This is a genomic window from Legionella fairfieldensis ATCC 49588, from assembly GCF_000621525.1.
GTDB classification, from domain to species: domain Bacteria; phylum Pseudomonadota; class Gammaproteobacteria; order Legionellales; family Legionellaceae; genus Tatlockia; species Tatlockia fairfieldensis.
Map to the genome: position 1 here is coordinate 1 of NZ_JHYC01000009.1, position 109513 is coordinate 109513.

Genomic DNA, 109513 nt, shown 5'->3' on the forward strand with positions numbered 1-109513 from the left:
AAATCCCGTCTGTTTTAATCAGGCATTGCATTACTCAGCAACTCCCATTGAATTATGCTTAAATCACAATTATGTCAATCTAAAAACAATGTTGAACTGCATTAATCAAGCGCTGCAGACTAATTTTACCTTAAGAAACATTCAATTTACTGCGCAAATATCATCCGATGAGTCAAAGCTAGTACAAGAAATAGAACAAAAACTGTTACGTAACCAGGCCATTCCCACAACGATGAGCGAGTTTACAACCTTCATGCTCTGTGAATACCGTGCTCGTCTACAAACCACGCCTGAAAAGCGCATTCAATTGCCTCCTGAAGTATTAAAAATCATCCTGGAGAAATGCCTGTCTTCTACAACGCCTGCCTATAAGGTCAATCAATTACTAGACAAGACCTATCAAATCGCGGACGAAGCCATTAACAAAAGATTGATTAATCCACTTATAAAAAAAATCAATGCCGAAATAACGCGCTTACAAATAAATAATCCCATCATAAGATTGTTTGTTGCTTTAGGAATATTAAAATCAGCTGATGACAAAATTAATAGCCTCACTACTTTAAAACAAAGTCTCGACGATCTGAATAATGTATCTATACACAATTCGGAACCCATAGAGGAACAAGTGAAAACAATCGCTAACAATTGGTTGCAGCAAAATAAAGCGATTATGGAAAAACAACGCAATCAACTGCACACCTTTTTTAACCCTCAGCATAAAACAAAATCCAGTGTCTTCGCTGAGGAACTAATAACCATGCAATTAAATTAAACCTGTATCGATAATTAGAAGATCTTAAAATTAATGCGAATGGTTAATATCCAATTTACGGACGCTTAATACTCTCATATTATTTTCTGCAAAATTAAACATCTATAATGGACAACTAATTATTCCACATCCTGTTGCAACTGACACTCAGAACAATACTGAGTATTATGATGGGCCGTATAGGGATCGAACCTATGACACAGAGGTTAAGAGCCTCCTGCTCTACCAGCTGAGCTAACGGCCCCATTCACTTGTTTAAGCATAATACTTTCATCTAAAATTTCAAGTTAACAGGGTTTGACCAAAACAGCACGTTCTGGTTGGTACTGTTCCCTCGTCTTATGTGTTATTATTTAAGCAAATTGGCCTCTTGCTTTGCCATAAAATTAATCCTGAACAACTAGTTAACGAAGAATGAACGTATTTAAAACATATTTTTTATTGATCTGCTTTTTTTTAACTGGAGTTACTCCCCCTGCTTTCGCAGAAAAAAGAGAAATTGCTATTACCATTGATGACTTGCCTTTTGTAGGAGAAAGTAAGAATTTTCATCTGGATATGATCATCAACGCGATTAAAAGTAACGAAATCCCCGCGACAGGCTTTATCATTGCAGGTGAAGTAGGCCCTGCCAATTGGCAAATGCTGCATAAATTCCGAGAGGCGGGCTTAGGGCTGGGTAATCATACCCTGACTCATGCCAATTTAAATAGCAGCAATACAGAGCATTATATTCAGGAAATAGAAGCAGCTGATAAAATTTTAGCCTCTGTTCTTACTGAGCCTAAATATTTTCGCTATCCTTATTTGGCCACAAGCAGTGGCACGAAAAAAAATAAGGTCATGGATTATCTTGCGGCAAAACATTATCAAATTGCCCCCATTACCATTGATAGCAGGGATTTTATTTTCAATCAACTCTTACTCGCCGTACCTCAAAATGAAAGACGTGGTTTTCTCAAAGTATTAAAGCCCTGCTATCTTGACTTCATCTGGCAACAAACGTTAAAAGCAGAAGAACATAGCCGTTCTGCTCGCAAACCCGACCAGACGCAAATTCTATTAATTCATGCCAATTTACTAAATGCCTATGTCCTTCCTGATATTATTAATCTTTATAAACAACATGGTTTTAGTTTTGTAAGCTTGACAGACGCTTTAAAACCAAACGAAGAAGACCCAAGGCCGGTTAAAAAATCTCACTCCAATAATGAACAAACGGAAAACTATATGGCCTGGGATTAGAATCTGTGAATAAAATTTACGTTTGGTTTTCTGATCAATAGACTTTATTTTAATCAGCTAATTTCGTTCCATAAAGCCTGTCACCCGCATCACCCAGACCTGGCAGGATGTAACCTTTGTCGTCCAGGCTATTATCAATGGCCGCTGTATACACGGGAACATCCGGATGTTCCTGATGAAAAGCAGATAATCCCTCTGGAACAGCCAGCAAACAAAGAAATTTGATCGATTTAGGATTAGTATCTTTAACCCCTTTAACCGCTGCAATAGCACTGTTGCCTGTTGCTAACATAGGATCGACCACAATCACATCCCGATCAGCCATATTTTCGGGTAACTTATAATAATACTCGATAGCTTCCATCGTTTTGGGATCACGGTACAAACCAATATGGCCTACCCGGGCAGAAGGAATCAATTGCAACATGCCGTCTAAAATTCCATTACCAGCGCGTAGAATGGAGACAAAAACAAGTTTTTTACCTTTCAGGACTGGCGCATACATACTGCTCAAAGGTGTTTCAATTTCTTTATATTCAATCTCAAGATCACGAGTAATTTCATAGGCGAGCAACATAGAGATTTCCTGCAAAAGCGTACGAAATTTGACTGTGCTCGTGTCTTTTTTTCGCATAATTGTTAATTTATGTTGAATAAGTGGATGTTTAATTTCAATGATCTGTTTATCACTCATATCTTTCCTTCCCTTAAAAAATAGTTCCATCACTGATAATCTGAATAGGAGGAATGCCATCGGCACGTTTTTGTCGGGCGAGACGTCTCCCTGCTTCCCAGGTACCACCTTGCAAAATTTTAGCTAAAGGGAGTTCCGCAGCACTTTTTTGCAGCCGCTGACGAATTGCTACGGCTAACTCATCCAACAAAGCCACCGTTAGGGCCCGCCACTCTACAATAACCTCTGAATCAGGTGCCTGTAATTGCTGCAATACTGTTTCATTTTTTACCTGTAGAAGTCCAGTATCAATCAGCAAACCTCCATTTCTGTATTCAGGCAAACCGGTCAGTTCATCTAAATCAGTTACTTGTATACCAAATTTTTCCAAGGGTTCAATTAACGAATAAGTAAGCCACTGAGACAACTTATGAAAAGGAATTAATTCGGAGGCGGGGGCTTCTGTTTTGAGTGCTGAATAGGGCCAAACATCACCTAAAGAAATACCATGATAACGTATACGCTCGGGCCAGATTTCGCCAAACGCGGTTAATACCGCCTGAAAAATATGAGGTACAGAGATAGCTTGATTTACTTGTAAAGAAGAGATACAGGAATAAAAATTGCCTAAACGTCCTTCACGACCAAAACAAGCCTCATTTGTCTGGATGCTTTTACCCAACTGATTAAGCAATGCAATACGTCCTTTAATACCGTCAAGCGGATTATTATCACTAACCTGAAAACCTGTTTTGAAGTCCGTCCGACTAAACTGAATCAACCGTTCTGCATCAACTCGCAGCGGTTGATTGACATCAGCACTAAATGCTCCTTGTAAATAAAGAGCAAGACTGGCCAATGCCAAGCCTTCTGAACGACTATATCTCTGATCTCCCGGCTGTTCTTTATAGATCCAACGCTTACCGGCTCCTGCATCCAGTAAAACAGAAAGAATAACCAGTTCATAAAGGATCTTTCCCTGCTCTTCCGCTGATAATTCAGCAAGTTGGCTATTCATTTTTTTAATTCTATCAACACCGCCCACCTCAAAATGTCGCCAACGACTATGATAGGGAATAGTAAAAGAAGGATATTGATCATCAATGACCTCCAATACCCAATCAACAGTGAAAGCCATTTTGCTTTCATCCAGTATAAAGTGCCGTAGTCCATTCTGGCGCGCTAAAGCTAAAATACGCTGCGCCTGCTGACGAATGGTTTGTAAATTTTGTAGAGACTTAAGTACATCGACAGAGATTTCATTCGAATTAGTCATGAAGATCCCGTCCTTTAGGTTTGGCAAGCTCATTAATATCAAGCACTCTGTCAGGAGAATAGTAACCTGCGGCCCGTTTAGCATCCATTTCTACTTTTGCATCATCAGGAATTAAATCATCAGGAATTTTGACACGTTCTACCACCTGGATACCGGCTTTTTCAAGGGCTTCAAATTTCATATTAGACATGGATACAAAACGATGAATTTTAGTTATACCAAGCCAATGTAAAACATCTGAACTTAATTCCTGAAAACGCATATCCTGCACCCCAGCAACGCATTCAGTGCGTTCAAAATATTTAGCAGCCGTATCGCCTCCTTTTTGTCGTTTACGTGCATTATAAACGAGAAATTTAGTCACCTCCCCCAAGGCCCGACCCTCCTTACGATTGTAGATAATAAGGCCAGCACCTCCTCGTTGCGCTGATTCCACACAAAGCTCGATCCCATGAACCAGATAAGGGCGACAAGTACAGATATCCGAGCCGAAGACATCAGAACCGTTACATTCATCATGGATACGGCAGGACAGCTCAATTGCAGGATCATGAATGGTAGTCACATCGCCAAAAAAATAAGCAGTCAAACCGCCAATGGGCGGTAGAAATACATTCAGATCACTTCGTGTTACCAATTCAGGAAACATACCTGCGGTATGCTGGAACAAGGTACGTCTTAATTCTGATTCAGAAATTTGAAAACGCGCGGCAATGCCGGGCAAATACCAGACTGGATCAATAGCGGCTTTACTAACCACTACATCGCCTGATTCCAATAAAATTTTACCATCGGGTTTCAGTCTTCCCTGTTGGATGGCCCCACGCAACTCCGGTATATTAATATGCGCCTTTGTCACCGCGATGGTTGGCCTGATGTCATAGCCAGTGGCAATTTCCTCAGCAAAAACCTCAGCAACGTTATGTCCCCAGGGATCAAGCGATACAATTTTTTCAGGCGTCGCCCATTGTTGATAAGGGCCTATAACCACTGGCGGTGCAGTGTCTGTCAAATCTGGCTTATGTTCCGGATCAAGCACACCAGCTGCAACAGCAAGAGCACGATAAACTGAATAGGAGCCTGAATGAGTCCCTATGGCATTCCGATTGCGAATATTCGTCATGGAAGCAATAATAGGACCTCGTTCTTTTGCACTAGCCGCGCCCCAATGAATTGAAAGAGGTGCTGTTGTATAACACGAAGGATGTGAAGTCAGGACAATATGTCCCCGCGATTTTTTTTTCACATTATCGCTTGTCGTCATGTTAATTCCTATTAAATATCCTTTTAATCTAGTCTAAAACACAATGAACTGAAAAACACTATCAGCGTCAGACTCATGTGAGAAAAATATGACATTCTTATGAGTCCTGTGATTATTTTTAACAAAAAATAATTATAATTATAAAAATCAATAAATTATGTTTATGTTTCTAAATTTTAAACTCTGCCTGGGGCATCTGTGGGGCACTTAAAAATAACAAATCACAGCATATCCCAACACTTGTATTGTATTAGAGTGTGCTGCAGAAATAAGTCTCGCGATATTATCTACTGAATAAATTTTTAGTGGCTTAGATTCTATAAGCCTCTTTCTCTGTTGTAAATTGGCAACATACGATTTATAAAAAGGTTTATAACTATTGATCAAATATACACATGTGTGTATATTTATTGACATTAATCGGTTCCTCTCAAAAACTGCTTTATGTCTACACCCAAGAAAATTGTTCATAGAAGACTTATAAAAAAAAATGACCAGCAAGACTTTCAACTTAGCGATATGCTTGAGTTAATGCATCAACTAACTCAAAACAATGAACTTGCTAATAAAGAATTTTTATCGCCTGAAAAACGTCCTGATGGTCGTTACGTAACTAGTGAGGCAAATCTTGATAAATGGATTGATCCACGAATTTTCCGTGAAACTCAAGTAAAACGTTTTTTGCGCTGGTTAACTACAGCCCCTCCTTTGCTAAACTTATTTTTTAACTGGTTGTTCATTACAAAAGCGGGAATGAAATTATCCTACTTTGATCAACAAGAAGATAAAAATACAGGTAAGCAATATAAACAAGATGCCCAACATCAAATTAAAGAAAGAGAAGAGAGTTTTACAATTCATAATCTAGGTCATGCGACTCAACTTATTCAAACTTCAGGTATGAATATACTCACTGATCCTGTATTTGGTGATTTAGCGCCCCTCGTCTATCCTGCAATAACTAAAGGTTTTGGCATGAATTTTCAAGCTAAAGACCTTCCACCTATAGATGTGATTTTAATTTCTCATAATCATAGAGATCACGTTGATGAAAGCTCCCTCAAGGAATTGATTAAGAAGGCAAAAAATGCAAGTAAACCATTACCTCAATTGCTTGTCCCTATGGGGGATGAAGATTTTTTTAAAGGACTAGGGTTTACTGATGTTAAAGTATTTGAATGGCATGAGCAAATTACTCTTAAATCCGAAACTAATCAACCTATTATCTTTTGTAGCACCCCTGCTGATCATCGTTCAGGGCGACATGGATATGATGCTCATCAATCATTAGTTATGGGGTGGACTATTAGTCCAAAAAATAGAAATGAAATCCTTTATTTTGCTGGTGATACAGCAAAAATTAGCGATGTTCGTATGAAAGGACTAGCTCTTGATATTTATCAACTTTATCAGCATAAGAAAACACTTGTTAATCAAGAATTACCTAAACTAATTAATATGGAGCCTGGTGGTCCTAACTATACTCGTAAAGACATGCAGCCAACTCATCAGTCTGCAGTAGACAGTATCGTTTCATCTTTTCGTTTAGCAATTGCCTTGAATGTGGTAAGTACTACTCACAGGGGAGAAAACCCTGCGTTTTCAGCAGATAATTGGTTGAATGCTACTGCTACTATTTTTATGCATCATAATAAGTATGAACTTGGTCCAGATAGATTTAATGAGAATGTTTTCATCTATACGAGACTATTAAGTTATCTTAAAATGAGTGATGAACAACTACAGAGACATATAATTAAACAGCAAGAAAAAAGTACGAGGTGGAGTTTATTTCACAGAAGAAAAGATTTTATTATTGATGGAGTTAAGGAATTAAGGCAATTAGCACAACAAATTTGGCCAGAAGAAAAAGACTCTAAAAAACGCAATAAAAAAATTGTAGAGTTCCTTGAAGCTAGAGTTCATTTCCCACTCATTAATGAAAAACTTAGCTCTGAAGACTGTTTCAAATTTCAACAAGGGGAATTGTCAACCATCATTCCAGATACGTATTTTACTGATAAACATGGAAAAAGAAAGCGCAAAGGAGCAAAAGAAGAAGAGATTGCTTCGGAAGATGATATTATTTCTTCACCTAAAAACTTTTAATAATGGAAAGACCGCGTCATTTAATGAGCGAAGTAAGATGAGGCGCTTTTTATATTAAATTTGGATTTGTTCATGTTATGGTAAATACTACAGCACGTTGTCACAATTACAATAAGCTATAATGAACATCATGCACCCCCACTAGCACGACTAAGTTGCGTGGTTTTTTCCTATAACCCTATCAAAAATAATTAAAATTTAAATTGATCATATAAAGAACATTGTTTTGAAGGAGTTAAGCCAACGTTATGCGTTGGCTTCTTTATTTGTGGACTCATATTTTTTCATAAATTTTCTTTTTTCATGTTCATATTCGACCCAATATGCTGTGATCAAAATCAATAGCCCCTTTTTCGCTTTTTCCATAATATATTGGATTGGAATAATTTCTATAAACAGCAACTTTACACAATACATAACAATTAACTATAATACACATAACACACCCGCCAAGCCTCTATTAGCTTTGGTTAATATGCTCAAATCGCGCGGGTATTTTTTTGCCTAAAAGAAAATAATAAATGGCGGTTTTTACAAAACCCGCAATTACTCCTATTGAACAAATAGCATTACTTTGTACAGAGGCTTGGCCAAGGATAAAGACAAGAAAATGATAGCAAGCGGGTTTGAGCTTTATCCGCCCTTATTAGAAAGCTGCTTTATACAATCACCGTGATTAGGAATATTTTTGCCCATCATTCTCGACTATGGAATAGAGAGTTAAGCATTACACCTGTTAATCCTGTAAAAGAGGATTTATGCTGGCCTGCCTATTTAAATAAAAGGCATCAACACACACGTTTATCCAGTGTGCTTTCGATGTTGTATCCCATGATGAAAGTTATTCACTCAAAAACCACTTGGGGAAATCAATTATTTGCTCTGTTTGATGATTTCAAGGAGATCTCTGTTAAAGATATGGGGCTGCCTTTAAATTGGCGAAATGATGATTTCTGGAATGAATCCATTAGATCAAAATAAAACCAATTTATGTGTGTTTATTTTAATTTGCCCTCAAGTACCCCATTAAGGAAAAAATAATAGAAATAATCAATTAAAATCAGTGTAAAATAAAAATAAATCATCGGATTATGAGTCTCATAAAAAATCGTTCTTGAGACTCTAGAGAAATTAAACTGGCGTAGTGGCATTAAAACGTCAAACAGGTGGTTTATCAGGGAGTTCTTTAATCTTTTCAACCAACGCATTCGCTTTTTTATAAGTATCAGTGGCCCCGAAAAAACTGGAGGGATTATTTCCAAAATTAGAGACACCAATAGCTTTTAAAATAAAATTAAGAATTCGCCTGAATAGTCCTCGATGTTCTTTGAAAACTGGCTCGACTTTTTCAAAAGCTTGCTCACATTGAGCTTTAAATTGAGAATTATCTGAATCTCCCTGTGAAAATTCTATAAGAGCTTTGTCTATAGAATTCCAAAAAATTAAGGCAGCTTCCTTATAAGGTTTATTTTTTGATGCTACTGCGTCAGTTTTTGTGCGAAATGTTGCCAGTTGAGGTTCCAGGATATCAATAATAGCTTTGTTAAGAGATTTTATTTGTTTTTTCTTATCAGACTGTATTTGAGCTTTGCTCATATCATATGCCTGATGTAGTTGAAGATATTCTTGGGATGTCTCCAGTTTAATATTATTTAATTTAAGAATGATTTCAATTTGACCTGAAATGATTCGGGCATTTTTTTCCAGAATATTACAGTTGCCACTTCGATTACAATCTTCTATTGAAGAACAGTTACTAAAATCTATCCTGAATTGTTGAATGGTTTCTATGGCTTTTTCAATCTCATTTTTAGCTCTTAAAGTAATTTCCTTCTTCACAGAACTACATGCACTCATCATAGCCTTTTTAGGCATTAAATCTTTAGTTATTTCATATTCCAATGCAGCTACAGTCACTGCCAGTGTGCTTAAACTACTTAGAGAGCTTGATATTTTCACCCTTTCAGCCAAGTTTTTTATTTTTCCTGCCTGGTCAAATGCCAAATATATACGCTGTAATGTTTCTTTCTTTTCTTTCAATATATCCTTATTTAAACTTGCCCAAGAAGGTAGATTTTCTACTTTATTTCGTAACAGACTTAATTGTATTTCTAATGACTCATTAGTTGAAAAATCAATAGGAAAATTTTGTAGACGTTCTTTGAGTTCATTCACATTGAAGATGTAATTTTTTTTGCTTTCATCTATATTTTTTATCTTTTGCTCAACAGCTTGCACTATTTGGGGATTTTGTGGATCAAATTTGGCTAGATCATTAATCCTTGCGATATAATCAAGTTCCGTTTTATCACAAACTTCCGGAGAAGAACAATTATAAAAATTGACTTCAATATATTGGATCTCATGAACAATTTTTTGAATTAATATTTTATCTTCTAATTTTTTAGCCGCTTGCTCAACCTCATTTTTACGCTTCTCAACCGCTTCTTTCACTAATATTTTACACTTGGTGGTTTGACTAGAAGAATGAAAAGCTTGATTCATACTTGTTACAGAGTTGAACTCCTCAAGTTTAGCGCATAAATCCTTTGCCTGATCTCTTATAGCCTCAACGGAAGTTATATTTTGGAATTCAATAGCAAATTCTGATATTTTTTTCAGATAGGGTTTAAAATGTTCTTCTTCTTGACTAAATTTTAAGTTCTCCTCTTTAATTTCCTCTTCACGCTTCAATCGAGCTTCATTTGCTTTTTTTATTAGCGCCTTATTTTTTTGCTGCAAATAGCCATTGGGAATAGCCAAATCCCTTAACTCTTTAGTCACTACTGTCGATTTTTTCCTTAGCTCTTCCTCTGTATAACAATCAGAAAAATCTATAGAAAAATTGAGTATTTTCTCCATTTTTCTATTAATTTCTAATTGATATTTATTTTCTATTTGGGTTCTTTTATTAGTATAAGCCTCGACTATTTTTGGATGTTTTTTCGTTAAACCAAGTTTTTTTTCTTCTTTAGTAATTGTTTGAATTGCCGCTAGCTTATTAAATTTTTCTATATAATCAGGATCATTAAAATCTGCTTCGAATTTTTCAATGTCTCCTATATTTTTTTGAATTTCATAATCAGCGGCCTTAATCGCATTATTATGTGCGTGAATAGAATCTTCAAGCTCAACAATTTTTTTCGAAAGCATGTTTCTAAAAATAGAAGGATTGGTTTCATAAGGAAGAAGATTAGGCGTGAATACAGCTTCGTATTTTTTGGTTAGTTTAGCAATTAGAAAATCACGCTGCGCATTGCTAATAATAGTAAATTCATTTTCAAACGAAAAATCTTTGATTACTTGATAGAGGTCAATGCAATTTTTGATTGTTCCGCAATTCAGGGACTTTTTCTCTTGCATTTTTAGGAGTATAGCTTGTAATTCAGGGTTTTTAGAAACGTAAACTCCATTTTCATCGGGTAATTTTAACATTTCCCTAACCAGATTATGTTTATGCTCATTAGAGCTGAACGTACAAAAACGAAATTTTCTCTTCTTAATATCGCTAAGATTAAATTCTTCCCGCTTTTGATTATCCCATGGATTGACCAAAATGAACTTATAACCCCCCTCATTCACACTAGCAGGGACAATTTTATCGATTCTTAAAGCATGGCGCCCATGAGTATTCCCGTAACCGTCCAGATTACCATAAATCATACTTATATAAACAGGATAATCAGGAAAAATGGTTTTTAATTTAATTATATTTTCTATGTCCGTTGTATCATTACTGTGCACGCCTATTAATTTACCTACAAACTCTGTGGAAGTAGTTTCATGACGAGGGTACTTTGTATTATGCGCCATAGTACTATTTAGTTGCTCTTCTAGTTCCCAATTGCGTATATAAAAATAAGAACTCACACGCTCTAAAATTTTAATGGCTAAAGAATTAGTAATGACGCCCTCTTCATTGAACTTATCAATCTCTTCAAGCCGCTTGTTCGAAAGAAAGAATACATCTTCTTTCGTTGTTTCATCATAATGGTATTTATATTTTTCCAGATTTTTATTACTTAGGAAACTTGATTGAGAGCTGTGGGGAATGCGAAGTGTTACACCGGTCTCATCTTGAGTGAATAAGGATTTAAGTAATTTTCTTTCATCATTACTACTATAAATGCTATCTAAAGAAGCGAGTAAATAACAGTTTCCTGTTCTCCCTTGTTTTATTTTAAGAGGGCCATCCGGAAACAATGGTGTCATGGTCATTAATGTCTCTCCCCCAGCAGATACTCCAATTAATTGATAATAAAATCACTTTAGTGATCCGGCGCCATAACATTGCGTATAATCAATTATTGAACTGGTTAAATTTTATTATAGTGTATATCTTATTTATTAAGAGACCATTAAATACATATATATTTCGCAGCTTCAACTTCGTGCCGGACAAAAATCCAAAGAGTACCCAATTGCCAGTGAAAATAAGTTTTTAAGGTAATTATTTGCTCTATTTTATTTTTTTGACTAAGGTAAAAGAATAACCTGGCAAAACTATGCTTGATTATAATAGTCATAAAGACACTAATTTTCTATCAATTAGTCGTTATCAGGAGGATAGATATGAAAAAGTTAACTCTGTTGGCAACTCTTACAACAACCCTGTTCTTTACATCTGTTGCGAGTGCCACATCGTCTGCTACAACAGTTTCACCTGGAACGTCCAATCCGACAACGAATTCTGTTACGGGTACCGACACTAATACAACCCCGGATGCTACAACGCCCGGCACAAATGGTACACCCGGTACAGTTACCAATCCAGGTACCACCAACTCAACCACAGGAACAACCCCGGATACCACAACTAGCCCAGACACAGGAACCACCCCGGATGCAACAACCAATCCAGGCACTGTAACCACTCCCGGTACAACAATTAACCCGGGTACTGGCACTACGCCAGGTACGGTCACTACCCCTGGCTTTCAAAATAATCCTGGTACTGACACAAATACTGGCACGGGTACAAATTCAAATGCAGGCGGCACTAATTATTAGACTCTTCGTAAGATGAAAGCAAGATTCTAATGATTATTTCTCTTACCAGCGGATATCTTCAATCGATAGATATTCGCTTATTTTTTAATAATGCAATTTGCAGAGGATTTCATTGAAGGAAATGGACACAATTCAATGGCTTGCCAAACTTATCAGCTTTCCTACCGTTTCTAGTAATTCGAATATCCCATTAATTGAAGCAATTGATATCTGGTTTAAACAATATCATATTGATTCACATATTATCTATGGCTCCGATACATCAAAAGCAAATTTACTGGCCACGATTCCTGCAAAAAATGGTAAAACCCAAGGAGGAATTATACTGTCTGGCCACACGGATGTTGTGCCTGTAGCAGGTCAGCTATGGCACACCGATCCTTTTAAAGCTGTCGAACGAAATGGCAAAATTTATGGTCGTGGAGCCTGTGATATGAAAGGATTTATTGCGGTTATGCTGGCTCTCATTCCCCAGTTTAAACAATTACCACTCCACAGACCGATTCATTTTTCGTTTACTTATGATGAAGAAACAGGCTGTATCGGTGTTGATTTTTTAGTGAAGTATTTACAGCAACAAAATATACAGCCCGAAGCCTGTATTATTGGTGAACCTTCAAGTATGCGACCTGTCGTTGGCGAAAAATCAAGACGAGTCTATCATTGTCAAATTCAGGGATGGTCAGCACACTCTTCGCTCACAGCCCAAGGCTGTAATGCTATTGAATATGCCAGTCAGCTCATTAATTATATCAATAAGTTAGCCAATCACTTAAAAAAAAATGGCCCTTTTGATAATGACTTTGATTTTCCGTTTACAACTATTTCTACCAACATTATAAGTGGCGGAACAGCCTCTAATATTATCCCGGGTACCTGTGAGTTTTTATTTGAAATTCGTTATCCGCCTCAATTCCTTATTGAAAATCTGCATAGTCAGCTTGAAAATTACATCAATGAAAAGTTAGTGCCTGAAATGAGAAAAAACTACCCGGAAGCAACCGTTTATTTAAAACAAATTTCAGACGCTCCCGCATTCAACGCGTCAGAAGACGCGCCTCTCACACGATTAGTACGCACTGTTACTGGTGTAAAAGAGCGCTTGAAAGTGTCTTATTCTACCGAAGCAGGCAGTTTTCAGGAAGCAGGTATTCCTACTCTTATTTGTGGTCCAGGGAACATTCAGCAAGCGCATCAGCCTGATGAATTTATAAGTAAAGAACAACTTATTATTTGTGAAAATACACTTAAAAATATAATTCATTTTTTCTGCGTCAACCCAAACCAGTATTAATTAAATGAATCAGTTGTTTTTAATACGATAAAATTGACATTTCATTCCCAAATACAATCCTTCTTTATAGGGTTTCATACCACATTTTTCCATAACTCGAAAAGACGCCTGATTTTCTTTGTCGGCATAAGCAATAATATAATCCGTATCAATATTGTTCTTTGCCCAAGCGAGTAATGCGTTTAATACTTCCGTAGCATAACCTTTATTCCAGTGCTTTTTATGGAATAAATAACCGACTTTAATTTCACCGGTCTCAAGCTGATCAAAATAAGCCTCTCCCACAAACTCATTCGTTTCAAGTTTAAAAATAACCAGACAAGGTAGGGATTCTGTCTTATTACTTACAATACATCGCCGGATAAAGTCTTTAATTTCTTGCCGACTTAATGTCCCCTCGGGGAAAAATTCTTTTACAAGAGGATCCTTATCGACTGTTTCAAGATAAGTGAGATCATCTTGCCTAATCAATCGTAAACCAAGCCGCTTTGTCGTGATTAAGTAGCTCTCCATTTTCCCTTAAAAAACCCTCAACCAGATTGATTTTATTATTTTAGTATAGTTCGAATTGGAAGGATTATAATCTTTCCTCAATTGAAACCGGGTACCTTTTTCGATCTTAAGATCCTTAATATACTCCAGCTTAAAATTTCTCCACTCGGGAAGAAAACCTATCTTGCTGCCATTACTTATTTGATAACAGTGAAGCTGTATAAGCGTATTTAAATATCCATAATGGTAAGGTTGAACCCTGCGTGAATAACCCTTGTAATTAAAGCTGACAATTTCCCGGTTTTTCATTGCCTCTTCAAGCAGATGTTCAAGAAAAAAATAGCTCATTTAGTTTATTGGTGTGGAAAATAAAAATTTATGTTAGCAGAGATTTTCATTTCAGAGGTAGAATCATTTATAATCTGAATTAAAAAAATTATTGCCATATCATCAGATTTAAGGGTAAAAGATAGCTTGTATATAAAAACATAAGGGAGCCTGATGACTTTTAAAACTTATTTTCTTGCGGGGGGCGCAGGATTTGCAGGATCGCATTTTATCGATGCCTTATTAAGTCAAAAAACTACCGAAAAAGTCACCGTTTATGATAATTTTTCTTCTGGAAAAGAATGGCACTACCAATCTCACCTCGCTGATCCACGTTTTTCAGTCATTAAAGGGGATATCAAAGAGGAAAAAACGTTGAATGAAGCGATGAAGCATCATGAGCTGGTGATGCATTTTGCTGCCAATCCTGATATTGCTCGTGCTGCCATTGAACCTGGCATTGATTTTACTGAAGGGATGTATTTAACTTATCGGGTTTTGGAAGCGGCTCGTTTAGCTCAGGTTAAAAGGATTCTCTACACATCGGGCAGCGGTGTGTATGGCGAAGTCGGCATCGAAAGCTGCGAACATCAGGGGAATATGCATCCCATTTCGACTTATGGCGCCAGTAAACTTGCCAGTGAGGCTTTTATTTCCAGCTATTGTCATATGTTCGGTCTCACTGCTTGTGTTTTCCGTTTGGCAAACATAGTCGGCCCGCGTCAAACACATGGCGTAGGGTATGATTTTATTAACAAGTTAATTCAGGATCCGACCCGACTCGACATTCTGGGTGATGGCTCTCAGAGCAAATCCTATATTCACATCAATGACGTGGTTTCTGCAGTTCTCCTGGCGAATAATCAATTAAAAGTTCCCTATGAGGTTTATAATGTAGCAACAGGGGATTATATTAGTGTGCTGGATATTGCCCATCTTACCCTGGAGTGCATGAACATAACACAAAATATCCGTTTTAATTTTAGTGGAGGCAACAGGGGCTGGAAGGGTGACGTTCCTCTGGTACGTCTTAATACCGACAAAATTCGCTCCCTTGGCTGGACCTGCCAGCACACTTCCAGACAAGCTATAAAAAGTTCGCTTCTGGCCATGATAGAAGAGAGAAAAGCGCGGTGGCCAAAAATAGGCTTGAATCTCTCGGCAAAGTAGCGCTCTAAACAGGGATAATGAACATTTACCTGTAATCAGTTCAATTACAATAATATCCAATAAGCCAGACCCAAACCCAATCCTACAAAAATACTGATAACTGCCGTGCAATTAAAAACTACGTTGGTTAATTTATACCAGTTTGACGTCTTCCAGTGGCCCTCAAACAGCCACAAGGTAAGAATGGAAAGCATTACCAAATAAGGAATAAAATCGACTTCGTAGCGCTGAATGGCAAAAGGCAGTGTCATAAGAAATACAGCATTAATGGTGGGAATCAACAGAGTGAATAATAAAAACCAAAGAAGCGGAATTTCAGTTATTCTTTCTTTAAAATAAATGCTGATAAGTTTGGGCAAGATTAAAATGAGTATTATAAAAGGCGTGGTAGTTAACACCCCCGCAACGCCCTCCACCGTGTAATCATTATCAACCTGATACCAACAGGGATGCAAACGAAGACTTAAATAAGGCAAGTGAGAATTGACAACATAAGGCTGAAGAAAATAATAATAAAAACCAAATAGAATATTACGAGGGATTTTGGATAAATCCGCCATCTCAGTGTGCAACGCCTGAATATTATTACATGATAATTGCCAAATATGACCAAAATCCCAGATCGAATCAAATCGAAGGTAATTATAAAGGGCTAATAGTATGCCAATACCTATGGAGGGTAACAATAAAGCACTTATCAACGCGAATAATCGATTTTTAGGTACATGTTTCATCAGAAAAATAAGGAAAACAGGAAAAAAAATCAAGCAAACAAGTGCAAAATGGGGTCTGCCGGCGACAGACAGGGATAAAAAAAGACTCAATAAAAAAACATGTCTGGTTTGATAGTGTTTATCAAAAAATTCATAAAGAAAAAAAAGCGCAATACTCATACAGCAAAACGCAGAAGAAATGGCTACTTCATACACTCGAGGTATGGACAACAAAAGAGGGGCATTAGTCGCAAAACCCAGAAGAAAACCTGTCAGGATAAGTTGTAATTCTGTAAAGGGAGAGAAGTATTTATTCCTTATCTTTATAAGAAGGTGAAAATTAACCAGGAAAGCGATTGTCAAAAAAAAGAACACCGCAAAACTGTCTGTCGGATAAAGTCCTGTCAGCCATTTAAGGGGAAGAAAGAAAACCAGTACAGGCAGTGGCCCAAAATAAAGGTAATATTTTCCTTGATAGAGAGAAGCGTCATAAATCCTAAAATTAATATTTTGCGCAGGATCGTAAGGATTGGCCAAATTAAGCAATTCTTTCAGAGGCGCTTCTAATAAACTCAAATGGCCCGCTAGAAAACTTTGAGTCAAGTATTGATACAACGTTTCTGGCCCTTGATTAAAGGAAAGATGAAAAGTGGGATAAAATGCATAGACCAAAATAACATACAAACTAACCGACCACTGAAAAAAAGCCTTTCCTCTCATCCACTACCCCTTTAATCAGGAATGCACCAGCTTTGTTCCTTCAAAATCAAAACTAAAACGCACCTCTTCCAAACCTGTTTTACGCATCGTGTGACGCAGTTTATTACGATCAGCCGCGTAAAACATTAAAAAACCACCTCCTCCCGCACCGACCAGTTTTCCACCAACCGCTCCATTTTTCATTGCAAGATTGTACCATTCATTAATATCATGATTACTGATGCCCATTGAACGCTCCTTTTTGTATTCCCAATGTTCATGCATCAGTTCGCCAAAAGAAATAGCATCATCCTGTTCCAGAGATTCTTTTATCCGATAACCTAACGCTTTAACAAAATGTAAATTTTGGAGCATTTTTTCATCGTGCTGTTGAGTTCTGCTGTTTTGATCGCTCAATATACTTGCAGCGCTTCGTGAATAACCTGTAAAAAATAATAAAAGATTATCCTCCAAATCAAAAAGCATATCTTGAGAAATAGTAAGAGAAGTCGCAGAAACCTGATCATTTTTATGAAAGGTAAAACAGGTTAATCCTCCATAAGCAGCAATATATTGATCTTGCTTACCCACGGGTTCACCCAGACGCTCTATTTCGATATGACAGGCTAACTCAGCGAGTTCCTGAGAAGAAATGAGCTGATGATTATGCGTGTGCAGAGCGCCCAGTAATGCCGTGGTAAAACTGCCAGAGGAGCCTAACCCTGTCCCTGCCGGAATATCGGCGAACGAGCTGATTTCAATTTGATCAGTATATAAATTGGGTAGACGTAAAACCTCTCGTATAATTTTATGTTTTATTTCATCCACTGAGTTGACATGTTCCAGTTCGGAATATTTAAGATAAATACGCTTGATAAAAGGCTTCATGACAGTTACATACACATATTTACTAATGGCAGCAGCGATTAAAAACCCTTCATGCTGGCGATAATAAGAGGGTAAATCAGTCCCCCCTCCACCCAGAGTGATTCGCAAGGGACTACGTGCAATAATCATGGTTACTCCTGAAACGCTAACTTAAACCCGGCCGCCATTGCATCATTGTGAAACATTTTAACAGTTTCAAGCGAATAATCCTCCAAATCATACCCAACGAGAACCCGCTTTTTCAGAATATCTTTCGTTACCGTAATAATATGACAACCAATGGAATCAGCCTGAAAGATATTAAATAATTCACGTGGACTGGCCCAGATTAATTCCGATAACGGGTTAATTTTAATCATGTCAAGCGCTGCTTGCATGAGAGGGAGCGGGTCTTGTCCTGTGTCCGCAATGCGTCCGGCAAATACCGACACATAACTTGGTACCACAGGTGAAAGCGCCAGACTAACCGCGCGCACCTGTTCCAATGTCATGACGGCAGTAATATTTAATTTAATATTTTGTGCCACTAATTTTTTAATCAGTGGAAAAGAGGGTTCACCACGAGTATTCGTAATTGGAATTTTTACATACACGTGCTCGCCGAAAGCAGCGATCCGCAACGCTTGTTGTTCCATTTCGGCGAAATCATCAGAAAATACCCCAAACGAAACAGGCTTATCGGGTATAAAAGCAAGAATTTCCCTGGCAAAAGCTGAAAAATCAACCACGCCTTCTTTACGCATAAGGGTAGGGTTTGTCGTTATTCCTTTAATCCAGGGATTATGACGTATTTCCAATAACTCGGCCTTATCCGCACTATCAAAAAATACTTTTACTTTCAACTGTTCAATTTTTTCATTCATACATTTCCTGAGTACATTCTTCCTGACGGTTCCTGGGATTTATTTTTAACAACGGGTGCGATACCAGCAAATGCCAGATAACAGCCTGCAAGGCTTCTGTATGAGGTGTTATTGTTTCAACATTCACTGTCGGCACAATAAGACATACATCAGCTATTTGTCCTGTATACCCTCCATCCCGTCCCACAATCCCTGTTATTTTCGCCTCTACTTTTTTTGCATACTGTAGTGCGGTAACCAAATTGGGACTAATGTTGTTACCGGGATGCCCTCCACCCACTGAAAGGATAAAAACTGCATCATTGGCAGAAAGTCTGGATATTTTCAACCATTCAACAAACGTGGTTATCCAGCCATCATCATTGGTACGCGCTGTAAGCTCAGCAACATTATCCGTTGGCGCATACGATTCAATACCGGCTATTTTACGAAAATCATTGACCGCATGAGAACAGTTAGCCGCGCTACCGCCAACGCCCAAGAAAAACAGACGTCCTTTTTTTTCCCGAAGCTCACAAAGAAGATTGACCATTTTCCCAATTGCATTAACATCTACCTGATTAAGAATTTCTTTTGTTTCGTTCAAATATTGTTGGATATAACTCATTGTTTTCCTTTTAAACAACCATTTAAAATCAAACAGTTAATTCCCGCGAAGAGGTCAACTAACTATAAATATTTTTGCCATTCATTGTAAAGGAGGTTTTAAGAGGTTAACGTCTGTCATGAAAAATGCAACCGCATTTTTACAATTCTTTTTATAGTCCACCATAAACTATCCCAACTTTCCAATTTACTCTCCCCTATTCTTTCTCGATAATCAATAAATACCGTATGAACCTTATAGCCAAAAATCAAGGGCTTTAAAAGCAGCTCTACCGGTAATGCAGCGCCGTTTGCTTCAAATTGCAACGCATCAAGCATACTTTTACGATAAGCACGCATTCCGCTATGAAGATCAGTAATTCGTTTAAAAAATAATATACTTGCCAACCAGGCAAACGAGATATTGGCCATATAATTCAGCCAGGGCATTGCTTCAGGCTTTTTTTTCAGACGGGATGCGTCAACTAAATCATACCCCTTATTCAGAATGAGCGAAGCAAGCTCGGGAATTCGTTCGGCGGGGTAAGTATTATCACAGTCCAGGGTAATAATGACATCACGAGTCGCTTCTCGAAGCGCCCGCTCCATTGCAGGACCATAGCCGCGGGGCGGGAACTGGGAAATGACTCGCGCTCCCTGTTGTGCAGCAATAAGCGCTGTCTTGTCCTGGCTTGAATCAACAATAAGAATTTCCGCTGCCGGAACAATTGTCTTGATATCGTTAATGACCTTTGCTACCGCATTTTCTTCATTTCGGGTAATCATGGCAATAGTAATTAACTCTCCTTGAGAGTCCACAGGAAAAATCATTCATGGTTCTCCATTTGTAATTTTTTTAATTCTTTATTCGGGGATTGACGTATTCTGGCTAACGCTTGTTTTAAATAACGGGATTTGGTGTGAAGCGAATTGATTGGATCGCCATTCAATGCGGCTGCAAGCCTGATAGCGCTGGCCACTGCCATATCGACATTAATATATTCAAAATAGCTAAAACGACCGAGCAAATGAATACCCAGAGACGCAAACCATTTTCTTATCAATTGGGCATTTTCTTCATAACCTACGTCATACACTACATAAGATTGCTCTACTCGATCCACTTTTTCGCAGACAATAAACTCATCAGCGGGTAATAATTGACGTATCTGTAAATGATGCTTTGTATGAGTCAAAATCTCTGCATCCGATTTGTACCAGATTTCCGAATTTTTAGCACAGGTAATTTCTGCCTGTAAACTCCAATGACCTTGAGGGCCGTTAGCTGCGGAAAAAGTACAAGGATAACTGATTCGATTCACCCGGAATTCCTCTTCAGGAAAATAAACAGCAGTATACTGGGTTGTATCTACTCCTCGGATACCAAAAGACAGGATTATCATCGGATTAACAATTAATTTTTCCGCAGCAGCCTTAATTTCATCAGGAACAGGTTCCTCCATTTTCTGAATCAATGCGTGCAGTGGCATGGTGCTAATCACTTGTTCATATTCCTTTCTGTTACCCTGACTATCAAACAATTGTATCCTGCCATTAACCCGCCGGATTTTATCGACAGTGAACTGGTAGTTAATAGTCGTTGGATTTTTCCATGCTTCACAAATCGCCTGATAGCCTCCTGTTTTTGGATAATGATAGTAGAGCTGATGCAAATAACCTTCGGTGGTATACCCCAATGACGACTTCAAAATATCTTCAGGAACCGGCGTAGGGATACGATCTGCCATCGACATGGAAAGCCGCTCCACCGGAATATTCCATACTTTTTCATTGTAGGGAAACAAATACCGTGAGCAAATTCCTTCTCCAAACGTTTTTAAAAACCATTCTTTCATGTTAGCGGGATTGGTATATTTTTCTTTGTAAGGATTAAATAGAAAATGACGAATACAATCATAGTTATCGTCGAGTGCAAGCGATTTTAAGTCATTTTCAAACGGATAATTAATCATGCGGTTCTTATAGGAAATTTTATTGTTGCGTCGACAGCATGCAACATTATCACCCAAAGTAGCCAAGATAAAATCGAGAATAGCCTTGTCACGGGAAAAAAGGATGTGAGGCCCGTAATCAAAAGTAAACCCATTAATAACAAAGGAAGAAGCATGGCCACCTACATGAGATTTGCTTTCCAGTACCTCCGGTTTGTTATTTAAAAAAAGACTGACCGCCAAACCTGAAGGACCTGCACCAATCACTGCAAGACGAGAAGGTGAATTTGCCGTATGCTTATTGTTCATTAATAACCTGCTTTGTCATGAACTACAAAGTTTTAATTGATATCATTATATTTTGTCAGGTGCAAATTGCCATTAACACGCTAATGCCAGAGGAGCCGCTATGAGTTTGCCCGTTGTTATTTTAGCAGGAGGGTTAGCAACACGATTATATCCCCTGACTCGACAAATCCCCAAGTCTCTTGTAAAGGTAGCGGGAGACTATTTCATCGCTCACCAGCTTCGTTATCTTGGACAACAGGGAATATCTCAGGTAGTGCTTTGTCTGGGTCACCTCGGTGAACAAATTGAATCCATTATTGGCAACGGCTCTGCCTATGATTTAACAGTACGCTATTCTTGGGATGGGCCTCACCTGCGAGGCACTGGCGGCGCTTTAAAACAAGCACTCCCTTTGCTTGGCGATGCTTTTTTTGTGCTCTATGGTGATTCTTATCTTCCTATTGATTTTTCAGCCGTGGAAAAAATTTTTCATGCAAACAGCAAACAGGCATTAATGACTGTTTTTAAAAATAAAAATCAATGGGATAAGAGTAATGTACGTCTGGATAAAAATCTTGTTATTGAATATAACAAACATCAACCAGGACATGACTTGGAATACATTGATTATGGATTAAGTATCCTGTCAGCCTCTGCTGTAAGGAATTATCCCGGTGAATCGTTTGATTTAGCCAGTCTGTATCAGGATTTGTCCTTTCGCAATGAATTAACAGGTTATGAAGTATTTGAACGGTTCTATGAAATTGGTTCTTTTGAAGGGCTAAATGAACTAAAAAACAAATTCAATTAGCGTCTTCACATTCGCTCCAGGAATAAAAGTCAAGACGACTTCTTTTCATTTTTCTATAAAATGTGTGTGGGCAATCTTGTACCTGGCACGTTTAAATTTTTGATACTCCTGTAAGGCACGAGGCTGGTCATTGATTAGTTATTCGTTCTTTTTTTAGACCAATAACCTATCCAAAATTAACTTGATCGCCCCCTGTTTTTGCAACAGTATCCTGTTCAAGATTCAATGATATTTCTTTGTATTTACTGCCGGGTGAAAATAAACTCATTTGAGTTACACTTGCTATTGTTTGTGAAAGGCTTGAGGTATGAGCAGATAAATCTCTAATAATCTTTTGTGCAATCAGTTTTTCATAGAGATCAGGGCTATTTTTTTGTATGTAACTCTGTAATAAGTTGTGCTCTTGTAATAATTGTTTTATTCCTTTATGAGTGCGGCCGGTTAATAATGTCATTGTTTTAATATTTTCTTTTGATGCATTTTTTAAGATATCAAAATCTTTGGGGAATAAATCGTCTAACTGATCCAGTTTATCCTGTTCCAAATCGACTAGTACAATATTTTCTCGACCGTCAAAATAAAATAGTTCTTTTTGAAATAAAATATATCCCGATTTATTTGGTAACAATCGTTGTATATCATCAATCAACATGTATTGCGGATTTTTATCTATTCTAATTATTCCGCACTTTCCTTTATCTAACATTAATCCATATTGAGCAACTTCTTTTGACAATTCGAGCACTATATTTTTCTTATCCGAAGATGATTGTGGCTCATTAGACGACACTTCAAATGAATTTAAAATAGATCCTAATAATGTTTGAGGAAACAATAATTGCCAAAGCATAATCTGTTTTAATTCATTATCTTTTATAGTTGAAACCAAATTTATCAGGCGTTCTCTTAGTTGTTTTTTTTCAGGGGTAGTATATTGTATATGATTTATAGAAAAAGAATTGTTTTTCCATATTTGTTCGTTAATTAAAACACGTAAAAAATCTTCGCGAAAACGATACGTAATAGTATCTGGATGAGCTTTTTCTAATAAACTGAAACATACATTTCTGGCAAGTTTATACTTACCCAGATAGTTTGCAGCAATAGCTAAAACTGTCATGTCTTCCAAATTTTTTTCTGGCTTGTCAGATAATTCATTAAAAGCATTATTCAAGCCCATTTCTTGAACCAGATAGAATATTGATTCTTCTATAGGTAATGCATCAGGGTTTTCCATCTCACTAATATAAGCACTATATTTACAAGTTTTTTCCATATTAATCAAAAGATAAGTACATAAAGATAAATATCGGGTTGTATCTTCACGACACCATTTTTGAGATAAATGTTTCCAATATTCCTCTGAGTCTGGTTTATTTTTAAAGTATGTATTTTGTCGCATACAAAACTGAATAACCGGATTTTTAAGAGTCAATTCATAGGACCTCTCGCATAACTCTGACATACGAAAAAACTCAATCATACACTTGTTGACCTTCCTATATTCTTTTTGTTGTATATAAAGCAAGGCAAGATTGTAATAAGTGATCTTATTCTCGGGGTTCAATTCACAGGATTTTTCGAAAACGTTTATGGCTTGTGGAATTTCATTAGCTGCACAATAAGCTTCTCCTAAATTATTGTAGCCAATGGCATGATCGGGATTTAATGCAATATCATTTTTGTAAGCTTCAATAGCTTCCTGGAAATTATTTTGGGCGAAGCAGATATTACCACGGTAAAAATGAGCGCAACGATGAGCAGGATTTAATTTGATAGCTTCTTCGTAAGCTGCATTAGCTTTTTTCGTCTCATTTAGAGCAGAGTATATTTCGGCCAGGTAATAATGAGCATCAGCTTCACGAAGGTTAGTATGACGTGTGCCGGAAAAAAGATCAGGAAATATGAAATCGTAAGAATGGTTACTAATAGAAGCTATGGTGGCTCTCGTAAAACATTCAATAGCGAGCGAAAATTTCTTTTGAGCAGAGTAGGCAATTCCAAGATTTAAAAAAGCCTTGTCGTAACCCCATACAAAAAAGAAATCAAGGCATTTTTCAAAAGCCTCTATGGCTTCTGGTATCTTTTTTTGAGCATAATAAGCCTCACCCAATTTATTATAGGCTGCAGCTCGTCCGCTCGCTGTTTTAGGATGTAATTCAATACCTTTTTCGTAGGCAATACACGCTTCGAGAAATAATTGTTGAGCATAATAAGTTTCACCTAAGCGATAATAGGCATCCCCGTTTTTTGGATCGCTTTCGATAGCATTTTGATTGTCTTTAATTATTTTCTGAAATTTTTCCTGGCTGGAAGAAGCAACAGCTTCATAGAGATCTTGATAAAATTGACTATTCATTTAAATATTTCTCTTTATTAGGGCGCGTGAAGAAGAGCGCTGTATTATAATTAACCATCTTGATTGCGACGAGAGCTACAAGAGAATGCTTGCTAATTGGTAATACCTAATTTGTGCTAATATCATACCATTTAAATTTTGAATTTTTCTGCAAATAAAGATAAAACTTACAACTTACTCCTTCAATCAGGGATAAAAATTACAAAAGGAGGGCGTATTTGTGAATTTCATTGTCTTTTTTTCCTCAGCTGTAGGCACTGTAATTGGAGGAGCGGGATTTTTTAGCGCTTCAGTTAAGCTAATAAATTTATACCCTTTTCTTTTGTACATTTCCAAAACATCTTCCAAGACATAACTATTAAAAAGATTGGCATGAAGTAATAATATTTGTCGAGTCCCTTGCCCTTCTTCTACCGCTCTTTTTTCCGCCTGTAACGTTTGTTGCCAAATATGATTTAAATAAAATAATTTAAGAGCGCTAACAGACGTTTCTCTTAAAGGAATCGGGATTTTATACAGGAAGGCATTAAAATCATAATCCCTGCTATCAATCGTTACAGGGGCAACAATGTAATGATGGGCATTCAGATAAGCACAGACTTTTTGATTGGTAGCAACATCACCCTCAGCAAGATAAGGATAACGAAAATATTTAGGTTCAGTAAGGATTGGCGCAAGGATTTTATCAGCACGATCTATATCAGCAATGTATTCATTGGCATTCGTTTGATTTAAATTATAGTGGGAATAAGTATGATTACCGAGCAGAAACCCTGCCTGGCGAAATTGTTCAAGAAACGCCCATTGTCCTTGTTCTATTGCCCCAGCTATCACAAAGCCTGTGACTGGAACCTGATATTTTGTAAACGCCTGTACGATGTTATTAAAACGCTTTCTGGCTAATAATTGATTCTCCGGAGTATTCATTTTTGAGGCAACAAGCGGCAAATCATCAAGAGTAATGGCAATTTCACGTACTTGGGCAAAACACCAGGAAGAAAACAGAATGGCGGAAAGAGCTAACAATTTAATCATCGATAATCCATTATCCATCCACTTGCTATTATTTATCTAAGTGTATCATAAAAAAATAATTATGCTCATAAATTATGCAATAACAGGATAAGTTACTTTTGTGCGGACATCAATGCCGCCAAAAACATATTAGCGCCAGGCATTCTTTACAAACAAAAACTCATACACCCAGTAGCACACTCCTTTAGCCAAAATAATTGAGCGGTGATTGTTTTATGAAGGCAGAGGTAATTCCCCTCAAAATGAGGGGATCACTATTGAGGGGATCACTATAGTGCGATCCCCGTTCATACTTTATCATTATAAACAATAGAAAAGGGGCTATTGGATTGATTTAACTGCTCATAAGCTCGTTTAGCCGGCAGATAATGAGGAAACTGATTCATCAACCGGTTCAAAATTCTACGAGATAAATCTTCATCTCCACGATTCCACTCATTTAACGCATCAAAATACATGAGTGCGGCAGGTTGGCCAGCCAGAACAGGAAGTTGTTTAATAGCCACCGGTTCAATAAAACTCACTCGTTCCTGTTGTTGAGCATCTAACCATTGCAACATTTTACGTGCCTGCAGATTGCCATTCACGCTGGCTTGTTGCAACAGCCGTTTACCTTCACCCGATTTATGTCCACCCGTTGCATCACTATTAAATTGAATTAACGCCAGCTGATACTGAGCATAGGCGTTGTTATTGGCAGCCAACTCCGTATACAATCGCGTTGTTTCCTGATTATCCTGCTTTACTCCCAATCCATATTGATACATACGTGCCAGAGCAAGCTTCGCTTTTTCATTTCCTTTATCCGCAGCTTGAGAGTAATAGTTAATTGCGCTCGACAAATCAAGTGGGGTCGCGACCCCTGTCTCTGACAATAAACCTAACTGATATAAAGCATCACCGTCACCCAAAGACGCTGCTTTTCTATACAACTCCAAAGCGTGTTGTTCATTTCGCTGAGTACCAAATCCATTGAAATAGAGGTCTGCCAATTGGGTCATCGCTTTACTATAACCTTGATTGGCGGCTTTGGTGTAAAGCTGCATTGCTTTATCATAATTGACGGGAACCCCTTTTCCGTTATCATAAATAAGCGCCAGATCAAACTCGGCCACTTCATCATTTTTTGCCACAGCTAATTGATAACTTTCAATGGCCTTTAAGTAATTATCTTCTACAGTATCATAGATAAAACCCAAAGCGACTGCTGCTTTTGGATAAACGGATTCGGCCGCCGCATACCATTTTTTAGCTTCGTTATAATCAGGTTGTTTGCCAATTCGACCAAGCTGATAAAGCTGACCCAGCAAGTATTGGGCAACGGGTTGTCCCTGTTCCGCTGCCAGACTATACCATTTTGCAGCCGATTCCCTGTTCAGTTGTCCTCCCAGACCCGTATCATAAAGGTAAGCAAGTTTTAACTGCGCGTTTTTATCCCCTTTGTCAGCAAAATACTGATAAATATCACGAGCCTGCTGCATCTTTTCCGGATCATTGGCCTGCGCCAGATAGTAATCAGCAAGCAGCAAACCAGCATTGCTGTTCCCCAAGGCACGTGCTTTATTCAATTCAGGCAGAAAATCTTCGCCGTTTTGCTGTTTCAGTATTGCCAGATTAAGATCAGCATACGAAAAATCAGCATCAGCCGCCTGTTGTAAGAGGGCTCGCCCTTTTGCGACATCCTTGCTGAGTCCTGTGCCCTGACTATAATAAGTACCAAGAATAAAGGCATTAACCGGATTCATAGGCGCTTGCTGATACCAATACAAGGCTTCCACCTGATTCACCGGTGTGGCAATACCTCGCTCAAACATCATACCAAGCAACAATGCAGCTTCACCATTCCCCGATTTTGCCTGCTGTTTCGCCACAGCAAACGCGTCTTTTTGTTTTTCAGGGTCGTTATCCATGGCATTATAAAAAGCTAATGGTAATTGGGCTTCTGCAACACCTTGTTTAACAGCACCTTGATAAAGGCGTCTAATCAAATTGGCTCGGTTTTGTTTAGCCATCACACTTAAACCAGCCTGCTTTTGCCTGACCAGATAATCTGCCAGGCGATATTCGGCAGGACCGTAACCATTCGATGACGCCAGATAATACATTGCCATTGCCCGCTGATTATCGGGTTGAATCACTACAGCACCAGTCGCATCGGTGTATCCTTTATCGTAAATATTGGCCAGGACATATTGTGCATAAGCATTTCCTTTAAATGCAGCATCCGTTAACCAATTCATCCCTTGTTGATAATCAGGATTAGTTTGATTTTCCAGATAAAGGATTCCCAGATTATATTCGGCACGAATATCTTGTTGCGCGGCAGCCAATTGATAATAAATAGCCGCTTGCTGCGAGTTTTTAGCGACAATAACGCCATATTGATAAAGTTGCCCCAGCTCAAATTGCGCAGCCGAATCCCCCAAAATTGCCTGACCATATAATTGACTGAGGATGGCTTGATAATTGGCCTGGTTTTTCCAATCACCGCTCTTTTCCTCCACATAATTAAAAGTCTTTGAAGTTGCCTTTTCCGGATAAGGTTTACCCTCATCAGTCATCGACACTCTGGGTTTATGGCGCATCACCAACGATTCATTTTGTTGTAATGCTTCAATTTGTTTATCGAGGTGATAACGTGGAAAAGTCCATTTGGCCGCGTGACCGGCATTCAACATAGGCGCAATCAAATCAAAATAATCATTGATAGCAATTTCATTGGGTTGCATCATTTTAAATTGTGGCTGGTAAAGTTCTGCCCGCGTTACCATTTCCATCTGAGGAGCTTGATTATAATTATTTTCTTTTAACGCCAGAGGGTTCTGCCACGCACTATAAATACCCCCCAATTTATAAGTATCCGTGGTAAAATTATCCGTCTTATCATTACTTAACCAACGCGCGGCCTGTATTTCTGCAGGCAACTGAGATTCCTTTTGAACGGCAGTTTCCTTGGCTTTTTGCAACCATTGATCAGCCAGTTGTTGGTTAACGGCAACTCCTTTTCCTTCTTTATACATAAGAGCCAAAGCCTGTTGCGCTTCTTTTGATCCTTTTTGAGCCGCTTGAAGCATCCACATAAACGCTGTCTTTGGATTATAATATTTTGATTTGGAATCCAGATACTCATGAGCAAGCGTCAGTTCCGCTCGTGTATCCTGTTCAGTGACCGCTTTAGTTAACCAACCTATGCCTGTTTCCCATTGATCTTGTTTGATTGCCAGCTCTCCGAGAGCAATCATCGCGGCTGATGAATTCTGAGCGGCTGCCTTGGATAATAGCTCAACAGCCTTGGGAATATCTTTGCCCACTACCGTACCAGTGGCATACATCTGACCTAACCGTGCCTGTGCCTTTACATCGCCCTGGACAGCCGCTTTAGATAACCAAACCGCCCCCAGTTTTTTATTACGCTGATCACGACTCTCCAAAAAATAACTTCCCAATGTATATTGGGCAAGCGCGTTACCACTCTTGGCAGCATCCACATAGTATTTTCTGGCTATATCGGGATTTTTTTTAGTCCCCAGACCAAACATATAAGCGGCGGCACAATACATTTGGGCTTGTAAATCACCCGCCGATGCTGCTTTTTTAAACCAATATAATGCTTTTTCAGGGTCTTTTTCTGCGAGGAGGTTATAACGAGCCAGCAATTGTTGAGCCGGCAACACGCCCTTTTCAGCCGCCCGCTCGAAATATCGCAACGCCATCGTATTATTTTTTAATTGCCCATAACCATATAAACGCATCCGCCCTAAATAATAATCAGCTACCGGATCATCTGACTGACTGATAAGTGTTTTTGCAGCCAAAGCATAATCACCTTGGCGATAAGCATCCAAACCGTTAACAGCATACGCAATTTGGCTGCCTGTCGCTGCAATCAGACAAAACCAGGGCACGAATGATTTCATGGTAATTCCCCTCTTAATTGGTTTACCGCGCACACTTTTCCAGATCTATTGACCAGGAATAATGCCATAACGAACTACGGCACTTACCGCACCATTTCTGCTGTTACTATTTACTAACCAGTAATTTCCCCGATTATTCAGACCATAACGGACATTAGTATATTCACAAATTCTTAAGCTTGTTGAACAATCCACCATTTGTCCATAAGCTGATTTGCCATCCGGAATAGTACAGGCAAATTTAACGCGTTTTTCATTAGTAGATAATACAGCCCATTCACCCGCCCCAATTGAATGATTCAAATAAGTACTGCGCGAGCTTTCTTCATTACGCATTTGATAAAGCGTTATCGGTTGGTTTAGCCCATTATACATAAGGTATAATGATTGATTGTCATTCTTGTCACCCGGAAATAAGTGAAGTGTCTTTAACTTAAATTGATACCCTTTATCATGACACCCTGTGGGTGGCCTGTTATCGTCTTTTTCAGGCGCAGCATTGACTCCGCCTGCAACCAGAAACAGAAGAACGCCTTGTATACTTGCTATTATTGTTTTCATTGTTGGTTCTCACTGATCATGACCGGACGGACTATCACTTTGGTTCCCATGTAATGATTATTTTCGCTCGACAGCTCCACAAAATGGTGATTTAACCACTCGGCATCTTGCGTAAACATACGCACGCAACCATGACTGGCTCGATATCCGGGCATGTCTTGAGAGCCATGTAAAGCAAATCCTTTATGAAAATACATGCAATAGGGCATTTTTGCGCCACCTTTACCTACCGGATAAACATTAGAACGGCAACGCTCATTTTCTTTACTGAAAAAACGGAATATACCTGTCATAGTGCGGCAGGAGTGACTACTGTCTGAACATTTATCTCTACCAGAAGAGATAGGCCCCCATTTTACCAATTGACCGTTACTATCATAAGCTCCCCAGGCAAGCTTATCCTGATCAACAATCACTTGTTTCTCACCTTCAGAATGAATTCGTAAGGGAAAGGGAGAAAAATCAAAAATGGTTTTCTGTGCCAGATTACGAGGGACAACAATGACTTTGCCTGCCCATAAATAATTGTAGGAACGATTGAGGCGCTGCACCAAATCACGCTGTTGCTCGTCCGGAAACAATTTTTCCCAGGTTTGGCCAGATCCAATTTTAATACATTCATATTCCGGATAAGCACAAAGTGCCGTGCCATAATAATTTGCTGCATTGATGGGTAAGGTTGATATCATCAGTGCAATCACTAATATTATTTTTTTCATCTTGTGATTCCCCCCATTCAATTACCATTGCTAATGCAAGAAGCATGCTAAATTGTCACGTTTTATTTAAATAGTGTTCTCTTGTAAATCATCATGACAAAATTATAGGAACTCAAAACTTATTTCGGTAGTTCGTCTAAAAAGTTTAGGGTCTGAACAAAATTTAAATGAACCTGGCTTGATAGCTTGCTGGAAATAGATGTTTTAAAGTCAATTTATAAAAATAAGGTCTTAGTTGACTAAAAAATATACATAAACTACAATTTCATTAGCAATCATTGAATACGAGCAAAAAATGCCTAAAACACCTCCGCATGAATCTCGCCTACCGGATAAAAAAAAAGTGACTTCAAAACTGAAAACGCCGACCACAAAAACATCTTTGCAAGGAGTTCGTACGCCCGAGCAAGAAACCAGAATTCCAATTTCTAAAAAACAGGCAAGCAGCGCCACTAAACCTGTAGCTTCTTCAAGTACTAAATCCAATAAAAAAAAGACAATTAGCACTCCATCACAATCCAATAAGAGCAAAAAAACTGAATCTCAACCAAGCTCTTCATTGGCTTCAGAAGAGCCGAGTCCACTTAATCCATTAGAAATTCCTGAAATAGCCACAAAAATCGCGGAATATGTAACCGATAAAACGGGGGATACAGAACAGATTAATCGGAGAGCGTTAACGAGAACCTCTCAATTTTTTTATCAAATTGTCCAACCTTCTTCTTTAATCTTTAATCTATTACTGGCTACTTCTCATGGTAACGAAAGAAAAGTTAAAAACTTCTTTGAAAAATCACCTGCCAATATTTTTTATTTAACTGGCAAAAATAATATAGAGGATTATTCAGGTAGGAAATTTCAACGAATTTCTGCGTTTCAATATGCTCTCTGGGCTTTGGATTGGCGTATGTGGACCATGATGTTGAAGGCTGTTGATAACGCTGAAGCAAATGCCATCACTCAGGATGAGCTGGATTCAATGCCTGCCCACAAAAGAAGAGGTAATCTGATTACTAAAGAAGAGATAGCAACGCTCCGAGCAACGCTTTTGGAACAATATCAGGAAGTTGTTAACAAGGGTCTGAATTACACCATTGAACAAAAACAGGTAAAAGGAGAAACCCATTTTGACCTCAAAGGCCCTGAATTTTGCCTCATGCCACCAGAGCAATCCTTCAAACCCGAAAAAGGCAAAATCTATACCGCCATTAAAAATGGTTCATTGTATTATACAATGATTAATCTGGTCGGTGAACAAATCACCGATAGTATTCCTTTAAATCAGCTATCCTTTTCTCTTGAAGACCTGGAAACTATTGATTCCTTAAAACCATTCATCCCTCAGATCTTAAAAACCACAAGTGAGCGTGGTCACACTCATCCCCAGGCACTGATTAGTGCGCTTTTATTTTATGAGGGATTCGATGATGACGAGTTTCGCATAAGACAAGAGGAAATGGATAAACACTGGTGTCATAACATTGGAACAGCTCAGAGACTTCTCCCTGCCAATATTGCACAAGAATATGTCTGTTTTGCAAATAACGATGATGATTCAGAAGGCAACGATCAACTTTTTGATGTCCATAATCCAACGCTTAATCGCCGAATTATTAGTAATGACTATCAGTCAGAAACCTGTTGGTTTCCTCTTTCAAAAAATTACTCTACTATTGGTATATTAGGCTCTGATATTGCTTACGTAGCCTATCATGATTCATTTTTGTCTGAACGAACTGCCTCAAAAAACAACATTATAACAATGACAAATATAATGCAGCCTCTCTCCAAAACAAGAATTGAAGATAGATCCATGCTTCTTGAAACACTTTTAACGTCTTTGAAAAATCAGGAGGAGAATAAGGGTCCGAAGATTTGATAATTTTCACAAAATATTATTTAAAATCAATAAGTTAATTATTTATACGTACCGCGGCTTGTTCGCGTTACCCAGAGATTGGGCCACGAAACCAGCCTCTCCATGGATGCCACGGCACGTGGGGATTTGCAAGTGTCAAGGAAAACTTAAGGTTAATTAAATGATAATGCGTCTGGTACACGCAGTGGCTTGCTCGTTTGAGGGGCATACACAATAGTCTGGCCCCCTTGGTTGCATTCTGCCCCTTCATGCATTTAATCAGACTTGTATTACCCGTTACAAGGGCGCACTTGTCTCCTGTATTTTGCTTTCAGAATAGTCATAATACATGGGTGTTTACACCACCAGTAAAAACCTCGTTTTCGTGGTGGTTTAATTGTTCGATAAAATTAGTACACTCAATGAAAATGCTTAAATATACGTACAGCCAGTTCACTGTTTATGCCGTTCACTTTTACTATTTCTTCAAGAGGAGCTTTAGCCAGTTCACGTAACCCGCCGAAACGACGTAATAGGGCCTGTCGCCTTTTGGGACCAACGCCTTCAATGGTTTCAAGCGAAGAATCCAAACCCTGGCGTTGACGTTTTTTTCGATGGCTGGTAATGGCAAAACGGTGCGCTTCATCGCGAATATGTTGCAATAAATGCAAGGCGGGCGAATCAGAAGGTAAACTTATTTCTTTTTCTTCCTGAGTTAAAATTAATCGCTCCCAACCGGCTTTACGATCCGGCCCCTTGGCAATACCTAATAGCATGACTCCCTCAATGTTTAAACCGGACAAAACACGCTCAGCGACAGCGACCTGGCCTTTACCACCATCGATAATAAGAATATCAGGCAAACGCTGCTCCTCTTTTAAACGCTTGAAACGACGGGTTATCGCTTGTTCCATCGCGGCATAGTCATCACCCGGATTGATCCCTGCAATATTAAAACGACGATAATCGCTTTTACGCGGCCCTTCCGCATCAAAAACAACACAGGACGCCACCGTTGCATCACCTTGAGTATGACTGATATCAAAACATTCCATACGCCTGATTGTTGCCTGTGGTTGCAACAATGCCTCCAGAGCGTGATATCTCATTTTCATTGTCGCTGAAGAAGCAATATAATCTGCAACCGATAAACGTAAATTATTAAAGGCAAAATCCAACCAGCGAGCTTTCACCCCTCGTGGTCGAATTTGAATTTGACAACTTTTACCCCGCAATTCGCTCAACATAGTCTGGAGACTTGCCAAATCAGCAACCGTTTCGTGCGTAATAATCAACGGCGGGATCCGTTCCGGCGTATCAATATAGTAAAAGGCTATGAATGCTTCAAAGACTTGTTGCCATAATGTGCTTTCATCACTATTTTCTTCGGTAAAACTATATTGTGGCACCGATGGGAAAAAGCACTGATTAGCCAATACATGACCCTCACGCACTGTAACATACTGAATACAGGCAAAACCCGGCCGCGCATCAATAGCCAGAACATCCGCATCACCCCGCAGTTGAATCACCCCTTGCTGCTCTTGAACCAGACGCAAACTTTTTATCTGATCCCGCAGCAAGGCCGCTTCTTCAAAGGCCAGTTTCTGAACAGCCTGTTCCATCCGTTTAGCTAATTCATCAAGAATAAGCTGCGATTTTCCTTGCAAAAAACGCCTTGCGTCATTGACGGATTGTTGGTAATTTTCAGGAGAAATATAACCCACACAAGGGGCCGTACAACGCTTAATTTGATATTGCAAACAGGGGCGGGAACGCGAACTGAAATAATTATCATTGCAATTGCGGATTTTAAACACTTTTTGAATCGTTCCCAAGGTTTCCCGAACAGCGGCTACACTGGGGTAAGGCCCATAAAACTCTCCTTTTTTTGGCTTTTTCTTGGAACGATATAATTCCATACGGGGAAAGGGGTGTTCAGCACTGACATGAATATAAGGATAAGATTTGTCATCACGCAAAAGTACATTGTACTTGGGTCGTAATGATTTAATAAGACTACTTTCCAGTAACAGCGCCTCCGTTTCGCTACGTGTTATGCTGACCTCAACAGTAACAACCTGACTAACCAGAGAACGTGTTTTTGCACCAACATTCTGCTTGCTAAAATAACTGCTTACTCTTTTCCTTAAATTTGCAGCTTTACCGACGTAGAGTACCGCACCACTATTATCCAGCATGCGATAAACACCAGGTTCAGTAGTAAGATTAGCTATCAGATTTAAATCAATGGATACTCTCTTGTCATTCATGCGGCAATACCTGACACTACAACATAATTAACGTTTCGGACAATAACGAAGGCGTTATAAGGCGTACAAAGCCCTACGTGCCACACTTGTCCGCAGCACGCAGGCATCCTAAGAATCCCGCAATAAACACGCTCTTTTAATTATAGACTGCGGTATTTATGACTGCTCATGCAAACCGTCATTAGGTTTTTCAATGACACGATGTTTCATTGCCAAAAAGGTAAGTTCCACATCGTTTTTTATCCCCAATTTATCAAACATTCGATAACGATAACCATTAATCGTTTTAGAGCTTAAGAACAAACGGTCTGCAATATCCTGCACAGTCAGACCGCTGGTAATCATTAACATGACTTGCATTTCACGCTCGGATAATGAATCAAAAGGTGAGTCCTGAACTGCTTCAAGGCTATTAATTGCCATTTTTTGGGCAATTTCAGCACTTAAATATTTTTCACCTTTAGCCACCTTACGAATAGCAGCAGCCATTTCTTCCGCACCGGATTCTTTTGTAAGATAACCCATTGCACCCAATTGCAAGATGCGGGTAGGTAAAGGCTCGGCAGACATTGCAGTCACAGCAATCACTTTGATCTGAGGATGCGATTTTTTAAGTCGGCGGGTGACTTCCCAACCATCAATACCAGGCATCTTCATATCAAGCAAAACGACATCTGGTTTATGTAACTTGACTAAAGTTAATGCCTGCTCACCACTCTCGGCATCGGCAACAACATTCATGTCAGTCAAGTCATCTAATAATCGTCGAATACCCATTCGTACGAGGGCATGGTCATCAACAATTAGAACTTTTATCACGGTGCTCCTGGACTATATGGCCAATGAACAGAAAACGTACATCGATATTATCAAGACTCAATAAGCATTACAATCAATGCATAGGCTAACATGCTAAAATATGTATATTTGGATTATTTTTATCAACTGGAAAAAGAGGAGGATATTCACCCAGCTCTCTGGCACGTTGAATAAAATGCTCAATATCCGACTCAACAAAGTCATAAAGAGCCTGATAATCATCAATGACAAAATAAACAGGCTGTAACCTATCTATCCGATAAGGCATACGAAAAGCCACCACCGGATCAAAAAGTACACGCATAGCGACATCGCTCTCAACACTATAAGCCGTTTCACTAATAGACGACAAAATGCCACCGCCATAGGCACGTAAGCCCTGAACAGTTTGGATTAATCCAAACTCAACGGTGTACCAGAAAAGACGTTGTAATAAAGGCCATTCTTTTTCCGGAAAACTTAATACTTTACAGGCGTAGTGATGAACAAAATCGGCATATACCCGATTTGTCAACATAGGACAGTGCCCAAAAAGTTCATGAAAAATATCGGGTTCTTTCACATAATCAATTTCTTCTTCAGAGCGAATAAAAGTCGCTGCCGGAAACTGTCTTTGAGCCAGCAATTCAAAGAATTCCCGTGCTGAAATAAGTGCTGCAACAGGGGCAACTCGCCACCCTGTCAACTTCTCCAGACGCTGACCAAGTTCTGGTAGCTGAGGAATGCGTTCAGCAGATAAACCCAGACTTTTTAAACCCTGTAAAAATTCATCACAAGCCCTTCCTGGTACAAGTTTCATCTGGCGCTTATAAAGTAATTGCCAAATACGATGCTCTTCATCGGAATAAGTAATCATTCCCTGCTCATCAGGCTGATGAGAAATATAACGGCTAACAAATTCCATAAAAACTCCTGACAATCACCTATGAATGGAAAAAACTCAAATACCGCATCACAGACACCTCTACCCCGCTTCCACCAGAATCTTGCAAATCTTATCTTCAAGCGCTTTATATTTACTTGCCGGATCTGTAAATCCATTAATCATAATAGAAAAAATCAAAGTTCTCTTTTTTCTGGTTTCCAAATAACCTGATAAGGAAGTTACGGCCGTTTCGGAACCTGTTTTTGCCCATATTTTTCCCTGAGTCAGAGGATCTTTCATCCTCTCTTTAAGTGTACCATCTACTCCTGCCACTGCCAGAGACGATATAAAATCAGAAGCATCCGGTAATAAGAAAATGTTCTGTAATAAGATAACGATTTGTTGTGGGGTTAAAAAATTATAGCGCGAACCGCCTGATCCATCGATAAACGTTGTTTTGGGAAAGTTAATTTGAATTGTTTCGGCAAGAATATCACGTACCGCCTTACTGCCCTTTTTAAAACTTCCAGGTACCCCTGCATGCATTGCCCCCATTGTTTTAAATAAAGCATCAGCGATAGTATTGTCTGACTTTTTCAGCATGGTTGAAACAAGGACTTTTAAAGGAGGCGAACTTTGTGTTGCAAACGGTTTGAAAGAAATGGCCAATTTTTGAAAACTTATTTTTCCATCCGTTACAATGTTATTTTTCTTCAGCAAATAATTGAGCACAAGCCGTATATTATCACGTGGATTACGAACTGCCATTTCAATAGTTTGTGCAGCAGCCTTTAATTGAATACACCCACTGAGAGTATAGGTATCCGGAGCACTTCGTTTAACCATAATCACACAATTTTTTGCGCCCGCAGGACGGGTCACTACCTGATTGATAAAGCGCATTGATTGAGGATAAGGAGGTAATTTAAGCAGAGCGGGTTGATTCACCTCATTGGCTGGCCCAACTGTGGCACTGACACAATTGTGTTCAATTGTGGAGGCACTTATTGGTGAACTCCAACAAAAATCCTGATCTTCCCACGCCGTACCCGGACTCATCACCATCTCATCAAACGCTAAATCATCGACAATAATTTTACCTGTAATTGTCTGAATTCCTGCTTGTGAAAGAGAATTAATCAGTTTATCAAGTTGGGTAAATGTCAAACTGGGATCGCCAGTAAATTGAATATAAAGATCATCATTCAGATTATTCCTGTCGATTTTCTCAGGATTGAGATAGAGCCGGGTTTGATAACTGAAATCCGGGCCTAAATCATGCAAGGCAGCAAACGCCGTAAATAATTTCTGGTTGCTCGCCGGGGTAAAATAACGATCACTATCTTTCTGGTAAAGAATTTCTCCTGTTTTGGCATCCTGTACCAAAATACCGATATTAATATTTTCACCAAAATCATGTAAAAGACTGTCTATTTTTTGACTGAGCGAAGTGAATTCGACTGGTTGGCTGGCCAAGCCTGTTGATAAAAGAAAGGAGACGAATAAACTAAAAACTAAAAAATAATTTTTTTTCATATTCATGCTTCCGTTAAATAGCTGTCACCCGATACGTAAGGGTATCCCTCTTCAAGCATGCGCCCTGAACGAATACATTTCAAGCGCGTTGGACTTTGATTTGCGAAACAGGGATTAATATTTCTGTACCATCCTTTCCTGAACGGCGTTTTTCACCTTTCCATGCGTGACCATAGACTACTTCATAAGTCAGTGGATATTTACCCTCCGCCGTACATAAAGTCCGGTAGGCTGATTCGAACGCTTGCCAGGCCAGTCGGGTTGTTAAACCCTTGTTGCGTGCCTGATTAATGTTACGCACACCTTGTGCCTTTAGACTTTGTACCAAATGCCTGAGGTCAGGATAATGTGCTGTTAATACTTCCATATCCACAACCGGGTCCTGAAAATGCTCGGCTAATAAAAAATCGCCTATATCGTGCATATCATTAAATTCATTCGCGTGGGCATAATCATCAACAGTCTGCCATGTCTGTTTTAATTCTTTGAACGTATCAGGACCTAACGTAGAAAACATTAAACAGGCATTAGCATTCATCACTCGATTTAATTCACCAAACAGAGAGGAAAAAGATGATGACCAATGAATAACCTGATTCGCAAAAATCAAATCAAATAGACTATCGGCAAAAGGCAAGCTTGTCATATCCCCGTTAATCAAAGGCCATTTACGCCGCCAACCTTGCTTTTTCCTGGCCTCTATTAACATGGCATGGGCCAAATCCAGACCAATGACACTGGCCTTAGGATATAGATTTTTTAACATTTGAGTAAAAAAGCCTGTGCCACAACCTAAATCAAGCACATAACGGGGAGCAATTTTTAAATAATGCAGCCGCTCGAACAGGCGCATCCCAATTTCTTTCTGCACTTTGGCGGCCTGCTCATAACCTTGAGCGCATTTGTTAAAGCTATTGCAAATTTCGTTTTTCAGCGTCATCATGAAAGAGGTTTATCTATTAGGAATCCAACGCTCGTGCGCTATAAAAAAGCCAGTATAACACAGAGATTGCATTTACCTTCAACCTGTGTACTTTGTCAGCAATATCATCGAGGATCTTTGGCAGTTTGTCAGCTTTGTATCGGCCTGTTTAAACAGCTCGGTCCTGCTTGCCATTATTGTGCATTGCCTTTACCTGATGCGGAATTTTTGATCTGTGGTCTTTGTGCAAAAGAGAGACCTGTATTCGACAGTGTCCTGACTGCTTATGCTTTTGAAGAACCTTTAAGAACCCTATTGCATAATTTCAAGTATCAAGGAGCGCTTTATTTGCGGTCGTTTTTAATTCAATTAATGCTGGATGCCCTGCCTCTTTTAACCACCTCGGCTCAATGCCTTATTCCTGTTCCTCTACATGCCAAACGCCTCCAGCAAAGAGGATTTAATCAGGCCGCTGAACTTGCCAGACTATTGGCAAAAAAATTAAAACTGCCTTGCGATTTCAAGCTGTGCAAAAAAATTATTCATACAGCACCACAAGCCAGCCTGGACAGTAAACAGCGCCAACAAAATTTACATCAGGCGTTTCAAAGTAAAACCACCTCGTATCAACACGTTATTTTAGTGGATGATTTATTAACTACAGGCAGCACGGCTAACGAATTAGCACGGGTTTTAAAACGACAAGGCGTTTCTCGTGTTGATCTCTGGTGCTGCGCAAGAACCGTGTAGGACCTAAGACATATAACGCTGTACATCATTGAGCAAAAGCTGAATAAATAACACGGAAAAACCAATGACAGTCAAACGATACAACAAGACCTCGAGCGCAACGGAGAAAGGACGCCCACGCCATTTTTCTATCAGCGCATAAACAATTGATCCCCCATCAAGACCTGGAATAGGGAATAAATTAATCAACCCTACCGCAAGGCTTAAACTGGCAATAAAATATAAAAATACAGCAAGCCCCTGGAGGAACGAATTAATGGACACAGCTAATAAACCCAGAGGACCTAATAAGACAGCAAAAGGAATCACCCCTGTAACAAGCTGTTTGAACATCACCAGAAAAAAAACAATCAGGCGCCAGGATTTGGTAAGGGCTAACCACACCGCCTGCCCGGGTGATTGGCCTGCAACCTGCTCGGTATGAAATTTTGCAGGAGCGGGGATAATACCCAATGACTTTAAAATAGAATCTTCTTTTTTAGTATAATGCCAATAATCCAAATTCAAACTGACAGAACGTAGGCGTCCATCGCTACCACTGACCAAAGCAGGTACTTTCTCTTTACCAAAAGCCATAATGAACCCCATGCCAACCTCTTGCCATGAATTGGTAGTCTGACCCTCTATCGCAACAAAACGATCGCCCCCTTGCAAACCTGCTTTCGCGGCAATACTTTGGGGTACTACATTCTGAATAAAAGGAAGCTGTTGTTTATAACCCAACATAAACAATAACGTTAATGCTAACCATGCGGTCAATAAATTAGCTACCCCACCCGCTAATAAAATAATACAACGAATCCAAACCGGTTTTTTATCAAAACAAAGTGCCAAATCTTTTTCTGCAACGGGCTGTATACGCGAATTGAGCATATGAACATACCCGCCCAAAGGCCAGATAGCCCAGACCCACTCACGTCCCGCTTTATCTTTCCATGTTAATAATGGCTTACCAAAACCAATAGCAATACGTTGAATTTTCACTAGAAAAAATCTCGCAGTTATCGCATGGCCTGCTTCATGGAGACCCACGACCAGAAGTAAAGTTAATACGATTGCAAACAGGGCTGCGATCACTAACATATCATGATTTCCTCAATCCATTTTCTTATTTTAATCATGGGTGTTATCAACGACCAATTGCAACAGGGGTTTTCCTTTCCGCCCTTTCAACTCATGCCCTTTCCGATACACTTCAAATGTACGATAAGCCTGTGATGTTTCGCTATCAATTAATTCAACATCATCACCCTGTTCATCCACAAGAGTTACAATCAAGTGCATTTCGCGGAATTCGCCAATGTTATAACGCTCTTTAAATAGACGTAACACACTCAGCAAGCTTTCGGCTGCTTCTTCACTATTATGATTGCCTTGAAAAATAATATCCATGTTGCACCTCTTATCAGAATAACCATTCTGTTTAAAAAATGCTTACTATTGTTAGCGGCGGCGCAAAGAAGGACTTGAGGAATCAAAGACTCGTTTTACTACTTTCTCTACAATTTTATTGACTAATAGTTTACAATTACCAAATTATTCTGTTGCCCTGATATTCTATGGTGTTTGTCGCCTGTGGACTGAATCATAAAACAGCTCCGCTAAATGTACGTGAAAAAATGGCACTACCTCTTGCCAGGCAAGAGATACTGCTTAATAGTCTGGTAAATTCATCTGCTATCAGTGAAGCAGCCTTTTTATCGACCTGTAACCGTACTGAAATTTACTGCAATACGGAAGATCCTGACTGCGTGGTGCCATGGCTTGCCCGTCAGCATCAACTTACTCCGGAATTATTATCTCCTTATCTTTATCTGCATCAAGGCAATCAAGGTATTCGCCATACGCTGCGCGTGGCAAGCGGCCTGGATTCGATGATGCTCGGTGAACCTCAGATTTTTGGTCAGATGAAACAGGCTTATCATCATGCTTGCCAGCTTGGTACAGTCAAAACTCATTTACGCCAGGTCTTTCAATATATTTTTAGCGCAAGCAAGCGAATCAGGACGCGGAGTGGTATTGGGAACACGCCTGTTTCTGTTGCCTACGCCGCTGTACAACTGATTGGCCAATTGTTTCCAGATTACCAATCATTAAGCGTTTTTCTTATTGGCTCAGGAGAAACGGCAACTCTGGTCGCCAAATACTTGCATAAACAGGGCGTCAAGGATTTTCTGGTTGCCAGTCGTACAAGAGATAATGCAGCACAGCTTGCTGCGGCTTTTAACGGAAAAGCGTTAACTATCGGTGATATCCCTCAACATCTTTGTCAGGCAGACGTAGTTATTTCAGCGACAGCGTGCCCTTTACCTTTCATTAATAAAGGACTGGTCGAACATGCCTTAAGCCAACGTGCCCATGCACCCATGTTCTTTCTCGATTTGGCCGTACCACGCGATATTGAGGCGGATATTGCCGATTTGGGAGCCGTGCAACTTTATAACATTGATGATTTGCAGCTAATGAGTGAAAAAGGAATGGATGAACGACGTTCCGCTGCCTTGCAGGCAGAACAATTAATTGATTGTGAATTAGACAAGTATATTCGCTGGCACCGTAGCCAGCGTGCTAAAGATTTGATTTGCGATTATCGCGGTCAAATGCAACATCTGGCCCAGCAAGAACTGCAACGGGCACAAGAAAAATTATCGGCAGGTTATTGCCAGGACACCGTATTGCGCGAATTTTGTGAACGCTTAGTCAATAAATTAACTCATCGGCCTACTGTCGGTTTTCGACAGGCAGCATGGGATGGGCGAGAAGAACTTCTTGATTTGGCGCATTACTTATTTAACCCTTCTCTGACTCCATCGACTTATGAAGAAATCTCTTGAATTAAAACTTCAACAAATGCTTGAACGTTTTCAGGAAGTAGGCCGCCTGCTCTCCGAAGCATCAGTTATTGCTGATCAAAATAAATTTAAAAACTTGTCCAGGGAATATGCTCAACTGGAACCTGTTGCGACCTGTTATCAGGCTTATAATGAAGCCTGCAACAATGTTGATTCATTGCAGGAATTGCTGACGGGTGATGATAAAGAGCTTGCGGCAATGGCTGAGGATGAGCTGGAGGCTGCAAAAGCAAAAACAGAGGAGCTGGATAATGAATTACAATGGCATTTAATCCCCAAAGATCCGGATGATGAACGCAATATTTACCTTGAAGTTCGCGCAGGTACCGGCGGTGATGAGGCGGCAATTTTTGCCGGTGACTTATTCCGCATGTATCATCGCTATGCTGAAAATCAGGGTTGGCAGATAGAAATAATCAGCGCCAGTCACGGTGAGCATGGAGGATATAAAGAAATCATTGCTCGTGTGAGTGGACATGCCGTTTATTCCCATCTTAAATTTGAATCCGGTGCACATCGAGTACAACGTGTGCCAGAAACCGAATCACAGGGGCGTGTACATACGTCTGCCTGCACAGTCGCCATTTTACCGGAAGTTGAAGAAATCGATGAGGTGCAAATTAATGCCGATGAATTGCGTATCGACACTTACCGTTCTTCAGGAGCAGGGGGGCAGCACGTTAATAAAACGGACTCAGCGATTCGTATCACTCACTTGCCGACAGGACTTGTGGTTGAATGCCAGGATGAACGCTCTCAGCATAAAAATCGTGCCAAAGCAATGGCATTGCTAAAAACACGGCTTCTGGACGCAGAACAAAGCAAACAAAGACAGCAACAGGCACAAACCAGAAAATCGCTGGTAGGTACTGGCGATCGTTCCGAACGGATCCGCACTTATAATTTTCCGCAGGGGCGTTTAACCGATCATCGTATTAATCTGACACTTTATCAGCTTAACGATGTGATGGCAGGTGATTTAACGCCTGTAATTGATGCTTTAAAGCGCGAATATCATGCGGAATTGCTTGCTGAATTAGGCCGACATGATTGAAGCTAAAACAGCATTAATACAAGCCACCCACTATCTGGAAATCTATAGTGAAACCGCTCGTCTGGATGCTGAAATTCTTCTTGCTCATGTTACCAGAACAACACGAACCTATCTTTATGCGCATCCAGAGATAATATTGACTAAAACACAGTGGCAAACCTTCCAGCAATTAACAGAACAACGCGCTCAAGGTAAGCCTGTCGCCTACCTGACTGGCCATCGTGAATTCTGGTCTTTGCCTCTTAAAGTTTGCGGAGCTACTCTTATACCTCGCCCGGAAACAGAGCTACTCGTGGAGCTTACCTTGCTCCTGCTTGCCGACAAGCCTGACGCTCGAATTCTGGATTTGGGAACCGGAAGCGGTGCTATTGCCTTGGCTCTTGCCTCTGAACGTCCGGGTTGGGAAATTACTGCGTGTGACTATAGCGCGGATGCTTTACAGATTGCGAAAGAAAATGCTGCTTCTCTGAATTTTGCCAATGTTTGTTTTTACCAGTCAAACTGGTTTGAAGCCATCGATGACAAAAAGCGATTTGATGCTATTGTATCGAATCCCCCTTATATTTCTGCTAATGATCCTCATCTCACACAAGGTGACCTTCGTTTTGAACCTCAACTGGCCCTGGTCAGTGGCGAAGATGGCTTATCCGCACTAAAGCATCTCATTCAACATAGCCTTGCCAGATTGCAAGCCGGCGGGCTATTATTACTTGAGCATGGTTTTGATCAAAAACTCGCAGTAGAGTCTATGCTGCATAATTATGGGTATCAACAGGTACAATGCTGGCAAGATTGGCAAGGGCAAGACCGGGTAAGCGGGGGCAGAAGATGATCAGTGTTAGCTGTGATTTAATAAGCCTGCAATTAAAGATACCGGTTGATGGTTATCTTATTTTTTGATATACCTAGCGGTTTTCTGTCACGCGCCATTAAATGGTTTGTTGAAAGAAGGACCCAAGAGGCAGGAATGCCAGAATAATTAATCGATTCAATCAATTGAGAGACAAAACGTGAAAAATGATGCCGTTAGCAACATGGGAATAGCCCCTTATCAGGAAACTGAGGGTGAAGAATACATGAACGACAAACAGCTTGCACATATTGAAAAAATATTGCTTGCCTGGCGCCAATCGCTAATGGAGGAAGTGGATAGAACAGTAACGCACATGAAAGATGAAGCGGCCAATTTTCCCGATCCTTCCGATCGTGCAAGCCAGGAAGAAGAGTTCAGTCTTGAGCTACGCACTCGCGATAGAGAGCGCAAGTTAATCAAAAAAATCGAAGACGCTCTTGAACGCTTACGTGATCAGGATTTTGGCTATTGTGAAGCCTGTGGTATTGAAATAGGGCTACGTCGTCTGGAAGCACGCCCCACAGCAACGCTGTGTATTGACTGTAAAACCTTGTCAGAAATTAAAGAGCGTCAGAATCAGGGGAATTAAATATCAGGCAAACAACATCATACTTGCCATGTAATAACATGAATATCATCCTGAGCATAGCGAAATATCGTAAGTGTTCACTTAATGGCGTCAAGTTAAGAGAATGTCTACGTTCCACGGCTTGTCCGTGGAATCCAGAACGTACGTTAATCCTGAACCCACGGGCAAGTCGTGGAATGGGGTAATGAAAATTGGCCTTAACTTGACGCCATTAAGTGTTCACGGGATATGCAAATTTTGTCTTCCAGACTTTGTTCCACGACTCGTCTTTCCCGCGCAGGCGGGAATCCATCCATAAAATTAGCACCATGTCTAATTTGTAGATAGTTTCCCGCCTGCGCAGGAAAGACATTGACGCTTAATTACCTATTCCGTGAACACCTACGAAATATCAAAACGGATAGACGTAACACACTTTCTCTCGCCAGGCTCAGGATTACGTAACATAATAGGCCCTAATTAACTCTTACATAATATTACAGGGATTTTTATTTTCATCATCATTATTAATATTAATCCATGGGTTCATATCAACTTTATATTTTAAAACATTACAATGAGTTGGTTTTGTAGTTAAACAATCAATTTCATTGTTTTTATTAGCCCAGGCATCATGTTTCATACTAATATGATAAATGGGAACAGACTGGAGTTGATCATTCGTAGCAGGATCTAAATTCATGCTCGCTGCCAAACTATTCGCATAGTTTTCTGCTTTATTAAGCTCTTGAAATAATTTAACTTCGGAGAATCTAGAAAAAAATTCCAATAGTTGCTCTTGAGAAAATCTTCCACTGCCCGGAGCAGAAGAAGAGCCAGAAAAGAATTTACTCCAATTACTTTCCTTAGGTACTGTAGGCCCAGCTACCGCATAAAATATCTCTTCTTTATCTAGTTTAACTAATCCTTTCCTTTCTAATCGGGTTTCTTCAACTACTTTGGCAAACTCTTTATCAACTTGTGAGAACTTTTTTAAATCTTTTTCTCCCAAATCTTTAACCATAGATTTTTTTATCTCTCTACTGGCATGAAAATTATTCTCTTTCATAATAACATTCCAAAAGATTATTCCTCCTTAAATTATACATCAAATACACTGTTAGTAAAATATTTACACAAAAAACATGGTCAATCTAAAACAAAAGTTATTTTATCTAAATATCTTTTAATAGCCCCTTTATTTTCTGTAAGAACCTGCGTTGCTCTGTCAACAAGCGTTTGTTTTTCCGTTTCATTCTGAGATAAAGCGATAATTCGTTGCACTAAATGCTCGGCATTTTCTACCAATCCAATCGCTTGCGCTTCCTTAAGCTCCCGACAAATTGTTTTAAAATTATGAACATGAGGTCCGCTAAATACAGGCACCTTCATGGCAATAGGCTCCAGCACATTATGCCCGCCGACAGGCACGAAACTGCCGCCGACAAATGCATAGTCACTGATTTGATAAAAACCGAGCAATTCCCCCAGTGAGTCTAATATAACCACGTCATTAGACTCATTTAAAGTATCAATCTGGCTCCGAAGGCCGGTGTTAAAACCTTGCTGCTTGCTTAATTGATAGACTTTTTGAAAACGCTCGGGATGACGGGGGGCTATTAACAAGATCACACCCGGCAAGCCTTGCTGTAGTTGCCTTAAACAAGATAAAACCTGCTGTTCCTCATCCTCATGAGTACTGGCAATCGTTACAATAGGACGATGCGCCCCCCAATAATTTTTCAACGTTAAGAAAAGCGCTTTCTCAATATTTTGAGTCTGTAAATCAAATTTCATATTACCTGGTACAGCTACTTTGGCAGCATCAACACCCAAGCGCTTAAACCGCCTTGCATCATCGTCACTCTGAGCAAAAATATTGGTAAATTGATTCAATACCGATTTAAACAAAAAAGCCGCTTTTTTATAATTGCGGTACGAACGCTCCGATAAACGGGCGTTCACAAGAAATAGGGGCATGTTTGTTTTCGTTGCGTAATAAATCAGATTGGGCCATAATTCTGTCTCCACAATGAGACCCAAACGTGGTTTTACTTTGCTAAAAAAACGGCGCAATATGCAAGGTAAATCATAAGGAACATAGCGATGCATGACTCGACTGCCAAACCGGGTTTCTACCTGTTTTGATCCTGTAGGCGTCATTGTAGTTACTAAAATCTGTTTTTTCTCATCCAATAAAGCGTCAATCAAAGGAGTAACAGCAATTACTTCTCCTAAAGAAACCGCGTGTATCCAGATATCCACCTGTTTTTCCGGCATTGCATCCAGCGAAAATCGTTCGGCAATTCGGTGACGATAAGCTGGCAAACGCCGCCCCTTCCACCAAAGCCGCACCAGCAAATAAGGAGTTAACAAATACATAAGAAGAGAATAAATTAGACGCATAAGACACAGCCATGATGCAAAACAAGGATTATATAACTCTTTTATAGAAACAGCATCTTTTGTTACATTTTACCTTTTTGATTCTTTGTATTGGACACAAAAAAATTCAAAAAGTACCCAGTTGCCAATGAAAGTCAGCAATTCCCATTAGCTTTTAGTTTTACTTGACTTTTAATGATGCCTACCTACCGTGGCTTGTCCGGTACCCAGAGATTGTGGCACCAAACCCGCCTCTTCATGCCGTGGACAAGCCATAGCACGTGGGGCTTTGCAAGTGTCGGCATTCATAGGAATTTTTAATAATACATTGGATGCCAACTCTCGTTGTCAATGCGTGTCAATGACTATTTTCTGACCCAAAACGGTGTATATCTTTCTTACTAAAATAAAGAATCAGTGTCGCCTCACTCATTTTAAAGCTAAAATTGTATTAATAATAAATTTTTCTGTAACCAATGAACTCAATCTGGAACTATTGAATAATGAATTTTCGCCAATTCTTTACAACTAATCGCTGGTGGGGGAAACTACTGGGCGCTTTCTTTGGCTTTCTGATAGGAGGCGCTGCGGGGGCATTTTTTGGCATTCTCATCGGAAATTTTTTTGATCGTGGGTTGATGAGCCATTTCAATCGCCCTTACTGGCATTATTACAATGAAAAACGTAAGGTAGTGCGAAAAGTATTTTTTGAAGCCACCTTTTCAGTAATGGGACACATAGCTAAAGCAGATGGCCGTATTTCCGAGCAAGAAATTCATATAGCCAAAATGCTCATGGAGGAAATGCGTTTAAATCAGGAAGAAAAAAAGCTGGCACAACATTTTTTTAATAAAGGGAAAGATCCTTCTTTTAATCTCGTAGGTATTTTGACTGCCTTGCAAAACGTGTGTCAAAGTAATCCTGAATTATTAAAATCATTCATCGATATTCAATATCGTGCCGTGCAAACCGATGCCTTGTCGGAGCGTAAGATTCAAGCACTGGATAGAGTACTGCTCCAAATGGGATTCGCCCCTCTTCGCCAGCAGGATCGTTTTTATGAAGATTTTGGCTATACTAACTCCCATTATTCATCGTCTCAATCGTCTTCTCATCAATCTGACAATCAACACTCTTATTCTTATAATCGCAGCCATCAAACGAGTTATCAAAATTCAACGCTCGCGCAGGCTTACGCTATTTTGGAATTAAATCAAAACGCCAGCAAACAAGAGGTTAAACGGGCTTACAGACGGTTAATAAGCCGAAATCATCCCGATAAATTAATAGCCCAGGGTCTACCCGATGAACAAATTAAAAGAGCTAATGATAAAACTCAAAAAATTACTAAAGCTTACGAGCAGATTTGTGCGAGTAAGGGTTGGTAAAGGTTTTGAAATTGCAAATCAATCTGCTTCCCCTTGATACATTCAGCAGCTAATTAGGCAAAGAGTATGTCAGGCATGATTAAAGCCAGATTTTTTCAGGTAACAGGAAGTCAGCATCGAATGTCTTATTAAAGATCCCTATGGATACCGACTCCTTTAATTGCCTGGTTTTTACTTAACACTTGTAAAAAAGCCACGTACCGTGGCTTTTCCACGGCAGGTAAAGGCTGGTTTCGTGCCACAATCTCTGGATACCGGACGAGCCGCGGTGCGTAGGCGTTGTGATCTTATAAGCCTTCTATTCGATTCGTTTACCCTGCTGAATCAATAAAAAAATTGATCACATTAAATTTTATAATTATACTTTCTACATTTTTTACCCAACTAATCAATAAGGTTGTCGATGAAAACCCTGTTTACTGCATTTTTTTTGTTTTTTTCAAGTCTTGTCCTGGCAGTACCTTTAAATAATATTGTTGTTTTTGGCGATAGCTTGTCTGACAACGGCAATCTTTATGAATATATGGGGGGTAAATTACCGCAGTCTCCCCCCTATTATAAAGGCCGATTTAGCAATGGTCCTGTTTGGGTTGAGCTTTTAGCAGCCTCTTATTTTCCTGAAAATGCTGAAGCACATGTTTTTGATTACGCTTTTGGTGGTGCCAGCGTATCTCAAGAAAAAGAGGAGATGTTGTTTACTCTGGATCGTGAGCTTGATATTTATTTAAACTCTCATCAGGGTAAAGCAGATAAAAATAGCCTTTTTGTGGTTTGGATTGGATCCAATAATTACTTAGGCATGCCTGAAGAACCTGAAAATATACTGAAAGAAGTGAACACAGGCATCAAGCAGAGTTTGCAGCGTTTGGTCGATGCTGGCGCGAAACATATTCTGGTAATGGGTGTTCCTGACCTGGGTCGTACTCCCATGGCAGCCGATTTTAATATTCAGGATACGCTCTCTTTTCTAAGCTCACGGCATAATGAACTTCTGTTGCAGGCAATGGATGAGTTACAGCAAGCCAACACTGACGTACAATGGATTTATTTTGACGTAAGCGGCAAATTTAATGAATTAATGAACCATCCTGAAAGTTTTGGGCTTAATAACATTACAGGTACCTGTTACGATGCAGGACTTAAGCAGCCTACTAAAAAAGCTGCGATATATATTGCGTCCAGTATTAAAAAGCGATCCAAAAATGATAGTTGCGATGGGTATGTGTTTTTTGATCCTGTTCATCCCACCGCACCCGTACATAGAATAATTGCAGATCAAGCTCGGGTGCTTTTGGAAAAGGCAGGTGTTGAGTTAGTAGCGTAAGAGCGCTTCATCATCCCTATTCAAAGATGATGAAAGTTCTTTCTCATGTTAATTACTTTGTGTCAATGGCTATTTTTGTTCCGGCACAACGTTAATTAAGGCAGGGATCTTGCTTGGTTAATTCTATTTTAATAGAGATACCCAGGCAAGATGCAGCTACTTTTAGCGATTATCTTATTTTTTCTATCAAATATAGCCAGTTCAGCTACTTTGGATATCGAAGTTGACGGCAAAAAAATCAACTTGCCTTATTGGTCACCTCAAGGCCACCACGATTATGGCAGTGTTTTAATGATTAGTGGTTCACCTAAGGACGGAAGCACACTCCTTATGACTCTGGCCAATCAACTTGCAAAATTGGGATGGTCAGTTGTTCTGCTAAATGGTACTCAGCAAGCTGGTAAAAATTTATGGGTAGAACAATTACCGGGTATTTTATCCGCCTTACGGCAAAAGAATAATGGAAAAAAAAATAGCAAACGTATCATTCTCCTGCATTACGGAGAACAACTCCAATCTTTGTTAGCTTATTTTACCCAGCATCCATCTCGTGAATTATGTGGTTTAATTTTTCTTTCAGCGTTCACACAGCCTGAGATAAAAGATTCAACCAATTCGTTACCCAAATTACCTTTTCCCATCTTTGATATTACAGCACAATTTGACTATGAATCCGTGCTTGCTCAAAGCACAAATCGTTCTGAGAGTAATCCCAATAAAAAATATCGGCAACTCAATTTACCTTGCGCTACTCATGATTATACTTACTCACAAAATCTATTATTACATTATATGCATGGTTGGATGAAAAAGTTGCCAATTAGCTCCCGTGAGAAACCATCAGCAACTCCTGATAAATCTGCTGTTTTACTCAATCAGCAATCTGTTGATCGTGATCAACAACCCAATGTAGCTCCTTTGTCGCATTAAGAAGTTCACAGTAAAAGCAATGCAAATCAGGACATACCCTCAATCTGTTTTGCATAACAATTGTGATAATCAGGATGAATGAGGAGAACATCACCTGTGGAAGCTGACTAAAAAACGAAGGAAATCAGTAAAGCAACAGAAACACATGTTTTAAAACAATCAGGAATCCATAACATTTTTCACCACTTTAGCCTAAGCAGTAAACGCTATCAATTCCTGATAAGAAACGAAATCTATAACCCGAGTCAGGAAGCCTGTCCTAGTGAAGTCAATTTTAATTGTCTGCCACAAACCCATGCCTTGTTTAAATCCTGAAAAACCTCTTTTGAGATCCCTTTAGGCAAACAAACCGTTGAATGATCATCATGAATTTTCAGACGTGTAATAAAACGGCTTTGTAAACCCGCTTCATTGGCGATTGCACCAACGATATTACCCGGTTTTACCCCATGCACTCGTCCTACATCAATGCGGAATAATTCCTGAGGATGATCGTTACGAAACTGCTTTCTGTCCGTTTTAGATCGTTCACCGCGTCCAAAACCTGACTTAAACTCACCTCGTTCTCTGGTGCCTCGTCCTTCTTTAGCCGGTCGGGCAGATTTCGGTACCGGTAATTCCCGCTGCCAGGGTTTATCCTGATTGAGTAATAAAGCAAGAGCTGCTGCAACATCAACAGCTGAAACAGACTGATTTTCCTTGAGAAATTCTTCAATAATCCGTTGATAAGCAGGGAGATGCTCATGCTGCAACCGCACACTAATATTAGTCATGAAACGTTGCTGCCTTGCTTGCTGAATCATGAAGTCATTAGGCACGACTATTTTTTCAATACGCTGACGAGTGTGGCGTTCAATAACATTTAAAATACGAGATTCTTTAGGGGTTACAAATAATACAGTCACCCCGCTACGCCCCGCACGTCCGGTACGACCGATACGATGCACATAGGTTTCACAATCATGAGGTACGTCATAATTAATTACATGAGTAACGCGTTCAACATCCAAACCCCGTGCTGCAACATCTGTAGCGACCAGAATATCAATAGCGCCTTGTCTGAACTGAGCGATAATACGCTCGCGCAAAGCCTGAGTAATGTCACCGTGAATCGCCATCGCCCGATAACCCTGTTGCTGCAATAATTCAGCCACCTCTTCCGTGCTATTTTTAGTACGTACAAAAACCATCACCCCCTGGTAGTCTTCGACCGCCAGTATTCTTAACAATGCATCAGCTTTTTGTGCATTTGAGGCAAAGAGAAAACGTTGTTCGATACTTTTCACTGTAGCGGTTTCCGCTCTGATTTCTACTGAAACCGGATCGTTCAAATAATTATTGGCAATTTGACGAATGCGATGTGGCATTGTTGCAGAAAACAAAGCCATTTGCTTTGCAGCAGGTAATTTGGCAAGAATTGTTTCCACATCTTCAATAAAGCCCATACGCAACATTTCGTCTGCTTCATCAAGAACAAACGTGGTTAACTGATTCAATTGTAAAGTCCCGCGATCAATATGATCCAGGATGCGTCCAGGTGTTCCCACTACAATTTGAGCGCCCTCACGGAGCTGCTTTAATTGACGGCCATAGTCCTGACCTCCGCAAAGTACGGAAACAGTAATACGCTGATGAGCGCTTAAAGCCGTAAATTGTTCAGCAACCTGAATAGCCAACTCACGTGTAGGAGCTAAAATCAACGCTTGTGTTGCTGAAGATTTTGATAATCGCTGAAGGATAGGCAGAGCAAAAGCCGCGGTCTTACCGGTTCCTGTCTGCGCCTGTGCAATTAGATCACGCCCTTGTAATAATAAGGGAATAGTCTGTGCCTGAATAGGGGATGGGTTTTTAAACTTCATATCCTCAAGTGCTTTGAGTAAAGCATCCGATAAATTGAGGGTTGCGAAGCTTGCTAATTCTTGTGTCATAAAAAGTCCAATCAATAAAAATGTAATCCGAAAAAGTCTAACTAATATAAAAAATGCTCATTATAATAGCAAAATAAACAGGATTATGCACTAAATTTATTGTTTAAATCGTGTTTTTGCTACAAAATAGTTTGTAAGCGTCCACAGAGATATACAATTTCCTGTTATAGATTTGTTATATGAATTGTCTGTCCCGTGCGGGCGGGAACCATCTAAAAAGCAAGCATTGTGCTAATTTTGTGAATAGATCAACGATGTCTCAGCCTACGTTATCACTTCGCTTGAGGGAAGATCCCCGCCTTTCGCGGGGAGGATATCACTAAAAATCACTGAACAAGCAGATTTACACTCAACTTGCGAATAATTCATTAAAATCACACATATTGATTTATTTTAGCATAAAATTAGAGTTTACAAAATGGCTGCCAAGCGGCAAGCCTGATCAATAGCATGGCGTGCATCAAGCTCCAGTGCTTTGTATGCCCCGCCAATCAAGTGCACTGCTCGCCCCGCCTCTTTCAATGGTTCAAACAAATCGCGTAGCTCATTTTGGCCTGCGCAAATCACTATAGAATCTACCTTTAAAACCTGTGGTTTTTCATGAATACGAATATGCAAACCTTCATCATCAATGCACTCATAACTTACACCAGAGAGCATTTTCACCTGTTTATGCTTCAAACTTAATCGATGAATCCAACCGGTGGTTTTTCCCAAACGTTTCCCCGGTTTTTCATGTTTTCGTTGTAATAAATAAATTTCTCGCGTACTCGGTGAAATTTGAGGCTTTTTAATACCTCCGCGATATTTTGTCTGGATATCAATACCCCATTCATCATAAAATTGCTGAGGATGTTCATGTTTCTCATGAGTCAGCCACTCGGCAACATCGAAACCAATCCCGCCAGCGCCTATAATAGCTACTCGTTTACCCGCGGTTTTTTGACCTTGTATAAGCTCAATGTAATTCATTACTTTTTCATGATCGAGTCCTTTAATATCAGGAACACGCGGGGTAATCCCCGTTGCCAGAACTACTTCATCAAATTTTTTAAGAACTTCCAGTTCAGGTGATGTTTTTAAACGAATGTCTACATTAAATTTTTGCAACTGATAAGTAAAATAGTTAATTGTGTGATGAAACTCTTCTTTACCCGGAATATTCTTTGCCAAATTAAATTGGCCGCCTAAAACTGCCGATTTTTCAAATAAAGTCACCTGATGACCTCGTTCCGCAGCAACAGCCGCAAAAGCAAGCCCTGCCGGACCTGCCCCAACAACCGCAATTTGTTTGGGATAATGCACTGTCTGATACACGAGTTCCGTTTCATTACAGGCCCGTGGATTAACAAGACAAGACGCTGTTTTGTTAACAAAAATCCGGTCTAAACAAGCCTGATTACAGGCAATGCACACATTAATCGCTTTGCTCTCCCCTAAACGAGCCTTTTCCACAAACTGCGCATCGGCCAGAAAAGGACGAGCCATCGATACCATATCGGCAACTCCTTCTTCCAGTAAACTATTGGCAAGCTCCGGAGTATTAATACGGTTTGAAGTAATTACAGGAATATTGATTTCAGGCTTCAACCGTTGAGTAATTGGAGTAAAAGCTCCTGCAGGTACCATCGTTGCAATAGTAGGAATACGGGCCTCATGCCAGCCAATCCCTGTATTGATTAATGTCGCGCCTGCCTGCTCGATAGCCTGTGCTAAAAGAACAACCTCTTCCCAACTGGAACCATCAGCAATTAAATCCACCATCGAAAGACGATAAATAATAATAAAATTCTTACCGACCGCCTCCCGCACAGCACGGACTATCGACACCGGAAAACGCATGCGATTTGTGAAATTACCACCCCACTCATCTTGTCGTTGATTAGTATGAGTAACAATAAACTGGTTAATAAGATAACCTTCACTACCCATAATTTCTACGCCGTCATAACCAGCTTCCTGAGCAAGACGAGCACAACGCGCAAAATGCCCAATTGTTTTCAATATACGACGCCTGGACATTGCCCAGGGAGTGAAAGGGCTTATAGGCGATTTCAGACTGCTGGGAGCAACAATAAAAGGATGATAACCATACCGGCCAGCATGCAAAATCTGCAAAGCAATCTTCCCTCCTGCTTCATGGACAGTATGAGTGACTAATTCGTGACGCTGCTGTTCTTTACCGGAGGTAAGTTTGGCTGCAAAAGGAGCCAAACGTCCCGCCCGATTCGGAGCGATCCCACCCGTTACAATAAGGGCTACCCCCGCCTGCGCTCTTTCGCGGTAAAAAGCGGCCAAACGCTGCAACCCTTCTTTATCTTCTTCTAATCCCGTATGCATCGACCCCATCAGCAAACGATTTTTTAGCTGGGTAAAACCTAAATCCAAAGGCTGAAAAATCGCTTTGAAAGGGGTATTATCAATTCGCAACTCCATGAGCACTCACAAGCAGAGCAAAAGTTAAGTATAGAACTTTTAACATAAAAAATCCTCTCTCAAATATCCTCAAAGGAAATCATCCTGTGCTGTAATATGCCTTGTCGAAACCTTTTTGCCAGACAAAAAATAGCTATTGAATTTTTTGTCCGGCAAAAAATCAAAATACTCCATTAGCAGTTAATTTAATCTACTGCTAATATGTACCGCATGAATAACCGCACTAATACGACCTATTCGAGCTAAAGATTGTGCAGTAAAACCATGCTCCTGCAATTGACGGGTATGGGCACTAATACAGGCACCACAACCATTCAAAATAGATACTGCCAGAGATAACACTTCAAAAGTTACCTGATCCACACCGGAATTCATCATGCCCTGCATACGAAGTCCTGCAGGTATCTGGCTTAACTCCGGCTGTTCAGAAAGATGGACAAAACGATAATAAATATTCGTCATGGCCATAAGACTGGCAGCCAATCGGGCAGCTTCATTAAGAGGCTCATCAGAATCAAGTGCACGTAAATTAGTTGCCAACTGATTGTTGCCCAGATGATAAGCTACAGCTAATGCCGCACCCACAACCTGTTGTTCCGTTAAACCATCGGTTTGTCCCAAATCAAGCACTTTCGTTACATTTAAGCGGGCATCTTTGGCAAAAGCAGGCAATTGTTGTTTAATCGTGTCTAACATGAGTTTTTCTCCCTTCTAATTTTATAGTCAAGCCCTTCATCTACATTGATTTTTCTATTGGTTTATATGAATAGTTTCTTCCCCTTTCCTCCAATTACAAGGACAAAGCTCATCGGTTTGCAGGGCATCCAGAACACGAAGAACTTCCTGGGGATTACGTCCTACGTTTAAATCAGTCACCATGACAAAACGAATAATACCTTGGGGATCGACAATAAAAGTGGCTCGTTGGGCAACACCCTCTTTTTCATCCAGAATGCCCAATGACTGGCTTAGCTCACGTTTGATGTCAGCAAGCATGGGAAAAGGCAAGTCATGCAAATCAGGATGTTGGCTACGCCAGGCAAGATGTACAAATTCACTATCAATACTCACTCCCAGGACTTGCGCATCACGCTCGTTAAATTCACCATTAAGTTTACCAAACTCGGCAATTTCAGTAGGACAGACGAAAGTGAAATCTTTAGGCCAGAAAAATACAACTAACCATTTGTCTTGATACGTCTCATTAGAAATGGTTTTAAAAGCATTCTGCACATCATTATTGATGGTAGCCTTTAGATGAAATGCAGGAAACTGTTGACCAATAGTAATCATTTTTTTCTCCTCAAAAAGTGAATCAGTACTTACACTGTTAACTTTAAGCAAGAGAAATTAATTAGTAAAATTGAATATTTTTATTAAATCAATTACTATTAACTATTAATAGTACTGAGACTAACCAAACCTTTGCGCTAATTTAGAACCAGTTAGTCCTTATTTTGTCTCTAGCACTCTTCATTTTTTTTAAGAAAATTTTCAATGGATGACATCATTTATTCCCATTAAGTTAAATGAACGATAATTATACATTAAATATTGGATTATTTGTTAGTCAATTTGTTTATTATTTTGTGCCAGACAAATAGATCATCTGAACGTTATTACAAGCGGCAATTTAAATGCTCTCAGGACAATCACCTGTTAATTGTAGCAAGTGGAAACTTTCGAATCATTCAAATTGGTTGATTTTAAATTAATACGCTGTTTTAATAATCATCCCATTATTTTACAGGAATCTGATGTGTCTAAAGAAGAAATGATCTGCCGTTTGGTCCAACAGCTCATGAAAAATCCAGCAGGGCAAAAGGCTTGCTGCGGTTAAAATGAAATTACCTTTACTCTCCGACCTGCTCACTTATGAAAATGAGCAGGTTGTTCTTTATTACTGTCAGCAACATCCAACCGTATCTTATGAGCAAGGCAGGCAATTACTCAGTGATTTATTAGCCTGGATGTGGGTAAATCTACATCGGCAAAGCAATAAGCGGCGTACTTATTTATTTGGCCCTTTACTTACATTAGATGCACTTTGGCATTGTTTTATTCTTCATACGCAAGATTATGTCAGTTTTTGCGAATACTACTTTGAGGGTTATTTTCATCATCATATTGAACCGAGAGGGTATGAACATCAGCTAACTGCCGAAGAGCTCACCGACTTTCTTAATGATTGTTTTGATTATTTGGGTAAAGACTGGGTCATGCGATGTTTTCCTTCAGAGGATTTAGAGGATTTTTCATCAGAGATAAGCGTATCTCATTCTTGAGTATTAAAATTCCTGGCGTACCCAAAGATCGAAGCACAATAGCACCATCATCCCTGGATGCCGTGAACAAGTCACGGCACGTAGAGGTTTGCCAGTTCAATTTTAAGAGTTTTCATTTACGTCAGGATGCATTGTCCTCTACTCTTCAAAATTAGTATATGGACAATAAGTCTACGTGCCGTGACTTGCTCACGGCATCCAGACGATCTTAATCAGCGGCAAATTTCTTCATAAAGATCGCACCATTCCGGATTTAACTTTTCAATCAAATTTAATTTCCACTGCCTGCGCCAGTTTTTAAAACATTTCTCACGACGAGCAGCTTCTATATAGGTTTCATGTATTTCATAATAGACTAACCTATGAACATTATACCGGGCTGTAAAACCTGGAATTACTTTGTTTTTGTGCTCCCAGACACGCTTAATCAAATCAGATGTTGAACCAATGTATAAAGTGCCGTTACGTTGACTCGCCATGATATAAACATAAAATGATTTCATCTCTTCCTTGTTATCGAGCTGGATTTAAGATGATAGTTATATAATCTCCCAATTAAAAGTACAGATTTAATTTGACCTTCTTCTGGATGGCATCACAGCACGTAAAAAGTGGAAATCTGAAGAAATACATTTTGGTATCGACAAGACTTTACAGATGACGTATTATCATTTTGGACTTTCATGTTTTAATAGAGGGACGTGTCCCTAAAATTATCACTTGGGCTGTAAAAGCAATACCGTAGTCTGAATTAATGTTATAGAGTAATAGAGTCAGCTATTAGTCTTTCCAGATTTAGCCTTCGTTTTCTTGCTTTTTCTACTCCTGTCGAAACATTCAAGGACACATCTGAATAACCTGTGATTGGCAGATTAATGTCTTGCGAATTACGAATAATTAATAAAACCTGGAGTGAAACCATGACAGCCGAACACCTTTCGGCCTCTTTTGTCAATCAACTTTCGTTGCTTGGCGCAAAAAAAATGCCTCGAGGATATTATCGCTCTAAATTATTTATTGCTCCTTTTACAACCAATCCGCTGGTGGCGGCGGCTGGCCCTTTATTATCATTATTAGAGCGTTTATATTTAACGCCCTCATTGCCACCTGTTATTATCATTCGTGAAAATATTGAACATGAATTACGTGCCTTTCATAGCCGCTTGAATGGCAAAGCTTATACTGAAGAACTTGATGCAATTGCTCATTATTTACTCTGCGCAACAATTGATGAATTATTAGGAAAAAATTATCTGCGTCTCTATGGCAAAGCTGCCGAGTTTCAGGCGTTTACTCCTTCATCCTATAGCGATGAAGGCCCGGAACGCCATTTCTTTGATATTGTCCACTACATTAAACAACAACCCAATCAATACCTTGATTTGCTTGAACTGGCTTATTATTGTCTTATTGCAGGGTTTGAAGGTGAACAGCACGGACGTGCCGATGGACGACAGGCTCTGGACAATCTGATTGAGGAATTATATCAATTAATCAAGCAACATCGCGTTAATAAATCCTATCGTCTATTCAACGAACAAAAAACAGATGACAGTTTTCCTAAAAATCGCAAACCTGTCATAGCGGTCAGCATCGTTGCTTTAAGTGTATGGGCTGCCGGCTATTTTACAAGCCACCTGCTATTGGAAAAACAAGCTCAAGCTGTCCAGTTTGGACACACGGTAACAGCAAGACTGGACGAGTAATGGATAAATCACTCAGTGTGCTTTGCGAGGCATTAAAAAAAATTCTAGGCCACTTAAAACCACAAAATGACGCCATTTCCTTTTTGTTAATGACAGGAAAAATAAATCAGGGTAAAACAACACTGCTTCGTCAAAGTAATCTCACCCATTACCCTGTCAACAATGAAAGTAGTGCTAATTTTTTTTACAACCAGCATGGTGTAATATTAGAACTTGGGGAAGCCTGGCTCAACCAGACTGAAAATCTCATTGGCTATACTATTAAGCAGCTCAATCGCTGTCATCCTAATGTTCGCATTTCCGGGGTTATTTTATGTGTCGATGCAGAAGAGCTATTAGTCGCAGAACCAGTCCACCTTCCCGAACAATGTAAATCGCATGCTCAACTGCTAGAACGTTTCGGTCAAGGATTAGGATATGTGGTCGATGTCGCTCTTCTTTTTACCAAGCTTGATGCACTGGCAGGCTTTTGTGATTTTTTCCAATCGGATCACTCCACTGAACTGACCAAACCGCTAGGATTTTCCCTCGATTACAGCAAACTCAGAAAAAAATCACTTGAAAATTACAGGCACCGCTTTGATCAAATGATCGAAGTTTTGGGACAACAGATTATCAACAAATTACATCCCGCGCGCTCCACAGTAAAGCGCACTTTAATAAGAGAATTTCCTTTACAACTCGCCAGCTTGCGTGTACCCATTCAATCTTTAATACAATCATTACCTGATCAGCTTTTTCGTATCAACGCAATTTATTTTACCAGTGCTGAACAAGGCGGCCACAGTATTGATAAGCTCAATAAAAAAATTCAACATGAATATGCTCTGGTCGTTCAGGATAAATTTCCCCAGTCTAATAATTATCGAGCTTATTTTATTGAGGGCGCGTTAAACACATTTCAAGAACAAACCAAACGTTATATTCCTCAGGTTAGTGCCACTCAAAAATGGCTAGTCAGTCTGGCAGCTGGAACAGTCGCCCTGTCGCTTGTCTGGCTTATCCAGCAGCATTTTAAAACTGCTCGCTTGCTGGACGAAACAAGTAAGGAATTACTAACCTATGAAGCGTTACTCAGTCAAACTCAAGATAAAACACCGGCGTTATATCACTTGTCTCTGGCAACAAGCAAACTTGAACAAATACCAACTGGTATTTTATCGGTTCCCATCATTGAACAGTTAAAAAATCAATTACATCGCAATACTCAGCATCGTTTACATGACAATTTTTTACCTGATCTGTTGAGTGATGTGGAACATATCATGGCCGATCCTCTACAGTCTCAAATTGCGCGCTATGAAGCATTAAAAATTTACCTCATGTTGGCTGAACCCAGGCATTATTCCGAGCCGGAAGTGACTGACTGGTTTAATCAATACTGGAAAGCCAACCATTATAAAAACACCGAGAAACGATTATCCTTGCTGAAAGATGCGCTAAAACAGCCCATGCAACCTGTGGCCATCAATAATCAATTAGTAAGCGATGTGCGAAACTACCTCAATGCCTTACCCGCTACTTATTTATATTATTCCCTTGCCAAAAATAATTTTGCGCAGGGAAAGCAACCCATTGAGATAGAAGGCTTTGATTTAGCGAGTAAGGAATTGCCGCGATATTATACTAAAGCCGGATTTAAAGAAGAAATTGCGAACTTACCTAAAATTACCCGGCAATTACAACACGAAAATTGGGTGCTGGCACGCCAGGATCTGGATAACCTGCCGCTTTTGCTGGAAGAAGCTTATTGTTTTGAATATGTTGCCTGGTGGCAAAATTTTATCCGTCATACAAAACCTCAAAACTATCAAAATTATTTGCAGGCACGCCAGTTAACTCAAACGCTCCACCAAACAAATGCTGTGGGTAAACTGATTGCATTAATCCAGGAGCAAACAGGTCCTGACCTTAGTAATAACACTAACCAATTTAATGAAAAAGTAGCTAATCAATTCACTACTCTTAATTTAATGAGTGAGTCGGCCACCAAAGATTTAACGCAAAACATTAATGAACTGGAAAAGTTTCTTACAACGCTTTCTCTGGTTAATGATCAGGGAAAAACAGCATTTGATCTGACTAAAGCAAGATTTCAGGGAGGCGCGCTCGCTGATCCATTGAGTACCCTCTACAACAGAGCGCGCCAATTACCAGAACCAGTTTCGACCTGGGCTAAACAGTTAGCTGATGACACCTGGTTTATTTTTATTAATGAAAGCAAAACATACCTTAATAGAGAATGGCAACAAACCGTTTATAACGAATATCGAACCAATATTATTGGTCGCTATCCGTTAGATCCAGCACAAACTCTGGAGGTTAATCTGCCTGATTTTGATCGTTTTTTTGCCCCTCACGGAACACTGAATCACTTTGTAAATAATTATATAAAACCTTTTTTGGATACCTCCATGCCTCAATGGCAACCTAAAGAATTAAACGGTTATGTCATGCCCGTATCAAACGATATCATCAATGAATTAATTCGCGCAAATGTAATCAGTAATATGTTTTTTCCCGATGAAACGGAAACCAGTAAAATCGAATTCAGTTTACAAAAAATTAATCTGGATCCGGTAGTTTCCAACTTACAGTTAATTATTGGCAATAATAAACTTACTGATAGTCAGAGTAGTGAATCCTATACTCAATTTAACTGGCCTCAAAGTAATGCAAAGCTGATTTTATATTCTATTGAAGGTAATCATTACGAACTCGAAGAAACAGGCCCCTGGGCTTTCTTCAAAATGTTGCAAAAAGTCAATGTTCTCGTTGATAGCAATGATAGTTCGAGTCTGGAAATCCTGTTTGAAATCAACGGTAATTCAGGCAGATATGTTCTAAAAACCCAAAATCAGATTAATCCGTTTAGTCCAGGAATATTGACTGGTTTTAATCTAAAAGAAGAATTGGTCTAGATTGGTGAACGTTGCACTGCACACTTTTTGAAAAATATCCCAAGGGAGCCATTCACTTTATGAGGTTAATAAAATAAAGTATGGACACGAAGAGAACTTATTGTATAATATTACTTACAACTTCCTAATTTTTAGAAAAAATGACATTGTTTAAATTGTTCTCTCGAAAAAAGTCAACCAAAGGTACCGATAATTTTAAAAAACCTGATCAAGAAGGATCAGAATTAAAATCTTCTCAGGCTGCTATACAATCTACGAATGTTGAAGAAAGTCAATTAACTGAAGACGAAAGGAAAGAATTACTCGCCTCATCTAAAGCTTATGAGGATTTAGGTGTAGGATACACTATTGGTTAAAATCAATAGTATATCCTGAAACGGAAAGCCGGGGGTTAATAAGATTTTCAAAATTAAATGCGTTGTAGCAGTTCTGACTTAATCTATAATTTCAAGTATAGCTTGTTGCGCTTCATTTAAGTTTTGTGTAATTTTTAACAATTTTATGTTCTCTTTATCATCGAGGGTTATTGTGTCCGACAGCTCAAAAATAAACTCACCTAAAACCGTCAACACTTGTACAAGATTATGTCGGTATTGATTTACATAGGTAGCCTCGTCCTCTCTGATTTCAAATAATTCAGGAAGTTTTAAAAGTAGGAATTCAACTTGTTTTAAAGATGGGTCATTTTCAAATCGCTTATCCAACTGCTGAAGCAAGCGCACATTATAAAAAATATCAGGAACTATCTGATCAATCTTATCGCATTTTAGAAGGCTTTGAGAGTAATCTTCTTCTGTGATGTTGTTTAGCGTATTCATAGCAAACTCCATTTATAGAGTAATTAATAACTGTTCTAACCCAATATTTCGTAAAATTAGCTTCATGTCGTTGGGAGTAATAGTATGACTTTACAATTTTTTTATAGATCCAATATCTTCTTGATTGTTTTGGGATTCTGAGTCCTGTTTTATTTGATTCAGCTCTTTTTTATAACCCGAAACAGCATCAAATGCTTCATAAATACCCTTTGCCGTTCCTGCTACTACATTTTTTATACCCTTGGTTAAAGCCAATAATCCGTTACCCAATTGAGACGCTGCATTTTTTAACTCACTCCAGGCGGCCTTTCCACTTTTTAAAAGATAATCTTTTCCTTCTTCCCTATATTTTTTCTGTGCACTTTCTTTAGTTTCAGGACGCTTCATCCCCTTAACAAGGTCTTTATTCATCGTAATAAGCTTTTCCACATCATGCCCCACCACCATATTTTTTATGGCCTTAACACAGGAAACCAAAGCATTCCCAAAATGTACGGCTGCTTTTTTAAGATCAGGCCATGCTGTCTTTCCGCCTTTTATCATTTCTTTTCCGAATGCCTCGCCTGCTTTAGAAATGGCAGTTAAATAATTGGTATTTTTCTGCTCTCTCGTAGCAAGTGGAGAGCGTTGCGCTACACTTGCCATACGATCTGTCTTGCTCAACCTTGAAAGTTCCTGACTGGCATAATTAATAGGGGCAGTAAGAGGCTGTGCTTTGACTCTCTCCGTGTTGATAACTTTTGAATGAGGTGTTTTTCTCGACTGAGAGGAGATTTCAGTGCGTAATTTTTTTACGTCACGCTCCTTTGCAGAGACTGATTGAGCCGGCCTGGCAAGTTGATCTGCCACCCTAATAGCATCACTTACTTCTTTAAACCAACTTATCTTTTTTTCATTGCCGGTGTGATCCAATTGCTGTGCTTTATAGACCAGTTTTCCTGCCAGTAACCTTAATTCTTTTGCTTTCTCTTCTCTTGCTTCGGGTGTTTTAATACGGGCACTGGCAACTTTTGCTTCACGTAAATCATGTAAAATAGCCTCTGGAGATTCGTCGGAAGAAGTTTCCAGTAGTTTGGCCATCCTTGAATCTATATCAAAATCAGCCATTTTTATTCACCTTCTATTAAAGTAATTAACTTTCTATATACATTATAGACAAATTTACAGGGTTTCCGAGTTTGGCGAAAATACCCTTTTATTTCTCATAATTTAAGTGACTTAAATCTATTTTATATTAGATTTATTAAGTTAATATTAGGTGCATTTTTCCTGGATCTTGCTTAAGATATGTTCTCAGTCAAGGATTAACTATGTCTACTCACACCATCTTAAGCAAAGCAGAAATAAAATGGATTTCAGAGCGCCGGGTAACCCGATTATCTGATAATAAAGAAGTTCAAATATACCCTATGGGTGCTGAGCGCTATTTGTCATCCATTTTATTGGGATCTGACAGAGCACATCCTATTCATTCGGCTATCAAAGAGAAAGATGTCCTGGTCATCCCGGGACATGGAAATAGTGGCTTCTTACTTGCCCAGGCCGGAGCAAAATCAGTGACTGTTTATGATAAAGATCCTGTTACCATTGCCTGGATGAAAGCCTTTAAAAAGTACTATCATTATAGAGAATACAATAATCAGGGAAAACCTTATCCGTCTATCGGGGAATTGCTAGATGCGCTAACCAGATGGTACCCACCTTTAATAGCCTTACCTCATAAAAAAGCTATTAATAGCTTGTATTGGCTGATTAATCCTAACCTCTTAAGACGTGCTTATATTCATTACATGGTGATACTGGTTCGTAAAGCTATCCAAATCAAAACCAGGGAGAGTTTTGAGTGGGATAAGACATTACAATTTTATGCTGGAACGATAAACAATGTAATGACCAGTAAATCAATTTTTGATACTGCTTTTGTCCCTTATCTTTTAGGGGTTAAAAACGGAATAGAAAAGGAACATGACATAGTCCAATTTATTGAAAATATCCTCCCTCTTGTCCCTCAGGGATGTGTGCTGATAACGCCATCAAGAAACACAAAAGAATTTTATGTAACAGGAAAACATTACTTCGTCACCACCGATTATGCAACCATTCAAACAATACCACAATTAAAAAAATATTTTATAAAAGAAAATAAATATTGGTTTCGCACTCAAGGAATGGTTGTTTTGGGTAATAATAGCAAACATCTAAGTGAGACTATTATCCCCAATAATGAAAATAACCGCTGATCATAGTAGCAATTAACCTGATATCTTCCTGCGCAGTCTATTCTTAACTTGCCTCATCACTTTGCTTGCGAGAAGATCCCTCGCCTTTCGCAGGGATGACCTAAATAAAAATCATAGAAAATCAAAAAACTTTAAATAAATCAATTACCCATCACGTGCACAAAAATGAGAAGATTTCAGGTGGACGCTTCCAACCCGCCCACCGGAGTTATTACTAATTATGTAATTTGCCAGGTAACATTTTGACATTCGGATCTTTGGAATACGCCTCAAGAATATCAATAATCAATTGTTCTATAATACTGGCTTTTTCATTTTCCTCGATCAATCCTGTACCTTCTTTCATTGCACTTAAACGTATTTCAATTTCTTTGGCTACTGAACCGCCAGGAAATAGAGCAGCCAGTAATCGTCTTGCTTCTGCGGGTCCCAAATGACGATATAATTGATTACGGACTGTAGCATCCTCCGCGGTAGTGCTGAAAGCCCATAATTCAACTGGCCCCAGCGTTAATGTTAATAATTGGACATTAACACCATTTTTAGTAGCGTATTGAACAAGGAAAGTTGCCCCACCCTGCCGCGGACCGTGCACCCGGGTACGAAGTGCCGCTTTTGCAGTATTTGATAAGCCAAAAATTTCACTTGTCTTCTCCACCGCCTGAGAAGGACCTGCGTCCATCACATAAATTGCCGTGCTAAAATCAATCATTACCGGATCAAAATCATCAACCGATTGGGATAACAAAGCAATCTGTACCTTCCATTTACGGCCTTCACGCATATCAATAATTACTTGATCACGCACCGCAGAAGATTTTGAGGTACGATGAAACTCATCATAAACAATTCGCTTGGGATCTTCTCTAATCTCAAAGACCCGTTCTTTATGATATTCTTTATATTGCTCAGGAACATTATTCAAACTTTCCTCAGTCAAGTAATAATGTCTGGCGAGTACATAACGGGCTAACATGTACATCACGGAGGTTTGACGATCTGCTGCATCACCACCACTTTTAGCCACCTCGTCCAAATCGAGGGATACTACACGTGCATCCCCAATATCAAAACTGGTGATACGCGATAAAATGGAATATTCACGAACAGCACCTGAAATCATGCGAGAAAACGCATTAATTAAGGACTCACCGGTAGGCGCAGTCACTTTTTCGTACAAGTCCTCGATTGAAGGAGTACGGCAAATTGAAGCAGCATCAGCCAATAAGGGCATTGCATAACGTTGAGCCAGCATTGCTTCATGAATAAAACCGGCTGAATAAAGCGAATCTGTCACTTCCCACCAGGTAGATTTGGAGTCTCTGACAAAGCCGATTTCTTCCAGAATACTATCTATAAATCCTTCGACCCCGGGCGCGTAAGGAGTTGGGTTGTATTCGTCAGCCATACTTTTATACAATTCATCCACCACCATACCGGCTAAATCGGGCATCCCATCGTAGGGTTTTGCAGCCCCTAAAGGAGTGGTGAGGAGAGTTAAGAAATTGACTAAAAAAGCACGTTCCAGGGCAGTAGGATAACGACAACCTAATTGTGTATCAAAAGGATTAATTGAATACTCTGGTGTCATTCTTAAGCGATGGTACGCGACAAGATGGCGTTTCGATGCAGGCAATGCTTCTTTAAGCAAGGAAATCAAGCCGCTACTGGAAGGTCCAATATCAATAATCGCTATACGAGGCAAGCGTGTTAACCCACCGGAAAGACAAAGGGCCAGATTTAATGCATTTGATAACACTGACTTACCAGAACCAGGTCTTGCGTACACCAGGTCAATCCAGGTAGTTTGCTGGGTTGACCCTGGTTGAAAAGGCCATGGCTTGCCATCCGGCGAACGGAACAATAAAGCACCCGTCTGCCAGGGGGAAGCCGGCCTCGTAATAGGTAACATCGATATAACGTCAGACAAAGGTGCTACCGAAGGCACCGCTGCGCTATTCAGGTTAATAGCCAACATACTCGATGCAAAGCCCGCAAAAGGATCACCACAAATCTCGGATACATCGGTAGATCCCCATCCCTGAATCGCCTTAACTAATTCAGAACTACGTCGACGCAATAAAGCAATTTCTTTTTCAGGGGCCCAAGTTGTTGCGACAACACGTAAACGAATGATGGCGTCGTCCGAGTTTAACTGTAAATACCTCAGGAGATTGACAGAGTCACTGATCAATCTGTTTTGCGCAGAAGAAAAACTCAAAATGGCAGAAAGTAATCCTTTAAATTTGATAGTGTTCAGACCTTCACTTTCGAGCAAAAACGAAATCCTCCATGGGATATGAGAAGGCAGGATACGTCCAAATAAACTAATAAAAGGTCTGATTTCCTTGGGAAAAAGATCAATAAAAACAGAAGAATAAATTTTATTGCCGACTTGAACAGTACGTAAATCCATCACTTCTGCATCACGCGGAATAACTTGTTTTGCTAAAGAAGGCCATAACAAATCCGAAGGATCGCCATTAAAGCCATTCACTTCGCGAGGTAAAATTTTGTCCCCGGGGAGGGAAGCCCGCCAATCTGCTGCGGTAAAATCAGGATCTGCCGTCATACGTATGGCATGAACGGCATCATGAACCTCCATTAATGTCGCATACACATTAAGCGAATCCAGATCATTAAGAATAGCACGCACATAAGCCTCATGAGTATCGCGCAGTTCCGGAATAGCCGCAAAAATGGTTTGACTGTTTTTAAAAGGTGGCGCTTTCGTGTCCTTCAACATTTTGATTTTTGCTTTAGAAGACGCTTTCAATTGATCTTGAGTCAAGTTATGCGGACGCGTATAGAGAACAAAATAAACGCGTTCTTCAGCGCAATATTGGGAGAGAAAATTGACACGCTCGGAGAATAAATCATCCAGACCAAGTTCAAGACGTTTTGCGGTTGCTTCGGCAGGTGCATAAATATCCTGAATCACTTTTCTGATATTTTGTTTATCATGACTAAAAAAGACCTGTAAAGCATGTCCTGGTCGGCCCATAGCCGCCTGAAAAGCATTGCTTAAGCCTTCTATAAGACGCTCAAACTCCTCGGCACCAGCAAGTGCTGTGACACCCTCTACTTTAAGAATGGACAATAACGTACCATCGTGGTTAACCAGTACTGTGGGACTATCTGCTGTTTCCAGATCACAATAAGACTCTGTTGTTTGCTTCAGAGATGTACTTAACCAGGCAAAAAAGGTATCAATACCATCAAAAAATGACTCTGACCATTTCCCCATGTAAATTCCCTACTGTTACACCATGCTATTTTACAGAGCGCTTCAAAATAGACTTGCTTCATCAATACGATGTTCAAATCCTCATCTACAGGCGCTATATTTTCACCATTCAAATCCACCACGAGCTTTTAAAAATCCATTTACATTTGTCTGGTAATAGGTAAAAAACAACTGTCAATTTTTAAAATAATCGCTTTATTATTTTTTATTAGAAATCTCTTGCAAAGCACTGGCGGCCCATCGTTCAATTTGTTTGCGAAATTTTGCTCTTGAAGGTAATAATCGAATATTTTTAAATAATTTATCCGAAGTTTCTCCTGTAGTTATTCCTGAATCAATAAGTAACTGACCAAAAATTGCAGGATCACTGGTACCTTCACCATATTTTTCTTCAACGGCTTGGGCGCGGAACTTAAAACTTCGATAAATATTTTGAGCGCTACTTTTATAGCCAGTATCATTCGTAATAGCACAAAAAAGTACATGACATAAGCTATTTAACTCCGGTTGAGACAATTCTGGAAGATAAATCAAAGTGCCTCCCCCATAGCCACCCACACCCACCGATTCAATAAAAAAACATTGTGTACAAAAACAACAGGCTGTTACCAGATTGGTTAATCGATTATTTGTAAAATCATGATCGAGATTTACAATATCCTGAAATAACCTTGCCTGAAATCCGCAAAAATAACAAGTGTAACGATCACGCTGAAATACTTTAAGTTCATACGCTTTAAAACGTTCGTCCGCTTTCCGGGCAGAATATAAGCGCCAGGAACCCGGGCTGGCAACAAGTTTTAATTCACTACGCCCTTGAGTAACCATCATCTCAATACACTCGTATTAACAAGAAAAACAGGAGGTAACGCCCTCCTGTTTTCCAAAAATTATTAACTGCCACTACTAAAAATCATACCACCAGGTCCAGCTGTTGAAGCACTGCCTCCAAACATGGTTTCGCCTGCGATACCCAGAATTGAAGGTAAGAATAATAAAGCGGCTGCAATGAATAATAAGGCTATTGGAGTACCAATTGGAATCTGGGTAGGGTTATCTTTATGCTGTTTGAATTTCATAATAGCTCCAATGGAGAAACCCAGACCAGCCAGATAAGATCCTGCTGTAACCAATTTGGTTAAGCTTGTAAATGAGCTGGTAATGTTCGATGCCATCTCTCCAAGGCTCTGGGAAGCAAAAGCCTCACCTGTCAGAATTATTAAGCCAAGAAAGGTAAACGGCGCAAGCCAGCGTTTTACAATATCTCCCACATCCAACAATGATTTATTCACTATTTTTCTCCTATTTTAAACTGCTAAGTTGTACCATATAACGTATTATTAATAATTTCCAGAGTACGAACAATATTCATTGCTAAAATACCACCAAAAACATGAACCAGGCCTTTCCCTGTACCCCCAGGCTGCTGTCCCTGAGAAGCGGAGCGAGCAATAAGCACCCACCCTCTGACAAAAGCGATGACGCCAATAACCTGAATGATTATTGATAAAGAATTACCTACGCTACTTCCAGTACCAAAAAGCGTACTAAGCGCCGTGTTATTGCTATTTATAGGAGCATACGCCAAAATGCTGTTTTCCCCAAAGGTGGTTTGCAACATCACTTGCATTCCGGTAGGGAAGTAAATAAATATCCCTGCCACAATAAAATAAACGACAGGTTCTTTTATACTGCCACTATTTGACATCATTGTCCGGGATTCACCATACATTTTTAAACTGTAGATTGCTTTAAAGGCAAAAGCTATTCCAATTAAATAAGCCCCTCCTGTTATTAACTTTTCAACAGATAGCAGGTTATTAGCTACATTAACTAAAATATTTGCCTGATTTGTTATCCAGGGTTCCCAGGAACCATCATTCCCCATAGACATAAATTACTTGCCTCAACTATCTTGTGGGCTAAACCGAATTACTCTGCCAGAACTTGTTAAAACACGTCCCTGATTAGGATCGATTAGTTTCACAATACCATAACCAGCTATTTGGGTTCCCTCTCTAACGGTAAGTGTAGACCCATTTGTAGCAATTAACCATGCTCGCCCGGGTATCACCGCCTGGATGTAATAAACGGGTCCAATCACTCGTCTTGCAACCATGGGTCGGCGTACAGGTCTAGGCTTCGCTCTTTCTGTCAAGACAGCAATTTTACTCGATTGTTGATCAACTTTTTCTGCAAGAACAGTTAACATACGATTAAGATCAGCTATTTTTTCAGTTAACTCATTGACGTTGGTATTAATACCATTTAATTGAGTGTTGACTGAGTTAACTTCCGAACGTACATTTTGTTGTCCCATTTCCAGTGCAGAGAGCTTCTGGGTAAATTGAGAATTATCCGGGCTGGATTGTATTACAGGAGGAGGAGCAACAGGTGCTGGGGCGACGACTGCAGGTGGCGGTGTTTGTTGAGTTTGTACCGCTGCCATAGGAGGCACAGTTGCTTTTTCCTGGGTATCACTTGGTTTTCCCGTAAAAAAAGAACCCAGAAATTTATAACCTAACATTGATAAAACGACTAATCCTATGACAATTAAAGCATTGCGTTTTATAGTTGTTCCACCTTTTTTCACCGGTTCTTGAGTCGGTTCATCCCTTGATGTACCCTCTTCTCCTCCTAAAGAATCAGGGCTAATCACATCCAGATCAGCGAATTGATATTCATCATTATATTGATCGTTATCTGCCATATCTTACCTGCTCATCATGTTAAAGTGAGGCTACATCCTGGGTAAACAGAATACCCAAACCCATACCTGAATAAACTTCCACTGTAGTAGGTCGGCTAAACTGTTGTTGTGCTACCTGTCCCCAACTCTTACCCAGTGTTGCTAATCCAATCACCGCATTTTCCAATATTGAACGGTTAATGCCATTCGCTACGGTAATATTGTTACCTCCGCCAGTACCACCAATAGTTACTGTAGTATTAGCCGATTGAAATGCATTACCAAATCCTTCCAGAAAAGTTGCCGCAAATAAAGAACCGTAGCGCAGTAAATAATGATGATCTGTATTGCTGGATAATGCAGTACGCGCTGTATTTGGATCAATTGCATAAGCACTTATTGAGGTGGTTTTAGGTGCTCCAGGAACTGACATGGTATTAAAACTAATCACCATTTTATCGGCATTGCTGGGTAAGGTGAAACTACCGATTAATTTTGCACCTTTTAATTTTCCAGAAACAATCGTTGCTAAAATAGGTCCTGGCTCATCGCTATTGACCGAAGTATCCATCACCGCAAAAAGTATGTCGCCTGTTTTAATCAATGCGGGTTGAGCAGGGTTGTTATTGCCTCCAGGACCCTGAGGGCCAGTTAGCATTCTTTGATTGCCCTCCCCTTCATCACCAGTTATTGTCCCCTCTTTACCTTCATGTTTAGGTGGATTACCGGCAATATATATTTGAGTAGAAACCTTGTGCCACGATTGTAAAGACTGGTTGGCCGGTCCCATCATCTGAGCGGTGCGTTGTTGAATTCTTTGTTGATAACGTTGATCCGCTAATTGTTGATTCTGTCTTTTTAAAATATCCTGTAGCTTCTGAGCATTTGCATTCTGAACAGCCTGAGCAGTCGAAGTGGGTTGCCCTGGAATACTCGGAAGAGGTGCTACATTAGAAGAAGCTCCTGATTGAGCAACATTTTCCAATCCCGCAACCGTTGAAGCAGGAACAGTGAATCCTGCATTTTGCAGCTCCGTATCATTATATCCCGCATGTCGAAGGTCGGAGGCACTAAAACCCGCCCCTTTCAGATCACCGGCATTAAAACCTGCGGCTCTTAATTGAGCCGCAGTAAATCCTGCACTTTTCAGATCACCTGCGCTAAAACCCCCGTTTTTTAATTGAGCCGCGGTAAACCCTGTATTCTTAAGTTCGGTTGCACTAAAACCAGCGTCTTTTAATTGAGTTGCATTAAAACCTGCATGTTTAAGATCAGCAGCACTAAACCCTGCATCACGCAGCTCTTTCGCTGTAAACCCTGCATTTTTAAGATCATTGACGTTAAATCCCGCATTTTTTAACTCCGCGGCTGTAAAACCGGCATTACTTAAGTCTTTAGCTGTATAGCCAGCCGCCCTCATTGCTGCTGCATCACAACCCAAAGTCTGTTTAATAGTAGCTGCCGATATTCCCGCTACATGGGCTGCTTGTAAAGAAGCAACACTACAATTGGCTGTTCTGCCTGCTGCGACAACTGCCGCGGTGTGAACTCCCCCCTGGGCCAATTGCTCCGGAGTAAAACCGGCATTTAACAAGTCCTGTGGAGTAAATCCTGCATTTGATAATGCTTTTGCATCAAACCCTGCATTTTTTAAAGCATTTATGCTACAACCATTTAATTCTCTAACACGTTTAGCAGAAACCCCTTGACTCAATAAAAAATTTAACTTTGCAGAATCACAACCCGCAGCTCGAATTGCGTCATCGGTGAGAGCAGCGGCAGCCCGGATCTCATCAGGCGTAAATCCCGCAGCTAAAAGCTGTTCGGGTGTAAACCCGGCGGCAGCTAACTGTTGTGCATCATAACCTGCTGCTTTTAATTGTGCTATGCTACAACCATTTAAAGCATGGATTCTTGTGGCCGCTACGTCTTTGGCCTGAAGCGTTTTTAATTGATTAATATCACAACCTGCTGCACGAATTGTATTATCATCGACAGGAGCGCTCGCAGCGTTGATTTGTTCCGGCGTAAACCCTGCGTCCGCCAAGTCGTTATCAGAAAAACCGGCGTCTTTTAAAGTCTTCGCATTACAACCAGCGTATTGCCTGATTAATTTTGCGCTGACTCCTGCCAGACGCTCTTTTCTTAATGCTTCTGCATCACAATCTGCACTTTTAATATCAGCAGGATTAATTCCTGGTGGCAGTTCTGCCGTACCGGTTGCAATTTCTCCGGGAGTAAATCCACCCGCTGCCAGATCATCAGGAGAAAAACCGGCGTTCAGTAAATCTCTTGCAGTAAAACCCCCTTCTTTAAGCTGCGAAGGTGTAAAACCGGCATTTTTCAGATCTGCTGCGCTAAAACCGGCATTTTTCAAATCAGTGGCATTATATCCTGCTGCTTTTAATTGTGTGGCACTACACCCATTAATACGTCGAACTGCGGAAGCACTAACACCAGCCGCGTGTAAACGTGATAATGAGTCTACCTGACAATCGGCTCTTCGAACATCAGCTTCTGAGATACCATTGGGTAAACCACTCGCTTTTGCAATATCATTATCCGAAAAACCGGCTCCTTTTAATTCTCCATCAGAAAAACCGCCGTCTTTCATCTGTTGAGCTGTAAATCCTGCACTACGTAAGGCACAGGCATCAAATTGACAAAGCCGCAATCGGCCTGCATTATAACCTGCTTCTTTAAGTTGCAGAGCATTAAATCCGGCTGCCTTTAACTCCTTGCAGGAACAAATCTGCTCCAAATCTGTAAGTTGATAACCATTATCTTTTAATTGAATACACGTGCAGCCACTTTTTAAATCGGAAAGGGTAGCTCCCTGATTCACAACGCTCATCACGCTTGTTTTACTACAATTACCCTCTTGCAGGGTCTGCAACCATACACTGCGAGGAGTTCCCGCTTCACTTTCACGTGTCAAAGCAGTAAAACCAATACTCCCTTCGCCTGAAGGCGGTTCGCCTATAGGTTGTACACCCTCTCCTATCGCCTGGGTACGTATAATGGTAGGAATTGCACTGCCACCAGTTTTCATAGCGCTCTGTGCCTGATCAACATTTTGCATTTCCTGCAACTTTGCATATTGCACAGTGGGGTTAAGCGCACCGGGAATAGATTCAATCGTTGGTGCGTAAGTAACTGACGCTTTAGGAGGAACACCCACATCCTCTGAAAATCTTAATTTGGTTACACCAATAATAACTGCCATAATCAGCAGTAAAGCCGTAAAGATAATAATTACTCGAGAACGAGTATTTGAAAATAGCGATTTAAGATTTTCTTTTCTACCTGCCATTTATTATAACCCTTCTACCTTAAGCTGCATGACCTTTCCATGCCAGGAAACCAGTAAAACCGGCGATTTTTGCATTTCATAAGCATGTGTCCCATCTGCGCTGGTCATGCTACCTATCCAACCGGGCGATAAAATAGTCAGGTTCGTCCTGACATACATTTTATCATTAATAGCCCAGGCTCTTGCATCACCACCACTGACCACAAGTCGCTGACTGCCATCTGGAGGCACACCATCAAGAACATGAAGAAGAATATCGCTTGCACTGGGAGGAATACCTTCTTCCATTGGCATACTTTTCGCATTAGGACCATAACCCTGGATGCGCAAGTCCACACGATAATCCACCGCTTTCTGGCCCGGAATCAGAGTCAGCATGACGGGAGTATTTAAACCACGTAAACGAACCGCTAAATTACCATAATTGTACAATTTCGTGGCCTGAATCATTAATGTGTTACTGGTTTTGTCCCATTGAATATTAAAGGAAGAAGGATCACCCAAATCATAAGCATTAATGGGCCATGGCGCACCTGTAGAATCAAGGAAAACCAGAGAAGAAACAAATCCCTGGGACAAACGAATCACGGGTGGTGTCGAACCTGGCGATAAATTCACAAATTGTGAGGTGGCAGTCGGTTTAGGAGGCGTGCCAGCCGTTGAGGCTTCCGCGAATTCAGAGGCATGATACATTTGCTTTAAATGAATTATTTGTTCAGGGGTAAGTGGAAACAATTGTTGCTTTACTCCCTCAAACGCCTTGGCATCAATCAACTCATTATCCACATTTGATAAAATTTGATTCTCATTTACCGGTTTTTGTTCGGTAGAAGGATTATCAGGGGAGGAAGGCAAAGCAGGTATTTGCGTCTGGCTGGTTTGCTCCGATTGAGTTTGATTAGACTGACGCTCTCCTGTTTGATTGGTTAAACGTTGTTGCAAGAGCCGAAGCTGTTGCAACGCTTGTTGCGCAGAATCTTTTTCCGCAGCATAAGCTGACATAAGGGAGCTAACTATAAAAGCAGCTCCTGCGGTATAATGGAATAGTGTTTTCTTTTTCATCCACCGACTCCGCCGCTAGCTGGCCCCACCACAAACTGGGAAATACCAATACCACGTGGTGAATTTAATGTAGAAACCCGGTTTATCAACATTGTAACCACATTATTTTGCTGAGAAAATTCACTGGCGCTTTGGTAAGTAACCAATATTGGCATTTGCACTCGCCATGAATAAACGCCATTTAATAACCCTTTTTGCAGAATAATCGGTGCGCGAGTGGCAACGGCGGACACTATCAATTTTTTAGCTTTTACTGCATCCAGATTATTAGACTGTTGCAAAGCATTTAAAAACTGTGTCCAGCCTTCCGCGGTAAAAAACCCTGAAGAAGCCTGTAATTCATCACGATAATTAACAAAATTATAGGTAAAAGCCGCTATTGCAGCCTGGTTTGCCCATTGTAATACAGCGGAGTCAGATTGATTAGGTTCATTTAAAGGGTATAAAGGCGTAATTCGCCCATTAATAGTCGTCGCAAAATATTGAGGGGCGGGAGGATGAGTCAAGAAATAGAATAAAAGTGAAGCCATAACGACATTAATAAAGATAGAAAGCAGCAAGGCAAGAATTATCTTACGCTGTCCATCACGATAAAAATCATTTCTTATTCCAACGGTCGTTAGCGCATCTTCAGCCATAATATCCTCGATTATTGCGGTATGACTTTTATGTCATTGTCATTAGGTGGATCAGGTTCCAGCAATGGCGTTGCCGAATAATTCGGCTCACTCATTGGCTTTAATTTTACAGGAGGAACAATACCACTTGTTGCATAAAAATCACGCTGGGGCTGGTGAAAGTAAAGGTAGTAGTTTGCGAAGACCATAAGAAAATTCATAGCCAGTGAAACGATAAGCCACTTTATTGCCATGCGGTAAGTACGAACATAAAAGTTTTTTGATTTTTTTATCGTATTCCAAGTTTCTTGAGTCATGTACACAAAACCTTATCTAAACAATTGCATCCCTAAAAGTAATTTCAATACGCGAATTAGGTGATATATCCCCGCCTTGAGAGTATCCCATTATGGGCTTGTCACTCCCCATCCCTTCTGTAAAAATAAAACGGCTGTCTATTCCTTGCGACCATAAATAATCGGCAACAGCCCTGGCCCTGGCCAAAGTCAAAGCATGTTCGCGTTTAGAGGAAACATACTTGCTACTGAAACTGGTCACATTGACAGCTACCTTACGAAACTGTTTTAAAAATCGCACTACTTTATTAAGCAAACCATAAGATGCCCACGTTAACTGGGGTGACTGGCTTGGAAATAACAATGGTGAAGGAATACTTATTAAATAATCCTGCCCGATTGTAATCACCTTTACCCCACAACGGGCAAGCATTTTCTGTAATGCAATGACCGCCTTGTCATCAGTGCCATCTACCTTCCGGGGCAAACGAGGTCCTTCTTCAGGCTGGTATATTTTAGTACCACATCCAAGCAATAACAGAAATGCTAACAGAGGGGCACACCATGTTGAAAAAGATCGGGAGCCAACACGCAATCGTTTCACCAAAACCTCGCACCAATTAAAATTAAATTTAATGCCCACATGAAATAAAAACATACAAATCACTGCGTTACAAGCAGTTCTTAAAAATTCCAATAATTAAAATTATCACTCGTCCAAAAAATAGGCATTTTATCAGATTTAATAGTTTGAAAAATATTAAAAATCAAAAAGTTATGAAAGTATAATATTATTTCAAAGAGAAAATTAATCGGACATCCGCTCATTACAACCAGAATACAGTATTTTCTCTCCATTGAAACCACTGATATCAAACATGGCCCTGTCTGTTATTGAGCACAAATTATTGGAGGTCTACTTATTCTTCATCGTTATTATTCGCTTTTTCCCGTTCGTCCACAATTTTTCTTATCAAGGTTTCTGCTAAATCGGTTAACTCTTCAGCACTAATCACATCACGCTCTTCGGGCGGATATCGGGTGGCCATTTGAAAATCTTTAATTAATTCATTTGCCACCGTGGCTGCATATTTATCTTTGGCTCCACTCGCCCGCTCAATAGTAGAGATGGCATTTCTTGTATTATTAATCGCAAGCAGTGGTTGCGAAAATGCCTCCACATCTTTAACAAGGAGCGGGAGACTTTCTGGAGAGCGGCGAAGTTGACTAAAAATAGTTAAAATACCTTCCTCTTCTTCTTCAACAAGCTCTTCAACAGGCTCAGGCTCATTATGACCATGAAAAGCAAGCAAAGCGGCCACTCCCCGTTCAATCGGTTCGCTTATTTTAGAATGATGTAAAGCCTGAGTAATCAAGGTAATTTCTTCAGTATTTAGTTCTTTATCAATACTTAAATCACCGCTATCAAGTACCCGTTGAAAATTCGACAATTGTTTCTGTAATTTCATTAGATAATCATCAGGAGGCGGCTCAACCTTCAAGAATTGATTCACTTTTAATTGCTTGACTGGCTTGGGATTAGCATAAAACATCCTTGCACGAACAATCTTGGATTTGAAAAAAATATGGGCTTCGCCTTCAGTCTGGTCCTTTAAATCTAATAGATCAATACGTGATCTTTTTTCAAAAGAGGAACTCTTCGTATCCATATAACTATTAGCGATACTCGTTTCTTTTGTTTGAAAAGAATCCACTTTTGTTACATACGCTTCGCCGGCTGTTTTAGTAAAAAAATCCCAGGTTTCAGTCGGATCTTCCAATTTCATACAAATTTTTATATTGGTATTTGCACCAATCGATGCCGCTTCTTCTTTAGATGCTTTCTGGAAAGCAGGTAAATCCTGCCCCGCAAAAATCGCAGAAAAACCCAATGAACGAGCCTGAGCCGGTACCACAGCAAAACCCTGTACGGCGTAATAACCATATTCGTCCAGAATACACATATAAGGCGTCGGGGAATTGGTGGGTTTTCTTTCAATAACATCACGATAATCCCCCTCTACCTGATCACCAAGTCCTGCAGCCATCATTGCTTTTAACGAAGAGACAATCACTTTTCCCAAATTGGATAATTCATCAGGTGATTTTTCCAGCGCAGGCAAAAGAACAACCAGAATTCGACGATTAAGCACGACATCTTTAAAATCAACTTCAGCAAGATTTGTGCGAATAATATGACCATAAGTATCGGCAAGTGATGAAAATACACGCACTAACTGCATGGTAATAAAACCATGCTGTTCCAATACTTGAGAAACCTGTTTACCTTTCTTCTCTTTGTTGTAACCGGGGAGGTTAAAAACATAGTTACGTAACGGATCGCTAACTAACTTGGGTACCGATTCAATATTGATGCTTTCCTGCTCATCACGCGGAAAAACTTTATCAATAACGATTGATTCAAGTCGCTGTAAATCAAAATAATTACGGATAGTATTTGCATCCAGTAAAATTGCACCTTCATCACGCATATAAACGAGCAATTTCATCAACGCTTCAACGAAACTGATAGCTCGCCCTTTCCACATATCACCATCCGACGATTGATTGGATGAACCCATTAAACTCACTACAAGCTGAGTGAGCATGCTGGAAGAGCCTTGGCAGAATGGATTTAATGTATTGGATAAACGCCTTTCCTGCGGTCCAATAATGTCACGGGCGCCGGTCATAAAATTAATCAGTAATAAATCATCCTCTCGCCCCATACTTCGTACCATTGAAAATATTTTAGCGTAGAGTGAGTTATCACCTTTACCATCCACGTAAATAAAACCACTGGCCTGGACCAGGGCATTATAAGCAAGCGAAACCAGGGCTTCAGTTTTACCACTACCCGTAGAACCAAAAATAAGCGCATGCGTCCTCAAATCGTCATTGCCAAACCATAGTTCTTCATTGGTTTTACGGTCATTACCAAAAAATGCAATACCCCGTGCAATGTTAGGCGTACCAATACCGGGTTTTAAGTCGTTATAATCTTTAACCCGCGCAATTTTAGGTAACCGAAAAGGTAATTTTTGTTTGCGCGTATAACTGTAGAGAAAAAACAATGCCCCTAAAATTAGCATCATAGTAGCAATCTCTGACAGATAATATGCAACCGCTGCCATAGAAACCAAAACAATCGATGTATTGGTTGGATCAGAAAAAAAATCGCTGACCCGTTGACCAAAGGTACGTGTATCCCTTAGTAACATTGTGGGATCTATTTCATGTCGCGATTCTATACCACGCATTATGACTCTAACTCCTGCAATTCCCGAGGTGTTAACTTGACCTCTTTTATAGCAATTTCAAGTGCCTTAATCGCTTCATCAATCATGGGGACAAGTGAACGACGACCCATCTCTTTTTCAGCACGCCAGTGGGCAAAAGGACCCGCCACTTCAACAAAGGGAGTCTGTCTGCCTACACAATTAAGCATATACCATAATCGGCGATCCAGTGGCTTTAACCATAAAAATTCTGCGGTTGGCACCACGCCATCCTCTCGCGCTCTCTCAAGGAGAGAAGCCATTGCTGTTAAAAGGTAGGCATGTTTTGATAAAGTCTCCTGGACATTTTCCGCATTTTGATATTTTCGCAGTATCGGTCTTGCTACAGTAAAATCCGGCTTGCCGGATGTACAGGTTTTGTCTAACGTTTCCAAAATCAGATTGGCTGAGTTTCTATCCCTGTTCATACGTGCCATAAAAACCGCAGCCAACGCATAAACTTGCGGAGGACAACGATCGAAACTGTCCCAGTATGGACCTAACTGTAAAGTAAAAACACGCTTCGCGTCGCCCTTTTTAATACCAGCAGTCATCTCTTGTCCGGGTAACGGGTTGTCCAGAAGAGCGTCCTCTTTTTTGAGTAAATGGTATTTACGTGCGAATTCCATAGGGGTTAAAGCCATAGCCCAAGGTCCTTTATTAAGATCTGCTGTGACTAAATCCTCTTTTACAACGGGCATAATTGCCAGCCAGTTATGTTGCTCCTGCATTCGTAACGTTTTCATATTATGCGCTTTACGAAATTTAAGAGTAATATCTGAACGGTAGAGAAAAAATGCTAAAAAAACGAGGATACCTACAACCGGGTAACGAATATAATTCCCCACACTCCGCGTTAATATTACAAATTGCTGCCAGGTTACCGTTGAGGGATCGACTGTTTGCATTAAATAAACGTCATTATCAAGTTGCGGACTTGTAATAAATAAACTGATTAATTTGGCTTGCAAGACATTCAGATAAAACACAAATGCAACGATATACTGATGTGCAGATTTCCAAATAAAGAATAAAGTAAGAAACAATAAAACGGTGATCCACACGGGAGCCATCGAATTATCGCTACTACCTTGCTGCTGTGGTTGTTGAGCCATCCGCTTTTTTCAACTCAATGAAATTATAATTTATAATTCAAGTATATACTCACTTTAGACCAGGTGCGACTCTCAAATCTGACTCAAGAGGTATTTTTAATCAAGCGTCCTTTAACATAACGATAAGTGCCTGAAAGATGGACAAACTGAACTATATTTTCAAGCCTTAAGGAGCGATCTTTAAGATTCATTAGCGGATTACCGAATTTATCGGTAAGGATCTTATCCGGGGGTACCGGAAGAATATCCGCGTGATTGATATAAATCACCACATAAGCTTCATTAACCTTGTTTTCTTTCGATTTAATTAAATGTTGAACGGATACTTCATTTTCGTAAACAGGCCGGGAAATCATTTGTCGCGGTAAATTGGCAAGAATACGTTCCCAGGCTTGAAGATTATTACCTTCTGAAGAATAAAGACTAACGTATATGGCACGATGATCTGATCGTTGCGCCAAAGGATTTACAGAAGAAGAATCACCTTTTACTATTTCTTCATCGCCGTTAAGGTGGCTGGCAAAATTGTCTCGTATTTCACGTAAACTTTTTCCGATTACCCGCAAAAAATTAGACTCTTCCCAAGGCCCGTTTTTAAGAGCCTCATCAAAAGCGTTCAAAATTTCCCTGGTCTGTTGTTCTGTCAATTCTTCTTTCATAAAATATAGAAAATATCAAAATTAATAGACATATTAATTTCCAGCTCATACAAAAATTATAATAGTATTCAGCGATAATCGCTTAATAACTCATTAATTTATTATTATTTCATTGAGAAACTTGAAGGATTATCGTCTTGGAAATGCTCTGTTTCTGTTGAAGAGTGAGTTTGATTTAATTGTTGATTTACCTGTTGCCATAAATCACTTACCGCGTTATAGGCTCGTTGATTCGCTTCATTGGGACGAATATTAACCATTTTACGGGTTTGCTCAACAAGCTTACCTATTTCTCGAGTCATGCTTTGTGCATAATCATGTACATCTTTAGACGTTTTCTTCTGGTCATATACATTATTCAATAAACTAAATCGCTGCAAAGCGGGATTCTTATTACCGAGGTTGCTCATACTCTTATACTCCCAACTACAACCAACTTTAAGCTTAACATAGCAGATACTTCCTTAAGCCAAGCTTAAGAAAAACAAATATTTCATTTTTTTTACAGTTTGTAATATAAAATAAAATCAATCATACATTAATTCATCCAAAGGCGTATAATCCTTACTCGGCCCTCCCTGAATGAGTTCATTCAATACATCAGTCATACATAATAAACGTAAAGCATTGGGCGTTACCTCGTCAAAAACAACACGTATTCCCAATAAGGCATTTTCTGCATCATCAAAAGTAGCTCCTAAACCATAGCCTAAACACAGGGAGCACAATTGATCCGCCCGGCGCGCAATTGCCGGTAAAAGACCGGTTTGTGAAAATACTTCATCAAAGCTCACGAAACGGTCATTCAAATAAAACTTGGCATTCATACTGGCTGCAATCATAGCCAGGCTTTTACCAATATCAGTCTGCATTTAACGCCACCATGGTTGTGAAGATCTAATCCGGCCTGCCAGAGAACTTCTAAGCCAGCGCAAAAAAACAGGTACAGTAAAGCCATAATGCTCAATAATTCCGAAAAATACAGCCGAAACTAACACCAGCACCCCTGTCCAAACCCGAATATGCATTAAGAACAGAAAAATCGGGAACGCAGCTCTGGCATCAACTAGAAAAAAACGAGCACTCCTTGCTGAATCACGCCAATGGGATGTCTGAGAAAAACTGGCCATAACCGCCTCAAAATAATCTTCTTTATATGATCAAGTATATCTATCGAACTTAAGAATTCAAGAAGCAAGCGAGTAGAAAATTATCACCCTGTCCACAGAACCTAAACATTTGTTACAAATAATATGCGCCAGAACTTCATTCGCTGCTATTTATTCAATAGGCATGCCCCTTATTTTAACCCATGGGTAATGGTAATTGAGTGGGTTGCGGTGGTGTTGAACTCAGCATACTGATAATCAACAAAACAAAGAATCCCATTACAGACACGTAACAGATAAATTTCGCTATAAATATAGCGGTTGACGAGGTTTGATCTTTATAGCCATACCATGCTGAAACAAGCGCCACTGAGAGAGAAAAAAAAATCCATTTTAGCATTTACTTCCCCTGTCTATCGTTTCATTCTTCTTAAATTTAGCCTGGCTACGTGATAATCGATAGCTATAAACCAGCTACTTTCGATGCTGAACTTTTTTTATTTTTTCCGCATAATTTTTATTAAACTCAGTACCGGCTAAATTACTTGGTTTATTTTTAACACAGTTTTTATTTGCTCTTTCTACTGCAAAAGGCTGTGGATTCATATAATTCTTGTCGTTCATAACATTCTCCTCACTATAAAAAGTATAGTTGAAGTTAAATGCAAATTAAGAGCATAGGCTAATTAGCTGGATTTCCCGGCCCGTTCGGCTTGAAGAAGGTTTCAAGCCAAGCGGAAGGGGGAAAATGAAGAATATGACAAGGTTAACTACCAGGTAAATCAATTTTTTGGGACAAGCTTGGGATTTTTCTGAGGGACAAGACAATTTGCTATAATATTCGCCAACTCATTCTGATTAGTAGCCTTGGATTGAGGGGCTAATTGCGGTACATCAACAGCGTATTCCGCATCAATTCCCGCTTCCTCTACTCTCTTGGTGTTTGAGTGAGTGGCAAGCAGTTCATTTAACATTTTTTCTGTGCTATTTGACATCAATAATTCCACCAACCAATTTTATAGCTTTATAGTATCAAAGAAACATTAAGGCTTTATTAGGTGTTTTTCAATGGACTGTTAAAAATTTGCGCAAAACAACAATTCAAAGCGTAACGAAATTGCCGACGACAGTAGACAATTCGTATCAAGGGTGTTGTTTGTCCGGTCAACGTATTGATCCCCTTATTGATGGGGCACAATGATATCACGCAGAGGCGAACAGGCTAATTATTTCTCTAAATTGTGGAGCATAATTAAAGCACTGATGCAAAGCCTTACAATAACTTAACAAACAATCTTCTGTATTTGCGCTACTATTATTGAATAAATTTTAAACTTATATTGAGCATAAAATGCGCCAATACAATGAAGATGAAGCACGATTACAGGCGTGGAGAAATCATCTCAATTCGGTCGAAACGAATCGAAAACTAAAAAACGAACTTTTGAATATTCTTAATCAAGAAGAAGAAACTTTTTTGATTTTGGAAAATTTTAATAAAAAAAGAGAGAAGCTATTAAGTAACGAACATGGTCAAGGTTTTGCCTGGACGCCTTCTTTCAACTGGTTTTGGATTATTTTGTCTCTTTTTTTACCCTCTTTCCGGAAAAACCCTACCGGGTCACGGTTAAGAGAAGCGCTACAGGAAGAACCGGCACGTCCTGATATTATTGTATTCGGTAACTCAGAAAAAGAAATACCCGTTACTACTCAATTACTTGATAATTCAACGTATGAAGAAGCACTTTTTAATGCTCCTCACAAAGCACTCGGTGATCTTCTAACCCGTATTAACAATTTGAAAATTAATAATTCCGAAAGCCTGGATGTTATTCTCGAACGCCTTTACGCCATAAAATACAGGCTAACTCCTGATTACTACCAAACAATTTTAACCGAACTTTTTCGTGAGCATCCTGTTGCAACGCTTGGTTATTATTACAATCACTATGTTGCCAATAATAATGACCTTCCTGAGGCCCATGAGTTTATAGAACACCATTTAATGGGTGAGGCATTAATGGCGCTCTTCATTTTACCTTTTGATACAATTAATCCTATTGGGGGAACTAATCCTAATCCGTGTATTTTTGAAGTACAAAGAATACTCCTCTTATTAGCATTAGAAAGTAAAATACCACCCCTCTCTCTAAATAGTTTTCTTACAAGCATGAAAGAAGAAGGGATCGATAAGTCTGAGCTTCCTTCACAACTGAACAATCAACTTTTCTCTCTTCTTTTTACAAATTTAAACACTACAGGAAAAGACGAGTCAGAAAAACTAAAAGAACAAAAGGAATTAAAAGGAGAAATTAACAACTTACTGCAAACTGCAACAAATTTTAAGACGTCTGACCAATTACTCCACGCGATTTTTTCCAGCAATAAATTAAACCTTGATAAACAGCAACCTCTTATGGTTCAGGTCGCAAGACAAGCTTGCGAGTTACTCTTGGAAAAAAGTGAGCAACGAGAGCAAAATACAGGACACCCTGTGTATGAATTTCTAATGTGGCTTAGCGAGCAAATATTAAACAGCAAAAAGGATGTGGATGAGGCTATAAATAAGAGCGATCCCAATAGCGAAGCTCATCGTTTCAATCGCCCTGCCGTTAGCACCGCTTTGCTTAGCCCTTACATCCACGGCTCACAAATACCTGAAAATTATCAACGATCCACGCATTATGCGACAATAGTTATAATGAATTATTTATCATCAAGAGGAAAAGAGGATAAATCCATTCATGATTCTTTTGCTTCAGAGCACGCTATCAAAACCTTTAATGAGGATAAGATGGTACGTAAAAACCCCTTAAAGAACGAGGAAATTCACTGGTTTGTTTATTACATTAGCCGTATTAGCCCCGAACTCGCCGAAAAAGCCAAAGCCTGTATTTTAAATTTACAGGTGGCCACCAGTGAATCCAATTCTCATCCCTCTGCCCTGGTGCATACAGCAAAACACTCCTTCAAACGTGAAAAAACAACCGATAATTGCCATTTTTTTAAATCGCCCAAACCAACCTCCGAAGAAAATTTGGCAGAAAAGAAACCTGCCCCCACTAATCATTAAATTGACCAAACTTGCATTAAGTATGAAAATACACCGCTATTAAAGCGAGTAGTAACAAAAATTATTGTGCAGCTATTCACTCTTGCTCAAAGCATCACAGTGTAATAAAGTGTCTGCCATGTGGCTTACAAACAACAATCAATGAAAACGCTTTGTATCGTTTTAACGATAGCAACGTTTATTGTCTGTGCGACTATTTTCCAACATAATGCGCCTCTTATCCTTAACTGTATTAAAGACGCGGGCTGGTTGGCGCCTGTTCTTTTTCTATTGCTTTATATTCTCGCGACCATCCTGCTGCTACCCACCATGGTATTAACACTGGCTGGCGGCGCATTATTTGGTCCTCTGCCGGGTACTTTATTTAATTTAACAGGGGCGACTCTCGGAGCGGCCTGTGCTTTTTGTATTAGTCGCCATCTGGCTATTGATTGGGTATCATCTAAACGAGGATCTAATATTGATAAACTGATTACCGGTGTTGAACGCAATGGCTGGCAATTTGTAGCACTACTTCGTATAGTCCCCATAATACCGTTTAATCTTGTTAATTACGGGCTAGGCGTCACCCACATCAAATTCAGCCATTACGTGATTACTACTTTTCTATTTTTAGCGCCTACTGAAATCATTTATACTTATTGTGGCCATGCCAGTATGGACATGCTGGTTCATTATACTCCTTCTTATAAAAATCTGAGTATTTTTACTTTACTTATGTTGGGTCTTCTTTTTTTAATAGCAAGACTCTTTCGTTTTTTCACTAAAACTATTCGGGAAGAGAAGGGTTCTGGTAATCATTAGCCAATAGCGTTTGCACGTGTTCGAACAGGGGGTGCTCACTAGTGAAAAAATGAGTATCAATGGACTGTATAGCGCGTATACCTTGCACAACATTACATGTAAAAGCAGCCTCTGCTTCATTCAAATTATCTTTATATAACTCATGCTCGGCACAGTCAATATCGTGTGCCTTACAAAGCGTTAACAAACGTTGTCTTATAATGCCTGCCAAGACTCCGCTATGTAGCGGAGGGGTCATTAAGCCATTATTTTTTATAATAAAAAGATTAGCCACGGTTGTCTCTGTGATTTGACCTTCCAGATTAAAAAACAACACATCATCGGCACCTGCCGCCTGAGCTTGACGACGTGCTATAATTGCTTCCAGATAATTGATGGACTTATACTGATATATCGGATTTTTAGCATCTCTTACCCATGAAGCACTGACCAAAGCAAGTGGCTGGCGGTCATGATGAACATAATCAAATGCGGTAAGAACAAGATGAGGCTGAGTGCCTCGCTCCAGCAGACCTCGGGGAGCACTTCCTGCGCTTAACACAGCCTTTAGCACGCCATCCCGTAACTGCTTTGACGCAATACAACTACCCAGTTTTTTCAACCACACATCCAGGGATAAATCGAACGTGATTTTTAAAAAAATGGCAGCCTTTTGCAAACGTTGCCAATGATATTCAGGATAACAGGGTTTCCCATTAACAATCTTTATTGTCTCAAACAGCCCTTCTCCTAAAAAAATACGATCAGTCGTAGTATAGGGCGATGGCCCTTTAGAATCCTGAATAATAATACGCATTAGTATGAAATTAATAATCTATAAAATCATCAAGTTCATCGCGTAACCGTTTTTCCTCTAACATATTTTCCAGACGGCGACGCGCATCTAAAGTAGACGCTTCATTCAAAACATCAACATCGATATCCACATCAACAATATCGTCTTCGGTAGTTATAAATGCGTGAGGCTCAGTCAGATCATCCTCGTCTTCAAACATATCACTCATGTTATCCTCTCAGGGTTTAACTCACTTCCACACTTTGCTATTTTCAGAACACGTGTTAAAAACCGGTCCTGCAGCAAGCTCTCGTAAATTGACAGCTTATATACCCTATTTTTCTTATCATGCCTAGATGGTTAGAAAAAATTTTCGTTGCGGTTCAGTAATTTTTTCTTCAGTTAATGATAATTATTTACTCATTGAGTTAATTAATTTATAATAATGAAAACAAATTGACTTATTTAAACAGCTACGCGTTTTTTACGCGGGTTATGTTATTATTCGTCAAAACAGGAAGTTGCTTGTTTCAAAGGAGTGCATTCATTTTTTGTAAGGTTTTAATACATGTTCCGTCACGATTTAAGTCAAAAAGCGATCTCCAATAAAGATCACAACCAAAAATCCCCGAAACAGGCTCTTCCCATGTTTCCCTCCATTCCACATAAAGAAGAGGAATTGATAAATCAAAGCGAAACGAAACTACCAGTAGAATTGAAAACGCTGTTTGGCACCAAATATCAGGAAAAGCCCTTCAAAGCAATAGTAGCAGGCGTGGATAAAAGAAAACCGATCACACGTGATTGTGAGGTCACCAGATATCCTTTATCCCAGATCATTAGTCTTATAACTCTAACTCAAGAAATAGATCAAAATCGCTCAAAACAGTCTGATGAAATAAAGCTTCGCTTTTTGGTTGATAGCCAATATCAGCTTTGGTGTGCGCCCGAGGGCGTCGCTAACAATTCCACCATACCAGCACATTGGAAATTAACCTTTCAACCGCGAACAAGCGCAATATGTCTGGCAGCTGGAGACCTGACTTTCATTACGCAAAATAACCAATGGATTTTAAAAGAAATTAACAATAAAAGTGGTGATTTTCAACCTGATTTTAGTGCATTAATTCTGCCACTTGGTATTATCGCATTACATGAAAATTTACCTTTTCAACTCAGTGAAATAATAGAACTCGAAGAGCAGGGAAAAACCCGGATTCAATCTCATTGGATTAACTTTAAACAGGTTGAAGAACAGCTAGGAGATTTCTTCGATGAGGAAACAAAAGATAAGTTAGGAAAGCAAGGTAAGGCTGAAGAAAAACATATCTATAAACCTGAACCTGAAAGAGGCGCTAAAAGACCTGCTTTCTTTGGAAAAAAGCCTGATGAGGAAGACAAGAAACCCTCTAGACGGCGATTAGAGATGAAATAAGAATCGACACGCAGGGAAGCAAAATATTGCGCATCAACCCATTAGATAATTCCTTCATAATTCATATATAATACGCATTTGAGAGTGAATTGAATCACTCATCAAGCATCTACTAACAAATCCCTGAAAGGGAGAAGACAATTATCATGTCTAATCAATTAAAATTTGCTCTACGGCGTAGTTGCCGACAGGTGCGTGAACGTTTATCTCCGGCCTCTCAGCAGGCTGCATCCACACGAATTTGCGCTCGAATCCGTGCACTTGATCAATATCGTTATGCAAGGCGCATTGCGCTTTATCAGGCTACGAATGGTGAAATTGATTTGCAAGCCATATGGAACTCAGCCCCTTTACATGGGAAATATTGCTATTTTCCAGTGCTTAACGACGATAAAACGCTGTTATTTTTACCCGCTACCCCTGCAACCGCTTTTAGCGAAAACCGCTATGGCATTAAAGAACCCAATGTCGATAAAGCACTCGCTATTCCTCCTCAACAACTTGATCTTATTTTTCTGCCTTTGGTTGTCTTTGACGATTATGGTACGCGTCTGGGGATGGGAGCAGGTTATTATGATCGGACTTTGGCTAAAAGAGAACATTCAGGATTGATAGGCGTTGCTTACGAATTCCAGCGCTATCCCTACATAGAGCCTTCAATCTGGGATGTGCCGCTCACCGCTGTCATCACCCCCAACACAATCTACTGGAGTAAGAAATGACGAAATACTGGTTAATGAAATCAGAACCTTCCTGTTTTAGCATTGATGATTTACGGACCTCCCCTCACCAGACTACTCCGTGGGATGGAGTGCGCAATTATCAGGCGCGCAACTTTATGCGTGATGAAATGTCCATTGGTGATTTGGTATTTTTTTATCATTCCAACTGTAATCCTCCTGGCATTATTGGTATTGCAGAAGTGGTCAGCAATGCCTATCCTGATTACACCGCCTATGATCCTGACAGCGAACACCCTGATCCACGGAGTACACCGGACAATCCGCGCTGGTTTATGGTAGATATTCGCTTTAAAGAAAAATTTAAGGAACTTATCCCGCTTGATACTCTAAAACATTATACTGAACTTAAAAACATGCTTTTGTTAAGGAAAGGAAATCGTTTGTCTGTATTACCGGTCAGCCAAGATGAATGGTTATTTATTAACCAGGAGCTGGTTAATTAACCTCATCGCTCCATTCATTGGTTAAAATCGCTGGAATTGACCTTCAAGCATTGCTAGACTATCTTCAGCAACTCTTAACAAGCAGGAAGATTAGTAATGTTTGATCCAAAGCAATTTGACGATTTAGCAAGAAAGCTGTTTGCCAGTTTACCTGCCAGTCTGCAGGATTTTGAAAAAGAAATTCAACAAAAATTCAAAGATATTCTTCAAGCCACTTTTGCCCGTATGGATTTGGTTACTCGGGAAGAGTTTGACATACAAACCAAAGTACTGGGAAGAACCCGGGAGAAACTTGATGAACTACAGGCAAAGGTAGATGCATTGATCGCAGCAAAAGGAAAAAAGACGTTGTCTTAAGCGCCTGTTATTATAAAATATAAAAAAGTCCAATCTGGCGTCAGATACTTGAAACAAGTTTCATGCGCTAATAATCAGGAAGAATTATGAATCTTGCTTTTAGCAAAACGCGCGCTGCCTTAGGCATACAGGCATCCCCTGTTTCAGTTGAAGTTCATTTATCGAATGGTTTACCTGGTTTTACCATTGTAGGACTTGCCGAAACAGCAGTAAAAGAGAGCAAGGACCGGGTACGCAGTGCAATTATTAATAGTCAGTTTGAATTTCCTTGCCGTCGCATTACCGTAAATCTTGCTCCCGCCAATCTGCCTAAATCAGGAAGCGGTTTTGATTTACCTATTGCTATTGGTATTCTTGCGGCCTCAGGGCAAATACCCGCCGAAAAATTAAGCACGCATGAATTTATTGCTGAACTGGCACTAAGTGGCAATTTGCGCGGTGTCTCTGCCATCATTCCTGTCGTATTAGCTGCCCATCGTGATGAACAACAGTTGATTATCGCTACGGCTAATGCTGAAGAAGCATCGATTGCCGGATATAAAGGCGTGTATGTTGCCCACAATCTACGCGAAGTTTGTAACTATCTTTGCCAGGATATCCCCTTACAGACTCTATCAACACGGCCGGAAGGTCATCGAAATGCCCATTCTATGGATTGGTCCGATGTAAAAGGTCAATATCACGCCAAACGTGCCATGGAAATCGCTGCTTGCGGCGGTCACAGTATTTTGCTAAGCGGGCCTCCAGGAAGTGGAAAAACCATGCTGGCCAAGCGTTTCAATACTTTATTACCTGAACTTTCTGAAACGGAAGCATTGGAGTGTGCTGCTATCAACTCTATTCAGGGACGCATGCCTGATTTTAACGCATGGCGTTCACCACCTTTTCGCTGCCCACACCATACGGCCTCACCCGTTGCTCTGGTGGGGGGAGGTAATCCTCCGAAACCCGGTGAGATATCGCTGGCCCATCACGGTGTTTTGTTTCTTGATGAATTACCTGAATTTCATAAACATGTTTTAGAAACATTACGAGAACCCTTGGAATCAGGTAATATTTGTATTTCAAGAGCAGCAGTGCAAACCGAGTTTCCGGCAAAATTTCAACTGGTAGCGGCAATGAATCCTTGTCCTTGTGGTCAATGGGGGAATCCGCAGGCCAATTGCTTATGCACTCCTGACCGCATCAATCGATATCTGGCTAAACTCTCAGCACCTTTGCTCGATCGAATCGATATGCAAATTCAGGTGCAAGCATTAACGCAAGCTGAATTAATTAAACCCAATCTGACAGAAGGCGGCGAAAGCGAGACAATTCGCCAGCAAGTTGCAAAAATGCGCCATTTGCAGATAACGCGTCAAGCCTGTGTCAATGCTCAACTAGGGGCAAAAGAATGTGAAAAAGTATGCGCGCTGGGTCAAAAAGAACAGGATTTTTTGGGCCAGGCAATGGAACGACTTAAATTATCTGCCCGGGCCTATCACCGTTTACTCAAAGTAGCCCGAACCATTGCCGACATGAACCAGGCTGAAACGGTTGAATTGACTGCCTTACAGCAAGCCTTGTCTTTTAAGCAAACACTGCAAGCACCTCAATAAACCTATAGGAAACAATACTCCTTATGAACCCGAGGCTTATTCATTTCCTTTGTTGCGATAGGTTATGTTATTTCTACAACGTATTGCCAAATGTTTCACTTAATTACTTTTAGCAAGGCGGAGGCTGGGCTGTAAAGCCATAGCTGTCATGTATCGTTCAGGCCGAGAAAGCGCGTCAGCGTTATCTCGAAGCCTTGAAAGATCGGACAACGCCTTCGAAACGGATGCTTTGCTGTTTTACAAAATCAGACCAATAATTCCAATATCGCCATACGCATAAAAACGCCATTAGTCACTTGTTGTAAAATACAAGACTGCACACCGTCAGCAACAGAGCTGTCAATTTCAACGCCTCGATTTACAGGACCAGGGTGCATGACTATTGCTCCGGGTTTTGCATAGCGAAGGGTTTTTTCGGTTAATGCATAATGACGATAATAATAATCCAAATCTAACCGCTCTTCTTCAAGTAAACGTTCCTGTTGAACTCTTAAACAGATGATGACATCCGCATCAGTTAGCCCGTCTTGTAAAGACGCAGTCAGCCGACCATAATGAACGTTCTGCGGTTGCCAGATTGGGGGAGCAATAAAAACCAATTCACCAACGTTTAAAGTAGCACAAAGAGACTGAAAAGAATTGGCGACGCGCGAATGACGAATATTACCTACAATAGCAATCTTAAGAGAAGTAGCATCTGGCTTGTTTTCTACAATAGTCATCCAATCAAGCAGGGCTTGGCTGGGATGCGCGTGTTGCCCATCGCCTGCATTAATAATGTGGACCCGTTCAGTCAATTTTTCTGCCAAAGTCCGTTGCAGACCTTCCTGACGATGTCTTATTACAAAAAAATCAATTCCCATAGCAGCAAGCGTTTTGAGTGTATCTTCAATGGCTTCTCCCTTTGTTTCCGAGGAGTACTGCAAATCAAGATTGATAGTAGACATCGACAATTTTTTTGCTGCCAATTCAAAACTGACGCGTGTGCGAGTACTATTTTCGTAAAAAAGATTAGCAACCGTATGACAGGAATAATGAGGGTATTCATTACTGCGTTTAAAATGAATAGCTCTACTCACTAATGCATTAATTTGCTGAGGAGAAAGCTGGCTGATTTCTAAAAAATGATTCATGATTTTCACTTGGGGTATTGCAGCCATTGCTCAAGGATAATACAAGCAGCAAAGCTATCGACCTGAGATTGCTTGATTTTACGGTATCCGCCAGCGGCAAACAACTGGGCACGAGCTTCAACAGTGGATAAACGCTCATCGACTAAATGGACGGGTAATGAAAAACGCTTGCGCAGTTGGCGCGCAAAACCTCGTGCCGCAGCCGTTGTATATTGTTCACTATCATCAATACAGGTGGGCAAACCCACGATTAAAGCTTGCGGATGCCATTCATTAATCATTTTTCCCAACAAATCCCAGTCAGGAGTACCTTGTTTTGCGTCCAAAGTTGATAGTGGTCTGGCACTACAGGTAATTTGTTGGCCTACAGCAACACCGATTCGTTTATAACCAAAATCAAATCCCAGATACACACCAGCAACCATACAACCTTTTCCTTAATGAATATAAAATTCAGGCATGACCAATATTATTGGTTAATTGATTCATTTTCACACCAATTGACAAACCGGCATATTCCCAGCGCTCAGAAAAAGGCACTTCATAAAGAATTTCGGACTTATAAGGACAAACCAGCCAATGATTGTCCATCACTTCCTGTTCTAATTGATTTTCATTCCAACCCGAATAACCCAGAGTAATTAAAACATCTTTGGGGCCTTTATCAGCAGCTATCGCGCGAATAATATCATTTGAAGTCGTAACCGTCACATCATCACGTAAAGCCAGGCTGGAACGCCATCCGCCAAGAGGGCGATGAATCACAAACCCACGCTCCGGCTGTACAGGCCCGCCGTAAAGCAAAGGCATTTGATTTTGCTCAACCCGGATAGGTTCAATCTCCATCTGCTCAAAAACTATTCCCAACGGGAATTGCATCGGTCTATTAATAATTAAACCGACAGTGCCATTAATATGATGCTCACAAATATAAATCACGGAGCGTTCAAAATCAGGATCGGTTAACGAGGGCATAGCAATCAGAAGGTGATTGGCCAATGAAGAATTAGGGGTCACAATGCCCTCCTTAATCCCAAGAGAATTAATCTAAGTATATACTAAATAAAATATTTCTGATGGATTCGCATCAAAAAGGGAGGATAAAGAAAGTTAATTTTTTGCATTGTTCAGCCACTCCACAGAGTGGCTTTCAACACCATTGTTATAAAGCCCGCATCAGCCTGGCGCAGCTCTATTTTTCCCGCTTCGATTCAGGGTAAATCACGGAGTTAAGGTGTTCATCCTGCCATATTTCCTGTTCGCTAAGTGATGTTTCAATAAACTCTACCGGTGCTCCTTCGATCTCCACTATAGCGACGCGAAAGCCTTCAAAGGGATAATAAGGCTCTAATAATACCGTTTTTCCCCGAATTGCTTCATCGATACTCGATACCTTAAACGCCACATGAGGCACTTTTTGAATCAGAGGATGCAAAGGACAACCTTCTTCAAATCGATGCCATTGGATCCGAAAAGGGTTATTACCTTTCGTTGTATACATTTTAAATGTCGAACTGTATTTTTCATCAGGCTGCGGAATCGAAGTAGGGATTCCGATGTGATGATATTCATAAGTTACTTTTGCATTCATTTTTCACTCCTGTTTACATTCAGGGAAATATACTACTAAAATTGACTCATCAGATATGAAATAATTTTAAACAAAATTGACTGATTAGTCAATAAATATTTTATGAAAAAATCAACTAAAGAAAACATTTTGAACGCAGCAAAAAAATTGTTCGCTGCCCACGGCTTCTCAGGAACGTCTATTGGTGCCATTACAAAACTGGCGCAAGTCAACCATAGTCTCGTATTTCATCATTTTGGAAATAAAGAGCAATTATGGCTTGCGGTAAAACAACGCATTGTGGAGGAAGCGAATCAACAAACAAGCAATCTGCCTGATAGTGATTTATCCTGGGAATTATGCTTAAAAGAATTATTTCAGCGTAATATTGCATTTTATCGCAATAACTCCGATCTTATCCGTATGCTTAATTGGCAGCGTCTGGAACATAATACGAACCAAACCATTGGCGTAACCAATTCCGGGGACATGCAAGAATGGATTGGGTTAATAAAACATTATCAACAATCGGGCGATATCTCCGCAAGTTTAAAACCGGAATGGATAGTTACTCTCATTCTTTCCATCATTAGTTCTACAGCACTTGATCCTAACTCATTTATAAAAGATGAACAGAATTATGAAGATTATATTAACTTTTGTATTAAATCATTGGAAATTGCGCTGAAGCCCTGACTATCTGCCGGGTTAAATCGGAAGTCAAGGTCTCTAAAATTTCCTCTGGATAATCGGCAGCAACCAAATCAGGTTGCCAGATACTATGTGGCCAGGCACTGTCACTTTCAAAACGAGCAACAATATGAATATGCAACTGCGATACAATATTGCCTAAAGCCCCTATATTTAATTTATCAGGTTTGAAATAGTCCTCCATGATTTGCGACATTTTCGCAATTTCCTCAATCATTGTTCGACGTTTTGCTGGCGAGAGTTGATAGAGTTCCTTAATATCTTCTTCGCGAGGCACTAAAATCACCCAGGGAAAATGTGCTTCTTTTTTAAAATAAAGTCGGGATAACGGCCAGTCACCTAAATAAATACAACTTTCGCTAATACGCTTATCTACTGTAAATACCATATTGTCTTACTTTAATTGATTGAATAAGGCAGCATGAAAACGCAAATGATCTTCGATGAAAGACGCTATAAAATAATAACTGTGATCATACCCTTCTCGCCGCTGTAAATTTAAATTGACCTTTGCCTGTTGGCAGGCTGCTTCAAATAATTCCGGTTTTAATTGTTCTTTTAAAAAAGGGTCCTTTGTTCCCTGATCAATCAAAACAGGTCCATGCGGCCAACCATTATTTTTAATTAATTCACAAGCATCATAATTTTTCCAAACCTGTTGATCAGTTCCCAGGTAGCCTGTAAAAGCCTTTCGCCCCCACGGACATTGCATGGGTGCACAGACAGGGGCAAACGCTGAAACGGATGAATATTGCCCTGGGTTTTTTATTGCCAACGTTAATGCACCATGTCCTCCCATGGAGTGACCAAAAATACCTGTGCGCCTTGCATCAAGAGGGAAATGCTGATTAAGTAAGGAGGGAAGTTCCTCGCTAATATAGCGTGCCATCTGGTAATGTTTCGCCCAGGGTTTTTGAAGGGCATCAATATAAAAACTCGCCCCTGGGCCAAAATCATAATCAATCTGCTCATCCGATATGTCAACGCCGCGCGGACTGGTATCAGGAGCAACAAGCGCCAAACCTAATTCCGCAGCCACTCGTTGCGCGCCTGCTTTGGTAATAAAATTCTGTTCATTACAGGTTAACCCCGAGAGCCAATATAATACAGGCACCTTCTTCCTTGTAGCCTGAGGGGGTAAAAACAAGGCAAAACGCATGGTACACTTTGTGGCTAAAGACTCATGGGAATAAATGCGCTGCAAGCCTTCAAAACATCGATGTTCTTCAATCAGTTCAAACGTCATTATTCTTCCCTGCTTAAAAAGTCACTACCGTTCGTATTGACTCGCCTTGATGCATTAAAGCAAAAGCCTCGTTAATCTGCTCTATAGGTAAAACATGAGTAATTAAATCATCAATTTTTATTTTACCATCCATATACCAATCAACAATTTTAGGTACATCCGTTCGTCCTCGCGCACCCCCAAAAGCAGAACCTTTCCAAACCCGTCCGGTAACTAACTGAAAAGGTCTGGTAGAAATTTCCTGACCAGCGCCTGCTACGCCAATAATAGTTGAAACCCCCCAGCCTTTATGGCAACACTCCAAAGCCTGGCGCATCAATTTTACATTGCCGACACACTCAAAACTGTAATCCGCACCGCCTTTGGTTAGTTCGATTAAATGATTCACTATGTTATCTTTAACTTCGTTTGCATTCACAAAATCAGTCATTCCCATTTTTTCAGCCAAAGGCCGACGCTGAGCATTGATATCGACACCAATGATTTGCTCCGCACCTGACATCCTGGCTCCCTGGATTACATTCAGGCCAATTCCGCCCAAACCAAATACAACGACTTTTGAGCCGGGCTGTACTTTGGCCGTGTAAATAACGGCACCAATACCGGTAGTAACGCCACAACCGATGTAACAAACCTTGTCAAAAGGGGCATCAGCACGAATTTTTGCCAGCGCAATTTCAGGCAGTACCGTGTAATTGGCAAAGGTAGACGTGCCCATATAATGAAACACACGCTCTCCATTCAAACTAAAACGACTACTGCCATCCGGCATAAGACCCTGCCCCTGGGTGGTACGAATGGCTTGACAAAGATTGGTTTTTTGCGAAAGACAATACTCACATTGCCGGCACTCTGGCGTATAAAGCGGAATAACATGATCACCTGGCTTTAAGGAACTAACACCAGAACCCACTTCAACGACAATCCCTGCTCCTTCATGGCCAAGAATCGCCGGAAAAAGTCCTTCCGGATCATCTCCGGACAAAGTAAATGCATCAGTATGACAAACGCCGGTAGCTTTGATTTCAACGAGCACTTCACCTGCTCTGGGTGCTTCCAAATCAACCGTTTCTATCGTTAGTGGTTGACCCGCTTTGTGTGCTACTGCCGCTTTAACTCGCATTAAACGCTCTCCTTGAACGAATGAACTTTTCCAACCGTAAGTTTAAGTTGCTTTTTAACGATACCAATATACCTTGGGCACGTGGACTTTGCGAGCATCCAGCAAACTTAAAGGGGATTGGAAGACAAGAGGAGGTATCGCTGAATTTGTCAGCAATTAACCTCGATATCCGCTTCTAAGAGCAAAAAGTACAAATTATCATAAACTATTTTTGTTAATATAAATTTTACCCCAAGTTAATCCTAATACGGCAGCAGTAAATGAACCAACTAACACACCCAATTTAGCCGCATTAAGCAAATTCTCATCATTAAAAGCCAACATTGCAATGAATATAGACATAGTAAATCCGATACCTGCGAGAAGACCAACCAACCCGATACCCTTCCAAGTCATATCAGGGGGCAATTTACACCATCTCATCTGTACAGACGCCCAACCCATGCCTACAATCCCAACAGGCTTTCCGAGCACCAAGGCTATAGCAACACCAATGATAATTTTTAGCTCATTATCCCCAGAGAAAACACCACTACTCATGCCGACACCAGCATTTGCTAACGCAAATAATGGCATTACTCCATAAGCAACCCATGGATGTAAAGCTCTTTGCACCCGAACCACAGGGGGTAACAATTCCCTCTGGGCTAGCCGAAGCTTCCGAAGCGACCGCGCCATTTTATGTTCGTCTTCCATTTTTATATTTTGGCCGGTAAGTTCATTAGCAATGTGTGACAATATATCTAAAGGACGCTCCGACATACCTACCGATACTGTAGGCGTCATCAGGCCAAGCACAACACCTGACAAAGTGGGATGAGCACCAGTCATCAACATTCCAATCCAGATAATGGCTCCCGGAATAATATAACCAAATGCTGAGCCTATACCAATGCGTTGAAAACCCAACACCAATAGAATACCTAAACCGGCAATCAGAAAGCCTGCATAATTAAGACCGCCTGAATAGAACAGTGCGATAATAAACACAGCAACAATGTCATCAATGATAGCCAGAGTCAGTAAGAATATTCGAATATTTCCAGGGATGGAACGACCCAACAATGCAAGCACACCAATTGCAAATGCAATATCCGTGGCTGTCGGTACCGCCCACCCATTTTGCAGTATCGGCTGAGAATTAAACCCAAGGAAAATCAATGCAGGTACAACTACACCACCCAATGCAGCTATCATTGGAAGCATCGCCTGCCTAATATTACTTAATGCTCCTTCATGAATTTCACGACGAATCTCCATTCCCACAACAAGAAAGAAAAAAGTCATTAGAGCATCGTTGATCCAAAAATGTAGAGGCCATGAAAGCTCAAATTTACCTAACCCGATTAAAAATGGTGCATGCCACAAATTTTTATAGTTCGCTGCCCAAGGAGAGTTAGCCCATATCAATGCGATAGCTGCTGCGATAAGAAGAACAATACCACTAACGGCTTCGATATGTAGAAAACGCTCAATTGAAGCAAAAGCTCGCTCTGCTAATATTTGAGCTCGGGGCAATTCGTGCCGAATGTGTTTAGTCATAAATTCTCACAATCCTTGGATAAATTAAAAAGCATATTGATAAATAAAGTTTTTCACCTGCATGTTATTAACCATTATATGGTCATCATAATGTTTACTGAAATACAAGATGTTAATGCAAGGTCGTTCTCTCGATAAAACAAATGCTCCTGATTATTTAATTTTGGATAAATTGATACCTGAAGATCATTTATTAAGAAAAGTTAATAAACACATCCATTTCTCGTTTGTAAATGATTTAACAGAGAAATATTATAGCCAGAATAACGGTAGACCATCTATTCCTCCAGAGTTGTATTTTAGAATGATGTTAATTAATCTCTTATTTGCAATTAAATCAACAAGGCGACTTGTTCAAGAAATTTATTACGATATTAGTTACCGCTGGTTTTGTGGGCTAACATGGAAAGACTCTATTCCAAACCATGCCAGTTTAAGTCGAATTAAGAAAAAATATTCGTAGAAGAATAGATCTTACTGGCAGGAGTTTAAATTATGTTAACTGTAGTACAACGAGTGAGTGAAGCATGGATTATTATTAATGAGCAGATAACAGGAAAAATCGAGCGCGGTTTATTGATTTTTTGCGGTTTTGAAATGCAGGACACTGAAGCAACTCTGCAACGGATGTTGGAAAAATGTTTAAATTATCGCATCTTTAATGATGAAAAAGGAAAAATGAATCATAGCCTGAAAGAGATGAAGGGAGGGCTTTTGCTTGTACCTCAATTTACTTTAATGGCCGATACGCAGAAAGGCTTGCGCCCAAGCTTTAGTAAAGCGGCACCACCCGCACAGGGCCGACTGTTATTTGAGCAGTTGATCCACTTGGCCTGTGAAAAATATTCACCCGTTGCCAGCGGACAATTTGGCGCTGATATGCAAATCCATTTATGTAATGAGGGGCCTGTTACTTTTCTATTGCAATTTTAAATCCCTGTTTTCAATACGAATAAAGTGGTGTAACATCAATTTTCATCCTCAAAAAATAGAACAATCATGCGCTTAATTGTCACTTTGTCGACTTTGGTAAGCTCTTTAATACTGTCAGCCTGCATGCATAAAGGCAGCAATCCTGCTGATCCTTACGAACCCATTAACCGGGAAATTTATAAATTTAACATGGCTTTTGATGCAACCATGTTAAAACCCACCGCACGGCTTTATAAAACAGTCATCCCGGCACCTGTTCGGATAGGCATCAACAATGCGTTTAATAATGTAGCCATGATCCCCACTGTGGCCAGTGATCTTCTACAGGGAGACTGGCGCTACGCCATTAAAGACAGTTGGCGTTTTTTCTTCAACTCAACATTTGGTATAGCCGGAATATTGGATGTCGCGGATCATGCGTTTAACCTGCCTCCTCATTATAATGACTTAGGTTTGACTTTTGCTAAATGGGGCGATAAAAAATCCCCCTATATTGTTATTCCATTCTTAGGCCCAAGTACGATCCGGGATGGCGTAGCGTTACCCTTTAACTACATGTTAATGCCTTACGCGTATATTACAAGCAGCGTTGCTTTATATTCGTTAATGGGTTCAAGGTATGTCGATTTACGCGCTCAATTATTTGATACCGAACCTTTAATGGATGAAGCCTTTGATAAATACACTTTTATCCGAGACGCTTATTTGCAACATCGCAACTCTCTCATTAATGGGGAACAACCCAATACAGATACCTCTGGTTATGTGGATGAGGCGGATGCTGAAGTGGGGGGTGATTATATTGATGACAAGCCCACGCCTTCTAACCAAAAACAACCTTCAATGAGTCTTACCGAAAATGCTGCACATCGCCCTGTATCAGCCAGAAATTCCACCCAACACCGGTAATATTATTCGATTGTGCGCTAATAGTGGCGCACAATTGCATTTAATTCATCCCTTAGGCTTTACTCTGGATGATAAACGGATGCGGCGTGCCGGTCTTGACTATCATGAATGGGCCAACATAATTCACTATGAACACGAAGCAGACTTTTTAGACCAAAATGAGCACCGGCGGATTTTTGCCTGTTCCACGAAAGGGCAAACAAATTATCATGAGATAAGCTACCAAGAGGAGGATATGCTTTTGTTCGGGCCAGAAACTCGTGGCTTACCTTCCGAATTAAGAGACCGCTATACGACTATCCGTATACCGATGTGTCCTGATAACCGTAGCCTTAACTTATCCAATTCCGTGGCTATTATTCTTTTTGAAGCCTGGCGGCAGCTTCATTTTAGAGGATGTATTTAGAGCATTGTCAAATGTCATTGCGTACGCAACTCTCTCATTTTACTTTGCAAGATTTTTTGTTGCTACTTCATTGGAAAGTAACTCGGATAATTGCCCTAATAGGGGAGATATGTCAGGCGACGTATATGGCGTTATATCTATCGTAGAAAATTTAAGTTGCAGAGGTTTAATAATAGAATTTTTTTGTTCGAGAGTTAAGTCATCACGCTCTTTTATCAATTTAACTAATTGTTTTATAATTGAGACTGGACACTTATCAATAAATCCCGATTCAATAAATTGGTTAACCACTAAAGGCGTTTGAAATTTAAAGAAATTTTCAGTAATTCTATGACTTTCTCCTATTATATCATAATCTTCTAAAAATAATTTTTTGAAAAAATTGTCCATAGACAACAATAATTTTGTTGATACATGTTCCTCTTTACAAAAAGGCAATATATTTGCTAATTTTTTATTAAATTTATTGATACCAGAAGAAGCATCAGATGATAGTTGAGCAATTAAACAAGGATATAGCGCAGAGAATATTTTATAATTACAATTCATTAATATCAGAAAAATTATTTTTTCCTTAGGTACTATCCCTAGCTCATTTTCTTCCTCGGTTGGAAGTCTTTCAATTTCTTTATCTAATAAGATATAAAATTTATCTTCTTTAACAAGATAGTTAATCAGGCTAATCAATAAATTGGAATTTGCATTATCCAATGCTAATTTAAACATTTTTTCAAAAAAATTATCATCTAATGCTTTGTCAAATAAGTTCAAAAACCAATCAAAATCAAATCCACTACAACTTGCAAGATACTGCGTGTCTTTTTCTGTTAATTTATCGGGGTTTTCGGTAACTATTTTCTTGGCATGTTCCAGGTTATTTTGCAAAATCGCCTTACTAAACTCCGATTCTTTTGACAATATATATCCATTTTCTTTCCTAAAAGCGACTAAAGAGCTGCCAGCCTGTGTGCAAACTTTAGAAAAAGCTAACATACCATTTTTAATTCTTGCTTTTAATTCATCTTTAGTGAAAGCATCCAAAGCACCATTTTCCAGAAAAGCAAGTTTTGAAAAACCATTTTTTTTTAAGAGTATATTTAATAAATGAAACGCACAGAGACGCCCATTGCCATCAGGCCAAACATGAAGATTTAATAAGCCTTTTATTAAAGTAATAATAGCATCCAGTTTCTCTTCATCATTTATTTTATTACTATCATTATAATTTTTCAGTAGTCTTTCTGCTTTCTCGCGAATTTGAAACGGATTAGCATTTAATAACTTGTAACCTACACTCATGCGCAGTAAGGGCAAACATTCCATCATCTTGTTTGCTAGATCTTCATCAAAATCTGCAACAGCTTCTTTTTTAAAAATAAGCTCGAAAGTCTTCCTTCCTTGAGCAATAGTTTTAGTTCTGTCTATATTAGAATAAATGTTACAGAATTTTTTAATATTATCCCGCTCTAATTCAAATAATTGTTTTTGTAATTTGTAATATTCGCTCGCCTCTTTAGCATCAATCACCAAACATTTTTGATCCTTATTATTAGCAAAATTATCACTACCAGAAGTTAAAAGAAATATGACATTACCTTTTGTTTCATTATCCAACTCATCAATTAACTCATTATTTAAAGAGTCTATTCCATCAGGCGAAGCTTTGTCTTGTGCTCCGTAAATCATTTGATTTATCGAGTCAGGAAATCCAAGTCGACTTTTTTGTTGCCTTACAGCGTTCCTGATTAGAGTACCTCTCTCTTCGTATTTTAAATTCAATATGGCTAATGAATGAAGGTGATATAGCCATGTAAAATTGAGTTCATCTGGAATAGTATCTAAGCCCCATAAGAAAGCATCTATTTGAACAGGAAAATAATTCTCTTGGAAAAAATCCCGAATAGTTTGAATTTCTTTTCCATCACGCCCTATTTTACCTTTTCCAACCTCTGCAAGTAACTCATTTTCTGCAAAAAGCCTATCAAAATGATTAAAATCAAAATTATCGAAAGGGTCTTTACTTGCTTTAAAAAAGCTATTCGAGTTATCCTCTTCTTTCCCTTTAGAAAAGCCCATCATCTTTCCACCTATATCATTTATTACTTATAATATAGTTTATTATTTTTACTTACAAAAAATGAGGATAAAAAGCTGATAAATATCAGATACATTCAATAGCTGAATTAATTATTTTTTATCGTTAACAGTGTGAAACACCGCCTCTAGGCTACGCAAATAATCACCTGCAATATCCAAATTGGTTTCCGCTGTTATTTCCCGAATGCAGGTAGGACTGGTTACATTAATTTCCGTGAGAAAAGAACCAATCACATCAATCCCGACAAAATACAGCCCTTTTGCTCGGAGAGCAGGAGCAATCTGCTGACAAAGCCAGCGATCCCTGTCCGTGATGGGCACCACCTTACCCTGCGCTCCGGCCGCAAGATTTCCCCGTAACTCCCCTTTTGCCGGAATGCGCGCCAGCGCGTAAGGCACAGGTTCACCATTAATTAATAAAATACGCTTGTCCCCCGCTGTGGTAATCTCGGGGATATATTGTTGCGCCATGATACTAACCATCTGTCCCTGGGTTAATACTTCTAAAATTACCGATAAATTATGACCCTTTTCATCGACCTGAAACACGGAACTTCCACCCATTCCTTCAAGCGGTTTAAAAATAACATGCTTATGCTCCTGCCAAAAAGCGCGTAATTTTTTTATATCGCGGCTTACCAGGGTGGCTGGACAACATTGGGGAAAGTTCAAGGTAAAGAACTTTTCATTTGCATCACGCAGGCTTTGTGGTTTATTGGCTACCAATACCCCTTCACGTTCAGCAAGCTCCAAAGCATACGTGGTGTAAATATATTCTATGTCGAAAGGAGGATCTTTACGCATTAAAATGATATCAAAAGCGCTTAATGGCTTCTCACCGAGCACTTTTGTCGTTGCCCAATGATCAGTGGTTTCATCACCTACCTTAATATCAGTAACCTGAGCATAAGCATGGCCTTGCCGGCAATACAAATCCTGCTGGGTAAAATAAACTGAAGACCATCCCATAGTCTGGGCTGCTTTTATCATTGCTACGGTTGAATCTTTATAAGCTTTTATTTTATGCAAAGGGTCCATCAAAACGGCCAGTTTCATCATTCGCCTCCAATGGCAGCAATTTCTTTGGCTGCAGCAAGTGCTGCCAAACGGGCTATTACACCATAGACATAAAAACGATTCGGGCACTCCATGATTGCTAAATCATTGCGAGGCATATTACAGGCTTCCGCAAAAGCAAGTGGTTCAAAATGCATACCCGGCGCATTAAGATTTTCATCCGCACCGCGCCCTTGATGAACGCGATAAAAACCGCCGACTACAAATTGCCCTATCATATACACCACCGGTTCTGCCACAGAACCGTCTTGCATTGTCTCAAACGTGTACACACCTTCCTGAAGCATAACTCGCTCTACTTTACGCCCCCCCTTACTAGCCGCCATACGTGTACGCTGTTTACGGTTGAGTTGGCGCAATTCTTCTCCCTCATGTACCATCATGACACTCATGCCATACGTTCCATTATCTGCTTTAATCACCACAAAAGGTCTGTCATGAATACCATAGGTAGCGTATTTATCTTTGATTATGGCTAACAATTCGTCAACCTGCACGGCTAAATTATCCAAACCTTCCTGCGCCATAAAGTCAATACCCTCCACGGCAGAGAAACAAGGGTTAATCAGCCACGGGTCCATCTGAATCAAATTGGAAAATTCACCAGCGACTTCATCAAAAAAATGAAAATGACTCGATTTAAGTCTGGAATTCCACCCCAGTTTGGCAGTCGGCTGGATAGGTTGTTCTATTCCTTGTAAAATCGCCGGCACACCGGACGATAAATCATTGTTCAATACTAAAAGACAGGGATCAAAATCCTCTAATCCAATCCTGTTGTCGCGCCGTTGTATAGGTTCGAGAAGCAACGTCACCTTTTCATCAGTTATGAATTCGGTGGGTTCCGTCACTTCGGGTAATAAACTTCCTATGCGTACGACAAAACCGGCTTTCATAAAAATATCACGCAGCACCGTTAAACTGCGCAAATAAAACGGGTTGCGTGTATGACTTTCAGGTAAAAGCAAAATTCGCTTACAATCTGGAACAACATCAACCATAACAGATTGCACAGCCTGCACACACAGAGGTAAAAAATCCGGATTAAGGTTATTAAATCCGGCCGGAAATAAATTAGTATCGACCGGAGCCAACTTAAAACCAGCGTGACGCAAATCAACGGAGGAGGTAAGCGGGGGCGGTGTTTCCTGCCATTTTTGTCTGAACCAGGATTCAATCGTAGTGACCTGACTTAAAATAACTTTTTCAACATGGTGTAAAGGTCCACTATGGGCAGTAGTTAGATGGGGAACGGGAACATCTTTGGGGTGCATACTCACTCCTGCAATAAATTTATCACGATGGTAACTCAGGTTTGGCAGGGAATGAAAGCCTGGTTTATAGCAAATAACGCCGAGGAAGGCTGCGTATTGGTCTGATTTTCTGTTATGATGACAACCCTATTCATGTCAGGATCCCTGCAATGCTCGCTGATGTTGTTCAGTTATATCAAAATCAAATTCTCACCTTTCAGTATCTTTTGATAGTGATTAACGCCATTTTACATGTTCTTTTTGCTGGCGCTGTCGCACGGGATGCCGGTAATCTTTATCAATCCGGTCAACGAACCGCTTTAGTATCCGCCGCAGCCTGGGCTTTTGCTACCTTAATCGGCGGTGTAATTACAGCAGCCATCTATTGGTTCATTCATCATTCAACCCTGACAAGACCTCTTAATCAGAGAAATTCGTTATGAGCCATTCGAAAATAACTATTATTAATGTCCATGAGTTAAAAACACGTCTTGATACCCATCCACAACTCTGTTTAATTGACGTCAGAGAATTACATGAGTGGCAAATGCTGCACATTCCTGGCGCTTTGCATATCCCTAAAGATGAGCTGGTTCACCGTATCACAGCCCAGGTTCCTGAGCTTGATAAAGCCATTTATTTGTATTGTAAAGCAGGAGTCCGTTCGCTTTATGCAGCCAATTGCCTGATAGAAATGGGTTATAACACAATCTATTCGCTCGATGGGGGAATTACCGAATGGGCTAATAGTGGTTATTACATCGTATAAAAAATTTAGTAATATAATCTTACGGTTATGTTGCTCTTAATTCCACCATGAAGATCAATTATTGACATCTTTTAATCATTTCCTTTAAACTTGCGCTGATTTTCACAGTAAAAGGAATATAAAATGTATAGCGATGAAAGTTCTTCTTCTAAAGATAAAGGAAAAAAAGCGGTGCCAAATCAGGCAAGCAGCTCTAATCCGCCCTCGATTGAGCTGGATAATTTTAATGAATCCACTCAACCTCAGGCTGACATTCCCTTACCGCTACTAATTACTCCAAATGACGTGACTCAAACAGTCAATTTTGGTGATGTGGCCAGCTCTTCTTCCTCAAGTAGCTCTTCTCAATCTCCAAATAGGGCCAATTCTAACGATGCGCCCGACTCCTTCCCTCTGTCAGAGTACAATTTCCCTATTGATTTTACCGAGGAACTCAGACCCTATAGCGAAGAGCTCCAACGATTAAAGGAATTAAAAAAACTTCCTACAGCTTCCGAGAGAACCTTAGCTGAACAGCTAGTCTTGTGGGCCATCCGGTCAAAGACAAATCAATTTAATCAGGTTATCCATTTTCTTCTCGCAGACCCCGTACGCTCTGATTATAAGCTGCACCACCAAAGGCAACAGCTCGAAAACAAAATAGCCCAAGGGGAAATTCAGCTTGATTTCAAGTTGATTAACTATCTTAAAAGTCAGGCCATCGCAACGGTGAAGATTGAATTACTTAACTTTTATGAACGCATAACACAACATCTTGAAAGTGATCAGTGTAATGATATCGCTGTATACCGCACCCTGTTTTTCACATTTACTCAAGAAAAGCGTGAAGGCTTGGAAGACATTTTCAAGCAACACCTTAAGCTACAAATGAAAGAATATTTTCTTCCTCATGAATTACAAGAAACTATTTATAGAGAATTTATGACGAAAAGCCAGGCATTATTGCCCGAGTCTTACGAAACGGCCGATGAGAAAATACGTCAGATTTTTTGTCTGGATGCCCCTCCTCAGTCTCTTCATTTTGCAGAGTCCTTGCGAACCCTGGTTCCCCGATTAGAATCAGAATATAATCGCACCATGGATGCACTTCAAGACTTTATCGACTACCGGGTTTACCTGGTTACCAGCGATAATCTGGAGTGGACAAACTATAAAAGGGAAGAAGAGGAATGGTTAAAACAGTCAGTAACCAGCATCATGCAGAATGGGAAGCAAGGTATTCCCGCACGGTTTAGAAATGCAATAGACAACATCGAGCGTTTTAAGGGGCTGGTATCGGTTGATCTCGTAGAAGAGCATACGGGCAGCAATTTGGTTTTACTGGCTCTTCAATACGGTAACACCGCGCTTTATAACTCTCTGGACAACAATTTTAAGGCAAAAAAATACAACCCCAACAAAAAAGAGCTCACCGCGGCGTTTTATTATACATGTCAGCAAAAACAGGAGATTGCCAATTACGATCGTGAAGGTCAGGCACTTCGTGAACTGGAACAAGACATTTTTCATTATATTGAAAAATGGTATGCTGAAGATAGTGAAGAGCAACGGTTGAAAAATTCAAAAAATTTTTTTGATATGATTCGTTATAAGATTAATAATTTCTTTACTCAAGTAAACCGTCATAAATTGCGAGGACCTGAAGCGCAAAAATACATGGATCTTATTGCGCGTTATTCGACAGAAAAAATTCCTTCTAATTTTTTTAGCGAGTTAAGTGCGCTGATCGAGGAACATCAAGCAGGTTTTTTTGAAAATGGCAGTCGTTTGAAAAAAATAGGGAAAAAGTATCAACAACAGATTGCAACCCGGGAAGAATTGGTTCTGTTACGAAACTCTCCTGAGGCGACAGTTAAAGAATTATTGGATACCCGTGAGAGACTTAAAAAAGCAAATGAAGAAAACGCGGAATTGCTTAAAAACCAACAGGTTCTCATCAAACAACATTCTCAGGAAATCAGTGAAGCCCGGCAAAGAGAGGCAGTGCTGAAGGCCCAAGTAGAGGCTCAGAAAACCGAGATAGTTGAGATGAAAGAGAGGGAAAAGACTCAGGATGCCCGGATAGTTCAGATGGAAGAGAGAGAGAAGGCTCAGCAAACCGAGATAATTGAGATGAAAGAGAGAGAGAAGGTTCAGCAAACCGAGCTGGCTACTCAGAAAACCGAGCTGGATAGTCAGAAAAACAAGATAGATTTTCTGATAAAGATGATGGAAGAAATGAGGGAACAGGTGAAGGGAAAGGAAAAGGACGCTACCCCTTCCACGGGTCCCGGATTCTTTAGTTAACCCACGGATGGTGTGATAGAAAGCAAGTGTGTTTGTCTACCGAGGTGAAACCAATGATTGAAATGGAAAAGCTAACGCAAGAACACCGTTATCTGGCTCTGTTAACGAC

At 39.9% G+C, this 109513-nt stretch carries 101 protein-coding genes, 1 tRNA gene and 1 pseudogene; 37 read left to right on the top strand and 66 right to left on the bottom strand.

The window, feature by feature from the left end; genetic code table 11:
- Nucleotides 1–775, top strand: a 775-nt coding sequence (locus tag T345_RS15160) for a hypothetical protein (RefSeq protein ID WP_035918049.1), incomplete at its 5' end; no start/stop codon positions are given.
- Nucleotides 776–946: 171 nt separating this feature from the next.
- On the opposite strand, the gene T345_RS0103035 is transcribed toward T345_RS15160, so the two are convergent.
- Nucleotides 947–1019: transfer RNA gene (locus T345_RS0103035), tRNA-Lys, on the bottom strand.
- Nucleotides 1020–1189: 170 nt separating this feature from the next.
- On the opposite strand from T345_RS0103035, the gene T345_RS13390 reads away from it, so the two are divergent.
- Nucleotides 1190–2020, top strand: a complete 831-nt coding sequence (locus tag T345_RS13390) for a polysaccharide deacetylase family protein (RefSeq protein WP_084273720.1) — start codon at nucleotides 1190–1192, stop codon at nucleotides 2018–2020.
- Between the two features lie 49 nt (nucleotides 2021–2069).
- Here T345_RS13390 and upp read toward each other — a convergent pair whose 3' ends face one another.
- Genes upp through T345_RS0103055 form a run of 3 tightly spaced genes read right to left on the bottom strand, consistent with a single transcriptional unit; the run spans nucleotide 2070 to nucleotide 5233 of the window.
- A complete protein-coding gene (gene upp, locus T345_RS0103045) occupies nucleotides 2070–2714 on the bottom strand; it encodes a uracil phosphoribosyltransferase (protein WP_028388052.1) in 645 nt (214 codons plus the stop codon).
- Nucleotides 2715–2727: 13 nt separating this feature from the next.
- A complete protein-coding gene (locus T345_RS0103050) occupies nucleotides 2728–3969 on the bottom strand; it encodes a URC4/urg3 family protein (RefSeq protein WP_028388053.1) in 1242 nt (413 codons plus the stop codon).
- Entirely contained in the window at nucleotides 3962–5233 is a 1272-nt protein-coding gene (locus T345_RS0103055; RefSeq protein ID WP_035918051.1) for a GTP cyclohydrolase II, read from the bottom strand. Before T345_RS0103055 ends, T345_RS0103050 begins: the two co-directional genes overlap by 8 nt.
- 444 nt (nucleotides 5234–5677) lie before the next feature.
- On the opposite strand from T345_RS0103055, the gene T345_RS0103060 reads away from it, so the two are divergent.
- Together T345_RS0103060 and T345_RS13395 are read left to right on the top strand one after the other, a co-directional pair.
- Complete coding sequence (locus T345_RS0103060; protein ID WP_028388055.1) at nucleotides 5678–7342, top strand: MBL fold metallo-hydrolase; 1665 nt, start codon at nucleotides 5678–5680, stop codon at nucleotides 7340–7342.
- Nucleotides 7343–8014: 672 nt separating this feature from the next.
- Nucleotides 8015–8323, top strand: a complete 309-nt coding sequence (locus T345_RS13395; RefSeq protein ID WP_028388056.1) for an Abi family protein — start codon at nucleotides 8015–8017, stop codon at nucleotides 8321–8323.
- 177 nt (nucleotides 8324–8500) lie between these two features.
- Here T345_RS13395 and T345_RS14490 read toward each other — a convergent pair whose 3' ends face one another.
- Complete coding sequence (locus T345_RS14490; RefSeq protein ID WP_051555107.1) at nucleotides 8501–11560, bottom strand: hypothetical protein; 3060 nt, start codon at nucleotides 11558–11560, stop codon at nucleotides 8501–8503.
- Nucleotides 11561–11914: 354 nt separating this feature from the next.
- On the opposite strand from T345_RS14490, the gene T345_RS13405 reads away from it, so the two are divergent.
- Both T345_RS13405 and argE read left to right on the top strand, forming a co-directional pair.
- Nucleotides 11915–12352 carry a hypothetical protein gene (locus tag T345_RS13405; protein ID WP_051555108.1) on the top strand — a complete coding sequence of 146 codons (438 nt, stop codon included), beginning with the start codon at nucleotides 11915–11917 and terminating at the stop codon, nucleotides 12350–12352.
- A gap of 121 nt (nucleotides 12353–12473) precedes the next feature.
- Nucleotides 12474–13646, top strand: a complete 1173-nt coding sequence (argE, locus tag T345_RS0103085) for an acetylornithine deacetylase (RefSeq protein ID WP_028388057.1) — start codon at nucleotides 12474–12476, stop codon at nucleotides 13644–13646.
- Between the two features lie 9 nt (nucleotides 13647–13655).
- Here the strand turns inward: argE and T345_RS0103090 are convergent, their stop codons facing one another.
- Nucleotides 13656–14159, bottom strand: coding sequence for a GNAT family N-acetyltransferase (locus T345_RS0103090; RefSeq protein ID WP_028388058.1), 504 nt, complete (start codon nucleotides 14157–14159; stop codon nucleotides 13656–13658).
- Between the two features lie 480 nt (nucleotides 14160–14639).
- On the opposite strand from T345_RS0103090, the gene T345_RS13410 reads away from it, so the two are divergent.
- Nucleotides 14640–15635, top strand: coding sequence for an NAD-dependent epimerase/dehydratase family protein (locus T345_RS13410; RefSeq protein ID WP_035918053.1), 996 nt, complete (start codon nucleotides 14640–14642; stop codon nucleotides 15633–15635).
- 44 nt (nucleotides 15636–15679) lie between these two features.
- On the opposite strand, the gene T345_RS0103105 is transcribed toward T345_RS13410, so the two are convergent.
- From T345_RS0103105 to T345_RS0103130, 6 genes are all read right to left on the bottom strand, one after another.
- Complete coding sequence (locus tag T345_RS0103105) at nucleotides 15680–17068, bottom strand: hypothetical protein (RefSeq protein ID WP_028388060.1); 1389 nt, start codon at nucleotides 17066–17068, stop codon at nucleotides 15680–15682.
- A 15-nt stretch (nucleotides 17069–17083) separates the two neighbouring features.
- A complete protein-coding gene (locus tag T345_RS0103110) occupies nucleotides 17084–18064 on the bottom strand; it encodes a GHMP family kinase ATP-binding protein (protein WP_028388061.1) in 981 nt (326 codons plus the stop codon).
- A gap of 2 nt (nucleotides 18065–18066) precedes the next feature.
- Nucleotides 18067–18798 carry a transaldolase gene (locus T345_RS0103115; RefSeq protein ID WP_028388062.1) on the bottom strand — a complete coding sequence of 244 codons (732 nt, stop codon included), beginning with the start codon at nucleotides 18796–18798 and terminating at the stop codon, nucleotides 18067–18069.
- Complete coding sequence (locus tag T345_RS0103120) at nucleotides 18791–19405, bottom strand: SIS domain-containing protein (RefSeq protein ID WP_028388063.1); 615 nt, start codon at nucleotides 19403–19405, stop codon at nucleotides 18791–18793. Before T345_RS0103120 ends, T345_RS0103115 begins: the two co-directional genes overlap by 8 nt.
- 116 nt (nucleotides 19406–19521) lie before the next feature.
- Nucleotides 19522–20214 carry a glycosyltransferase family 2 protein gene (locus T345_RS0103125; RefSeq protein ID WP_028388064.1) on the bottom strand — a complete coding sequence of 231 codons (693 nt, stop codon included), beginning with the start codon at nucleotides 20212–20214 and terminating at the stop codon, nucleotides 19522–19524.
- Nucleotides 20211–21644, bottom strand: coding sequence for a protoporphyrinogen/coproporphyrinogen oxidase (locus tag T345_RS0103130; protein WP_028388065.1), 1434 nt, complete (start codon nucleotides 21642–21644; stop codon nucleotides 20211–20213). The genes T345_RS0103125 and T345_RS0103130 overlap by 4 nt, the downstream gene beginning before the upstream one ends.
- Nucleotides 21645–21744: 100 nt before the next feature.
- Here T345_RS0103130 and T345_RS0103135 point away from each other — a divergent pair, with 100 nt between their 5' ends.
- The gene (locus T345_RS0103135; protein WP_028388066.1) at nucleotides 21745–22434 is read left to right on the top strand and encodes a sugar phosphate nucleotidyltransferase; all 690 of its coding nucleotides are present in this window, start codon (nucleotides 21745–21747) and stop codon (nucleotides 22432–22434) included.
- A 166-nt stretch (nucleotides 22435–22600) separates the two neighbouring features.
- Here the strand turns inward: T345_RS0103135 and T345_RS0103140 are convergent, their stop codons facing one another.
- From T345_RS0103140 to T345_RS0103160, 5 genes are all read right to left on the bottom strand, one after another.
- Nucleotides 22601–24793: a tetratricopeptide repeat protein gene (locus T345_RS0103140; protein WP_028388067.1), complete on the bottom strand. Its 2193-nt coding sequence runs from the start codon at nucleotides 24791–24793 to the stop codon at nucleotides 22601–22603.
- Between the two features lie 186 nt (nucleotides 24794–24979).
- A complete protein-coding gene (locus tag T345_RS13415; protein WP_051555109.1) occupies nucleotides 24980–25828 on the bottom strand; it encodes a polysaccharide deacetylase family protein in 849 nt (282 codons plus the stop codon).
- A 287-nt stretch (nucleotides 25829–26115) separates the two neighbouring features.
- Nucleotides 26116–29745: a tetratricopeptide repeat protein gene (locus T345_RS0103150; RefSeq protein WP_028388068.1), complete on the bottom strand. Its 3630-nt coding sequence runs from the start codon at nucleotides 29743–29745 to the stop codon at nucleotides 26116–26118.
- A gap of 45 nt (nucleotides 29746–29790) precedes the next feature.
- Nucleotides 29791–30306 (bottom strand): hypothetical protein, encoded by a 516-nt coding sequence (locus T345_RS0103155; protein ID WP_028388069.1) that lies wholly within the window; start codon nucleotides 30304–30306, stop codon nucleotides 29791–29793.
- On the bottom strand, nucleotides 30303–31025 hold the full coding sequence (locus T345_RS0103160; protein ID WP_028388070.1) for a L,D-transpeptidase: 723 nt from the start codon (nucleotides 31023–31025) through the stop codon (nucleotides 30303–30305). Before T345_RS0103160 ends, T345_RS0103155 begins: the two co-directional genes overlap by 4 nt.
- A gap of 295 nt (nucleotides 31026–31320) precedes the next feature.
- Between T345_RS0103160 and T345_RS14495 the strand changes: the two genes are divergently transcribed.
- Nucleotides 31321–32904, top strand: coding sequence for a hypothetical protein (locus T345_RS14495; protein ID WP_028388071.1), 1584 nt, complete (start codon nucleotides 31321–31323; stop codon nucleotides 32902–32904).
- A gap of 398 nt (nucleotides 32905–33302) precedes the next feature.
- Here T345_RS14495 and uvrC read toward each other — a convergent pair whose 3' ends face one another.
- The 5 genes from uvrC to bioC all read right to left on the bottom strand — a co-directional run bounded on the left by uvrC (nucleotide 33303) and on the right by bioC (nucleotide 39316).
- On the bottom strand, nucleotides 33303–35156 hold the full coding sequence (uvrC, locus tag T345_RS0103170) for an excinuclease ABC subunit UvrC (protein ID WP_028388072.1): 1854 nt from the start codon (nucleotides 35154–35156) through the stop codon (nucleotides 33303–33305).
- Nucleotides 35157–35312: 156 nt separating this feature from the next.
- On the bottom strand, nucleotides 35313–35975 hold the full coding sequence (gene letA, locus T345_RS0103175; RefSeq protein WP_028388073.1) for a two-component system response regulator LetA: 663 nt from the start codon (nucleotides 35973–35975) through the stop codon (nucleotides 35313–35315).
- 85 nt (nucleotides 35976–36060) lie between these two features.
- Nucleotides 36061–36879, bottom strand: a complete 819-nt coding sequence (gene phhA / locus T345_RS0103180) for a phenylalanine 4-monooxygenase (RefSeq protein WP_028388074.1) — start codon at nucleotides 36877–36879, stop codon at nucleotides 36061–36063.
- 60 nt (nucleotides 36880–36939) lie between these two features.
- The gene (gene dacB, locus T345_RS0103185; protein ID WP_028388075.1) at nucleotides 36940–38376 is read right to left on the bottom strand and encodes a D-alanyl-D-alanine carboxypeptidase/D-alanyl-D-alanine endopeptidase; all 1437 of its coding nucleotides are present in this window, start codon (nucleotides 38374–38376) and stop codon (nucleotides 36940–36942) included.
- A 79-nt stretch (nucleotides 38377–38455) separates the two neighbouring features.
- Nucleotides 38456–39316 (bottom strand): malonyl-ACP O-methyltransferase BioC, encoded by an 861-nt coding sequence (gene bioC / locus T345_RS0103190; RefSeq protein ID WP_028388076.1) that lies wholly within the window; start codon nucleotides 39314–39316, stop codon nucleotides 38456–38458.
- Between the two features lie 36 nt (nucleotides 39317–39352).
- Between bioC and T345_RS0103195 the strand changes: the two genes are divergently transcribed.
- Nucleotides 39353–40048 (top strand): ComF family protein, encoded by a 696-nt coding sequence (locus T345_RS0103195; protein WP_242604572.1) that lies wholly within the window; start codon nucleotides 39353–39355, stop codon nucleotides 40046–40048.
- A gap of 3 nt (nucleotides 40049–40051) precedes the next feature.
- Here T345_RS0103195 and T345_RS0103200 read toward each other — a convergent pair whose 3' ends face one another.
- Both T345_RS0103200 and T345_RS0103205 read right to left on the bottom strand, forming a co-directional pair.
- A complete protein-coding gene (locus T345_RS0103200) occupies nucleotides 40052–41125 on the bottom strand; it encodes a M50 family metallopeptidase (RefSeq protein ID WP_028388078.1) in 1074 nt (357 codons plus the stop codon).
- A 36-nt stretch (nucleotides 41126–41161) separates the two neighbouring features.
- Entirely contained in the window at nucleotides 41162–41440 is a 279-nt protein-coding gene (locus tag T345_RS0103205; protein ID WP_028388079.1) for a hypothetical protein, read from the bottom strand.
- A 167-nt stretch (nucleotides 41441–41607) separates the two neighbouring features.
- On the opposite strand from T345_RS0103205, the gene hemA reads away from it, so the two are divergent.
- From hemA to dksA, 4 genes are all read left to right on the top strand, one after another.
- Nucleotides 41608–42882: a glutamyl-tRNA reductase gene (gene hemA, locus T345_RS0103210; protein ID WP_028388080.1), complete on the top strand. Its 1275-nt coding sequence runs from the start codon at nucleotides 41608–41610 to the stop codon at nucleotides 42880–42882.
- Complete coding sequence (gene prfA / locus T345_RS0103215; RefSeq protein WP_028388081.1) at nucleotides 42866–43954, top strand: peptide chain release factor 1; 1089 nt, start codon at nucleotides 42866–42868, stop codon at nucleotides 43952–43954. Before hemA ends, prfA begins: the two co-directional genes overlap by 17 nt.
- Nucleotides 43947–44786, top strand: coding sequence for a peptide chain release factor N(5)-glutamine methyltransferase (gene prmC / locus T345_RS0103220; protein ID WP_028388082.1), 840 nt, complete (start codon nucleotides 43947–43949; stop codon nucleotides 44784–44786). Before prfA ends, prmC begins: the two co-directional genes overlap by 8 nt.
- Before the next feature lie 202 nt (nucleotides 44787–44988).
- Nucleotides 44989–45396, top strand: coding sequence for an RNA polymerase-binding protein DksA (dksA, locus tag T345_RS0103225; protein WP_242604575.1), 408 nt, complete (start codon nucleotides 44989–44991; stop codon nucleotides 45394–45396).
- A gap of 466 nt (nucleotides 45397–45862) precedes the next feature.
- Here the strand turns inward: dksA and T345_RS0103230 are convergent, their stop codons facing one another.
- Nucleotides 45863–46444: a hypothetical protein gene (locus T345_RS0103230; protein ID WP_028388084.1), complete on the bottom strand. Its 582-nt coding sequence runs from the start codon at nucleotides 46442–46444 to the stop codon at nucleotides 45863–45865.
- Nucleotides 46445–46524: 80 nt separating this feature from the next.
- Entirely contained in the window at nucleotides 46525–47781 is a 1257-nt protein-coding gene (gene waaA / locus T345_RS0103235) for a lipid IV(A) 3-deoxy-D-manno-octulosonic acid transferase (RefSeq protein ID WP_028388085.1), read from the bottom strand.
- Between the two features lie 482 nt (nucleotides 47782–48263).
- Here waaA and djlA point away from each other — a divergent pair, with 482 nt between their 5' ends.
- The 3 genes from djlA to T345_RS13425 all read left to right on the top strand — a co-directional run bounded on the left by djlA (nucleotide 48264) and on the right by T345_RS13425 (nucleotide 51402).
- The gene (gene djlA / locus T345_RS0103240; protein WP_028388086.1) at nucleotides 48264–49148 is read left to right on the top strand and encodes a co-chaperone DjlA; all 885 of its coding nucleotides are present in this window, start codon (nucleotides 48264–48266) and stop codon (nucleotides 49146–49148) included.
- A gap of 403 nt (nucleotides 49149–49551) precedes the next feature.
- Nucleotides 49552–50472 carry a GDSL family lysophospholipase PlaA gene (gene plaA / locus T345_RS0103245; protein ID WP_028388087.1) on the top strand — a complete coding sequence of 307 codons (921 nt, stop codon included), beginning with the start codon at nucleotides 49552–49554 and terminating at the stop codon, nucleotides 50470–50472.
- Nucleotides 50473–50622: 150 nt separating this feature from the next.
- Complete coding sequence (locus T345_RS13425; RefSeq protein WP_051555111.1) at nucleotides 50623–51402, top strand: hypothetical protein; 780 nt, start codon at nucleotides 50623–50625, stop codon at nucleotides 51400–51402.
- Nucleotides 51403–51647: 245 nt separating this feature from the next.
- Here the strand turns inward: T345_RS13425 and T345_RS0103255 are convergent, their stop codons facing one another.
- From T345_RS0103255 to T345_RS0103270, 4 genes are all read right to left on the bottom strand, one after another.
- Nucleotides 51648–53330, bottom strand: coding sequence for a DEAD/DEAH box helicase (locus tag T345_RS0103255; RefSeq protein WP_028388088.1), 1683 nt, complete (start codon nucleotides 53328–53330; stop codon nucleotides 51648–51650).
- Nucleotides 53331–53741: 411 nt separating this feature from the next.
- Entirely contained in the window at nucleotides 53742–55766 is a 2025-nt protein-coding gene (locus T345_RS0103260) for an NADPH-dependent 2,4-dienoyl-CoA reductase (protein ID WP_028388089.1), read from the bottom strand.
- Between the two features lie 180 nt (nucleotides 55767–55946).
- Nucleotides 55947–56462, bottom strand: coding sequence for a carboxymuconolactone decarboxylase family protein (locus tag T345_RS0103265; RefSeq protein ID WP_028388090.1), 516 nt, complete (start codon nucleotides 56460–56462; stop codon nucleotides 55947–55949).
- Between the two features lie 54 nt (nucleotides 56463–56516).
- Complete coding sequence (locus tag T345_RS0103270; protein ID WP_028388091.1) at nucleotides 56517–57059, bottom strand: peroxiredoxin; 543 nt, start codon at nucleotides 57057–57059, stop codon at nucleotides 56517–56519.
- A 548-nt stretch (nucleotides 57060–57607) separates the two neighbouring features.
- On the opposite strand from T345_RS0103270, the gene T345_RS0103280 reads away from it, so the two are divergent.
- Nucleotides 57608–58051, top strand: a complete 444-nt coding sequence (locus T345_RS0103280) for a glycine-rich domain-containing protein (RefSeq protein ID WP_028388092.1) — start codon at nucleotides 57608–57610, stop codon at nucleotides 58049–58051.
- 212 nt (nucleotides 58052–58263) lie between these two features.
- Here the strand turns inward: T345_RS0103280 and T345_RS0103285 are convergent, their stop codons facing one another.
- A complete protein-coding gene (locus T345_RS0103285) occupies nucleotides 58264–58554 on the bottom strand; it encodes a GIY-YIG nuclease family protein (RefSeq protein WP_028388093.1) in 291 nt (96 codons plus the stop codon).
- Nucleotides 58555–58808: 254 nt separating this feature from the next.
- Nucleotides 58809–58973 (bottom strand): hypothetical protein, encoded by a 165-nt coding sequence (locus T345_RS14965; protein WP_156935618.1) that lies wholly within the window; start codon nucleotides 58971–58973, stop codon nucleotides 58809–58811.
- Here T345_RS14965 and icmH point away from each other — a divergent pair.
- The 3 genes from icmH to T345_RS0103300 all read left to right on the top strand — a co-directional run bounded on the left by icmH (nucleotide 58972) and on the right by T345_RS0103300 (nucleotide 63034).
- Complete coding sequence (gene icmH, locus T345_RS0103290; protein ID WP_028388094.1) at nucleotides 58972–59757, top strand: type IVB secretion system protein IcmH/DotU; 786 nt, start codon at nucleotides 58972–58974, stop codon at nucleotides 59755–59757. The genes T345_RS14965 and icmH overlap by 2 nt on opposite strands.
- Nucleotides 59757–62678 carry a type IVB secretion system protein IcmF gene (icmF, locus tag T345_RS0103295; RefSeq protein ID WP_028388095.1) on the top strand — a complete coding sequence of 974 codons (2922 nt, stop codon included), beginning with the start codon at nucleotides 59757–59759 and terminating at the stop codon, nucleotides 62676–62678. Before icmH ends, icmF begins: the two co-directional genes overlap by 1 nt.
- A 140-nt stretch (nucleotides 62679–62818) precedes the next feature.
- Nucleotides 62819–63034 carry a hypothetical protein gene (locus T345_RS0103300; protein WP_028388096.1) on the top strand — a complete coding sequence of 72 codons (216 nt, stop codon included), beginning with the start codon at nucleotides 62819–62821 and terminating at the stop codon, nucleotides 63032–63034.
- A 78-nt stretch (nucleotides 63035–63112) separates the two neighbouring features.
- Here the strand turns inward: T345_RS0103300 and T345_RS0103305 are convergent, their stop codons facing one another.
- On the bottom strand, nucleotides 63113–63496 hold the full coding sequence (locus T345_RS0103305) for a hypothetical protein (RefSeq protein ID WP_028388097.1): 384 nt from the start codon (nucleotides 63494–63496) through the stop codon (nucleotides 63113–63115).
- 90 nt (nucleotides 63497–63586) lie between these two features.
- Nucleotides 63587–64603, bottom strand: coding sequence for a hypothetical protein (locus T345_RS0103310; RefSeq protein WP_028388098.1), 1017 nt, complete (start codon nucleotides 64601–64603; stop codon nucleotides 63587–63589).
- A gap of 203 nt (nucleotides 64604–64806) precedes the next feature.
- On the opposite strand from T345_RS0103310, the gene T345_RS13430 reads away from it, so the two are divergent.
- Nucleotides 64807–65736, top strand: a complete 930-nt coding sequence (locus T345_RS13430; protein ID WP_051555112.1) for a hypothetical protein — start codon at nucleotides 64807–64809, stop codon at nucleotides 65734–65736.
- A 214-nt stretch (nucleotides 65737–65950) separates the two neighbouring features.
- Here the strand turns inward: T345_RS13430 and T345_RS0103320 are convergent, their stop codons facing one another.
- From T345_RS0103320 to T345_RS0103415, 19 genes are all read right to left on the bottom strand, one after another.
- Entirely contained in the window at nucleotides 65951–68983 is a 3033-nt protein-coding gene (locus T345_RS0103320; RefSeq protein WP_028388099.1) for a type IV secretion protein IcmB, read from the bottom strand.
- A 198-nt stretch (nucleotides 68984–69181) separates the two neighbouring features.
- Complete coding sequence (gene icmJ, locus T345_RS0103325) at nucleotides 69182–69814, bottom strand: type IVB secretion system protein IcmJDotN (RefSeq protein ID WP_028388100.1); 633 nt, start codon at nucleotides 69812–69814, stop codon at nucleotides 69182–69184.
- 62 nt (nucleotides 69815–69876) lie between these two features.
- Nucleotides 69877–70203, bottom strand: a complete 327-nt coding sequence (locus T345_RS0103330; protein ID WP_242604576.1) for a type IV secretion protein IcmD — start codon at nucleotides 70201–70203, stop codon at nucleotides 69877–69879.
- 95 nt (nucleotides 70204–70298) lie between these two features.
- Nucleotides 70299–70877 carry a type IV secretion protein IcmC gene (locus T345_RS0103335; RefSeq protein ID WP_131777735.1) on the bottom strand — a complete coding sequence of 193 codons (579 nt, stop codon included), beginning with the start codon at nucleotides 70875–70877 and terminating at the stop codon, nucleotides 70299–70301.
- A 12-nt stretch (nucleotides 70878–70889) separates the two neighbouring features.
- The gene (icmG, locus tag T345_RS0103340) at nucleotides 70890–71693 is read right to left on the bottom strand and encodes a type IVB secretion system protein IcmG/DotF (RefSeq protein ID WP_028388103.1); all 804 of its coding nucleotides are present in this window, start codon (nucleotides 71691–71693) and stop codon (nucleotides 70890–70892) included.
- A 19-nt stretch (nucleotides 71694–71712) separates the two neighbouring features.
- On the bottom strand, nucleotides 71713–74985 hold the full coding sequence (gene dotG, locus T345_RS0103345) for a type IVB secretion system protein DotG/IcmE (RefSeq protein ID WP_028388104.1): 3273 nt from the start codon (nucleotides 74983–74985) through the stop codon (nucleotides 71713–71715).
- 3 nt (nucleotides 74986–74988) lie between these two features.
- A complete protein-coding gene (locus tag T345_RS0103350) occupies nucleotides 74989–76047 on the bottom strand; it encodes a DotH/IcmK family type IV secretion protein (protein ID WP_051555113.1) in 1059 nt (352 codons plus the stop codon).
- Nucleotides 76044–76685: a type IVB secretion system apparatus protein IcmL/DotI gene (locus T345_RS0103355; protein ID WP_028388106.1), complete on the bottom strand. Its 642-nt coding sequence runs from the start codon at nucleotides 76683–76685 to the stop codon at nucleotides 76044–76046. Before T345_RS0103355 ends, T345_RS0103350 begins: the two co-directional genes overlap by 4 nt.
- A gap of 11 nt (nucleotides 76686–76696) precedes the next feature.
- Nucleotides 76697–76981: a type IVB secretion system protein IcmM/DotJ gene (gene icmM, locus T345_RS0103360; protein ID WP_028388107.1), complete on the bottom strand. Its 285-nt coding sequence runs from the start codon at nucleotides 76979–76981 to the stop codon at nucleotides 76697–76699.
- 16 nt (nucleotides 76982–76997) lie between these two features.
- The gene (gene icmN, locus T345_RS0103365; protein WP_242604573.1) at nucleotides 76998–77564 is read right to left on the bottom strand and encodes a type IVB secretion system protein IcmN/DotK; all 567 of its coding nucleotides are present in this window, start codon (nucleotides 77562–77564) and stop codon (nucleotides 76998–77000) included.
- 316 nt (nucleotides 77565–77880) lie between these two features.
- On the bottom strand, nucleotides 77881–80223 hold the full coding sequence (locus tag T345_RS0103375; protein WP_028388109.1) for a TraM recognition domain-containing protein: 2343 nt from the start codon (nucleotides 80221–80223) through the stop codon (nucleotides 77881–77883).
- Nucleotides 80220–81353 (bottom strand): type IVB secretion system coupling complex protein DotM/IcmP, encoded by a 1134-nt coding sequence (gene icmP, locus T345_RS0103380; protein ID WP_028388110.1) that lies wholly within the window; start codon nucleotides 81351–81353, stop codon nucleotides 80220–80222. The genes T345_RS0103375 and icmP overlap by 4 nt, the downstream gene beginning before the upstream one ends.
- Nucleotides 81354–81436: 83 nt before the next feature.
- Nucleotides 81437–82012 (bottom strand): Dot/Icm secretion system protein IcmQ, encoded by a 576-nt coding sequence (icmQ, locus tag T345_RS0103385; RefSeq protein ID WP_028388111.1) that lies wholly within the window; start codon nucleotides 82010–82012, stop codon nucleotides 81437–81439.
- 104 nt (nucleotides 82013–82116) lie between these two features.
- On the bottom strand, nucleotides 82117–82422 hold the full coding sequence (locus T345_RS0103390; protein WP_028388112.1) for a hypothetical protein: 306 nt from the start codon (nucleotides 82420–82422) through the stop codon (nucleotides 82117–82119).
- Between the two features lie 117 nt (nucleotides 82423–82539).
- Nucleotides 82540–82884, bottom strand: a complete 345-nt coding sequence (locus tag T345_RS0103395) for a type IV secretion IcmS family protein (RefSeq protein ID WP_028388113.1) — start codon at nucleotides 82882–82884, stop codon at nucleotides 82540–82542.
- The gene (gene icmT / locus T345_RS0103400) at nucleotides 82885–83142 is read right to left on the bottom strand and encodes an IcmT/TraK family protein (protein ID WP_028388114.1); all 258 of its coding nucleotides are present in this window, start codon (nucleotides 83140–83142) and stop codon (nucleotides 82885–82887) included.
- Nucleotides 83143–83317: 175 nt separating this feature from the next.
- Nucleotides 83318–83521: a hypothetical protein gene (locus T345_RS0103405; RefSeq protein ID WP_028388115.1), complete on the bottom strand. Its 204-nt coding sequence runs from the start codon at nucleotides 83519–83521 to the stop codon at nucleotides 83318–83320.
- A gap of 74 nt (nucleotides 83522–83595) precedes the next feature.
- Entirely contained in the window at nucleotides 83596–83745 is a 150-nt protein-coding gene (locus tag T345_RS14970) for a hypothetical protein (RefSeq protein WP_156935619.1), read from the bottom strand.
- A gap of 158 nt (nucleotides 83746–83903) precedes the next feature.
- The gene (locus T345_RS0103415) at nucleotides 83904–84116 is read right to left on the bottom strand and encodes a hypothetical protein (protein ID WP_028388116.1); all 213 of its coding nucleotides are present in this window, start codon (nucleotides 84114–84116) and stop codon (nucleotides 83904–83906) included.
- A 356-nt stretch (nucleotides 84117–84472) separates the two neighbouring features.
- Between T345_RS0103415 and T345_RS0103420 the strand changes: the two genes are divergently transcribed.
- Nucleotides 84473–86194, top strand: coding sequence for a hypothetical protein (locus T345_RS0103420; RefSeq protein WP_028388117.1), 1722 nt, complete (start codon nucleotides 84473–84475; stop codon nucleotides 86192–86194).
- Between the two features lie 120 nt (nucleotides 86195–86314).
- Entirely contained in the window at nucleotides 86315–86998 is a 684-nt protein-coding gene (locus T345_RS13435; RefSeq protein WP_242604574.1) for a TVP38/TMEM64 family protein, read from the top strand.
- Here T345_RS13435 and T345_RS0103430 read toward each other — a convergent pair.
- Together T345_RS0103430 and T345_RS0103435 are read right to left on the bottom strand one after the other, a co-directional pair.
- Nucleotides 86964–87794 carry an aminotransferase class IV gene (locus T345_RS0103430; RefSeq protein WP_051555114.1) on the bottom strand — a complete coding sequence of 277 codons (831 nt, stop codon included), beginning with the start codon at nucleotides 87792–87794 and terminating at the stop codon, nucleotides 86964–86966. The genes T345_RS13435 and T345_RS0103430 overlap by 35 nt on opposite strands.
- A 10-nt stretch (nucleotides 87795–87804) precedes the next feature.
- Nucleotides 87805–88002: a PA3496 family putative envelope integrity protein gene (locus tag T345_RS0103435; protein WP_028388119.1), complete on the bottom strand. Its 198-nt coding sequence runs from the start codon at nucleotides 88000–88002 to the stop codon at nucleotides 87805–87807.
- Nucleotides 88003–88341: 339 nt separating this feature from the next.
- Here T345_RS0103435 and T345_RS0103440 point away from each other — a divergent pair, with 339 nt between their 5' ends.
- The 5 genes from T345_RS0103440 (at nucleotide 88342) to T345_RS0103460 (ending at nucleotide 92349) form a co-directional block, all read left to right on the top strand.
- The gene (locus tag T345_RS0103440; protein ID WP_028388120.1) at nucleotides 88342–89208 is read left to right on the top strand and encodes a hypothetical protein; all 867 of its coding nucleotides are present in this window, start codon (nucleotides 88342–88344) and stop codon (nucleotides 89206–89208) included.
- Between the two features lie 146 nt (nucleotides 89209–89354).
- Nucleotides 89355–89930, top strand: coding sequence for a 5-formyltetrahydrofolate cyclo-ligase (locus T345_RS0103445; protein ID WP_028388121.1), 576 nt, complete (start codon nucleotides 89355–89357; stop codon nucleotides 89928–89930).
- Nucleotides 89927–90394 carry an EVE domain-containing protein gene (locus tag T345_RS0103450; RefSeq protein ID WP_028388122.1) on the top strand — a complete coding sequence of 156 codons (468 nt, stop codon included), beginning with the start codon at nucleotides 89927–89929 and terminating at the stop codon, nucleotides 90392–90394. Before T345_RS0103445 ends, T345_RS0103450 begins: the two co-directional genes overlap by 4 nt.
- A gap of 96 nt (nucleotides 90395–90490) precedes the next feature.
- On the top strand, nucleotides 90491–90751 hold the full coding sequence (gene ubiK, locus T345_RS0103455; protein WP_028388123.1) for a ubiquinone biosynthesis accessory factor UbiK: 261 nt from the start codon (nucleotides 90491–90493) through the stop codon (nucleotides 90749–90751).
- A gap of 86 nt (nucleotides 90752–90837) precedes the next feature.
- Nucleotides 90838–92349 (top strand): YifB family Mg chelatase-like AAA ATPase, encoded by a 1512-nt coding sequence (locus T345_RS0103460; protein ID WP_028388124.1) that lies wholly within the window; start codon nucleotides 90838–90840, stop codon nucleotides 92347–92349.
- Between the two features lie 245 nt (nucleotides 92350–92594).
- Here the strand turns inward: T345_RS0103460 and T345_RS0103465 are convergent, their stop codons facing one another.
- From T345_RS0103465 to T345_RS0103480, 4 genes are all read right to left on the bottom strand, one after another.
- On the bottom strand, nucleotides 92595–93482 hold the full coding sequence (locus tag T345_RS0103465) for an aspartate carbamoyltransferase catalytic subunit (RefSeq protein WP_028388125.1): 888 nt from the start codon (nucleotides 93480–93482) through the stop codon (nucleotides 92595–92597).
- A gap of 5 nt (nucleotides 93483–93487) precedes the next feature.
- Nucleotides 93488–93907 (bottom strand): Holliday junction resolvase RuvX, encoded by a 420-nt coding sequence (gene ruvX, locus T345_RS0103470; RefSeq protein ID WP_028388126.1) that lies wholly within the window; start codon nucleotides 93905–93907, stop codon nucleotides 93488–93490.
- A 28-nt stretch (nucleotides 93908–93935) separates the two neighbouring features.
- Nucleotides 93936–94499 carry a YqgE/AlgH family protein gene (locus T345_RS0103475; protein ID WP_028388127.1) on the bottom strand — a complete coding sequence of 188 codons (564 nt, stop codon included), beginning with the start codon at nucleotides 94497–94499 and terminating at the stop codon, nucleotides 93936–93938.
- Nucleotides 94500–94674: 175 nt separating this feature from the next.
- Complete coding sequence (locus T345_RS0103480) at nucleotides 94675–95073, bottom strand: glyoxalase/bleomycin resistance/dioxygenase family protein (protein WP_028388128.1); 399 nt, start codon at nucleotides 95071–95073, stop codon at nucleotides 94675–94677.
- Nucleotides 95074–95175: 102 nt separating this feature from the next.
- On the opposite strand from T345_RS0103480, the gene T345_RS14500 reads away from it, so the two are divergent.
- Nucleotides 95176–95748: a TetR/AcrR family transcriptional regulator gene (locus T345_RS14500; RefSeq protein WP_051555115.1), complete on the top strand. Its 573-nt coding sequence runs from the start codon at nucleotides 95176–95178 to the stop codon at nucleotides 95746–95748.
- Here the strand turns inward: T345_RS14500 and T345_RS0103490 are convergent.
- The 4 genes from T345_RS0103490 to nhaA all read right to left on the bottom strand — a co-directional run bounded on the left by T345_RS0103490 (nucleotide 95717) and on the right by nhaA (nucleotide 99674).
- Nucleotides 95717–96151, bottom strand: coding sequence for an HIT domain-containing protein (locus tag T345_RS0103490; protein WP_028388129.1), 435 nt, complete (start codon nucleotides 96149–96151; stop codon nucleotides 95717–95719). The genes T345_RS14500 and T345_RS0103490 overlap by 32 nt on opposite strands.
- A 6-nt stretch (nucleotides 96152–96157) precedes the next feature.
- The gene (gene fghA / locus T345_RS0103495) at nucleotides 96158–97009 is read right to left on the bottom strand and encodes an S-formylglutathione hydrolase (protein ID WP_028388130.1); all 852 of its coding nucleotides are present in this window, start codon (nucleotides 97007–97009) and stop codon (nucleotides 96158–96160) included.
- A 13-nt stretch (nucleotides 97010–97022) separates the two neighbouring features.
- Nucleotides 97023–98132, bottom strand: a complete 1110-nt coding sequence (locus T345_RS0103500; RefSeq protein ID WP_028388131.1) for an S-(hydroxymethyl)glutathione dehydrogenase/class III alcohol dehydrogenase — start codon at nucleotides 98130–98132, stop codon at nucleotides 97023–97025.
- A gap of 198 nt (nucleotides 98133–98330) precedes the next feature.
- On the bottom strand, nucleotides 98331–99674 hold the full coding sequence (gene nhaA, locus T345_RS0103505; protein WP_028388132.1) for a Na+/H+ antiporter NhaA: 1344 nt from the start codon (nucleotides 99672–99674) through the stop codon (nucleotides 98331–98333).
- Between the two features lie 115 nt (nucleotides 99675–99789).
- On the opposite strand from nhaA, the pseudogene T345_RS0103510 reads away from it, so the two are divergent.
- The 4 genes and pseudogenes from T345_RS0103510 to trmL all read left to right on the top strand — a co-directional run.
- Nucleotides 99790–100134, top strand: a pseudogene (locus T345_RS0103510) (IS1182 family transposase); the annotation flags it as partial.
- Between the two features lie 35 nt (nucleotides 100135–100169).
- Nucleotides 100170–100607, top strand: coding sequence for a D-aminoacyl-tRNA deacylase (gene dtd / locus T345_RS0103515; RefSeq protein WP_028388134.1), 438 nt, complete (start codon nucleotides 100170–100172; stop codon nucleotides 100605–100607).
- 66 nt (nucleotides 100608–100673) lie between these two features.
- Complete coding sequence (locus tag T345_RS13445; protein ID WP_084273724.1) at nucleotides 100674–101516, top strand: MlaA family lipoprotein; 843 nt, start codon at nucleotides 100674–100676, stop codon at nucleotides 101514–101516.
- Nucleotides 101467–101922 (top strand): tRNA (uridine(34)/cytosine(34)/5-carboxymethylaminomethyluridine(34)-2'-O)-methyltransferase TrmL, encoded by a 456-nt coding sequence (gene trmL / locus T345_RS0103525; RefSeq protein WP_028388135.1) that lies wholly within the window; start codon nucleotides 101467–101469, stop codon nucleotides 101920–101922. The genes T345_RS13445 and trmL overlap by 50 nt, the downstream gene beginning before the upstream one ends.
- Before the next feature lie 39 nt (nucleotides 101923–101961).
- On the opposite strand, the gene T345_RS0103530 is transcribed toward trmL, so the two are convergent.
- The 3 genes from T345_RS0103530 to gshA form a co-directional block, all read right to left on the bottom strand.
- Nucleotides 101962–104001 carry a Fic family protein gene (locus T345_RS0103530; protein WP_028388136.1) on the bottom strand — a complete coding sequence of 680 codons (2040 nt, stop codon included), beginning with the start codon at nucleotides 103999–104001 and terminating at the stop codon, nucleotides 101962–101964.
- A gap of 108 nt (nucleotides 104002–104109) precedes the next feature.
- Nucleotides 104110–105075, bottom strand: a complete 966-nt coding sequence (gshB, locus tag T345_RS0103535) for a glutathione synthase (RefSeq protein WP_028388137.1) — start codon at nucleotides 105073–105075, stop codon at nucleotides 104110–104112.
- A complete protein-coding gene (gshA, locus tag T345_RS0103540; protein ID WP_028388138.1) occupies nucleotides 105075–106370 on the bottom strand; it encodes a glutamate--cysteine ligase in 1296 nt (431 codons plus the stop codon). The genes gshB and gshA overlap by 1 nt, the downstream gene beginning before the upstream one ends.
- Before the next feature lie 149 nt (nucleotides 106371–106519).
- On the opposite strand from gshA, the gene T345_RS0103545 reads away from it, so the two are divergent.
- The 3 genes from T345_RS0103545 (at nucleotide 106520) to T345_RS0103555 (ending at nucleotide 109404) form a co-directional block, all read left to right on the top strand.
- On the top strand, nucleotides 106520–106792 hold the full coding sequence (locus tag T345_RS0103545) for a hypothetical protein (protein WP_028388139.1): 273 nt from the start codon (nucleotides 106520–106522) through the stop codon (nucleotides 106790–106792).
- The gene (locus tag T345_RS0103550) at nucleotides 106789–107118 is read left to right on the top strand and encodes a rhodanese-like domain-containing protein (protein ID WP_028388140.1); all 330 of its coding nucleotides are present in this window, start codon (nucleotides 106789–106791) and stop codon (nucleotides 107116–107118) included. The genes T345_RS0103545 and T345_RS0103550 overlap by 4 nt, the downstream gene beginning before the upstream one ends.
- Nucleotides 107119–107241: 123 nt before the next feature.
- Entirely contained in the window at nucleotides 107242–109404 is a 2163-nt protein-coding gene (locus tag T345_RS0103555) for a hypothetical protein (protein WP_028388141.1), read from the top strand.
- The last annotated feature ends 109 nt before the right edge of the window (nucleotides 109405–109513 follow it).

Coding starts and splice junctions, on each gene's coding strand:
- icmH (WP_028388094.1), top strand. CDS start 58,972: ATGACAGCCGAACACCTTTCGGCCTCTTTTGTCAATCAACTTTCGTTG.
- T345_RS0103115 (WP_028388062.1), bottom strand. CDS start 18,798: ATGAATGAAAAAATTGAACAGTTGAAAGTAAAAGTATTTTTTGATAGT.
- T345_RS13425 (WP_051555111.1), top strand. CDS start 50,623: ATGCAGCTACTTTTAGCGATTATCTTATTTTTTCTATCAAATATAGCC.
- T345_RS14965 (WP_156935618.1), bottom strand. CDS start 58,973: ATGGTTTCACTCCAGGTTTTATTAATTATTCGTAATTCGCAAGACATT.
- T345_RS0103125 (WP_028388064.1), bottom strand. CDS start 20,214: ATGATTTTTCCTGTGGACTCTCAAGGAGAGTTAATTACTATTGCCATG.
- T345_RS13415 (WP_051555109.1), bottom strand. CDS start 25,828: ATGATTAAATTGTTAGCTCTTTCCGCCATTCTGTTTTCTTCCTGGTGT.
- upp (WP_028388052.1), bottom strand. CDS start 2,714: ATGAGTGATAAACAGATCATTGAAATTAAACATCCACTTATTCAACAT.
- T345_RS0103230 (WP_028388084.1), bottom strand. CDS start 46,444: ATGAAAGAGAATAATTTTCATGCCAGTAGAGAGATAAAAAAATCTATG.
- T345_RS0103270 (WP_028388091.1), bottom strand. CDS start 57,059: ATGATTACTATTGGTCAACAGTTTCCTGCATTTCATCTAAAGGCTACC.
- icmT (WP_028388114.1), bottom strand. CDS start 83,142: ATGGCCAGTTTTTCTCAGACATCCCATTGGCGTGATTCAGCAAGGAGT.
- T345_RS13405 (WP_051555108.1), top strand. CDS start 11,915: ATGAAAAAGTTAACTCTGTTGGCAACTCTTACAACAACCCTGTTCTTT.
- T345_RS14970 (WP_156935619.1), bottom strand. CDS start 83,745: ATGAACGACAAGAATTATATGAATCCACAGCCTTTTGCAGTAGAAAGA.
- T345_RS14500 (WP_051555115.1), top strand. CDS start 95,176: ATGAAAAAATCAACTAAAGAAAACATTTTGAACGCAGCAAAAAAATTG.
- T345_RS14490 (WP_051555107.1), bottom strand. CDS start 11,560: ATGACCATGACACCATTGTTTCCGGATGGCCCTCTTAAAATAAAACAA.
- T345_RS0103300 (WP_028388096.1), top strand. CDS start 62,819: ATGACATTGTTTAAATTGTTCTCTCGAAAAAAGTCAACCAAAGGTACC.
- gshB (WP_028388137.1), bottom strand. CDS start 105,075: ATGAAACTGGCCGTTTTGATGGACCCTTTGCATAAAATAAAAGCTTAT.
- T345_RS14495 (WP_028388071.1), top strand. CDS start 31,321: ATGCCTAAAACACCTCCGCATGAATCTCGCCTACCGGATAAAAAAAAA.
- nhaA (WP_028388132.1), bottom strand. CDS start 99,674: ATGACTAAACACATTCGGCACGAATTGCCCCGAGCTCAAATATTAGCA.
- T345_RS0103280 (WP_028388092.1), top strand. CDS start 57,608: ATGAAATTACCTTTACTCTCCGACCTGCTCACTTATGAAAATGAGCAG.
- T345_RS0103150 (WP_028388068.1), bottom strand. CDS start 29,745: ATGAAATCATTCGTGCCCTGGTTTTGTCTGATTGCAGCGACAGGCAGC.
- T345_RS0103555 (WP_028388141.1), top strand. CDS start 107,242: ATGTATAGCGATGAAAGTTCTTCTTCTAAAGATAAAGGAAAAAAAGCG.
- T345_RS0103130 (WP_028388065.1), bottom strand. CDS start 21,644: ATGAACAATAAGCATACGGCAAATTCACCTTCTCGTCTTGCAGTGATT.
- T345_RS0103055 (WP_035918051.1), bottom strand. CDS start 5,233: ATGACGACAAGCGATAATGTGAAAAAAAAATCGCGGGGACATATTGTC.
- T345_RS13445 (WP_084273724.1), top strand. CDS start 100,674: ATGCGCTTAATTGTCACTTTGTCGACTTTGGTAAGCTCTTTAATACTG.
- waaA (WP_028388085.1), bottom strand. CDS start 47,781: ATGCGTCTAATTTATTCTCTTCTTATGTATTTGTTAACTCCTTATTTG.
- T345_RS0103430 (WP_051555114.1), bottom strand. CDS start 87,794: ATGCGTATTATTATTCAGGATTCTAAAGGGCCATCGCCCTATACTACG.
- T345_RS0103480 (WP_028388128.1), bottom strand. CDS start 95,073: ATGAATGCAAAAGTAACTTATGAATATCATCACATCGGAATCCCTACT.
- T345_RS0103090 (WP_028388058.1), bottom strand. CDS start 14,159: ATGGAGAGCTACTTAATCACGACAAAGCGGCTTGGTTTACGATTGATT.
- T345_RS0103450 (WP_028388122.1), top strand. CDS start 89,927: ATGACGAAATACTGGTTAATGAAATCAGAACCTTCCTGTTTTAGCATT.
- T345_RS0103310 (WP_028388098.1), bottom strand. CDS start 64,603: ATGGCTGATTTTGATATAGATTCAAGGATGGCCAAACTACTGGAAACT.
- uvrC (WP_028388072.1), bottom strand. CDS start 35,156: ATGAATGACAAGAGAGTATCCATTGATTTAAATCTGATAGCTAATCTT.
- T345_RS0103060 (WP_028388055.1), top strand. CDS start 5,678: ATGTCTACACCCAAGAAAATTGTTCATAGAAGACTTATAAAAAAAAAT.
- T345_RS0103160 (WP_028388070.1), bottom strand. CDS start 31,025: ATGAAAAAAATAATATTAGTGATTGCACTGATGATATCAACCTTACCC.
- hemA (WP_028388080.1), top strand. CDS start 41,608: ATGGTGTTTGTCGCCTGTGGACTGAATCATAAAACAGCTCCGCTAAAT.
- T345_RS0103420 (WP_028388117.1), top strand. CDS start 84,473: ATGCGCCAATACAATGAAGATGAAGCACGATTACAGGCGTGGAGAAAT.
- T345_RS0103135 (WP_028388066.1), top strand. CDS start 21,745: ATGAGTTTGCCCGTTGTTATTTTAGCAGGAGGGTTAGCAACACGATTA.
- T345_RS0103255 (WP_028388088.1), bottom strand. CDS start 53,330: ATGACACAAGAATTAGCAAGCTTCGCAACCCTCAATTTATCGGATGCT.
- T345_RS0103355 (WP_028388106.1), bottom strand. CDS start 76,685: ATGGCTGAAGATGCGCTAACGACCGTTGGAATAAGAAATGATTTTTAT.
- T345_RS0103285 (WP_028388093.1), bottom strand. CDS start 58,554: ATGAAATCATTTTATGTTTATATCATGGCGAGTCAACGTAACGGCACT.
- T345_RS0103335 (WP_131777735.1), bottom strand. CDS start 70,877: ATGTCTATGGGGAATGATGGTTCCTGGGAACCCTGGATAACAAATCAG.
- T345_RS0103205 (WP_028388079.1), bottom strand. CDS start 41,440: ATGGATATTATTTTTCAAGGCAATCATAATAGTGAAGAAGCAGCCGAA.
- T345_RS0103530 (WP_028388136.1), bottom strand. CDS start 104,001: ATGATGGGCTTTTCTAAAGGGAAAGAAGAGGATAACTCGAATAGCTTT.
- T345_RS13390 (WP_084273720.1), top strand. CDS start 1,190: ATGAACGTATTTAAAACATATTTTTTATTGATCTGCTTTTTTTTAACT.
- plaA (WP_028388087.1), top strand. CDS start 49,552: ATGAAAACCCTGTTTACTGCATTTTTTTTGTTTTTTTCAAGTCTTGTC.
- T345_RS0103500 (WP_028388131.1), bottom strand. CDS start 98,132: ATGCGAGTTAAAGCGGCAGTAGCACACAAAGCGGGTCAACCACTAACG.
- T345_RS0103460 (WP_028388124.1), top strand. CDS start 90,838: ATGAATCTTGCTTTTAGCAAAACGCGCGCTGCCTTAGGCATACAGGCA.
- dtd (WP_028388134.1), top strand. CDS start 100,170: ATGTTAACTGTAGTACAACGAGTGAGTGAAGCATGGATTATTATTAAT.
- dacB (WP_028388075.1), bottom strand. CDS start 38,376: ATGAAAAAAAATTATTTTTTAGTTTTTAGTTTATTCGTCTCCTTTCTT.
- T345_RS0103550 (WP_028388140.1), top strand. CDS start 106,789: ATGAGCCATTCGAAAATAACTATTATTAATGTCCATGAGTTAAAAACA.
- T345_RS0103105 (WP_028388060.1), bottom strand. CDS start 17,068: ATGAGAGGAAAGGCTTTTTTTCAGTGGTCGGTTAGTTTGTATGTTATT.
- T345_RS0103050 (WP_028388053.1), bottom strand. CDS start 3,969: ATGACTAATTCGAATGAAATCTCTGTCGATGTACTTAAGTCTCTACAA.
- dksA (WP_242604575.1), top strand. CDS start 44,989: ATGGGAATAGCCCCTTATCAGGAAACTGAGGGTGAAGAATACATGAAC.
- bioC (WP_028388076.1), bottom strand. CDS start 39,316: ATGACGCTGAAAAACGAAATTTGCAATAGCTTTAACAAATGCGCTCAA.
- T345_RS0103405 (WP_028388115.1), bottom strand. CDS start 83,521: ATGCTAAAATGGATTTTTTTTTCTCTCTCAGTGGCGCTTGTTTCAGCA.
- gshA (WP_028388138.1), bottom strand. CDS start 106,370: ATGCACCCCAAAGATGTTCCCGTTCCCCATCTAACTACTGCCCATAGT.
- T345_RS0103265 (WP_028388090.1), bottom strand. CDS start 56,462: ATGTTAGACACGATTAAACAACAATTGCCTGCTTTTGCCAAAGATGCC.
- T345_RS0103350 (WP_051555113.1), bottom strand. CDS start 76,047: ATGAAAAAGAAAACACTATTCCATTATACCGCAGGAGCTGCTTTTATA.
- T345_RS0103155 (WP_028388069.1), bottom strand. CDS start 30,306: ATGAAAACAATAATAGCAAGTATACAAGGCGTTCTTCTGTTTCTGGTT.
- icmG (WP_028388103.1), bottom strand. CDS start 71,693: ATGGCAGATAACGATCAATATAATGATGAATATCAATTCGCTGATCTG.
- T345_RS0103435 (WP_028388119.1), bottom strand. CDS start 88,002: ATGAGTGATATGTTTGAAGACGAGGATGATCTGACTGAGCCTCACGCA.
- T345_RS0103440 (WP_028388120.1), top strand. CDS start 88,342: ATGTTCCGTCACGATTTAAGTCAAAAAGCGATCTCCAATAAAGATCAC.
- T345_RS0103395 (WP_028388113.1), bottom strand. CDS start 82,884: ATGCAGACTGATATTGGTAAAAGCCTGGCTATGATTGCAGCCAGTATG.
- T345_RS0103390 (WP_028388112.1), bottom strand. CDS start 82,422: ATGAGCAACCTCGGTAATAAGAATCCCGCTTTGCAGCGATTTAGTTTA.
- icmJ (WP_028388100.1), bottom strand. CDS start 69,814: ATGATGGTTACTCAAGGGCGTAGTGAATTAAAACTTGTTGCCAGCCCG.
- djlA (WP_028388086.1), top strand. CDS start 48,264: ATGAATTTTCGCCAATTCTTTACAACTAATCGCTGGTGGGGGAAACTA.
- icmP (WP_028388110.1), bottom strand. CDS start 81,353: ATGGCTCAACAACCACAGCAGCAAGGTAGTAGCGATAATTCGATGGCT.
- T345_RS0103305 (WP_028388097.1), bottom strand. CDS start 63,496: ATGAATACGCTAAACAACATCACAGAAGAAGATTACTCTCAAAGCCTT.
- prmC (WP_028388082.1), top strand. CDS start 43,947: ATGATTGAAGCTAAAACAGCATTAATACAAGCCACCCACTATCTGGAA.
- prfA (WP_028388081.1), top strand. CDS start 42,866: ATGAAGAAATCTCTTGAATTAAAACTTCAACAAATGCTTGAACGTTTT.
- ruvX (WP_028388126.1), bottom strand. CDS start 93,907: ATGGTTGCTGGTGTGTATCTGGGATTTGATTTTGGTTATAAACGAATC.
- icmQ (WP_028388111.1), bottom strand. CDS start 82,012: ATGAAAGAAGAATTGACAGAACAACAGACCAGGGAAATTTTGAACGCT.
- ubiK (WP_028388123.1), top strand. CDS start 90,491: ATGTTTGATCCAAAGCAATTTGACGATTTAGCAAGAAAGCTGTTTGCC.
- phhA (WP_028388074.1), bottom strand. CDS start 36,879: ATGGAATTTGTTAGCCGTTATATTTCTCATCAGCCTGATGAGCAGGGA.
- T345_RS13430 (WP_051555112.1), top strand. CDS start 64,807: ATGTCTACTCACACCATCTTAAGCAAAGCAGAAATAAAATGGATTTCA.
- T345_RS0103415 (WP_028388116.1), bottom strand. CDS start 84,116: ATGTCAAATAGCACAGAAAAAATGTTAAATGAACTGCTTGCCACTCAC.
- argE (WP_028388057.1), top strand. CDS start 12,474: ATGGACACAATTCAATGGCTTGCCAAACTTATCAGCTTTCCTACCGTT.
- T345_RS0103260 (WP_028388089.1), bottom strand. CDS start 55,766: ATGGAGTTGCGAATTGATAATACCCCTTTCAAAGCGATTTTTCAGCCT.
- T345_RS0103110 (WP_028388061.1), bottom strand. CDS start 18,064: ATGATTATTGCACGTAGTCCCTTGCGAATCACTCTGGGTGGAGGGGGG.
- T345_RS0103465 (WP_028388125.1), bottom strand. CDS start 93,482: ATGAATCATTTTTTAGAAATCAGCCAGCTTTCTCCTCAGCAAATTAAT.
- T345_RS0103320 (WP_028388099.1), bottom strand. CDS start 68,983: ATGGGGAAATGGTCAGAGTCATTTTTTGATGGTATTGATACCTTTTTT.
- T345_RS0103120 (WP_028388063.1), bottom strand. CDS start 19,405: ATGAGTTATATCCAACAATATTTGAACGAAACAAAAGAAATTCTTAAT.
- dotG (WP_028388104.1), bottom strand. CDS start 74,985: ATGGCAGGTAGAAAAGAAAATCTTAAATCGCTATTTTCAAATACTCGT.
- T345_RS0103490 (WP_028388129.1), bottom strand. CDS start 96,151: ATGGTATTTACAGTAGATAAGCGTATTAGCGAAAGTTGTATTTATTTA.
- fghA (WP_028388130.1), bottom strand. CDS start 97,009: ATGACGTTTGAACTGATTGAAGAACATCGATGTTTTGAAGGCTTGCAG.
- T345_RS0103445 (WP_028388121.1), top strand. CDS start 89,355: ATGTCTAATCAATTAAAATTTGCTCTACGGCGTAGTTGCCGACAGGTG.
- T345_RS13410 (WP_035918053.1), top strand. CDS start 14,640: ATGACTTTTAAAACTTATTTTCTTGCGGGGGGCGCAGGATTTGCAGGA.
- T345_RS0103545 (WP_028388139.1), top strand. CDS start 106,520: ATGCTCGCTGATGTTGTTCAGTTATATCAAAATCAAATTCTCACCTTT.
- icmM (WP_028388107.1), bottom strand. CDS start 76,981: ATGACTCAAGAAACTTGGAATACGATAAAAAAATCAAAAAACTTTTAT.
- T345_RS0103140 (WP_028388067.1), bottom strand. CDS start 24,793: ATGAATAGTCAATTTTATCAAGATCTCTATGAAGCTGTTGCTTCTTCC.
- icmF (WP_028388095.1), top strand. CDS start 59,757: ATGGATAAATCACTCAGTGTGCTTTGCGAGGCATTAAAAAAAATTCTA.
- trmL (WP_028388135.1), top strand. CDS start 101,467: ATGCTGCACATCGCCCTGTATCAGCCAGAAATTCCACCCAACACCGGT.